Source organism: Arthrobacter sp. 01T428 (genome assembly GCF_056398685.1).
This window is the reverse complement of record NZ_JBFTPW010000002.1, coordinates 1-113,497: the sequence shown is the minus strand read 5'-3', so window position 1 is coordinate 113,497 and position 113,497 is coordinate 1. Positions and strand designations below refer to the sequence as shown.

At 63.8% G+C, this 113,497-nt stretch carries 107 protein-coding genes and 2 pseudogenes (1 of these 109 cut by a window edge); 48 read left to right on the top strand and 61 right to left on the bottom strand.

Going from position 1 to position 113,497, the window contains the following annotated elements; genetic code table 11:
• The 3 genes from AC1DJB_RS04555 to AC1DJB_RS04545 form a co-directional block, all read right to left on the bottom strand.
• On the bottom strand, positions 1-282 hold the 5' end (the start) of the coding sequence (locus AC1DJB_RS04555) for an FAD-dependent oxidoreductase (RefSeq protein WP_332602250.1). Its footprint begins 873 nt before the window's first position; only the first 282 of its 1,155 coding nucleotides appear in the window; the start codon lies at positions 280-282; its stop codon lies beyond the left edge, outside the window.
• Positions 283-351: 69 nt separating this feature from the next.
• Positions 352-1,305, bottom strand: a complete 954-nt coding sequence (locus AC1DJB_RS04550) for a phosphotriesterase family protein (RefSeq protein WP_441437483.1) — start codon at positions 1,303-1,305, stop codon at positions 352-354.
• A gap of 46 nt (positions 1,306-1,351) precedes the next feature.
• Entirely contained in the window at positions 1,352-2,362 is a 1,011-nt protein-coding gene (locus AC1DJB_RS04545) for a phosphotriesterase family protein (RefSeq protein ID WP_476909971.1), read from the bottom strand.
• 222 nt (positions 2,363-2,584) lie between these two features.
• Here AC1DJB_RS04545 and AC1DJB_RS04540 point away from each other — a divergent pair, with 222 nt between their 5' ends.
• From AC1DJB_RS04540 to AC1DJB_RS04505, 8 genes are all read left to right on the top strand, one after another.
• Entirely contained in the window at positions 2,585-4,306 is a 1,722-nt protein-coding gene (locus AC1DJB_RS04540; RefSeq protein WP_441437481.1) for an MFS transporter, read from the top strand.
• Between the two features lie 47 nt (positions 4,307-4,353).
• Positions 4,354-5,526, top strand: coding sequence for a cytochrome P450 (locus tag AC1DJB_RS04535; protein WP_441437480.1), 1,173 nt, complete (start codon positions 4,354-4,356; stop codon positions 5,524-5,526).
• Positions 5,523-5,717, top strand: coding sequence for a ferredoxin (locus AC1DJB_RS04530; RefSeq protein WP_059389941.1), 195 nt, complete (start codon positions 5,523-5,525; stop codon positions 5,715-5,717). The genes AC1DJB_RS04535 and AC1DJB_RS04530 overlap by 4 nt, the downstream gene beginning before the upstream one ends.
• Positions 5,714-6,907 (top strand): NAD(P)/FAD-dependent oxidoreductase, encoded by a 1,194-nt coding sequence (locus AC1DJB_RS04525; protein ID WP_441437479.1) that lies wholly within the window; start codon positions 5,714-5,716, stop codon positions 6,905-6,907. Before AC1DJB_RS04530 ends, AC1DJB_RS04525 begins: the two co-directional genes overlap by 4 nt.
• Positions 6,908-7,233: 326 nt before the next feature.
• A complete protein-coding gene (locus tag AC1DJB_RS04520; RefSeq protein WP_284989104.1) occupies positions 7,234-7,848 on the top strand; it encodes a TetR/AcrR family transcriptional regulator in 615 nt (204 codons plus the stop codon).
• A gap of 79 nt (positions 7,849-7,927) precedes the next feature.
• Complete coding sequence (locus AC1DJB_RS04515) at positions 7,928-8,131, top strand: hypothetical protein (protein WP_059389943.1); 204 nt, start codon at positions 7,928-7,930, stop codon at positions 8,129-8,131.
• Between the two features lie 99 nt (positions 8,132-8,230).
• The gene (locus AC1DJB_RS04510; RefSeq protein WP_306959986.1) at positions 8,231-9,400 is read left to right on the top strand and encodes a glutamate--cysteine ligase; all 1,170 of its coding nucleotides are present in this window, start codon (positions 8,231-8,233) and stop codon (positions 9,398-9,400) included.
• A gap of 151 nt (positions 9,401-9,551) precedes the next feature.
• Positions 9,552-10,667 (top strand): AI-2E family transporter, encoded by a 1,116-nt coding sequence (locus tag AC1DJB_RS04505; RefSeq protein ID WP_306959984.1) that lies wholly within the window; start codon positions 9,552-9,554, stop codon positions 10,665-10,667.
• 46 nt (positions 10,668-10,713) lie between these two features.
• Here the strand turns inward: AC1DJB_RS04505 and AC1DJB_RS04500 are convergent.
• The 3 genes and pseudogenes from AC1DJB_RS04500 to AC1DJB_RS04490 form a co-directional block, all read right to left on the bottom strand.
• Positions 10,714-11,604: pseudogene (locus AC1DJB_RS04500) on the bottom strand (alkaline phosphatase family protein); the annotation flags it as partial.
• 11 nt (positions 11,605-11,615) lie between these two features.
• On the bottom strand, positions 11,616-11,768 hold the full coding sequence (locus AC1DJB_RS04495; RefSeq protein ID WP_476909970.1) for an alkaline phosphatase family protein: 153 nt from the start codon (positions 11,766-11,768) through the stop codon (positions 11,616-11,618).
• A gap of 91 nt (positions 11,769-11,859) precedes the next feature.
• A complete protein-coding gene (locus AC1DJB_RS04490; RefSeq protein ID WP_284989100.1) occupies positions 11,860-12,444 on the bottom strand; it encodes a histidine phosphatase family protein in 585 nt (194 codons plus the stop codon).
• 161 nt (positions 12,445-12,605) lie between these two features.
• Here AC1DJB_RS04490 and AC1DJB_RS04485 point away from each other — a divergent pair, with 161 nt between their 5' ends.
• Positions 12,606-14,264, top strand: coding sequence for a phosphodiester glycosidase family protein (locus AC1DJB_RS04485; protein ID WP_476909969.1), 1,659 nt, complete (start codon positions 12,606-12,608; stop codon positions 14,262-14,264).
• Between the two features lie 26 nt (positions 14,265-14,290).
• On the opposite strand, the gene AC1DJB_RS04480 is transcribed toward AC1DJB_RS04485, so the two are convergent.
• Entirely contained in the window at positions 14,291-15,262 is a 972-nt protein-coding gene (locus tag AC1DJB_RS04480) for a magnesium transporter CorA family protein (protein WP_284989098.1), read from the bottom strand.
• 146 nt (positions 15,263-15,408) lie between these two features.
• Between AC1DJB_RS04480 and AC1DJB_RS04475 the strand changes: the two genes are divergently transcribed.
• The 3 genes from AC1DJB_RS04475 (at position 15,409) to AC1DJB_RS04465 (ending at position 23,368) form a co-directional block, all read left to right on the top strand.
• Positions 15,409-15,585 carry a CsbD family protein gene (locus AC1DJB_RS04475; protein ID WP_059389945.1) on the top strand — a complete coding sequence of 59 codons (177 nt, stop codon included), beginning with the start codon at positions 15,409-15,411 and terminating at the stop codon, positions 15,583-15,585.
• Between the two features lie 176 nt (positions 15,586-15,761).
• Positions 15,762-20,588, top strand: a complete 4,827-nt coding sequence (locus AC1DJB_RS04470; RefSeq protein WP_476909968.1) for an NAD-glutamate dehydrogenase — start codon at positions 15,762-15,764, stop codon at positions 20,586-20,588.
• Positions 20,589-21,199: 611 nt separating this feature from the next.
• Positions 21,200-23,368 (top strand): bifunctional polysaccharide deacetylase/glycosyltransferase family 2 protein, encoded by a 2,169-nt coding sequence (locus tag AC1DJB_RS04465; protein WP_476909967.1) that lies wholly within the window; start codon positions 21,200-21,202, stop codon positions 23,366-23,368.
• A 28-nt stretch (positions 23,369-23,396) separates the two neighbouring features.
• Here the strand turns inward: AC1DJB_RS04465 and AC1DJB_RS04460 are convergent, their stop codons facing one another.
• The 4 genes from AC1DJB_RS04460 to AC1DJB_RS04445 all read right to left on the bottom strand — a co-directional run bounded on the left by AC1DJB_RS04460 (position 23,397) and on the right by AC1DJB_RS04445 (position 27,021).
• Positions 23,397-24,989: an AMP-binding protein gene (locus tag AC1DJB_RS04460; RefSeq protein WP_476909966.1), complete on the bottom strand. Its 1,593-nt coding sequence runs from the start codon at positions 24,987-24,989 to the stop codon at positions 23,397-23,399.
• 123 nt (positions 24,990-25,112) lie between these two features.
• Positions 25,113-25,469: a YegP family protein gene (locus AC1DJB_RS04455; RefSeq protein ID WP_307053403.1), complete on the bottom strand. Its 357-nt coding sequence runs from the start codon at positions 25,467-25,469 to the stop codon at positions 25,113-25,115.
• Between the two features lie 195 nt (positions 25,470-25,664).
• The gene (locus AC1DJB_RS04450) at positions 25,665-26,528 is read right to left on the bottom strand and encodes an HNH endonuclease (protein ID WP_307053404.1); all 864 of its coding nucleotides are present in this window, start codon (positions 26,526-26,528) and stop codon (positions 25,665-25,667) included.
• A gap of 28 nt (positions 26,529-26,556) precedes the next feature.
• Positions 26,557-27,021, bottom strand: a complete 465-nt coding sequence (locus AC1DJB_RS04445) for a GatB/YqeY domain-containing protein (protein WP_059389947.1) — start codon at positions 27,019-27,021, stop codon at positions 26,557-26,559.
• Between the two features lie 171 nt (positions 27,022-27,192).
• On the opposite strand from AC1DJB_RS04445, the gene AC1DJB_RS04440 reads away from it, so the two are divergent.
• Positions 27,193-29,688, top strand: a complete 2,496-nt coding sequence (locus tag AC1DJB_RS04440; protein ID WP_441437471.1) for an ATP-dependent Clp protease ATP-binding subunit — start codon at positions 27,193-27,195, stop codon at positions 29,686-29,688.
• Between the two features lie 44 nt (positions 29,689-29,732).
• Here the strand turns inward: AC1DJB_RS04440 and AC1DJB_RS04435 are convergent, their stop codons facing one another.
• The 4 genes from AC1DJB_RS04435 to AC1DJB_RS04420 form a co-directional block, all read right to left on the bottom strand.
• Positions 29,733-30,599 carry an SDR family oxidoreductase gene (locus AC1DJB_RS04435; RefSeq protein ID WP_476909965.1) on the bottom strand — a complete coding sequence of 289 codons (867 nt, stop codon included), beginning with the start codon at positions 30,597-30,599 and terminating at the stop codon, positions 29,733-29,735.
• Positions 30,600-31,052 carry an SRPBCC family protein gene (locus tag AC1DJB_RS04430; RefSeq protein ID WP_306959947.1) on the bottom strand — a complete coding sequence of 151 codons (453 nt, stop codon included), beginning with the start codon at positions 31,050-31,052 and terminating at the stop codon, positions 30,600-30,602. It lies immediately after the preceding gene.
• A gap of 144 nt (positions 31,053-31,196) precedes the next feature.
• The gene (locus tag AC1DJB_RS04425) at positions 31,197-33,314 is read right to left on the bottom strand and encodes an ABC transporter permease subunit (RefSeq protein WP_476909964.1); all 2,118 of its coding nucleotides are present in this window, start codon (positions 33,312-33,314) and stop codon (positions 31,197-31,199) included.
• A gap of 8 nt (positions 33,315-33,322) precedes the next feature.
• Positions 33,323-34,366 (bottom strand): sugar ABC transporter substrate-binding protein, encoded by a 1,044-nt coding sequence (locus AC1DJB_RS04420; protein ID WP_306959944.1) that lies wholly within the window; start codon positions 34,364-34,366, stop codon positions 33,323-33,325.
• A 16-nt stretch (positions 34,367-34,382) separates the two neighbouring features.
• On the opposite strand from AC1DJB_RS04420, the gene AC1DJB_RS04415 reads away from it, so the two are divergent.
• On the top strand, positions 34,383-34,667 hold the full coding sequence (locus AC1DJB_RS04415; protein WP_441437468.1) for a hypothetical protein: 285 nt from the start codon (positions 34,383-34,385) through the stop codon (positions 34,665-34,667).
• A 290-nt stretch (positions 34,668-34,957) separates the two neighbouring features.
• Positions 34,958-35,320, top strand: coding sequence for an SPW repeat protein (locus AC1DJB_RS04410; RefSeq protein ID WP_059389950.1), 363 nt, complete (start codon positions 34,958-34,960; stop codon positions 35,318-35,320).
• 123 nt (positions 35,321-35,443) lie between these two features.
• On the opposite strand, the gene AC1DJB_RS04405 is transcribed toward AC1DJB_RS04410, so the two are convergent.
• The 3 genes from AC1DJB_RS04405 to AC1DJB_RS04395 form a co-directional block, all read right to left on the bottom strand.
• Positions 35,444-36,442: a zinc-dependent alcohol dehydrogenase family protein gene (locus AC1DJB_RS04405; protein WP_441437467.1), complete on the bottom strand. Its 999-nt coding sequence runs from the start codon at positions 36,440-36,442 to the stop codon at positions 35,444-35,446.
• A gap of 18 nt (positions 36,443-36,460) precedes the next feature.
• Positions 36,461-38,329 (bottom strand): glycoside hydrolase family 15 protein, encoded by a 1,869-nt coding sequence (locus tag AC1DJB_RS04400; protein WP_441437466.1) that lies wholly within the window; start codon positions 38,327-38,329, stop codon positions 36,461-36,463.
• 114 nt (positions 38,330-38,443) lie between these two features.
• Positions 38,444-39,499, bottom strand: coding sequence for a zinc-dependent alcohol dehydrogenase family protein (locus tag AC1DJB_RS04395; protein WP_476909963.1), 1,056 nt, complete (start codon positions 39,497-39,499; stop codon positions 38,444-38,446).
• 141 nt (positions 39,500-39,640) lie between these two features.
• Between AC1DJB_RS04395 and AC1DJB_RS04390 the strand changes: the two genes are divergently transcribed.
• The 4 genes from AC1DJB_RS04390 to araA all read left to right on the top strand — a co-directional run bounded on the left by AC1DJB_RS04390 (position 39,641) and on the right by araA (position 44,723).
• A complete protein-coding gene (locus AC1DJB_RS04390) occupies positions 39,641-40,651 on the top strand; it encodes a LacI family DNA-binding transcriptional regulator (protein ID WP_441437464.1) in 1,011 nt (336 codons plus the stop codon).
• Between the two features lie 103 nt (positions 40,652-40,754).
• Positions 40,755-42,479 (top strand): ribulokinase, encoded by a 1,725-nt coding sequence (gene araB / locus AC1DJB_RS04385; protein ID WP_441437463.1) that lies wholly within the window; start codon positions 40,755-40,757, stop codon positions 42,477-42,479.
• Positions 42,476-43,168: an L-ribulose-5-phosphate 4-epimerase gene (locus AC1DJB_RS04380; RefSeq protein WP_284989080.1), complete on the top strand. Its 693-nt coding sequence runs from the start codon at positions 42,476-42,478 to the stop codon at positions 43,166-43,168. Before araB ends, AC1DJB_RS04380 begins: the two co-directional genes overlap by 4 nt.
• A 34-nt stretch (positions 43,169-43,202) precedes the next feature.
• Positions 43,203-44,723 carry an L-arabinose isomerase gene (gene araA / locus AC1DJB_RS04375; protein ID WP_476909962.1) on the top strand — a complete coding sequence of 507 codons (1,521 nt, stop codon included), beginning with the start codon at positions 43,203-43,205 and terminating at the stop codon, positions 44,721-44,723.
• A 76-nt stretch (positions 44,724-44,799) separates the two neighbouring features.
• Here araA and AC1DJB_RS04370 read toward each other — a convergent pair whose 3' ends face one another.
• The 6 genes from AC1DJB_RS04370 to AC1DJB_RS04345 all read right to left on the bottom strand — a co-directional run bounded on the left by AC1DJB_RS04370 (position 44,800) and on the right by AC1DJB_RS04345 (position 51,222).
• Positions 44,800-44,994, bottom strand: coding sequence for a hypothetical protein (locus tag AC1DJB_RS04370; protein WP_148667707.1), 195 nt, complete (start codon positions 44,992-44,994; stop codon positions 44,800-44,802).
• Between the two features lie 121 nt (positions 44,995-45,115).
• Positions 45,116-46,627 carry an arabinosylfuranosidase ArfA gene (arfA, locus tag AC1DJB_RS04365; RefSeq protein ID WP_476909961.1) on the bottom strand — a complete coding sequence of 504 codons (1,512 nt, stop codon included), beginning with the start codon at positions 46,625-46,627 and terminating at the stop codon, positions 45,116-45,118.
• 50 nt (positions 46,628-46,677) lie between these two features.
• On the bottom strand, positions 46,678-47,577 hold the full coding sequence (locus tag AC1DJB_RS04360; protein WP_059389956.1) for a carbohydrate ABC transporter permease: 900 nt from the start codon (positions 47,575-47,577) through the stop codon (positions 46,678-46,680).
• Positions 47,574-48,560, bottom strand: a complete 987-nt coding sequence (locus tag AC1DJB_RS04355; RefSeq protein ID WP_084784670.1) for a carbohydrate ABC transporter permease — start codon at positions 48,558-48,560, stop codon at positions 47,574-47,576. Before AC1DJB_RS04355 ends, AC1DJB_RS04360 begins: the two co-directional genes overlap by 4 nt.
• Before the next feature lie 76 nt (positions 48,561-48,636).
• Positions 48,637-49,989: an ABC transporter substrate-binding protein gene (locus AC1DJB_RS04350; protein WP_059389957.1), complete on the bottom strand. Its 1,353-nt coding sequence runs from the start codon at positions 49,987-49,989 to the stop codon at positions 48,637-48,639.
• A gap of 222 nt (positions 49,990-50,211) precedes the next feature.
• Positions 50,212-51,222: a LacI family DNA-binding transcriptional regulator gene (locus AC1DJB_RS04345; RefSeq protein ID WP_059389958.1), complete on the bottom strand. Its 1,011-nt coding sequence runs from the start codon at positions 51,220-51,222 to the stop codon at positions 50,212-50,214.
• Between the two features lie 132 nt (positions 51,223-51,354).
• Here AC1DJB_RS04345 and AC1DJB_RS04340 point away from each other — a divergent pair, with 132 nt between their 5' ends.
• On the top strand, positions 51,355-51,732 hold the full coding sequence (locus AC1DJB_RS04340; RefSeq protein WP_059389959.1) for a low affinity iron permease family protein: 378 nt from the start codon (positions 51,355-51,357) through the stop codon (positions 51,730-51,732).
• A gap of 31 nt (positions 51,733-51,763) precedes the next feature.
• Here AC1DJB_RS04340 and AC1DJB_RS04335 read toward each other — a convergent pair whose 3' ends face one another.
• A complete protein-coding gene (locus AC1DJB_RS04335) occupies positions 51,764-51,988 on the bottom strand; it encodes a hypothetical protein (RefSeq protein ID WP_476909960.1) in 225 nt (74 codons plus the stop codon).
• A 134-nt stretch (positions 51,989-52,122) separates the two neighbouring features.
• Here AC1DJB_RS04335 and AC1DJB_RS04330 point away from each other — a divergent pair, with 134 nt between their 5' ends.
• Complete coding sequence (locus AC1DJB_RS04330) at positions 52,123-53,304, top strand: low temperature requirement protein A (protein ID WP_441437460.1); 1,182 nt, start codon at positions 52,123-52,125, stop codon at positions 53,302-53,304.
• Positions 53,305-53,357: 53 nt separating this feature from the next.
• On the opposite strand, the gene AC1DJB_RS04325 is transcribed toward AC1DJB_RS04330, so the two are convergent.
• Genes AC1DJB_RS04325 through AC1DJB_RS04310 form a run of 4 tightly spaced genes read right to left on the bottom strand, consistent with a single transcriptional unit; the run spans position 53,358 to position 58,818 of the window.
• On the bottom strand, positions 53,358-54,767 hold the full coding sequence (locus AC1DJB_RS04325) for an aldehyde dehydrogenase family protein (protein WP_441437459.1): 1,410 nt from the start codon (positions 54,765-54,767) through the stop codon (positions 53,358-53,360).
• Between the two features lie 53 nt (positions 54,768-54,820).
• Positions 54,821-55,348, bottom strand: a complete 528-nt coding sequence (locus AC1DJB_RS04320; RefSeq protein WP_284989073.1) for a hypothetical protein — start codon at positions 55,346-55,348, stop codon at positions 54,821-54,823.
• Positions 55,349-55,375: 27 nt separating this feature from the next.
• Entirely contained in the window at positions 55,376-56,890 is a 1,515-nt protein-coding gene (locus AC1DJB_RS04315) for an APC family permease (protein ID WP_441437458.1), read from the bottom strand.
• Positions 56,887-58,818 carry a primary-amine oxidase gene (locus tag AC1DJB_RS04310; protein WP_441437562.1) on the bottom strand — a complete coding sequence of 644 codons (1,932 nt, stop codon included), beginning with the start codon at positions 58,816-58,818 and terminating at the stop codon, positions 56,887-56,889. Before AC1DJB_RS04310 ends, AC1DJB_RS04315 begins: the two co-directional genes overlap by 4 nt.
• A 133-nt stretch (positions 58,819-58,951) precedes the next feature.
• On the opposite strand from AC1DJB_RS04310, the gene AC1DJB_RS04305 reads away from it, so the two are divergent.
• Positions 58,952-59,587 (top strand): TetR/AcrR family transcriptional regulator, encoded by a 636-nt coding sequence (locus tag AC1DJB_RS04305; protein WP_059389965.1) that lies wholly within the window; start codon positions 58,952-58,954, stop codon positions 59,585-59,587.
• On the opposite strand, the gene AC1DJB_RS04300 is transcribed toward AC1DJB_RS04305, so the two are convergent.
• On the bottom strand, positions 59,584-60,600 hold the full coding sequence (locus AC1DJB_RS04300; protein WP_441437457.1) for a LacI family DNA-binding transcriptional regulator: 1,017 nt from the start codon (positions 60,598-60,600) through the stop codon (positions 59,584-59,586). The genes AC1DJB_RS04305 and AC1DJB_RS04300 overlap by 4 nt on opposite strands.
• A 210-nt stretch (positions 60,601-60,810) precedes the next feature.
• On the opposite strand from AC1DJB_RS04300, the gene rhaI reads away from it, so the two are divergent.
• From rhaI to AC1DJB_RS04280, 4 genes are all read left to right on the top strand, one after another.
• Positions 60,811-61,977: an L-rhamnose isomerase gene (rhaI, locus tag AC1DJB_RS04295; RefSeq protein WP_441437456.1), complete on the top strand. Its 1,167-nt coding sequence runs from the start codon at positions 60,811-60,813 to the stop codon at positions 61,975-61,977.
• Positions 61,978-61,985: 8 nt separating this feature from the next.
• A complete protein-coding gene (locus AC1DJB_RS04290; RefSeq protein ID WP_476909959.1) occupies positions 61,986-64,031 on the top strand; it encodes a bifunctional aldolase/short-chain dehydrogenase in 2,046 nt (681 codons plus the stop codon).
• On the top strand, positions 64,028-65,497 hold the full coding sequence (locus tag AC1DJB_RS04285; RefSeq protein WP_476909958.1) for a rhamnulokinase: 1,470 nt from the start codon (positions 64,028-64,030) through the stop codon (positions 65,495-65,497). The genes AC1DJB_RS04290 and AC1DJB_RS04285 overlap by 4 nt, the downstream gene beginning before the upstream one ends.
• 88 nt (positions 65,498-65,585) lie before the next feature.
• Entirely contained in the window at positions 65,586-65,981 is a 396-nt protein-coding gene (locus AC1DJB_RS04280; RefSeq protein WP_441438155.1) for a hypothetical protein, read from the top strand.
• A 24-nt stretch (positions 65,982-66,005) separates the two neighbouring features.
• Here AC1DJB_RS04280 and AC1DJB_RS04275 read toward each other — a convergent pair whose 3' ends face one another.
• Positions 66,006-66,233 (bottom strand): hypothetical protein, encoded by a 228-nt coding sequence (locus AC1DJB_RS04275; protein WP_253257550.1) that lies wholly within the window; start codon positions 66,231-66,233, stop codon positions 66,006-66,008.
• Positions 66,234-66,356: 123 nt separating this feature from the next.
• Here AC1DJB_RS04275 and AC1DJB_RS04270 point away from each other — a divergent pair, with 123 nt between their 5' ends.
• Positions 66,357-67,841, top strand: coding sequence for an MFS transporter (locus AC1DJB_RS04270; RefSeq protein WP_441438154.1), 1,485 nt, complete (start codon positions 66,357-66,359; stop codon positions 67,839-67,841).
• A 19-nt stretch (positions 67,842-67,860) separates the two neighbouring features.
• Here AC1DJB_RS04270 and AC1DJB_RS04265 read toward each other — a convergent pair whose 3' ends face one another.
• The 3 genes from AC1DJB_RS04265 to AC1DJB_RS04255 form a co-directional block, all read right to left on the bottom strand.
• Positions 67,861-68,313, bottom strand: coding sequence for an Hsp20/alpha crystallin family protein (locus AC1DJB_RS04265; protein WP_441438153.1), 453 nt, complete (start codon positions 68,311-68,313; stop codon positions 67,861-67,863).
• A gap of 391 nt (positions 68,314-68,704) precedes the next feature.
• The gene (locus tag AC1DJB_RS04260; RefSeq protein ID WP_059389971.1) at positions 68,705-69,388 is read right to left on the bottom strand and encodes a hypothetical protein; all 684 of its coding nucleotides are present in this window, start codon (positions 69,386-69,388) and stop codon (positions 68,705-68,707) included.
• A gap of 46 nt (positions 69,389-69,434) precedes the next feature.
• Complete coding sequence (locus AC1DJB_RS04255) at positions 69,435-70,286, bottom strand: alpha/beta hydrolase (RefSeq protein ID WP_284989061.1); 852 nt, start codon at positions 70,284-70,286, stop codon at positions 69,435-69,437.
• A gap of 175 nt (positions 70,287-70,461) precedes the next feature.
• On the opposite strand from AC1DJB_RS04255, the gene AC1DJB_RS04250 reads away from it, so the two are divergent.
• The 5 genes from AC1DJB_RS04250 to AC1DJB_RS04230 all read left to right on the top strand — a co-directional run bounded on the left by AC1DJB_RS04250 (position 70,462) and on the right by AC1DJB_RS04230 (position 73,096).
• Entirely contained in the window at positions 70,462-70,854 is a 393-nt protein-coding gene (locus tag AC1DJB_RS04250; RefSeq protein WP_284989059.1) for a nuclear transport factor 2 family protein, read from the top strand.
• Between the two features lie 102 nt (positions 70,855-70,956).
• Positions 70,957-71,247, top strand: a complete 291-nt coding sequence (locus AC1DJB_RS04245; RefSeq protein ID WP_059389972.1) for a hypothetical protein — start codon at positions 70,957-70,959, stop codon at positions 71,245-71,247.
• Between the two features lie 75 nt (positions 71,248-71,322).
• Positions 71,323-71,670 carry a VOC family protein gene (locus AC1DJB_RS04240; RefSeq protein ID WP_059389973.1) on the top strand — a complete coding sequence of 116 codons (348 nt, stop codon included), beginning with the start codon at positions 71,323-71,325 and terminating at the stop codon, positions 71,668-71,670.
• A gap of 75 nt (positions 71,671-71,745) precedes the next feature.
• Complete coding sequence (locus AC1DJB_RS04235; RefSeq protein ID WP_307053433.1) at positions 71,746-72,753, top strand: isopenicillin N synthase family dioxygenase; 1,008 nt, start codon at positions 71,746-71,748, stop codon at positions 72,751-72,753.
• Between the two features lie 31 nt (positions 72,754-72,784).
• Positions 72,785-73,096 carry a hypothetical protein gene (locus AC1DJB_RS04230; RefSeq protein ID WP_307053434.1) on the top strand — a complete coding sequence of 104 codons (312 nt, stop codon included), beginning with the start codon at positions 72,785-72,787 and terminating at the stop codon, positions 73,094-73,096.
• A gap of 2 nt (positions 73,097-73,098) precedes the next feature.
• On the opposite strand, the gene fdxA is transcribed toward AC1DJB_RS04230, so the two are convergent.
• The 8 genes from fdxA to AC1DJB_RS04190 form a co-directional block, all read right to left on the bottom strand.
• Entirely contained in the window at positions 73,099-73,416 is a 318-nt protein-coding gene (gene fdxA / locus AC1DJB_RS04225; RefSeq protein WP_059389976.1) for a ferredoxin, read from the bottom strand.
• Positions 73,417-73,422: 6 nt separating this feature from the next.
• Entirely contained in the window at positions 73,423-74,898 is a 1,476-nt protein-coding gene (locus AC1DJB_RS04220; RefSeq protein ID WP_441438152.1) for an aldehyde dehydrogenase family protein, read from the bottom strand.
• Between the two features lie 62 nt (positions 74,899-74,960).
• Positions 74,961-75,746 (bottom strand): SDR family oxidoreductase, encoded by a 786-nt coding sequence (locus AC1DJB_RS04215; RefSeq protein WP_441438151.1) that lies wholly within the window; start codon positions 75,744-75,746, stop codon positions 74,961-74,963.
• The gene (locus AC1DJB_RS04210; protein WP_441438150.1) at positions 75,746-76,678 is read right to left on the bottom strand and encodes a dihydrodipicolinate synthase family protein; all 933 of its coding nucleotides are present in this window, start codon (positions 76,676-76,678) and stop codon (positions 75,746-75,748) included. Before AC1DJB_RS04210 ends, AC1DJB_RS04215 begins: the two co-directional genes overlap by 1 nt.
• Positions 76,679-76,735: 57 nt before the next feature.
• Positions 76,736-77,536 (bottom strand): enoyl-CoA hydratase-related protein, encoded by an 801-nt coding sequence (locus AC1DJB_RS04205; RefSeq protein ID WP_370872690.1) that lies wholly within the window; start codon positions 77,534-77,536, stop codon positions 76,736-76,738.
• 8 nt (positions 77,537-77,544) lie between these two features.
• Positions 77,545-78,804, bottom strand: coding sequence for a CaiB/BaiF CoA transferase family protein (locus AC1DJB_RS04200; protein ID WP_441438149.1), 1,260 nt, complete (start codon positions 78,802-78,804; stop codon positions 77,545-77,547).
• On the bottom strand, positions 78,801-80,183 hold the full coding sequence (locus AC1DJB_RS04195; protein WP_332602213.1) for an FAD-dependent oxidoreductase: 1,383 nt from the start codon (positions 80,181-80,183) through the stop codon (positions 78,801-78,803). The genes AC1DJB_RS04200 and AC1DJB_RS04195 overlap by 4 nt, the downstream gene beginning before the upstream one ends.
• A gap of 228 nt (positions 80,184-80,411) precedes the next feature.
• Positions 80,412-81,020: a helix-turn-helix domain-containing protein gene (locus AC1DJB_RS04190; protein ID WP_059389980.1), complete on the bottom strand. Its 609-nt coding sequence runs from the start codon at positions 81,018-81,020 to the stop codon at positions 80,412-80,414.
• A 551-nt stretch (positions 81,021-81,571) separates the two neighbouring features.
• Here AC1DJB_RS04190 and AC1DJB_RS04185 point away from each other — a divergent pair.
• Positions 81,572-82,876 carry an MFS transporter gene (locus AC1DJB_RS04185; protein WP_059389981.1) on the top strand — a complete coding sequence of 435 codons (1,305 nt, stop codon included), beginning with the start codon at positions 81,572-81,574 and terminating at the stop codon, positions 82,874-82,876.
• Between the two features lie 4 nt (positions 82,877-82,880).
• Positions 82,881-83,333 (top strand): cytidine/deoxycytidylate deaminase family protein, encoded by a 453-nt coding sequence (locus tag AC1DJB_RS04180; protein ID WP_441438148.1) that lies wholly within the window; start codon positions 82,881-82,883, stop codon positions 83,331-83,333.
• A gap of 116 nt (positions 83,334-83,449) precedes the next feature.
• Here AC1DJB_RS04180 and AC1DJB_RS04175 read toward each other — a convergent pair whose 3' ends face one another.
• From AC1DJB_RS04175 to AC1DJB_RS04160, 4 genes are all read right to left on the bottom strand, one after another.
• Entirely contained in the window at positions 83,450-83,797 is a 348-nt protein-coding gene (locus tag AC1DJB_RS04175) for an RNA polymerase-binding protein RbpA (RefSeq protein WP_059389983.1), read from the bottom strand.
• 244 nt (positions 83,798-84,041) lie between these two features.
• Entirely contained in the window at positions 84,042-84,983 is a 942-nt protein-coding gene (locus AC1DJB_RS04170; protein WP_307053439.1) for an SPFH domain-containing protein, read from the bottom strand.
• A 118-nt stretch (positions 84,984-85,101) separates the two neighbouring features.
• Positions 85,102-85,563, bottom strand: a complete 462-nt coding sequence (locus tag AC1DJB_RS04165; RefSeq protein WP_307053440.1) for an NfeD family protein — start codon at positions 85,561-85,563, stop codon at positions 85,102-85,104.
• Positions 85,564-85,684: 121 nt separating this feature from the next.
• Positions 85,685-86,527: a methyltransferase domain-containing protein gene (locus AC1DJB_RS04160; protein ID WP_441438147.1), complete on the bottom strand. Its 843-nt coding sequence runs from the start codon at positions 86,525-86,527 to the stop codon at positions 85,685-85,687.
• A gap of 68 nt (positions 86,528-86,595) precedes the next feature.
• Here AC1DJB_RS04160 and AC1DJB_RS04155 point away from each other — a divergent pair, with 68 nt between their 5' ends.
• A complete protein-coding gene (locus AC1DJB_RS04155; RefSeq protein WP_441438146.1) occupies positions 86,596-88,623 on the top strand; it encodes a S9 family peptidase in 2,028 nt (675 codons plus the stop codon).
• Here the strand turns inward: AC1DJB_RS04155 and AC1DJB_RS04150 are convergent.
• The 4 genes from AC1DJB_RS04150 to AC1DJB_RS04135 are packed head-to-tail and all read right to left on the bottom strand — an operon-like array spanning position 88,613 to position 92,319.
• Positions 88,613-89,290: a peptide deformylase gene (locus tag AC1DJB_RS04150; RefSeq protein ID WP_307053443.1), complete on the bottom strand. Its 678-nt coding sequence runs from the start codon at positions 89,288-89,290 to the stop codon at positions 88,613-88,615. The genes AC1DJB_RS04155 and AC1DJB_RS04150 overlap by 11 nt on opposite strands.
• Positions 89,291-89,305: 15 nt before the next feature.
• Complete coding sequence (locus tag AC1DJB_RS04145; RefSeq protein WP_441438145.1) at positions 89,306-90,451, bottom strand: FAD-dependent oxidoreductase; 1,146 nt, start codon at positions 90,449-90,451, stop codon at positions 89,306-89,308.
• Positions 90,441-91,169 (bottom strand): class I SAM-dependent methyltransferase, encoded by a 729-nt coding sequence (locus AC1DJB_RS04140; RefSeq protein WP_441438144.1) that lies wholly within the window; start codon positions 91,167-91,169, stop codon positions 90,441-90,443. The genes AC1DJB_RS04145 and AC1DJB_RS04140 overlap by 11 nt, the downstream gene beginning before the upstream one ends.
• Positions 91,170-91,182: 13 nt before the next feature.
• Entirely contained in the window at positions 91,183-92,319 is a 1,137-nt protein-coding gene (locus AC1DJB_RS04135) for a type III polyketide synthase (protein ID WP_284989038.1), read from the bottom strand.
• 735 nt (positions 92,320-93,054) lie between these two features.
• On the opposite strand from AC1DJB_RS04135, the gene AC1DJB_RS04130 reads away from it, so the two are divergent.
• Positions 93,055-93,315 (top strand): META domain-containing protein, encoded by a 261-nt coding sequence (locus AC1DJB_RS04130; RefSeq protein ID WP_059389990.1) that lies wholly within the window; start codon positions 93,055-93,057, stop codon positions 93,313-93,315.
• Positions 93,316-93,467: 152 nt separating this feature from the next.
• Here AC1DJB_RS04130 and AC1DJB_RS04125 read toward each other — a convergent pair whose 3' ends face one another.
• Positions 93,468-94,100: a dihydrofolate reductase family protein gene (locus tag AC1DJB_RS04125; protein ID WP_441438143.1), complete on the bottom strand. Its 633-nt coding sequence runs from the start codon at positions 94,098-94,100 to the stop codon at positions 93,468-93,470.
• Positions 94,101-94,250: 150 nt separating this feature from the next.
• Here AC1DJB_RS04125 and AC1DJB_RS04120 point away from each other — a divergent pair, with 150 nt between their 5' ends.
• From AC1DJB_RS04120 to AC1DJB_RS04105, 4 genes are all read left to right on the top strand, one after another.
• Complete coding sequence (locus AC1DJB_RS04120) at positions 94,251-95,117, top strand: PhzF family phenazine biosynthesis protein (RefSeq protein ID WP_441438142.1); 867 nt, start codon at positions 94,251-94,253, stop codon at positions 95,115-95,117.
• 76 nt (positions 95,118-95,193) lie between these two features.
• A complete protein-coding gene (locus AC1DJB_RS04115; RefSeq protein ID WP_284989035.1) occupies positions 95,194-95,661 on the top strand; it encodes a MarR family winged helix-turn-helix transcriptional regulator in 468 nt (155 codons plus the stop codon).
• A gap of 5 nt (positions 95,662-95,666) precedes the next feature.
• The gene (locus AC1DJB_RS04110) at positions 95,667-96,233 is read left to right on the top strand and encodes an isochorismatase family protein (RefSeq protein ID WP_476909957.1); all 567 of its coding nucleotides are present in this window, start codon (positions 95,667-95,669) and stop codon (positions 96,231-96,233) included.
• The gene (locus AC1DJB_RS04105; RefSeq protein ID WP_441438140.1) at positions 96,230-97,708 is read left to right on the top strand and encodes an MFS transporter; all 1,479 of its coding nucleotides are present in this window, start codon (positions 96,230-96,232) and stop codon (positions 97,706-97,708) included. Before AC1DJB_RS04110 ends, AC1DJB_RS04105 begins: the two co-directional genes overlap by 4 nt.
• Before the next feature lie 97 nt (positions 97,709-97,805).
• Here AC1DJB_RS04105 and AC1DJB_RS04100 read toward each other — a convergent pair whose 3' ends face one another.
• The gene (locus AC1DJB_RS04100) at positions 97,806-98,438 is read right to left on the bottom strand and encodes a LysE family translocator (RefSeq protein WP_307053453.1); all 633 of its coding nucleotides are present in this window, start codon (positions 98,436-98,438) and stop codon (positions 97,806-97,808) included.
• Between the two features lie 117 nt (positions 98,439-98,555).
• Between AC1DJB_RS04100 and AC1DJB_RS04095 the strand changes: the two genes are divergently transcribed.
• Complete coding sequence (locus AC1DJB_RS04095) at positions 98,556-100,082, top strand: LCP family protein (protein WP_370872076.1); 1,527 nt, start codon at positions 98,556-98,558, stop codon at positions 100,080-100,082.
• 64 nt (positions 100,083-100,146) lie between these two features.
• Here the strand turns inward: AC1DJB_RS04095 and AC1DJB_RS04090 are convergent, their stop codons facing one another.
• Together AC1DJB_RS04090 and AC1DJB_RS04085 are read right to left on the bottom strand one after the other, a co-directional pair.
• Positions 100,147-100,566 carry a VOC family protein gene (locus AC1DJB_RS04090; RefSeq protein ID WP_284989030.1) on the bottom strand — a complete coding sequence of 140 codons (420 nt, stop codon included), beginning with the start codon at positions 100,564-100,566 and terminating at the stop codon, positions 100,147-100,149.
• A gap of 133 nt (positions 100,567-100,699) precedes the next feature.
• Entirely contained in the window at positions 100,700-101,074 is a 375-nt protein-coding gene (locus AC1DJB_RS04085) for a VOC family protein (protein WP_284989029.1), read from the bottom strand.
• A gap of 184 nt (positions 101,075-101,258) precedes the next feature.
• Between AC1DJB_RS04085 and AC1DJB_RS04080 the strand changes: the two genes are divergently transcribed.
• Together AC1DJB_RS04080 and AC1DJB_RS04075 are read left to right on the top strand one after the other, a co-directional pair.
• On the top strand, positions 101,259-101,657 hold the full coding sequence (locus AC1DJB_RS04080; protein WP_306959844.1) for a DUF3054 domain-containing protein: 399 nt from the start codon (positions 101,259-101,261) through the stop codon (positions 101,655-101,657).
• A gap of 61 nt (positions 101,658-101,718) precedes the next feature.
• Positions 101,719-102,000 carry an Lrp/AsnC family transcriptional regulator gene (locus AC1DJB_RS04075; RefSeq protein WP_078108932.1) on the top strand — a complete coding sequence of 94 codons (282 nt, stop codon included), beginning with the start codon at positions 101,719-101,721 and terminating at the stop codon, positions 101,998-102,000.
• Positions 102,001-102,023: 23 nt separating this feature from the next.
• Here AC1DJB_RS04075 and trpD read toward each other — a convergent pair whose 3' ends face one another.
• Positions 102,024-103,082 (bottom strand): anthranilate phosphoribosyltransferase, encoded by a 1,059-nt coding sequence (trpD, locus tag AC1DJB_RS04070; protein WP_306959843.1) that lies wholly within the window; start codon positions 103,080-103,082, stop codon positions 102,024-102,026.
• A 148-nt stretch (positions 103,083-103,230) separates the two neighbouring features.
• On the opposite strand from trpD, the gene ctaE reads away from it, so the two are divergent.
• The 4 genes from ctaE to qcrB all read left to right on the top strand — a co-directional run bounded on the left by ctaE (position 103,231) and on the right by qcrB (position 107,566).
• Positions 103,231-103,869 carry an aa3-type cytochrome oxidase subunit III gene (gene ctaE / locus AC1DJB_RS04065; RefSeq protein ID WP_084784675.1) on the top strand — a complete coding sequence of 213 codons (639 nt, stop codon included), beginning with the start codon at positions 103,231-103,233 and terminating at the stop codon, positions 103,867-103,869.
• Between the two features lie 88 nt (positions 103,870-103,957).
• Entirely contained in the window at positions 103,958-104,746 is a 789-nt protein-coding gene (gene qcrC / locus AC1DJB_RS04060) for a cytochrome bc1 complex diheme cytochrome c subunit (protein WP_059389999.1), read from the top strand.
• 98 nt (positions 104,747-104,844) lie between these two features.
• A complete protein-coding gene (gene qcrA / locus AC1DJB_RS04055) occupies positions 104,845-105,915 on the top strand; it encodes a cytochrome bc1 complex Rieske iron-sulfur subunit (protein ID WP_284989026.1) in 1,071 nt (356 codons plus the stop codon).
• Entirely contained in the window at positions 105,893-107,566 is a 1,674-nt protein-coding gene (qcrB, locus tag AC1DJB_RS04050; RefSeq protein WP_059390000.1) for a cytochrome bc1 complex cytochrome b subunit, read from the top strand. Before qcrA ends, qcrB begins: the two co-directional genes overlap by 23 nt.
• Positions 107,567-107,656: 90 nt before the next feature.
• Here the strand turns inward: qcrB and AC1DJB_RS04045 are convergent, their stop codons facing one another.
• Positions 107,657-108,448, bottom strand: a complete 792-nt coding sequence (locus AC1DJB_RS04045) for a GntR family transcriptional regulator (RefSeq protein WP_059390001.1) — start codon at positions 108,446-108,448, stop codon at positions 107,657-107,659.
• A gap of 164 nt (positions 108,449-108,612) precedes the next feature.
• Here AC1DJB_RS04045 and AC1DJB_RS04040 point away from each other — a divergent pair, with 164 nt between their 5' ends.
• The gene (locus tag AC1DJB_RS04040) at positions 108,613-108,906 is read left to right on the top strand and encodes an HPr family phosphocarrier protein (RefSeq protein ID WP_306959838.1); all 294 of its coding nucleotides are present in this window, start codon (positions 108,613-108,615) and stop codon (positions 108,904-108,906) included.
• A gap of 100 nt (positions 108,907-109,006) precedes the next feature.
• Here AC1DJB_RS04040 and AC1DJB_RS04035 read toward each other — a convergent pair whose 3' ends face one another.
• From AC1DJB_RS04035 to AC1DJB_RS04015, 5 genes and pseudogenes are all read right to left on the bottom strand, one after another.
• Entirely contained in the window at positions 109,007-109,408 is a 402-nt protein-coding gene (locus tag AC1DJB_RS04035) for a cytochrome c oxidase subunit 4 (protein WP_284989024.1), read from the bottom strand.
• A complete protein-coding gene (gene ctaD, locus AC1DJB_RS04030) occupies positions 109,405-111,123 on the bottom strand; it encodes an aa3-type cytochrome oxidase subunit I (protein WP_059390002.1) in 1,719 nt (572 codons plus the stop codon). The genes AC1DJB_RS04035 and ctaD overlap by 4 nt, the downstream gene beginning before the upstream one ends.
• Positions 111,124-111,133: 10 nt before the next feature.
• Complete coding sequence (gene ctaC, locus AC1DJB_RS04025) at positions 111,134-112,006, bottom strand: aa3-type cytochrome oxidase subunit II (RefSeq protein WP_059390003.1); 873 nt, start codon at positions 112,004-112,006, stop codon at positions 111,134-111,136.
• Positions 112,007-112,188: 182 nt separating this feature from the next.
• On the bottom strand, positions 112,189-112,575 hold the full coding sequence (locus AC1DJB_RS04020; protein WP_059390004.1) for a HesB/IscA family protein: 387 nt from the start codon (positions 112,573-112,575) through the stop codon (positions 112,189-112,191).
• A gap of 168 nt (positions 112,576-112,743) precedes the next feature.
• Positions 112,744-113,316 (bottom strand): annotated as a pseudogene (locus AC1DJB_RS04015) (peptidase dimerization domain-containing protein); the annotation flags it as partial.
• Positions 113,317-113,497 lie beyond the last annotated feature (181 nt).

Sequence of the window (113,497 nt, the reverse complement as noted above, 5' to 3'; positions counted from 1 at the left end):
CAAGATCGGTGTTCCGCTGGCCGTGAGGATCTCGAAGTAGTCGCTCGGCGAACTGACCTTGGCGATAGCATCGAAGATCCCCCACCTGCTGAAACGGTCCATGGTGGCGGGACGTAATCCAATGCCGGCGCCAACCTCCCGCATCTGCGACGCTTGCTCGTACACGTTGACGTTCGCACCGAGCAGGCTCAGGGCTTTGGCCGCAGCTGCGCCCCCATACCCTGCGCCGACGATGGCGATGTTGAGGTTCTTGATGTCTTCAGCCTTCATTGTTTGGATCACTTTCTTGACTCTTCCTTGGCCTGGGACCAAGTCTGGAGAAGCGGGTAGATTGTGGTGCCCGTCCGGAAGTCAGGCGTCCAGCGACAGGAAGCCGGCCGGGTTGTCTTCGAGCAGGAGTTTGAGAGTGGCGTCGTCGATTCCCGCGGCGCGCATGTCGGGGATCATGTCCTCGAAGATGTAGTTGATGGTGTGGCCCTTGACCCCCGGCCAGCCCAGCGGGCTGCAATTCGCGTCCGCCGAAACGAGCAGCTTGTCTGCGTAGCCCTTTTTCACGAGGGTCACGAAGTGCTGCATGCGTTCGGCGCGCTTGCGGCCCCAAAACGGGGGGTCCGGAAGTTCGAGGTCGTAGCCGAAGGTATCGAAGCCGATTCGGCCGCCCTGCTCGTAGATCCAGTCATGCGGGGTGATCGGAGCGTTCAATCCGTCGTCGGCGTGGCCGAAGAGCACGCGGTCCAGGGAGAGGCCCTCTTCGTTGAAGATGGAAACCGCCGGCTCTGGATCGATGGCCAGGTGGGTCAGTATTGGCGCACCGGTGACGACGGCGGCGCGGGCCGCGGACCGGTAGATTCGTTTGTCCAGCTCTGTCATTCGTCCACCGCGGCTCACGCCCACCTTGATCACGCCGGCTTTGGCGCCGGTGTTTCCGATGCCCACGGTGATCTCGTGGATGAACACTTTCGCGAGGTAGTCCACGGTGGCGCGGGAGAAATGCGGCAGGGCGGTGTCGCCGCCGACGAACCCGGTGCAGGCCACAATGTGCACCCCGGTCTTGCGGGACAGGGACTTGTAGTAGTCGACGTCACGGCCGTTGCAGATACCCGTGGCGTCCACTAACGTGCCGCCGCCGTATTCGCGAAACTTCCGCAACTTCGGCACGGTTTCTTCATAGGCCTGTTCCGGGGTCTTCCACCATTTGCTGTCGAGTTCGGACCCGGGCATGCCGTACCCGATGTGTTCGTGGACCGCCACGATTTCCAGTTCTTCGGCCGGAATGGTTCCCAGCACTGTATTGACCTTGGTCATTCGTTCACCTCAGGGGTTCTCAAGCTTGTTGCGGGTGGGCGGGTGCTTAGCGCACGGTCAAGAGATTGCGCGGATTGTCCACGAGGATGCGTTGGGCGTCTTCGTCACTCAGGCCCTGGGTCTTGAGGTGGGGCACGAACGTGGCCACCACGTGGCTGTAGGGCAGCTCGTACTCCGGGAGGCCCTTGGCCACTCCGATTGAGTTGCCCGAGAGGATGATCTTGCCGGCGTGGCCGGCGCTGACGAGTTCGAGTACCAGTGCAGTGCGTTCCTGGTCGCTGAGGTAGCCCGGATGGTCGTTCAAGCCCACGTGGTCGATGCCGACGAATGCTCCACGGCGGGCCACCTCAATGGCCGTTCCGGTGGCGTCCTTGCGGTCCAGGTCACCGACAAGCACCCGCTCGGCCCCGATCTGCTCTTCCAGGACGATGTCCAAGTCGTGCAAGGCGTCGGCGCCGAAGCGGATGGAGACCGGAATACCTGTGTCCCTGGCGGCGCGGGCGGAGCCGCGGAACAGGCTTTCCTCGGTGGGGGTCAGCCCGGCACGGTCGGCGATGGCGGCCACGATGCCCGCGGCGGCGCGGCGTTCAAGCCGGGGAACCACCATCCCCTCGCTGACCTCCCTCCCGAAGAGATCGGCGAACTTTTCGGCCGGCCACGGGGTGGGCGGGTTGGTCTGTGGCGTCAGGAAGTACCCGCCGAGTTCTTCCTCCGGGCCCAAGCCCGTGGAGGCCACGATGTGGACGCCGGTGGAGCGGGAGAGTGCCTCGTAGAGTTTGAGGTCGCGGCCGTGGAACATGCCGGTGCTGTCGACGATCGTTTGCCCGCCGAACCCACGGAACTCCGTGAGTTTCGCAGCCAGGGCCTCGAAGATCTCCGCCCGGTCCATCGAGATGTCGGGAGCGTACTGGGCGCCCGGGAGCACCGACAACAACGCTTCATGGACCGCAACGACGCCCAGTTCAGAAGCAGGTACGGGGCCCAGGACCGTGTTGACGGTTTGCCCGGCGGGGGCATCAATCACGTCGGCGGTGCCGGTGAGGGTGGTGTGACTCACGGGGGTCTTCTCCCTTGAAGATCGGATGTTGAATGCAGGGACGCCGCGCAGTGTGACCGCGCCGTCGCTCCGTTGCGATGCAGCCAGCATCACACTTTCCTTTACATACTGTCAAGAAATTTATACAAGAGAATTTTCCTTGACATGCTGTAAGAATTAACTCCACACTGTCTCATACAGTCCCCATGAACCAGATCGAACAGAAACAAGGGAGTTTCATCGATGAGTCAAACCATTTCGGTAGCGAGCCGCGGCTCTGTACGGGCCACTTTCGTGGCCGCCTACAGCGCTGTCACCCTCGCGCAGATCACCAACGCGTTGCCAGGGGCCCTCAGCGGCACCTTTGCCGTGGAATTCCACACCTCGGGCGCTGGCCTGACCTGGATCGCGGGCATGTTCCTGATGGGCATTGTGGTGTTCGAGCTCAGCTGGGGACTGCTGGGCGATATGTTCGGGCGCAGGAAGCTGCTCTATGTCGGCGCTGCCGTCAGCGTCATCGGCTCGGTCATGGCCGCGATGGCGCCCTCCACCGGCGTGATGATCGTCGCGCAGGCCATCGGCGGCATAGGGGCGGGCATACTCTTTCCCATTTCGCTTTCCATGATCGCGGCGATCACCCCCGACCACCGCGCCCGGGCGAAGGTCATCGCCACCTGGGCAGGGTTCCTGTCACTGGGCGCGGTGATTTCCCCGGTGCTTGCCGGGTTCACTGCGCAGTTCTTCACCGTGCCCGGCGGTGGACCAGGCGCCTCGAACGCCTTCAGTGGCTGGCGCGCGGCCTATTTGATTGCGGCCGCTGTTGCCGTCGTCGTTCTTCTCATCGCGGTCCGCGCGAAAGATTCCGCAGCCGCCGAGGGGCGCAAACTGGACATGCCCGGCCAGCTCACTCTCGCCGTCGGCCTCATTGCCGTCCTTTACGCCACGGTGACGGCGGTCGACGCCGGCTTCGGCAGCGCGCAGGTTATCGCAAGCTACATCGCCGGCGGAATCCTGCTCATCGCTTTCATCATCATCGAGTCGCGCACCGCTCAGCCACTGATCCACCTCTCGCTGTTCAAGAACAGCTCCTACTCGATCACCGGGATTGTGGCCGTCACCGGGATGTTCGCTTTCCTTGCGATCTGCTTCAGCACGAGCGTCGCCGTCAGCGGCCTGGCCCTGGCCGAGACCTGGAAGGTCGGAGTTCTATTCGTCTTCATCCAGGGCCCGGCATTCGCCTTCATCCCGGTGGTCGGGTGGCTCATCCACCACGTTGCCCCACGCTGGGTACTGACGGCCGGCTTCGCTTTCATGGCCGTTTCCGGGTTCTGGCTCTCCACGTTCGCACTCGGCACCCCGGAGACTTTCGGCGGCACGCCGTGGACAGCATTCATTCCGCCTCTGCTCGTGCTGGGTGTCGGCTTCGCCCTCACGGTCGGCTCCGTTACCGCAGTGGCCATCAACACCGTCCCGGCCCAACAAATAGGCATGGCGTCCGCCACGACGAATCTCCTGCGCGACCTCGGCTTCGCCCTCGGTCCTGTGATCGGCTCGGCCATCGCCTTCGGCATTGGAGCCACAGTCTTCGCTGGTCCCCTTGCCGGCATCCTCGGGGCGGCCGGAATGCCCGCAGATGCAGTGGCCGGACTGGTGCACGTGCCGCCGCTTGGTTTCCTCTCAGGCTGGGACGGCATCGTCGCCCAATTCTCCGGCCAGGCAGCGGGAGGCGGTGCTCCGGCCCCGGCGGTCGATGGCATGGTCAAGGCCCTCGCCGCAGCCAAGCCGCGGATCCAGGGGGTCGCCGGGACGTCCCTCGGCGAGGGTTTCCAGACCGTCTATCTCTGCGCGGGCGTCGCGGCGACCCTCTCCGCCGTTCTCACCCTCTTCATCTCCGCACGGTCCTCAGCGCCTACCGCCGATGCCATCACGGAGACCACCGAAGCAAGCGCCGAGGCCGCCGTCTAAGACCTCCGGCACTGACCCGACCACTTACTATCCACAAGGAGAACCCCGTGACCGCACCTATCGAGTCAGACATCGACATCTGGGCTGACGACATCCTCGTCGACCCCTACCCCACCTATGCCGCGCTCCGCGAGCAGGCTTCCGTGGTCCACCTTCCGAAGAACGAGCTGTACGTCCTGACGCGCTACGACGCCATCCGCAATGCCCTCGGCGATCCGGCGGCCTTCTCGTCCACCAGCATCGGATTCAACCCGGTGGTCAACGAGGCACTGCAGGGCACCTCCCTTGCCTCCGACCCGCCGATCCACACGCAGCTCCGCGCCACGCTGTCCCAGAACCTCACCCCCCGGGCCCTTCGCGGCCTCAAAGTCGTCATCGACGAAAAGGCGGACAAGCTCGTCGCGGAACTGGCCACCAGTGGCGGCTTCGAGGCCATCGATGCCCTGGCCCGGGCCTTCCCGATCGAGATCGTCGCCGATCTTGTTGGTTTCAGCGGCCACGTCAAGGACAACATGCTGCGCTGGGGCCAGGCCGCGATGCAAGTCATCGGTCCACTGAACCAGCGCACCCAGGAGAGTTTCCCGATCGCCGGCGAATTGTACGGCTGGTGCTCCTCGGTCACCGCGGATGACCTCGCTCCGGGCTCGATCGGCCGCGGCATCTTCGACGCCGAGACCCGCGGTGACATTCCCAAAGGCTCAGCAGGCCACATCATCCACCAGTATCTTGGAGCCGGCGTCGACACGACCATTGCCTCCATCGGCAACATCGTCGCGCTGTTCGGCCGCCACCCCGATCAGTTCGAGCTGGTCCGGGAGAACCCGGAATTGGTTCCCGCGGCGTTCGCCGAAGTGCTGCGCTATTGGGCTCCGGTCCACATCTGGGGACGCAAGGCCACGCGCGACGTGGAGATCGATGGAGTCACGATACCCTCAGGTGCCCAGGTCGGCATCCTCTTCGGCGCGGGCAACCGGGACCCGCGCCACTACGCGAACCCTGACACCTTCGACGTAAGACGAAACCCCGTGGACCACCTCTCCTTTGGTTATGGACCGCATGGCTGCGCCGGCCAGGGCCTCGCGAAACTCGAGGCACACGCGATCATCGAAGCGCTTGCCCGCAGGGTGAAGACCCTGGCCCTCTCCGATGAGGTCCGCGAGCCGAGCAATATTACGCGGAGCTTCGAGGTTCTCCAGGTTGAGAAGGTAGTGGCGGCATGAGGATCGAACTGGACCGTCCCCGCTGCGAAGGCCACGGCCTGTGCGAGGAAGCCGCGCCGTCGCTGATGCACCTGGATGACGACGGCGAATTGGTCATCGATGTGCCGGACGTGGAGGGTGCCGGGCTTGATGCCGCGAAGGCTGCGGTCAGGGTTTGCCCGGTCGCGGCGCTCCGATTGGCTGCGGCATGACCATGCGCAGGATTGTGGTGGTCGGCAACGGCATCGCCGGACTCACAGCATGCGACTCGCTGCGCGCAGCGGGCTTCGACGGCGACTTGACGGTGGTTGGCGACGAGCGCCACCAACCGTACAGCCGTCCCGCCCTGTCGAAGGCGCTGCTGCACAGTGTTAACGGGAGCAACGCCGACGCCCTCCAGGCCCACGAGCTTCCCGAGCCGGGCCACGGAGCGAGCGAGTTGCTCGGCGTCAGCGTAACGGGGCTGGACGTCGACTCCAGGCTGGTTCATCTGGACGGTGGCGATGAATTGCCGTTTGACGGCCTCGTGATCGCCTCCGGTTCCCGGGCGAGACGCCTCAGGGAGGGAGCGCAAGGGAAAGGCTCCTCCAGGGAGCTCACTTTGCGCACCATCGAGGATGCGATCCTGCTCAGGGAGCGACTCGCATCGCTTCCTTCGGTGGTCGTGATCGGCGGCGGGCCGCTCGGAATGGAGGTCGCATCGGGCTGCCTGCACCTTGGCTGCGAAGTCACGCTCGTTTCCGACGGCAAGCCCCTCGCGCGCCAGCTCGGCGACTACCTGGGGCATATGTTCACCTCCTCTGCCATCAGGCAAGGCCTACGAGTGGTTGTCGGCGGGAAAGCCCGTCTAATGGAGTCCGACGCCGGGACGCGGGTTGTCTTGGCCGACGGCACCGAGCTTGAAGCGGATCTGGTGGTCACCGCCGTCGGCGACGAACCGAACACCGATTGGTTGGCCGGAACCCGGCTCCTCGTCGATGGCGCGCTGCGGGTCGATACCCGCGGCCGGCTTCGGTCGGATATCGTCGCCGCCGGCGACGTGGCGTTCTACCCGAGCAGTCGCGGGGTACGGCGGGTGCCCCTCTGGACGAGCGCGATCGACCAGGCGAAGGCCGCCGCCGTCGGGCTGCTCAAGGGCGACGCGGCGCCCGAGTTCACTTTCCAGCCGTACTTCTGGACCGAGGCCTTCGGCCTGTCGCTCAAGTCGGTCGGCTTCACGCCCATGGTCGGCGCACCGGACTACTGCGAGCCGGGGGAGGACAGCGACTCGATGCTCTTGCGCTGGGAGGACAAGGACGGCTCCGGGACCGCTGTGGCGATCAACTACCGGATCCCCGTCCCGAAATTGCGCCGACTGGCCGACGCCGGCCCGTCACCCAGGACCCTCGCTCACATGATGTGAGCGAGCGTCGGCCGGAAACACCCCAAAGGTGAGCGAGCGTCTGGAAGGGGACGGCGCGACGGCGGAACGGCGGCGGAAGGGGGCTTCGCCGCCGGGGAGCTGACGCCCCCGCCCCGTTGGCCATCCACCAGGACGCTCGCTCACATATATGGCCATCCACCCAGGACGCTCGCTCAGGTCTGCTGCCAAACACCAGGACGCTCGCTCAGGTCTGCTGCCAAACACGTGGGCGCGTGCGTTCTTTACGGCTTGTCAGCTCGCTTGGCGACGCGCATCCTTTGCTCTTGCTCCGCACAATTGCCGCACACCACGGTTAGGATTGACCCATGTCGTCGTTGCGAGAAGCCCAGAAGCAGCTGACCCGCGACGTGATCGTCGAACGGGCACTCGAACTCTTCACAGAGAAGGGCTACGCGGCAACCACGATCGACGAGATCGCCGCCGCTGCCGGCACCACGAGGGTGACTTTTTACGCGTACTACCCCTCGCGGAGCGATCTGATGAGGGACTTCATGGCGCGCGTCAACGCCGTGCTCGACCGCGCGGATGGTCCCGACAGTGCGTCGACCGCCGTCGAGCTCGTGGACGTGGTGCGGGATGGCAAACTGCCGGGAATCCTTGCCTGGCTCGAGTCGCGCGCTGCGCTCTGGCCGGTCTTCCGTCCGTACCTCGACGTCCTCGACGAGGCTGCTGCGGTTGATCGCGAAGTGCGGACATTGGTGGAGGGTTGGCATGAGGAAGTCATCTCCGACCTTGTCCGCGGCATGCAGCTGGCCGGGCGCTTCCCCGAAGAAACGCACCACATCCGTGGAACACTCGCCTTCACCCAGCTCGACTACGTCGCCACTCTCTGGACGCGGCGCAAGCTCGAGCCAAACCGCGACCACGCGCTAGAAGTGCTCGCCGACAGTTGGTACCACTTGCTCTGCGACGCAGGATAATCAAGCTCCACGCAGCTGCCCAGCTGGTCTTTGCGCTTCACAGGAGTAGCGTTTGCTGTGGCTGACGAGAGGGGTCCACATGAGCTACAAGTATCGAACCGTCAGGGTTCGCGGCACCGAGTTGGTAGGAACCATCGCCCGAAAACACGGCAGCGCGCCGGAGATCTACGAAACCTCGAAGGACGCGAACACATCGGTAGTTCCCGTGTTTTTCCAAGCGACCGGCGAGATCCGATTCTTCGACAGGTCAGTCCTTGAAGACGTCGTGACGCCGGCCAGCTAGCAGCAGTTGCGCGTCTCGGAACTGACCAGAGACGTTTGATGCCAGAGGTCCTGCGACTTGTGGTCGTGGGGCATAGCTTTTGTGGCCCACACTTGGCAAGTGCGTACTTTTGGTGTTGAAGAAGAATTCCTGATCGTAGATCCTGACAACGGCAGTCCCGTGCCCCTCGCCGGCGATATCGTGCGCCTTCATGGTGCCGGTCCCCAGGGGGTGGCTCCTCCTTTCGGCCCGACGTTGGCGATCGAGCTTCAGCAGGAGCAAATCGAAGTCATCACCTCCCCGCACAGCAGCCTGAGTGCCCTCGGCGCTGAAATACGTGCCGGACGCTCTTACGCAGATTCGCTGGCCCGAAGGGCGGGCGCGAGAATTGCAGCCCTCGCGACGTCGCCGCTGGCGATCGCTCCGCATGCAACAAACACCGAGCGCTACGACGCCCTCCTGGAAAAGTTCGCTATGACTGCCAGAGAGCAGCTGACCTGCGGATACCACGTCCATGTTTCCGTTGACTCGGATGAGGAAGGCGTGGCAGTGCTGGACCGGATCAGGTCCTGGCTGCCGGTGCTGACTGCACTGAGCTCGAATTCACCGTTCTGGAATGGGTCCGACAGTGGTTACGCCAGTTTCCGGACCCAAGCTTGGAACCGATGGTCCAGTGCCGGTCCCACCGATGTCTTCGGATCTGCCGCGGCCTACCACTCTTTGGTGGCCGACCTGTCGGCAACGGGAGTGATCATGAGCCCGGATTTCGACGCTCGCCTGTCTGCCCGGCACCCTACGGTCGAGATCCGTGTCTCGGATGTTTGCCTTGATGCCCGGGATGCCCTGCTGATCGCGGCCTTGGTGCGTGCCTTGGTGGATACAGCCGCCAGGGAATGGAAATCCGGACAGCGTCCGGACATGGTTTCTGTCCCCGTCCTGCGCCAGGCCACGTGGCGGGCCAGCCGGTTCGGCCTGCACGGCGAGCTGCTCCACCCGAGAACGCACAAGCCCGCCACAGCAAGGCACGTCCTTGCCGCACTCCACTCCCACGTCCGCGATGCCCTCGAAGGGACCGGGGACGCACACTACGCCAACGAGGGACTGCAAAGGATCCTCAGCCAAGGCACGGGAGCCGCGCGGCAACGGCAAGCCCACCAACGCACCGGCAGTCTTGCCGGCGTCGTCGCATATGCAACGGGCGTCACCCACCTCGAACCCATTGATCACGAACGCACCGACCAACCGTACTTCGCGGCGGCCTCGGGGACTGCCGCGCTCGTGGCGAGCTAGCCGTCGGCCGAAATTGCGGCTCCATCGGAGCTCGCCGTTAGGGTGAGGCATGAGCGATAAGGGCAAGAGCTCCGACCGTTCTTAGCGCACCGTGCCTGAATGCACGACGGCGGGGCGTTCAGTGCCGGAGCCACCACCAGGAAGGAATCCAATGACTGAAAGCAACAATTCGCCGAGCAAACGCACGATGTCGGCGATGTGGTCCGACGGCCTTGGCCGGGCAGGGATCCGTTCAGGGCAGATGCTCCTGGTCATCACCCTGGCATCGGTGATTGTGTGGGCGATGACCAGCGTTCCGCTCGTCATGATCCCGGTCACAATCGCGCTCATTCTTGCCTCGGCAATTTCGCCTCTTGTGCGTTGGCTGACTGCGCACCGGTGGCCCCGGGCCCTCGCCGTCGCAGCGTCGTTCGTGGGGATCCTTGCAGTCTTCGGCGGAGTCATCACCGGAATCGTCTTTCTTATCAGGGCGCAATCCAAGGAGCTTGCCGTGAAATTCACTGCCGGCATCGAGCAACTGCACCAATTCCTGAACAACGGCCCCTTCAAAGTCAGCGACGAGCAGCTCCGATCCGTGGCCGATTCCATCCAGCGCTTCTTCACGAGCAGTAGCTTCGGCGCCGAAGCGCTGACCGGCGCGCGGACGGTCGCTGAAATCCTGGCCGGCTTGGTTCTTATGGTGGTGATCCTGTTCTTCTTCCTCAAGGACGGCGAGAAGATCAGGAACTTCCTCTTCGGATTCCTTCCCGCGGCTCACCGCGGAAAGGCCCACCTGGCCGCGGAACGAAGCGCCGTCGTTCTGGGAGGATACGTCCGCGGCACGGCTCTGATCGCAGCAGTGAACGGCGTGATCATAGGAACAATGCTGGCCATCCTCGGCGTCCCGCTTGCCCTGCCTCTGGGCGTTTTTGTGTTTATCGGCGGGTTCATTCCCATCGTTGGTTCCACCGCTGCGGGTACCCTCGCCGTGGGTGTCGCCGTGATCTCGAACGGTCCGGTGACATCGCTCATCGTCCTCGCTGTCCTCATCGCGGCAAACCAGCTTGAGCACCATTTCCTCCAGCCCGTTTTGATGGGCAAGGTGCTGAGCATCCACGGACTGGCCATTTTGCTCGCCTTGGCCATTGGCACGATGCTCGCAGGCATTATCGGGGCCTTGTTAGCCGTACCGACTGCCGCCGTCGCGTGGACTGCCATCAAGACGTGGACCGGGCGCGGAGACACGGCGCCCGCCGGGATCGGCCCCGCCGACGGAACCGCGGCCTGAAAAGGACTCACACAGCCAAAGCCCGATCCTAGGGCGGCACCCGGTCTTACGCTTGCGCTAGGAGCTCCTCGCGCAGTTGCTCCAGGTGGGACGGTTGTTCTGCCAGGGCCCGCGTGGTCGGCGGGGGACTGGGTGCCCGGACGCCCGCGAGGGGGTCGTCGGTGCGGGGGACGGCGAGTCTCAAGGCCCCGCCGACGTCGGGCGCCGCGGCATCGCGGCGGGTGAGGGCCGGCAGGTTCCAACGATGTTCGATGGTCGCAAGGATGCTCGTGTGATCGAGCGGGACAGCGCCGGAGGCCCGAAAGACGGTGCCGGCGGGGATGAGCGGACTGATCAGCACGGTAGGCACCCGCACCCCGAAGCGGGTGAAATCGAAACCGAATTCCCCCGCGGCGTCGTCCGGCGGTGTCGCGCCCCATGGCGGGGCGACGTGGTCGTAGCAGCCCCCGTGTTCGTCATACGTGATGATGAGCAGCGTGGGGCCCCGAGCTGGCCCATCGCGAACGGCGCGATAGACGTCGAGAAGGAATTGCTCACGGAGAGCGACGTTGTAGTTGGGATGTTCGCTGTTGCCCGTCGAGGACCAGGACGGCTCAAGGAAAGCGTATGCAGGGAGCTTCCCTGCTGCCGCGTCGGCTTGGAAGTTCGCGAACAGGCCAATGTTCGACGGCGGGGCGTGCCGGGTGTCGTCGAAGTCGAGTTTCGTCAGGGGCGACTTGGTTTCGCCGTAGATCTTCCACGGGATGCCGTGGTTGCCCAGGTGCCCAAAGATGCTCGGCACGGTGAACCGCTTGGCCTTGTCATCCAAGTTGCCCTGGCTGGTGCCGGCGCAGGCGAAGGCCCGGTTAGGCATCGTCATCGTCGGAGCGGACGCGAACCAGGCGTCGCAGACGGCGAATCCCTTCGCCATCGCCGACAACACCGGCAGCGTCTGCGGGGTGAAGCAGCCTACTCAGTGCCGGTCAGGCCCTCGAACGGGTCCCCCGAAGGCGAAACATTGCCGGAATCGGCATAGAGGTATCCGAGCATGTGATCGAATGAGCGGTTTTCAAGCATCAAGACGACGATGTGCTCGACGGCGTTAAGACCAGTTGCCGCCACGGTGACCATCCCCTTCGGAAAGAGTTCCTGTCCGTGCTGAACAGTCTCCCACGCCGCTGTGCCGGTGGAAATGCCTTCGACCCGGTGCGGCTCAGCCGGGAATAGTGGCCATGACGCGTTCGCCGTTGAAGTATTCGAGATGCCAGCCGTCAACGGGATGGTGGTGGGCAAGGTTGAGCACGGCGTTGTCGATGCTTTGCAGAGTGCGGCCCACCGCACGGCCGAGGCTCACGCGGAGGAGCGTTCCGTGGGCGACCACCAGGACGCGGCGGCCGTTGAACTCCTTGGCCAGCGCTTCCAGCGCAGCCAAGCCGCGGGAGGCTGCCTTGTCCTCGCTTTCCGCGCCGCGGAAACCGCCGGGGATGCGCAGGGCGTCCAATTCAGGTCCTGCCTGCAGGCCCTCGGCAGGTCCAAAACGGCGCTCAGTGAGCTCCGGCACGCGCCGGTCCACGGTGAGTCCCAGCCCTGCGGCGATCAGCTCGGCGGTCTCCGCAGCCCGGCTCAGCGGCGACGAAACGATGGCGTCCCACTCGTAGGCGGACAGGACGCCGACGGCGTCGCGCGCCTGGCCGCGGCCGACGTCGTTCAGCGGTATGTCGGTGGATCCCTGCAGCCGGCGCTGGGCATTCCAGTCTGTCTGGCCGTGGCGTACGAGGGCGAAGGTAGTGAGGGGCATGCCTTCCATTCTGCCCTGAACCCAATCCGCGGACAGCCAACGCCCATGCTTCGGACGGTCTTCGTCCTGCAGGTGAACGCGGCATGAAGCTTCGGTCAACAGGTGCCTCGAAACCCGGAAAACCTGTCCGAACGGCCGGCCGGCCTCTATACGGTGGACGCATGAAAGCCTCCCTCAAGCGTCGCAGTGCCCTCACTGGCGGACTCATTCTGGCCGTCTCTTCAGCGCTCCTCACCCCGGTGGGCCCAACCCATGCGGACGATGTGCGCTCAAATAGCAACAGCACGGACCAGGCTTCCCACCTCAACCTTGGCGCCGCAGACCTCCCTGAGAATCGGACCGTGACAACCCTCGCTCCGGGCGTCACGCTCACCAAAATCAGCAGGGGAGGGGCTGACTCTTCGCTCTTCTGGACAGCCGAAGTGGCGATTCCCTCTGATTCGCCGGATCCGGATGCTCCGACGTCGGCGCTCTCGGGCCAGGCCACAGCGCAGCGCACAGCCGACAAGCTCAAGGCCGCCGGCGTCGATGCCCGCGTTGAACATGTCCAGTCGCCGCAGCTTGCCGACGCCGGAGGTGATCTGGGCTTCCGGGTCCGTGCCGGCCACTTTGCCGCACAGGCCGACGGTGCCTCCGTCGTCGCGAAGATCAAGGCCGCCGGGTTTGCCTCCTCAGTGATCTATACCGGTTGGGACGGTGACTCCGAACCCAGCACAAAGACGCGCGGACCGTGGAATCTTGATGTCATCACCATCGACCCCCGGAAGTACGACGGCCAGCTAGCCGCATCATTCGGCCCGGACCTGGAGAAGCGGGAGACAACCAGCCAGCTGGCCGCGGACGCCCACGCCATCGCCGCCGTCAACGCAGGCTTCTTCGTCTTCGACCCGAAGGCCGGCGCCGAAGGTGACCCCGCCGGCGTCGGTGTGTACGGAGGCAGGATTCTCAGCGAAGCCGTGGCGGACCGTCCTGCCCTCGTCATTGACGGAACGAAGAATGCCAGCAGTATCCAGCGATTGACTTGGTCAGGGAAGATCGCCTCCCCTGCCGGAGAAGCCGCTCTGGACGGCATCGACCGGGTACCCGGGCTGATCCGAAACTGTGGCGGCGCCAACGACTTGCCCACCTCAGGCCCGCTCCAGGACGTCACCTGCACGAACTCCAGCGAGCTCGTCACGTTCACCCCGGAGTTCGGGCCGGCCACGCCTGCCGGTCCGGGTCTTGAAGTGACCGTGGACAGCAAAGACACAGTGACTTCCGTCGCCGAAACCCGTGGCGCGGCCGTGCCTGCGGGCGGACACACCATCCAGGCCACCGGAACAGACGTCGCCAGGCTCCGCGCGCTCGCTCCCTTAGGCGCGAAGCTGAAGATCGACGCCGGATTGCTCGGCCAGGATGGGAAGCCCTTGCACACCGACAAGGCCACGAGCGTCCTGAACGGCGGCCCGCTGCTCGTCAAGGACGGCAGCGTGGACGTCACCGCCCGGCATGACGGCATAGTGCACCCGAACGACGGAAACAGCTTCTACTACGGTTGGGTCCACAAGCGGAACCCCCGGACCTTCGCCGGTACCGACGCTCAGGGCAGGACCATGCTCGTCACCGCGGACGGACGCTCGACTGCCTCCCTGGGATTGAGCTTGAAGGAAGAGGCTGACGTCGCGGTGTCGCTCGGCATGGTCCAGGCCATGAACCTCGACGGCGGCGGCTCAACAACGGCCGTTGCCGAAGGAAGAGTCCAGAACAGCCCGTCGGGCGGTTCGGAACGCGCGGTTGGGGATGCGCTCCTGGTACTTCCCGCCCGTAAGGACGACCAGTAGGGCAGAGGACGTCCCAGGGGAATCAGCTAGATCCAGTCCCGTTTCTTGAACGCCAGGTACAGGAAGATTGAGCCGCCGGCCATGAGCGCGCAGGATAGCCAGAGCCCATAGTCGCTCTGGAAGCCGAAGAAGGGCACGTTCTGCCCGAAGAAGCCCGTCACGGCAGTCGGGACGGCGATGATCGCAGCCCAGCTGGTGACCTTCTTCATGACGAGGTTCATCTGGTTCCCCTGGATGCTGATGTGGGTTTCCAGGATGGTGGTGACCAGGTCGCGGAGCGATTCCGTCCATTCCGAGGCACGCAGCACATGGTCGTAGACGTCCTGCAGGAAGGGCTGCATCGCAGGGCTGCAGCCGACCAGGTCTTCGCGCCGGAGCAGGGTGTTGAGGACTTCACGCATGGGCAGGACGACGCGGCGGAGCCGGACGAGGTTCTTGCGGAGTTCGAACGTCTTCCGCTGTAGGTCATGGTCGGGGGAGTGGTCGTCGAAAAGCGACTCTTCGAGGGCGTCGATGTAGCCATCGAGTTCCTGGACGGCGTCGAAATGCCCGTCGACGATCATGTCCAACAGGCCCCAGAAGAGGAAGGGCACCCCGTGTTGGGCGAGGTCGGTTTCCGAGTCCCAGTGCGCCGTCAGCTCGTCGGTGTCGAACTCCGGCCCGTGTACAGTCACCAGGGCGTTATGGGTCACGAATGCCGAGACCTCGACGACGGTCAGCTCGCCGGTGCCAGGCTTTAGAGCCGCTTGGTAAGCCGAGAGGAACAGGTGGTTCGGGTACCGGTCCAGTTTGGGCCGCTGGAAGTCGTGGACGGCGTCCTCGACGGCGAGGCGGTGAAGCCCATACACGGTTTCGACGCCGAGCAGGTCATCCGCCGTCGGGTCCGTGTAGTCGATCCACAGGACCACATCGTCCTGGCGGGCCAGGGCTTCGATCTCGTGGGCCCGGACATCGTCGCGTTCGAGTTTGCCTTCGCGGTATAGCCGTATGAACACCATCCGCCCCATGGTACGGGACCCGTATCCGTGCTCCCTGAGTGTCAAGGCTTCCCGGCCGGGACGTGCCTTTGCCGCAGTTCCGTCCCTACAATTTAAGTGCGGCCTCGCGGTGTCCCGCCGCGGGCCGCCGACAAAGGAGAGCCATCATGGGTTGGGGTGAGAGGATCCATCACGCTGCCGGTAAATTCCACGGCAAGGCCACGGAAGCGGCCGGCGAAGCCACCGGCAATGACCGGCTGAAGGCTGAGGGCAAGTCCCGTCAGGTCAGGGCCGATCTGAAGCTGGCAGGTGAAAAGATCAAAGGCGCCTTCAGGAAGCACTAGTCCACCGACGCCGACAGCAGGGCGCGGGCCATACGGCCCGCGCCCGCGTCATGTCCTGGTACTTTGTTCCAGCATCTGGACTCGGTCTGTGCGGCCAGCCATGATGAAGGGAGGCGCGGAGGGCTGGATCGTCAACCCCAGTTTGCGAGTGGCACCCGCAGTGGAGGCGCGGTGACATGACACGCGAATCGGTGCCGGCGGAGCAGACGAAGGCAGCATCTTCGCTTGAGCCCAGTGAAGCTTTCCTGGCCGAATACTTTGCCCAGGTGCCCCCGGAGGATCTGAGGAGCTATAGTCCCGAGACGCTCCGTGCGCGGGCCGGGCACCACCTGAAACTGGCGTCGTCGCGCGCGCCCGGGCAAGCCGCCGTCGGGATCTTGACCGAATTGGATGCCAGCATCGTCGCAGTCGTGACGGACGACATCCCGTATCTGGTCCACTCCGTCACGGCGGAGCTCACCCGCGACGACACGTCCATCAATCTGCTGGTTCATCCCAGCTTTAGGGTGCTTCGTGACCCGGTGTCCCACGAGCTACTGGAAGTCCGCCTTGGAACGTCCATGGAGGGCGAAACCCCTCCGGAGGCCGGGGAAACCGAGGTCTGGATTGCCGCGGAGATCGGCAGGCTGCCCGATGCGGCTGCCGTGAGGCGACTGACGGACAACCTGCAGAGGGTGCTGGATGATGTCCGGGTTGCCATCCGCGACGGATCCGCCATCCGTGGCAAGCTCGCCGAAGCCGTCGCCTCGGTGGACGGGTTCCCGCGCGATGTGGCGCCGCCACCGAAACAGCTCAGGGAATTGCTCCTCTGGCTCGACGACGGAAACTTCCTTTTTCTCGGTTACACCGAAGGCAAACTCACGACGGCGGGTGGCCAGGACCTGCTCGTCGAACGGCAAGGCGCCGCGCTGGGTCTGCTGAGGCGGCCAGAGGGGGACGCCGCCGGAGGCGTCGGGCCAGGCGTGCCGGGTATCCACGACTCCCAAGCACTCGCCCTTTCCACCTCGGAGGTCAGGTCCACAGTCCTGAGGCACTCGTACCTGGACGAAGTTCGCGTGAAAATGTTCGATCGGGCCGGCCGCACCACCGGCGAACGACGCTTCTTGGGCTTGTTCACGGCCGGTGCCGCTCACCAGTCGGTCCGCCGGATTCCGGTTCTCAGGGAGAAGGTCCAGGCAGTCAGCGAAAGGCTGGGGTTTACGCCCCGATCGCAACAGGCCAGGGAATTGATGGCCGTCCTGGAGACCTTTCCGAGGGACGAACTGTTCCACATCGAAGCGGATGACCTCGCGCGCCTGGCGGGCGAAATTCTTCGTGCCGAGGTGCTGCAGCGGATCCGCGTGTTCCTTCGTCAGGACAGCTTTGGACGGTTCGTGTCCGCGCTCGTCTTCTTCCCGCGCCGCCGCTACAGCACGGCGGTCCGGCTATTGATGGAAGATGAACTCAAGCGGGCGTTCGGGGCGGACTCTGTAGACTTCGAGGTCCGTCTGACCGAGTCACCCATGGCCCGGGTGTTCTTCCGGATCCATGTAGGTGCCGCGCCCGACGCTCCGGCGTCCAGCACCACCGTCGTCGACCCTTCCCAACTGGAGCGGCGCCTGATCGCCGCTACCCGCTCATGGTCGGACGGACTCGACGACGCGATCCGCGACCGCTTCCCGGCGGCGGAGGCCGCACGGCTCGCCGGGCTCTGGTCTGACGCGTTTCCTCCCGCTTATCGTGCCGTCTACGAGGCGGAGGCCGCGGTCGGGGACATCATCAATTTCGAGGCGTTCGACCTCGACAGCGCGGGCGGCAGGCCGTTCGGGGATCCCCTGCTCACGGTATACATCAGGACGGGTGCGCCGAGCACCCTCGTGGAGGACGCCCGGATCCGCCTTTACCTGACAAGGCCCAGGAGCCTGACGCAGATCCTGCCCTTCCTGCATAACCTCGGGCTCGAAGTGCTGGACCAGCGGCCTTTCGAGCTTCGGCGGGGCGGCCAGGAGCTGTTTCTTTACGACCTCGGCGTGAAGTTTCCTGGCAGCGTTGACCCCGAGGGAACCAGCGGACTGCTCGCGGATGCCTTCACGGCCGCCATGCGGGGGGACATCGAATCCGACCGGATCGATGCACTCGTCATCCGGGAACGGCTTGCGTGGCGGCAGGCCGCAATCCTGAGAAGTTACGCGAAATACCTCCAGCAGCTGGGGACCACCAACTCGTACGGATTCATCGCGGACACGCTGATCAGCAACGTCCGGGCAACACGCGCGCTCCTTGCCCTGTTCCAAGCGAAGTTCGATCCAACGCTGAACGGGCCTGACCGTATGCGGAACACCGCGGGCGCGAAAAAGGAGTTGCTCGCCGCGATCGACGACATCCCTGTCCTCGACGCTGACCGTCTGCTGCGCACGTTCATGAACCTCGTCGAAGCCACAACGCGGACCAACTACTTCCAAGGCAAGGCCCACTTGAGCTTCAAACTCAATCCCGCCGCGATTGCAGGTGCCCCGTTTCCGCGGCCGAAGTACGAGATCTGGGTGTACTCGCCGCGGGTGGAAGGCGTCCATCTGCGCTTCGGAACCCTGGCGCGCGGGGGTTTGCGCTGGTCTGACCGAAGCGAGGATTTCCGGACCGAGGTCCTGGGACTGGTCAAGGCACAAAACGTGAAGAACTCCGTCATCGTGCCCACAGGAGCAAAAGGAGGCTTCTATCCAAAGCGATTGCCGGACCCTGCCATGGACCGCGAGGCCTGGCTCGCCGAAGGCCTGGAATGCTACAAGATCTTCATCAAAGGCATGCTGGACCTCACCGACAACCTGCTCACCACGGCGGACGGGGAAACGGTGGTGCCCCCGGCCAGCGTGGCGCGCCACGACGGCGATGACTACTACTTGGTGGTTGCAGCTGACAAGGGCACAGCGTCATTTTCAGACGCGGCCAATTCCGTGGCCCGGGACTACGGCTTCTGGCTCGGCGACGCCTTCGCTTCCGGGGGATCCGTGGGATATGACCACAAGCAGATGGGCATCACGGCCCGCGGCGCGTGGGAATCCGCGAAACACCATTTCAGCGAGCTCGGCATGGATTCACAAGGCGAAGACTTCACCGTGGCCGGCATCGGAGACATGAGCGGCGACGTCTTCGGAAACGCAATGCTCCTCTCCCCGCACATCCGACTGGTGGCGGCATTCGACCACCGGGACATCTTCCTTGACCCGAGCCCCGACGCGGCAACGTCCTTCGAGGAACGCAAGCGCCTCTTCGGTCTTCCCCGTTCGTCCTGGGCCGACTACGATCCTTCACTGATCAGCAAAGGCGGGGGTGTCCACTCCCGCCGGGCCAAAGCCATCGGGATCACGGAACAGGTCCGGACCGCCCTCGGCCTGGATCCAGGGACGGCCTCGCTGCCACCCCACGCCCTGATGCAGGCCATTCTTAGGGCGCCCATGGACCTGCTCTACAACGGTGGCATCGGAACATACGTCAAAGCCTCCACCGAAGGCCAAACGCAGGTGGGGGACAAAGCCAACGACGCCATCAGGGTCAATGGCAACGAACTCAGGGCCCGGATCGTGGCCGAGGGCGGGAACCTGGGCGTCACGCAGCGCGGCCGAATAGAGGCGGCACTCGCCGGTGTCCTTCTCAACACCGATGCGATAGACAATTCGGCCGGCGTGGACTGTTCGGACCACGAGGTCAACATCAAGATCTTCGTTGACCGGATGATTGCGGCAGGGAAAATGGGGCCCGAGGAACGAGCGGGCTTCCTGCATTCCCTGACCGACGAAGTAAGCCGCCTGGTCCTGGCAAACAACATGGACCAGAACGTCCTCCTTTTCAATGACCGGCACCTGGCGCTGGAGTTGGGTCCCGGCTTTGAGCGGATCATGGACTGGCTGGAGAACGCAGCGGACCTGGACCGCGGCCTGGAGGCCCTGCCGAGCACGGAACAACTCCAGGACAGGCTGCGGGCAGGCACTGGGCTGACCTCTCCGGAGCTGTCGGTGCTCGCCGCCTACGCGAAGATCGAGCTGGCGAGGGAGCTCACCGCAAGCGACCTCGCCGACGATCCCTGGTTCAAGCGGGTCCTCCGTGGCTATTTTCCCCGCCAGTTCTCCGAGCGCTTTGATGCCGAACTGGACTCCCACCCGTTACGTCGGCAGATCATCTGCACGGTGGTGGCCAACGACATGATCAACCTTGGAGGGATCACGTTCGCCTTCCGCGCCATCGAGGAGACCACGGCCACCGCGGCGGCAGTGGCCAGGGCTTTCGTGGTTGTCCGCGAGGGTTATGAGCTGCAGCGCTTCGTGGACAGGATCGCCAGCCTGCCTCCCGGGTTTCCCAGCGAACACGCCGCCGCGGTGGCCCTTCCACTGCGCAGGCTCCTTGACCGTGCAACCCGCTGGTACGTGACGCATGACCATCGGGACCAACCCGTCGCGGAAGCCCTAAGGAGGATCGGGCCGACCGTGGATCTGCTGCGGACCCGGACCACGGAATTCCTGCGCGGCTCGGACCTTGACCGCGCCGAGCAACGGTTGGCGCATTGGAACGACGTCGGGATGCCGGGTGACCTGGGGCGGCGCGCCTCCGATTTGCTGGAGAGCTTTTCCCTCCTGGACATCTCGCTGGTGGCGGAGCAGGTGGATGAACCCCTCACCACCATCGCCGACATGTACCACACGGTCATTCATTGGATCGGCGTGGGAACGCTGTTGCTGCGCATCACTGACCTGCCGCGGCAAAGCCGGTGGGAAGCCCTGGCTCGGGCAGCCCTCCGCGACGACGCCTATTCCGCCGTCGTCGACATCACGATTTCCGTCATGCGGACGACCCGGGCGAGCGGGGCCTCCGGAGCCTCTGCCGTGGACCGCATCGTGGAGTGGGAGAGCGGGCGCCAGGAACAACTCGGGAGGATCAAGGACACCTTCATGGAGGTCACCAAGCCCGGGCAGGTGGACCTCGCGTCGATCTCCGTGGCCCTGAAACTCCTGCGAACGCTGGCGAAGCGCTAGCCGTTTTGAACCTTGAACCCTGGGGATCGTCGCACAAGACGCTTTTTGGGCTACGGGATGCGAATCCTCTAAGGTTGGTGCCCGATGGCAGCTTTTAATAGAACGTCCGATCAGCCTGGATCCGCGTCGCCGCGTGGGCCTGTCTTCGTCGACGCCTCAGGCCGACGCCTGCGGAGGCTCAAGCTTATTGGGCTCGGAGCCCTTGTGCTCGCAGGAGGCTATGTCATCCTCCTGCTGGTTGCGTTCATAGGAGGGCCCAACGTTGCGGCGCCGTTCCTACCTTTGCCGGCCGCAGTGAAGCCCTTGGCGCCACCGGCCGCTCCGGCAGCCCGTGGTCTTCCGTCATCCCCATCGACTCCGCCTTCCAACGCGGATGGGCTCCCGACCGGCGAGGGCCGATTGCCTGCGCCTTCGACGCCGGCCGCTTTCGGTGTTCCGGTGACTTCTCCTTCGCCCGCTGCTGTGGCACAACCGATCAACGGTGCGGCCGCGCAGCACGCTGCCTCGTTTGCGCCGGTTGCGTCCTCTGAGCCGAGCACGTCGCCGACGGGTCCGGGCAAGAGCGGGTCAGCTCCGGGCCAGGCCACGCGGCCGTCCACGCCGACGCACCCGTGAGTGCGCGCCGCCTGAGCAAGCGCACTGCTCCGGTCAGTGTCAGGGCGCACTGGTTCATCCTTCTGGCCGTCCTGTTGGCACTGGGTGTCGCACTCGTCGTGCAGGGGTACATGCATCACCTCGCCGGGATCGCCGATGACTCGGTGCCCGGGGGTGGCTCCGCGAGTACCGTCCCGGACGCGGTCTCGCACGGTGGGCCGGTGGTTGATTCCCGCGGCGGCTCCGTTCGTACCGTCGGTCCGCCGGACCGCACGCTCGCGCTGACGTTCGACGACGGTCCGGACCCGGTCTGGACTCCCCGGATCCTTGACGTCCTCCGCAAGCACCATGTCCATGCCACGTTTTTCGTGGTCGGTTCAGCTGCCATCGACAATCCCGACCTCGTGCGCCGCATCCTTGCGGACGGCAACGAGATCGGGGTGCACACGTTGACACATGCGGACCTTGGGAGCGCCCCGGCTTGGCGCCAGCAGCTTGAGGTCCAGGGTGACCAGCAAGTGATTGCCGGCATCACGGGCCGTGCCTCGACGCTCCTGCGTCCGCCGTACAGCTCCGAGAACGACGCCGTCCGGGACGGCACGTGGGCGGCGATGCGCACCGCTGCGGACCGGGGTTATCTCACTGTGCTCACCACCCAGGACAGTGAGGACTGGCAGCGGCCCGGAGTCGCCGCCATCGAGAAGAACCTCACCCCTTCAGGCCCGCAGGGCCAGATGCTCCTCATGCACGACGGCGGCGGAGACAGGGAGCAGACGGTCACGGCGCTCGACTCCGTCCTCACCAAGGTCGCGGATCAAGGCTTCCGGGTCACGACGGCGGGCGACGCCGTCGGGATCGCAAGCATGCGCGATGCCTCGGTGGGAGAGCAGATCAGCGGAAACGCGTTGGTGTGGGGAATTCGGCTCAGCGATTTCTTCATCGCCGCCATCTCCTGGGCGCTCGTTGCGGCCGGAGTCGTGACAGTGGTCCGGGCCGTGCTCGTGGTGGTGTGCGCAGCGCGCCACCGGAGAGCGGCGCGCCGGTCCCTTGCGACCGGCCGCAGCCGACGCCGGGTGGACGTGCCGGTCCTGCCCGAGGTCACGGAGCCGGTCAGCGTCATCGTCCCCGCGTACAACGAGGCCGCCGGCATCGAAGCCGCAGTCCGGTCTATCGCCGCATCAAGCCATCCGGTGGAGATCATTGTGGTTGACGACGGGTCGACCGATGACACCGCGGACATCGTCGAAAAGCTCGGCTTGCCGGGTGTTACGTTGATCCGGAAAGAGAACGGCGGCAAACCCTCCGCGTTGAATGCCGGGCTTGCAGCCGCCGGCCACGATCTCGTGGTGATGGTCGACGGTGATACCGTCTTCGAACCGGAAACGGTTCACGCCCTCATTCAGCCCTTCGCCGACCCTCGAGTGGGCGCAATTTCAGGGAACACCAAGGTTGCCAACCGTGGAGGGATCCTCGGAGCCTGGCAGCACATCGAATACGTCGTCGGCTTCAACCTGGACCGCAGGTTGTTCGACATCGCCGAGTGCATGCCGACCGTTCCAGGGGCTATTGGTGCCTTCCGCCGCGATGCCCTGTTCCGGGTTGGCGGAGTCAGCGACGACACGCTCGCTGAAGACACGGACCTGACCATGGCACTGTGCCGCGATGGTTGGCGGGTCGTGTACCAGGACGATGCGAGGGCCTGGACCGAAGCTCCCGCGAGCCTTGGTGCGCTTTGGAAACAGCGATACCGCTGGTGCTATGGCACGCTTCAGGCCATGTGGAAGCACCGGGGCGCGGTGGTGCAGGGCGGCCAGGCTGGAAAGCTCGGCCGGCGCGGGCTCGGCTATCTGCTCGTCCTCCAGGTGCTGCTGCCGCTGTTCGCTCCAGTAGTGGACGTCTTCGCCATCTACGGCCTGGTCTTCCTTGATCCGGTCCGGATCGCCGCGCTCTGGCTTGTCTTCCTCCTGGTGCAATTCCTCATGGCGGCCTATGCGTTCCGGCTCGACAATGAGTCGCTTCGTCCACTGTGGACCCTTCCGCTTCAGCAGTTCGTCTATCGGCAGCTCATGTATCTCGTCGTCATCCAGTCGGTAGTCACGGCCTTGGCCGGCGTGCACCTGCGGTGGCACCGAATGGAGAGGTATGGAAGCCTGCGCGTGCCGCCGGCTTCGCAGGGCCAAGCGTAGCCACGGAGAGTGCCGGCGCGGACTGTCCCTAACCCCTAGCGCGCAGCTCCCGCCGAAGGATCTTTCCTGACGCCGACTTGGGAATCACCTCGACGAACTCCACCGATCGCACGCGCTTGAACGGAGCCACCCGCCCGGCGACGAACTCCATGACCTCCCCGTCCCCGAGCTCGGCCCCCGCCTGCCGGACGACGAACGCCTTCGGCACCTCTTCGCCGTCGTCCGCGTGGGTGCCGATGACCGCGGCGTCCGCAATCCGCGGGTGGGTGAGCAGGAGCGCTTCGAGCTCGGCGGGCGCAATCTGGTAGCCCTTGTACTTGATCAGTTCCTTGAGTCGATCGACGATCGTCACGACGCCGTCAGCCGTAACGGTCGCTATGTCGCCGGTGCGGAGGAAGCCATCCGGATCGATAGTCGCCGCTGTTGCGTCGGGCCGGTTCAGGTAGCCGAGCATGACCTGCGGGCCGCGGACAAGGAGCTGCCCGGGGGGGCTCGGTCCTTCGGCCGGGATGTCGATTTCTTCGTCCGTGGCGGGGTCGAGGAGCTTGCACTCGGTGTTCGGCACGGCGGAACCCACCGAGTCGAGCGGGACGTTCTCGGCGCCGTCGCGCGGGATGGCGTGGGAGACTGGGCTCAGCTCGGTCATGCCATAGCCCTGGAGCATCGTGCATCCGAGGCGCTTCGCAACAGCGTGTCCCAGTTCGCCATCGAGGGGAGCTGCTCCTGAAAGCACGACGCGCACGGACGAGAGATCGTATTGGTCCACCAGCGGATGCTTCGCCAGTGCGACGGCGATGGGCGGAGCGATGAAGAGGTACGTGCAGCGGTGGTCCTGGGTGATGCGGAGGAACTCGGCGAGGTCGAACTTCGGCATCGTGACGAGCCGGGCCCGCTCGCCGAGGGCCAGATTGAGCAGCACTGTCAGGCCGTAGATGTGGAAGAACGGCAGGACGGCGAGCAGCACGTCGTCGGGAGTCACGCGGAAGAAGGCACTGGACTGCGCGACGTTCGCCACGAGGTTGTACTGGCTCAACAGGACGCCCTTCGGTGTGCCGCTCGTGCCCGAGGAGTAGGGCACGACGGCGGCGGCATGCGGATCGACGCTCAGCGTGGGCGCGGGAAGGCCGGCGTCGATGATGTCCGCGAGCGAGGGATGACCCGCGGCCGAGGCGAGGTCGCCGCCGTCGAGCACCACGAGGCGCTCCGCCGGAATGCCGGCGGCCTGGGCGGCGGCCGCCGCGCGTTCCAGGAAGGGCGAGACGGTGAAGAGCCAGGAGGCGCCGGCGTCGCTGAGCTGGCTGCCGACTTCATCGGCGGTATACAGCGCGTTGACCGTGGTGACGACGGCGCCCGCGCGGAGGACCCCGTGGAAGACGACCGCGAACGCGGGCACGTTGGGGCAGAAGAGGCCCACGGTGGTCCCGGGGCCGGCCCCGTGGCCCGCGAGCCAGCCTGCGGTCGCGTCGATTCGGCTGACGAGTTGCCGGTAGCTCATTTCCGCGCCGGACGAGCCGTCCACGAGTGCGATCCGGTCAAGGTCCTCGCCGCTCAGCCCACCGAACAGATACTCATAGATCGTGACTTCGGGGATCTCGACATCAGCGTACGGGCTGGTGAACATTGCGGCTCCTTCAGCGCACGACGGCGGGAATCGCCGTCGTGCCCCCATTACACCCGGCGGCGCGGGGCCGGGACAAGGGGCGCCGCGGTGGAATGGCCTGCAGCTTCCGGCTTCACGCCTCGTCTAAACCGGTGCGGGATGGTCGACCAGGGCAGGAGTATGCCAGGGTCGGGTGCGATCCCTTTGGGGGAGGGGACTGTGATGCCGCGGCGGTGCGGGAAGCGGTGGCATCGCGGTGGGACCGGCTTGCCGAGCAACGGGGACCGGAGGCGTGGGCGCTGCTCCGCGTAGTGGGACTTCGGGGCAGAGATCGGTGATCAGGCCCATTCCTGCGTATTCGCGGACGTCACTGATGCCGCTCACTGCGGCGCGCTTGTCGGGAAAGGACTTGGAGACGGCTACCACCGTTCCGTCCGGCGCCTTGAGCCTGAATCTGAAGCTCGTGTCCTCGTCGATGAAGAGTTCAAACATCCCGGTCATGCATATCCTCCTGAACAGCGGGCGGCGCGTGACGCCCGGTAGGTCTCGCCGGGACCGGGGCGCGACGTTGCGCCCCGGTCTTTCAGCCGGCAAATGGATCATCTGACTCACAGTGCGAGGTACTCGCCACACGGTGTAGTTAACCAAAATACGGTGAAGAACCCTGGCTGGCTAGTGCAATGGACGGCCCAATGGTCACCGTTGCTCGAGGATCCGGTGCGCGGCGTCCTGGGCCGCCAATGCCCTGTCGTCTACAATTTGGCCAGGCAAGTGGCCGGCGGCGGCGATGGCCCGCCGCAATTCCGCCACGGTACGCGGGGTGCCCACGCCCCGGTGCGCCATCGCGTGGCAGTTGGCACACAACGGGACGAGGTCCGCGATCGGGTCCAGCCGGTAGTCGCTGCCAAGCTGTGAAACCGGAACCACGTGATGGACGTGGATGTAGTCTTTGCCGATGTCGCCGTAGCTTACTTCGAAGGAGAAGGTGCATGCGGCACAGGACGTTCCGTGGAAAGCCAGGCAGATGCGGCGGGCTTCAGGGTCCCGCTCGTAGCGGTTCGTTTCAATGCGGCTGACGGCTCCTTCCGGGTAGGTCCCCGGAACAGTCTGGAACGGCTCGGACGCCGCTGGGCCGTGCTCCCGCCACACGCGCTGAAGAGCAGGTTCTGACGATGACGGAATAGACCGCCCCGAACCGCGGAAGCGATTCCAGGCCACGTCCGGCACCTCCCTGGAGAGGACACTCGACGGGATCTGGCCGCCGAGGGGGAGCAAGGCATCGAAGGCCACGCTCACGTACCGCGCAATACCCTTCGGCTCGGTGCTTTGTGGCACTTCGTAGCTTTCGGACATCACGACGCTGTGTCCGATCAGCCCGCGTCCGTGGGGTCCTCCGCCTTGCAGGAGAAGCCATGCTTGGTTGCCCGGCTGGATCTTCCGGTGTTGCCCGACGTTCCACCGCTCCAGGAATTGACCGGTTTCGGCGACCTGCTCGATCACAGCCTCGTAGTTCCAGTCGTTCCAAAGCCGTGGATTCCATCCCAGGATGATGGCTGCCATGGCTGCTCCTCCCTGCGTGCCGGTGAATCTATGCGAGCCGGGTCCGGACGATTTCGCTGACGGCCTTGCCGTCGAAGCGGCCGGCGACCTTTGCTGTGACGGGCTTCATCACGGCGCCCATCTGCTTGATCGTGGGTTCCTGGCCGCTTGCCTTCAATGCGGCGATTGCCTCGTCGACGATGCCCTCGACTTCGGCGAGCGTCAGCATTTCGGGCAGGTACGCCTCTATCACTTCTGCTTCGGCGATTTCCGCCGCGGCGCGCTCGGCCTCGCCGGCCTCCGTGTAAATGCGGGCAGTGTCCCTGCGCTTGGCGGCTTCCTTCTGCAGCAGGGCCGTCACCTGGGTGTCGTCCAGCTCGATGGGTGTCTTTCCGGACTTCTCGCGCGTCTCGATTTCGCCCAGGACGTTACGGACCGTCGTGAGCGCAGTTTTGTTGCGGTCCTTCATGTGGACAACGACGTCGGCGTGCAGGCGTTGCTTCAGGGTGCTCATGGTAATTCCCTCTACTTGGTGGTTGTTTTCATTCTTCACGGTCTTGACCGTCCGCGCGGAAGAGCCATGCAGGCGGCTGGACCGTTATCTAAAATTCTGCGTCCGGCGATCCCCCACGAAGGCCCTCAGCGACGTAGCATCAAGGTAGGCGGCTGCCAGGAGTGTGGCGAAATGTTTGAGAGATTTACGGACCGTGCCCGTCGCGTTGTTGTGCTTGCCCAAGAAGAGGCACGCATGCTCAACCATAACTACATTGGTACTGAACACATCCTGTTGGGACTGATCCAGGAGGGTGAGGGGGTCGCCGCCAAGGCGCTTGAGTCGATGAGCATTTCGCTCGATGGCGTCCGCGAGCAGGTGCAGGAGATCATCGGCCAGGGCCGCCAGGCCCCCTCCGGGCACATCCCCTTTACGCCGCGCGCCAAGAAGGTGCTTGAGCTCGCCCTCCGGGAAGCCTTGCAGCTCGGCCACAACTACATCGGTACAGAGCACATCCTGCTCGGCCTCATCCGCGAGGGTGAAGGTGTTGCCGCGCAGGTCCTGGTCAAGCTTGGTGCCGACCTCGGTCGGGTCCGCCAGCAGGTCATCCATTTGCTCTCCGGCTATGAGGGCAAGGACCCCAGCGGGATGGTCGCCGGACCGAGCCAGGCCGAGGTTGCTCCCGCCGGTTCGGTGGTGTTGGACCAGTTCGGCCGCAACCTTACCCAGGCAGCGCATGAGAACAAGCTTGATCCTGTGATCGGCCGCGAGCTGGAGATGGAACGCGTCATGCAGGTCCTCTCCCGCCGTACCAAGAACAACCCCGTGCTGATCGGCGAGCCGGGCGTCGGCAAGACGGCCGTCGTCGAGGGCCTTGCCCAGGCGATCGTCCGGGGCAACGTGCCCGAGAGCCTGAAGGACAAGCAGCTCTACACGCTCGATTTAGGCTCCGTGGTGGCCGGTTCCCGTTACCGCGGGGATTTCGAAGAGCGCCTGAAGAAGGTCCTGAAGGAAATCCGGACCCGCGGGGACATCATCCTCTTCATCGACGAGATCCACACGCTCGTGGGTGCCGGCGCCGCTGAGGGTGCCATCGATGCCGCGTCTATCCTCAAGCCGTTGCTGGCGCGTGGTGAACTCCAGACCATTGGTGCCACCACCTTGGATGAGTACCGCAAGCACATCGAGAAGGACGCCGCTTTGGAGCGCCGCTTCCAGCCGATCCAGGTCCAGGAACCGTCGGTGGCCGACACTGTTGAGATCCTCAAGGGCCTGCGTGACCGTTACGAGGCGCACCACCGGGTGACCATCACCGACGGCGCACTGGCGGCGGCGGCGAGCCTCTCGGAGCGGTACGTTTCGGACCGCTTCCTGCCGGACAAGGCGATCGACCTGATCGACGAAGCCGGTGCACGGCTTCGCATCCGCCGCATGACCCGTCCGCCGGAGCTGAAAGCGATGGATGCACGCATCGCCGAAGTGAAGATGGAGAAGGAATCCGCCATCGACGCCCAGGACTTCGAAGGCGCCGCGTCGCTGCGCATGAAGGAGCAGAAACTTGTCGCCGAGCGCCGGGAAAGGGAGCTCAAGTGGAAGTCCGGCGGCACGGACGGCAACGCCGAGGTGGACGAGGAGCTGATTGCCGAAGTTCTCGCGAACTCCACCGGCATCCCGGTCTTCAAACTCACCGAGGAAGAATCCAGCCGCCTGCTCAAGATGGAGGAGGAGCTGCACAAGCGCGTCATCGGGCAGAATGAAGCGATTAATTCCGTGTCGCGTGCAATCCGCCGCACGCGTGCCGGCCTGAAGGATCCCAAGCGCCCGGGTGGCTCGTTCATCTTCGCCGGGCCCACGGGTGTCGGCAAGACCGAGCTCGCCAAAGCATTGGCGGAATTCCTCTTTGCCGATGAGGATGCACTCATCACGCTGGACATGTCCGAGTACTCGGAAAAGCACACCGTGTCCCGTCTCTTCGGTGCCCCTCCGGGCTACGTCGGCTACGACGAGGGCGGGCAGCTGACCGAGAAGGTCCGGCGTCGTCCGTTCTCCGTGGTGCTGTTCGACGAAGTGGAGAAGGCCCACGCCGATCTCTTCAACTCGTTGCTGCAGATCATGGAAGACGGCCGCCTGACGGATAGCCATGGCCGCGTGGTGGACTTCAAGAACACGGTGATCATCATGACCACCAACCTGGGCACGCGGGACATCTCCAAGAGCGTCGCGACGGGCTTCCAGTCCGGCACGGACACCACCACCGGCTACAACCGGATGCGGGCACGGGTCACGGAGGAGCTCAAGCAGCAGTTCCGTCCCGAGTTCCTCAACCGCGTTGACGACGTCATCGTCTTCCCGCAGCTCACGCAGGACGAGATCATCGAGATCGTGGACCTGATGATCCGTCGCTTGGAACAGCATCTGGCGGATAAGGACATGGGCATCGAGCTTACGGACGCGGCCAAGGTCCTGTTGGCCACCCGCGGCTACAACCCCGCCATGGGTGCCCGGCCGCTGCGCCGGACCATCCAGCGCGAGATCGAGGACCAGCTTTCCGAGAAGATCCTCTTCGGCGAACTGCACCCGGGCGACATCGTGGTGGTCGACGTCGACGGCGAAGGCGACGAGGCCAAGTTCACCTTCGCGGGCAACGCCAAACCGCGCATCCCCGACGCGCTGCCGGCCGTGGGCTGACGCTGGTGAACAGACTGCGCCGTGCGGCCGCCGTCGTGCCTGCCTCAGAGAAGTTTGTGCCCGAGGCTGGTGAGCAGGCGCGCGACGGCGTTCTCCGCGGTTGGCGGCGGGCCGAAGACCTCGCGCTGCAGTGAGGTATCGGCGACGAAGCGGCCGGTCCCGAACCACTCCATCATCGCCTGAAAGTCCGGCCCCATCTGGTTGATCGGGTTAAGGACGAGCTCGATCTGCCGGCCGAGCATTCGGGAAGAGATATCGGCGATGTCCTGCATGGTGACCGGCCGGTCCCAGCCGATGTCGATGCGCTGCCGCTCGACGCCGCTCGCGTCGACTGCCGCCGCGAGGTACCCGGCGAGGTCACTGGCAAGAACGTACGTCAGGGGAACACTCGAGGACCCGAACCACCTGAGCCGCCCTTCGCTGAAAGGGTCGCCGAATCGAGCGATCTGCTCAAGGAAAGCGCCCGGGCGCAGGGCCACAAACGGGACGCCGAGTTCTTCCAGGCGATCCTCGGTCAGTTTCTTGTGCCAGAAGTGTGGAACCTCCGGGGTCTGATCGCACGTGAGGATGCTAGTGAGGACAAATCGGCGAATACCGGCGCGGCTGGCCGCGTCGACGAGGTTGATGTTGCCCACCGTGTCCGTGACAGGGGTGTCGCCTTCCCGGTGATGGGTGTATCCGGCCACCGAGGTGATCACAGCGTCGACGCCGTCCATGGCGTGCGCAAGCGACTCCGGGTCCATCATGTCGCCACGGGCGATCGTGGCCCCTAGCTGCTCAAGGCGGCCCGCATCCGAACCGGGCCGCACCAACGCGCGGACCTGTTTTCCGCCCGCCAGCAGCCTCGACACCACCTGGCTGCCAAGCATCCCGGTGCCGCCGACCACAAGTACTGGTCCACGGTCGGTCATTTATTCCTCCACCTCGCCGCGCCACCCTCCGGTTTCGTTTCCACGCGACTCGATGAACTCCTTGAATTTCTTCAGGTCGGCCTTCACCTGCATCTCGTCTATCTGGAGTGCGGCTCCGGCCTTCTCCATAAAAGTCTCGGGCGACCATTCGAAATGGACCTTGACGTGCGTGTGGTTGTCGTCGAGCGGCGAAAACCTGATGATGCCGGCGTGCGATTTGCCGTCAATACTGCGCCACGCAATCCGGTCGTCGGGTTCCTGGTCGACTATCTCCGTATCGAAGGCCAGTTCCACGCCTCCTACCTTGGTGACCCAATGGTTGGTCGTGTCGCTCAACTGGGTTACGGATTCCACGCCGGACATGAATCGGGGAAACGACTCAAACTGCGTCCACTGGTTATAAGCCGTACGGACGGGGACCGCCACATCAATCGTTTCTTCAACCTTTCGCATCTTTCCTCCTCGCTCGGACTTGCGTGGGCTGGCCGCAGGGATTGCCGCTCGGACCACCCCTCCGGGTAGCCGGCCACTCTTGAACGTTAAGCCTGCTGATAATCCAAGTCCAGACCTGCCACGACCGCTGGGCCCGGCGCCTCCTCAGGTCCGGGAGCGTCCGCGGCGCGCGACGGCGTCGATCGTCACGGCCGCGACGAGAACCAGCGCCGTGACCACGTACTTGGCCGGTGCGCTGTAGCCCTGCAGGCCCATGCCGTTATCGATCGTGGCGATCACCAGCCCGCCCAGGACCCCGTGCAGCACCTTGCCGCGGCCGCCGAACAAGCTGGTCCCGCCTATCACCGCGGCGGCCACGGCGTAAAGCACCAGAGTGCCGCCGTCGTACGAGGTCGAGACGGAACGGAGGCGCGACGCGTAGACGATTCCGCCGATGCCTGCAGTGAAGGAAGCGAGGATGAAGGCGAGGGTGCGAATACGGGCAAGGTTCACGCCTCCCCGCCGAGCGGCCTCGGCGTTGCCGCCAATGGCGTAGACGTAGCGACCGAACCGGGTTCGCCCAAGCAGCAGGGTCCAGGCGGCGAGGACTCCGAGCACCACGAGAAGGACCCACGGAACGCCACTGATTTCGACCAGGATTCCGCGGTCCGTATTGCAGAGCCAGACGATCGCCACACCGGCGGCGAGCACCGCCGCGATCTTCAGGGCGCTTACACTGGCGGGCGGCGCGACGAGCCCGGTGTTGCGCCGGCGGGCGTCCCGCAGCCACGTCCACGTGCTGAACGATCCGACGACCACGAGCATGAGGATCCAGCTGGTGACCGGGCTGAGGTTGCCGCTCGCGATGTTGTTGATGATGGTGTCGTTGATGGGCACTACGCCGCCGCTGCCAAGGATGATGAGCATCACGCCAAGCCAGCCGAGCTGGCCGCCAAGGGTCACGACAAACGACGGCAATCCGAGCCGGGTGATGATCGTCCCGTGGAGCAGTCCGATCCCGGCGCAGCCAAGCAGGCCGACGGCGATCGCCGCCCACCACGGCCAACCGGTGGACTCCTGCACGAGTTCGGCCATGATGACGCCGCCCACTCCACCGACGTACCCGATGGACAAGTCGATTTCGCCGAGCAGGAGCACGAAGACCTGGCCCATTGCGAGCAGCATGAAAACGGAACCCTGGATGAGCAGGTTCACCATGTTCCCGGGAGTCAGGAAGTTCGGGTTCAGCGATTGGAATAGTACCGAGATGAGCAACAGGCCCGCGAGAACCGGAAGCACTCCGCTCTCGCCGCCCCGGACCCGCGCGAACGCAGCGCGGAAATATTCGGGGAGCGACGTCGCGGTGATGTCCGGATTCAACGCCAAGGCGGCCTTCCGCTTGGCTGCCGCCGTGGTCGGCTCGTCCTGGAGCACCGCCGCTGCGGAAGGGAGCGGACCCTTGGCGGCGGTGAGCTGGCGGTTCGACGGCGGTGGAGGCGCGAGTTCCGGCCTTGCCCGATCGGAGAACCCCGTGGTCATCAGGTCAACCACGATCTGCCGGTCCATTTCCGTGACAGGCCGGATAGCCACCAGCTGCCCGAGCCTGAGCACGGCGATGCGGTCCGCGACTTCGAACACGTCGTTCATATTGTGTGAGACGACGATGACGGCCACTCCACGGTCGGCGAGCTGGCGGATCAGGTGAAGGACCACCTCCGTCTGGGCGACGCCGAGGGCAGCGGTGGGCTCGTCCATGATGACGAGCTTCGAGTTCCACAGCACCGATTTCGCGATCGCCACCGACTGGCGTTGCCCTCCGGACAGCGACGCGACGGGTTGCCGGATCGACCGCACTGTTGTCACGGCCAGGCTCGTCAGTGTCTCCCGGGCCGCGATCTCCATGCTCTCCTCGTCGAGGAGGAAATGTCGCAGGCGTTCGCGGCCGAGGAACAGGTTCTGCACGATGTCGAGGTTGTCGCAGAGTGCCAGGTCCTGGTACACGGTCTCGATGCCGAGCGCCGCGGCTTCGTGCGGCGAGTTCAACCGTACGGGCTGGTTTTCCCAAAACAGCTGCCCGTCGTCGGGGGTGTGAATGCCGGCAACGCATTTGATCAAGACCGATTTGCCCGCGCCGTTGTCGCCGGCAAGCGCAGTCACCTTGCCGATCGGCACCTCAAGGGTGATGTCGACCAGTGCCTGCACCGGCCCGAAGTTCTTGTCGATGCCCTCCAGCCGAAGCAAGGGCCCGACGTCGGCGGGGTCCGGGGCTGCCAACTCACTCATCGTTCGGACTACTGGATACCTGCCGCGGTGCACGCGTCCTTCACTTGCGAGATGCACAGCGAAGAACTCGTTACGGCGCCGTCTTTGACGACAGTGTCCGCCATGTTCTTCGTGGTCACCCACAGCGGGGTCAGCAGGACCGATGCGACATCGGACTTCGCGGTGTCGTCCGTGGTCTTGCCGTTGACGAGGGTTGACGGAACGGTGACGCCCGCCCGAAGGTAGAGCGCTGCCGCGGCCGCAGCCTGGGCCTCAAAGTAGATCGGCTTGTACACCGTTCCGCACTGGTAGCCCTTCAGGATGTTCTGGAGGCCGGACAAGGACGCATCCTGTCCCGTCGTCGGGAAGGTCTTGGCGGGAATCTGCTTGCTCTGCAGGTAGGCGATCACCGCGTTGGCATTGTCGTCGTTCGGCGTGACAACCGCGTTGATGTTCGGGTGGGCAGTGTATTGCTGGGCGAACGTCGTCTGAGCCACTGACGGTGTCCACGTGCCCGCCGGCTCTCCTACGTTGACGTACTCGCCATTGTCGAAGTGCGGCTTGAGTACGCCGTTGTAACCTTCGGCGAACAGCTTCGCGTTGTTGTCGGTCGGGTCGCCATCCATGACCAGGATGTTTGGCTTGGTGACTTTCCAGTCAGCGATGCACGTGACTTCGCCTTGGCCGATGAGCTGACCAACCTTGACGTTGTCGAAGCTGACATAGGTGCGATCTTTTGTCCCGCCTTTGACGAGCCGGTCATAGTCGATCACTTTGACGCCGCGCGCACTGGCGGCCGCCTCGATGGCCGCGCCCGAACCGGAGTCCAGGGCGTCGACAAGCAGCACCGATGCGCCGGCCGTGATATCAGCCTCGGCTTGGGTCTGCATCGTGCTTGCGCTGCCCTGCGCGTTGTCGATCTTGAACTTGGAGGAATCGAGTCCCGCGGCTTCGAATGCCTTCTTCAGGTACGGGGCGTCGAAAGTCACGTATCGCGCCGAGGTTGTGGTGTCCGGCAGCAGTACGCCCACCATGCCCTTGCCTTGTGAAGCGAGCGACGTGAGCTGTTTCATTGCCGAGAAATCGGCCGTGAACGCATCCGCAGATATCTGCGGTACAGCTCCTCCGGAACTTGCGGTGCTCGACGACGAAGATGTGCCCGTGCTCGAACACGCGGCGAGTGCCGTGATAGCGATGGTTGCAATGAAGGCGGTTCCGGCGCCTCGTGCCGGGACCTTCATGTTTAGCATTTCTTTCCTTCTGTTGGTTGCGACTGCAGGCGACCTGGCGGGGTCGGGCCGGAACCTGGGCGTTGGCGGCGGACGCAAGTCCACGCCGGAGGCCACGGCGGTTCGCACCAACGGACGTCGCTGAGTCAGCACCGGGCTGACTGCGACTTTACGACCAGCGACTCGATATCACGGGGTCCTCTCCGGACGGACGTGCCGGGCGACGCCGGGCATGTCCGTCGATGTTGCTCTATGACTACGTTCTAGACCGGAAGTCCCCTCTTAGCAAGGCTTCGCGCGCGGCAGGATTCGACGACGGCGGTCCAATACCGCACGCGTCTGTCGGGAAGTAGCTGCGTGCGGATTTTGTTACACCAATACCGGAGCACTTGCTTGGTGCCCCGGAATGCAGTCCACATCACAGAGGTGGGTTCAATGAAGAAATGGACGCGATGGCAGGATTGGGTCACGGTTGTCGCCGGTCTCTATGCTGCTTTATCGGTCATCTGGACCACGGCCGCCGGCTCGTCGGCTGCCTTGATGGTCGTATTCGGCGCTTTGCTGATCGTTAGCGGTGTGATCAATCTGGCCATGCCCGGAACGCCGGTCATGGAGTGGGTGCAGGCGGCCTTTGGTGCCTTGCTGTTCCTTTCGCCGTGGCTAGGCTCGTACTCCATGCAAGCCGGAGTCGCTTGGACATCGTGGATCGCTGGCCTGGTGGCGCTCGTCGTCACCGCGATGGCGATCAAGCCCAGCACCGAGGAACATCGGCATCACATGGTCAGCCCTTCGCACTGAAGTCTTCAACGCGATGTGCTGAAACGCTGAACAGCGGAATACCGACCGGCGGGCCGTTATCGGACCCGCCGATCGCCGTTTTTTGCTCCCGCCTGTCTGTCTGCGATGCGCGACATACGCTGTTCAGACTGTCAGGACGGCAGCTCCGGTAACACGGCTAGCGGCCAAATCCCGCAGCGCCCGGTCGGCCTGAGCCAACGGATACGCCGTCGTGGTGGGAGCCAGCGGGATTTCCGCGGCCAAGGACCAGAACTCTTCGCCGTCTGCCCGGGTGTTGGCAGTGACGCTGCGGAGCTGCCGCTCATAGAAGAGATCGGCGGAATAGTTCAAGGGCGGTATGTCGCTGAGGTGGATGCCGGCAATGGCGAGGGTCCCGCCCCGGCCCAATGCCTTGAGGGCGACAGGGACGAGGTCCCCGGCAGGGGCAAACAGTATCGCCGAGTCGAGTGGGTCTGGCAGGGATTCGTACGCGTCGCCCACAAACACCGCACCCAGCTTCCGCGCCAGTTCACGGGCCGGCTCCGAACGCGTCATCACGTACACCTGCGCCCCTTGGTGGCGCGCCATCTGGACCGTGAGGTGGGCAGATCCTCCGAAACCATAGATGCCCAGTCGGCCACCCTCCGGAACAGCGGCCCGTTTGAGCGCCCGGTACCCGATGATACCGGAGCACAACAGAGGGGCTGCCTGTTCGTCCGAAAACCGGGGCGGGATGGCATAGGCAAAATCCTCGGACACCGTGAGTTGTTCGGCATAGCCACCGTCCCTGTCCCAACCCGTGAAGACGGGGGAGAGGCAAAGGTTCTCGTCACCGCGGCGGCAAAACTCGCAGCTCCCGCAGGTTCCACCCAGCCAGGCCACTCCGACCCTGTCACCGCGCCGGAACCTCACGCACCCTTCGCCCGCCTCGCTGACTATTCCTACCGCCTCGTGGCCGGGGACTACATTCGGCATCCGAGGGGTGAGGTCGCCCTCTGCCAGATGCAGATCCGTGCGGCAGACACCACAGGTCCGGACTCTGACCAGGAGCTCATGCACTCCTGGTTGAGGATCGGGGCGTTCGCCCCAGACAAGCGGCCCGGATTCAATCGGAGCTGGTTCCCGGACCCACCACGCACGCATCGGCTTCGCCCCTCGCCGCTAGCCCTGATTCCGTGTGGTAGTGCCAGCCTTTGCGGCCCGCCGCTCCGCTTTCAGCAGGCGCAGGCCGCTGGCCAGCACGCCCACATGGCTGAACGCCTGCGGGAAGTTGCCGAGGAACTCTCCGGTGTCCGGGTGGATCTGCTCGGGTAGCAGGCCCAGTGAATTCGCACGGCTGCAGAGGGACTCATAGAGTTCATGGGCTTCATCCACGCGCCCTTGTCCTGCCAGGTTGTCCACCAGCCAGAAGCTGCAGAGGAGGAACGCCCCTTCGTTTCCGGGCAGACCGTCGGGAGAAACCGATGGCAGGTAGCGGAACAAAAGTCCGTTGCCGGCGTCGAGCTCCGCCGCGATCGCTTTCGTCGTGGAAACCATCCGGGGATCGTCGAAATCAATGACGTTGCGGACGGGAAGGGTCAAGAGCGACGCGTCGAGACCGCCGTTGCCACCTAGGTTCTCGGTAAAGGTGCGCCGCCGGGGATCCCATGATTGTGTCAGGGCAGCCTGCCGGATTTGACGGGCAGTGGCCTCCCACCGGCGTTTGGGATAGGGAAGCCCGTCCCTGCGCGCGATCTGGATGGCGCGGTCGATCGCGACGTAACATAACGCCGCCGAGTAGGTGAAGGGCCTGCTCTTGTCCCGGATTTCCCAAGGCCCCGAGTCGGGAACCCTCCAGCTCCTGATGGCCATTTCCACAATCGGTACCAATGCGGCCCAGAGCCGCTCATCCACTCGCTTGCCGCTGCCCGACCACTGGTAGGCGATATCGACGATTTCACCGTACACATCGTGCTGGAGTTGGTGGCGGGCGCCGTTTCCCCACCGGACCGGGGCCGAGCCGCGGTATCCGCGCAAGTGCGGGTCCTCGACCTCATCGGGCGGCTGGGAACCGTCCAAGGCGTACATGACGTGCGGGGTACCGTCCCGCTCGACGTTGGTCAGGACCCAGGCAAGGAAGACGTCCGCATCACTGGGATCGCCAATGCGCCTGAACACATAGTTGGAGAACGAGGCGTCGCGCACCCATGTGTACCGGTAATCCCAATTCCGGGACGTTCCCGGCCACTCCGGCAACGAAGAGGTAGCGGCGGCCAAGATGGCCCCCGTCTCGGCGTGGTCCAGCATCTTCAGCGTCAGGGCCGAACGCTTCATCAACTCCGCCTGGGAGCCTTCGCAATCCAGGTTTGATGCCCACCGGCGCCACGCATACACGGTCTGGTCAATGAGCTTCTTGCTCTCCGGATGCTGACGGAGCCGGAACCGCCCGGACCAGTGCAGGACCATGGTCAGGGTCTCTCCCGCGCGTAGCGTCAACTCGGCGGACAGGCCACGGCCGTCGGGGATGAGTTCAACGGAAGACCATAGGTAGACCTCGTGGACTCCGTCCTGCCGCCAATCAAACCTCCAGCCGGTAGCCAGGGTGTCAAAAGTGACACCGGTCTTCGGTATCAGGCTGATGCGCAGCGGGACGTCGCCGCCCACGGCTCGCGCGTGCCGCAGGAGTTCGGAACGGCCGGCCGGCACCGGCTCCGACAAGTCGGCACCCGCACGCAACGTCAGCCCGTCCGTCACCTGCAGCACGCCACGATCGGACACAAGGGACGTGACCAGCACGCAGGAATCCTCGGTGTAGCGCTGGGAGGATGCCAGGGTGCGAACAGGAGCTATTTCAAAACGGCCGCCTGATTCCGCGTCGAGGATCCCGGCAAGGAACGGTGGACTGTCGAATTCCGGCAAGCAAAGCCAGGTAATGGCGCCGTCCCGTCCCACCAAAGCGCAGGTGGACCCGTCTCCAATGAGTCCGTGATCCTCGATGGGCAAATACCCGTCCTGGTTAACCACCGGGCGCGCCGGGGCACCAGTGATCATTTTGTTCGCTCCTTTGGGTTCAGGCGAGGCTTCCTATATGGATTCTCTCGCCGTTCCCGCGTGCACGCCACAGTCCACCTATCCCGCAAGAAGCTGCGGGTTCCGCCCATGGCCTCAGGGAGTGAGCAGGACCTTGATGGAGCGCCGCTCGTCCATGGCGCGGTAGGCCTCGGGCGCTTCCTCGAGCGGCATCACGGTGTCGAAGACCCTGCCCGGATTGATCTTTCCGTCAAGCACGTCGGCGAGCAGTTCCGGGATGTAGGTGCGGGCAGGGGCCATGCCGCCGGCAATCGAAATGTTCGTGTCGAACAAGTAGCGCAAGGGGGCCTCAGCTCCGCCTGTCGGGACACCGACAAAGCCGAGGGCGCCGCCCGGGCGGACACTGTGCAGTGCCTGTTCCATGGATTCCTTGGTCCCGACGCACTCCAACACGGAGTCGGCCAAAACGCCTCCCAGCAATTCGCGGACCTTGGCTACGCCGTCCTCGCCACGTTCAGCGACGATGTCTGTTTCGCCGAATTCGAGGGCAATAGCCTGGCGGTCGGCATGTCGCGACATCGCGATGATTCGTTCTGCTCCGAGCCGCTTTGCTGCGAGCACGCCGCAGAGCCCGACTGCGCCGTCGCCGACGACGACGACGGTCCTGCCGGGGCCGACCTTCGCCGCGAGGGCGGCGTGGTGGCCGGTGGCCATCACATCCGAGAGCGTCAGCAAGCTCGCGCGGAGGGCGTCGTCGGGTTCCGTGATGCCGGGAACCTTGACGAGCGTGGACTCGGCAAGCGGCACGCGCACGGCCTGGCCTTGGCCGCCGTCGATCGCGTGACCGCTGTCATCCTTGCCGCCCCAACCTGCCAAATGATCGCAGGCAACTGTGACGCCGTTCAAGCATTGCGGGCAGGCCCCGCAGCTGACCACGAACGGAGCTATCACGAAATCGCCGGGCGCCAGGGTGGTGACGTCGTCGCCAATGCTTTCCACCGTGCCGATGAATTCATGTCCGATGGCCGAAGGCTGGTGGGTGGGCTTTACGCCGCGGTAGGGCCAAAGGTCCGATCCGCAGACGCAGGAGGCAGTCACTTTGACGACGACGTCGGTGGGCAGCTGGACCGTCGGGTAGTTACGGTCTTCAACGCGGATGTCGCCGGGACCGTGGATGATGGTGGCGCGCATGGGGCTCCTCAAATGGTGGTTGTTGGGCTTGAATCGAGTCTATCCCCGGCATGCCCGTGGTCTTGTACTGGCCGGTAGCTCAGCGTGGACTCGCTGCGGTCCTGTTCGTCGCTTGGCCTCCAGGTCACGCAGAATAGCTCCATGACAAAAAGCAGCGGGCGCTTACCACGGCTTGAAGACGTAGCGGAATTGGCGGGAGTCTCGCACCAGACCGTTTCACGGGTGATCAACGACCACCCCAACGTCAGCAAGGGCACCCGGGAGCGTGTCGAGGCCGCCATCGCCGAGCTGGGATACCGGCGCAATACTGCTGCGCGGAGCCTCGTGACCCGCCGTTCCCAGACCATCGGGGTCCTGGCCAGCGAGCTGGCGCAGTACGGCCCGGCGAACACCCTGCTGGGCGTCGAGCAGGCTGCGAGGGATGCCGGCTATTTCGTCAGCATCGCAGCCTTGAGGACGGTCAACCGGGAGGCGATCCTTGATGCGGTCCGGCATTTCCTGGACCAGTCCGTGGACGGAATCGTGGTGATCGTTCCCCATTCGGACACCCTGCTGGCGTTGGCGGAAGTGAAGGCCGGGGTTCCCGTAGTGGCCGTGGGGTCGCTGGGCGACGCGTCGGTCGGCGGAGCCATGGTGGACCAGAAGCGCGGCGCGGAATTGGCCGTGAGGCATCTGGTGGAGCAGGGGCACCGGCGGATCGGGCACGTGGCCGGCCCGCAGGACTGGATCGACGGCGTCGCCCGGGCCGAAGGGTGGAGCGAGGCCTTGCAGGCGGCTGGCCTTCAGGACGATTTGCTGGTGGTGGGGGACTGGAGCGCCGGCAGCGGTTATGACATTGGCAGGAAGCTTGCCGGTGAAAGGACCGCCACGGCGCTTTTTGTGGGAAATGACCAGATGGCCCTGGGCCTGCTGCGTGCGTTCAACGAGGCAGGTGTCCGGGTGCCCGAGGATGTTTCGGTGGTGGGTTTCGACGACCAGCCCGAATCAGGCTATTTCACGCCGCCTTTGACCACGGTACGCCAGGACTTCGAAGAGCTCGGGCGGCGCTGCATGGACCTCATGCTGAGCGGTATGGAGGGCGGGGAAAGCATCGGCGCCACGGTGGTGGAGCCAGAGTTGGTGGTGCGCCAAAGTACGTCGACTCCCGCCTGATCGTATTCATGTTCATGTGGGAAGGACGGCTTGACGTGAATTTTGTTAGCGCTCACAATGGAACCAATCCGCAAGGCTGCGGGCTGGCTTATTGGAGGACTTCATGGACGTCACAGCGGACGGCAACGAACATTACGTCATCGGCGTGGACTACGGCACGCTTTCCGGCAGGGCCGTGGTGGTGCGGGTCAGGGATGGCAAGGAACTGGGAAGCGGAGTGTTTGAGTACCCGCATGCGGTCATCACGGAGGCCTTGCCGGCCGATCTGGCCGACGAGCCTGCTGGCCCGGCTGTCCGCCTTCCCGGCGAATGGGCGCTGCAGGTGCCGCAAGACTACCGCGACGTGTTGCGCCACGCGGTCCCCGCAGCGGTGCGCGACGCCGGGATCGATCCGGCCGCCGTCGTCGGGATTGCCACGGACTTCACGGCGTGCACGATGGTGCCGGTGAAGGCTGACGGCACTCCGCTAAACGAGCTGCCCGGCTTCGCCCGCAGGCCGCATGCGTATGTGAAGTTGTGGCGCCACCATGCGGCCCAGGAGCAGGCGGACCGCATCAATGCACTCGCCGCCGAGCGGGGCGAGTCCTGGCTGCCGCGCTACGGCGGGCTCATTTCCTCGGAATGGGAGTTCGCCAAGGGACTCCAGCTCCTGGAGGAGGACCCGGGCGCGTATGCGGCGATGGACCACTGGGTGGAAGCCGCCGACTGGATCGTCTGGCAACTGTGCGGGAACTACGTGCGGAATGCCTGCACCGCTGGGTACAAGGGCATCTACCAGGACGGCGCCTACCCGTCCGTGGAATTCCTGGCCTCCCTGAACCCGGGCTTCAAGGACTTCGTCGACACCAAACTGGCCCACACCATTGGCCGCCTGGGGGACGCCGCGGGTTACCTGACTGCCGAAGCCGCCGGCTGGACCGGCCTCCCGGCCGGGATCGCCGTCGCGGTCGGGAATGTTGACGCCCACGTCACCGCGCCCGCCGCCCGGGCCGTGGAACCGGGACAGCTCGTCGCGATCATGGGCACCTCCACGTGCCACGTCATGAACGGCTCCGAGCTTCGTGAGGTGCCGGGCATGTGCGGAGTGGTCGACGGCGGGATCGTGGACGGGCTCTGGGGTTACGAGGCCGGCCAGTCCGGGGTGGGCGACATCTTCGGCTGGTTCACCAAGTATGGCGTGCCGCCCGAATATCATGCAGCTGCCGAAGCCACGGGCCTGGGCATCCACGAATACCTCACCGAACTCGCCTCCACCCAGGAGATCGGTGAACACGGACTCATTGCCCTGGACTGGCACTCGGGGAACCGGTCCGTCCTGGTGGACCACGAACTCTCCGGAGTGATCGTGGGCCAGACCCTGGCAACCCGCCCGGAAGACATCTACCGGGCGCTGCTGGAGGCCACGGCCTTCGGCACCCGCACCATTGTGGACGCCTTCCGCGACGCGGGGGTGCCGGTGAAGGAATTCATCGTCGCCGGAGGGCTGCTGAAAAACACCCTATTGATGCAGATCTACGCCGATATCACGGGGCTGCCCCTCTCCACGATCGGCTCCACCCAGGGTCCCGCGCTGGGTTCGGCGATCCACGCCGCCGTCGCTGCGGGGGAGTACCAGGACATCCGGGAAGCCGCGGCTGCCATGGGATCCGAGCCCGGCGCCGTCTACACCCCGATCCCGGAAAACGTCGCCGCCTACGAGGAATTGTTCCGCGAATACCGGACCCTGCATGACTACTTCGGCCGCGGAGCGAACGAGGTCATGCACCGGCTCAAGAAGATCCAGCGGAACGCGAGCAAAACGCTCCTCACCGCGGGGGTCTCCGCATGAGCGCCCTGCTGGACACCATTGCCACGATCCGCCGCGAGGTCTGCGCGCTGCACGCCGAACTGACCCGGTACGAGCTGGTGGTCTGGACCGCGGGCAATGTCTCCGCCCGCGTCCCGGGGCATGACTTGATGGTCATCAAGCCGTCCGGGGTCTCCTACGATGCGCTGACGCCCGAACTCATGGTGGTCACGGACCTCCACGGGGTTCCCGTGGCCGGCGATGGCGACGGGGCGTGGGGCAATCCGGACCTTTCGCCGTCGTCGGACACCGCAGCGCACGCCTACGTCTACCGGAACATGCCCGACGTCGGCGGGGTCGTCCACACGCACTCCACCTACGCGACGGCATGGGCTGCGCGCGGGGAGCCGATCCCGTGCGTACTGACCATGATGGGCGACGAATTCGGCGGCACCATCCCGGTGGGCCCGTTCGCGCTGATCGGGGACGACTCGATCGGCCGCGGGATCGTGGACACGCTCCGGGCGTCCCATTCACCGGCTGTCCTGATGCAGAACCACGGACCGTTCACTATCGGCAAGGACGCCCGCTCCGCCGTCAAGGCTGCCGTGATGTGCGAGGAAGTGGCCCGCACGGTCCACATTTCCCGGCAGCTCGGTGAACCGCTGCCCATCGACGCCGGCCAGATCGAGTCCCTCTACAGCCGCTACCAGAACGTCTACGGCCGCTGACGCGCGCCACCCACGAACCTCCAAGGAGAAACGCATGCCCATCGCCCACAACACGTCCCTCGAACACTACGAAGTGTGGTTCCTCACCGGCAGCCAGCACCTTTACGGCGAGGACGTCCTCAAGCAGGTCGCCGCGCAGTCCCAGGAGATCGCCGCATCACTGAACGCGTCCTCCGATGTTCCGGTCAAGCTCGTCTGGAAGCCCGTGCTGACGGACGCGGACGCGATCCGCCGCACCGCTCTGGAAGCGAACTCGGACGACGCCGTGATCGGCGTTACCGCGTGGATGCACACGTTCAGCCCGGCCAAGATGTGGATCCAGGGACTGGACCTGCTCCGCAAGCCGCTCCTGCACCTGCACACCCAGGCGAACGTGGCCCTGCCGTGGGCGGACATCGACTTCGACTTCATGAACCTGAACCAGGCAGCCCACGGCGACCGCGAATTCGGGTACATCCAGTCCCGCCTCGGCGTGCCGCGGAAGACCGTCGTCGGGCACGTCTCCAACCCCGAGGTCACGCGCCAGGTGGGCGCGTGGCAACGCGCCTCCGCCGGCTGGGCCGCGGTGCGCACCCTCAAGCTGACCCGCTTCGGGGACAACATGCGCAACGTTGCCGTCACAGAAGGGGACAAGACCGAAGCCGAGCTGCGCTTCGGCGTCTCGGTCAACACGTGGTCCGTCAACGAACTCGCCGACGCCGTGCACGGCGCGCCGGAGTACGACGTCGACGCCCTCGTAGCCGAATACGAGCGCCTCTACGAGGTCGCACCGGAACTGTGCGCCGGCGGCGCCCGGCACGAGTCCCTGCGCTACAGCGCCCGGATCGAACTGGGTCTGCGGTCCTTCCTGGAGGCGAACGGCTCCGCCGCATTCACGACGTCGTTCGAGGACCTGGGCGCGTTGCGCCAGCTTCCCGGCATGGCCGTGCAGCGGCTCATGGCCGACGGCTACGGCTTCGGTGCCGAGGGCGACTGGAAGACCGCGATCTTGGTCCGGGCTGCGAAGGTCATGGGCGCCGGACTGCCCGGTGGCGCCTCGCTCATGGAGGACTACACCTACCACCTGACGCCGGGGGAGGAGAAGATCCTCGGCGCGCACATGCTCGAGGTCTGCCCCTCCCTGACCGCAGCCAAGCCGCGCGTGGAGATCCACCCGCTGGGCATCGGCGGCAAGGAAGATCCCGTCCGCATGGTCTTCGACACCGATGCGGGGCCCGGCGTCGTGGTCGCGCTCTCGGACATGCGCGACCGGTTCCGCCTCGTCGCGAACGCCGTCGACGTCCTCGACCTCGAGGAACCGCTCCCCAACCTCCCGGTCGCGCGTGCACTGTGGGAGCCGAAGCCCGACTTCGCCACCTCCGCCGCCGCGTGGCTCACCGCAGGCGCCGCGCACCACACCGTGCTCTCCACCCAGGTGGGCATGGACGTGTTCGAGGACTTCGCCGAAATCGCCCGCACCGAACTGCTCACCATCGACGACGGCACCACCATCAAACAGTTCAAGAAGGAACTCGCGTGGAACGCCGCCTACTACAAACTCGCCGGCGGGCTGTGAACGGCGAGGGCTTTTAACAAGAAGAAAGCCCGGGCTAACGGCGCGTTGCCGTTAACCCGGGTTTTTCCGTATCTCTTTATTCATGGAACTTCTCACGCGCCTCGCGCTGTTGGCGTTCGAGCTTGGCTTCCGCTTCGGTCCTCCGCTGGCCGACGATGCGCATCTGGTGGGTGGTCGGGTGTTCGTATTCCTCCACGAAAGCGCCCTTTTCCCTCGGAAGGTAATGGCCGGGAGCCGGGGACGCGAGCTTTTGGTCTTCGTTTTCGCTCATGTCAAAATCGTCCCACCGGGCGGCGGCGGGCAAAAGGGGTTCGGCCCATAGTGCCGCAAGTGGAAGCGACATCCCGGTCTTCGGACCGGGATGTCGCTTGCCTTCTCACGAATTCACAAAGTCAGCCGAGGTTCAGGGCCGTCCAGGAGACGGGTGGCAGGGTGATTTCGACGACGCCGTCACGTACTACGGCACTCTTATTCGGGTGCAGCCTGACGCGGTTCGGATCGTTGAGCGTGTTCTTGGCGTATACATCCGCGTCCGAGAGCGTCTGCGCATCCAAGACGATCGCGCTGTCAAGAGCCGTGAGGTCGATGGTGACCGTTGCCTCTTCAGTCCGTGATCGGTTGACCAGGAAGACCGACGTCGCAGCGGCGTCCGCGTCGTAGGTCGCGACCGCGTCGATGAGCGGGACGGCACCGTAAGCGTCAGTGCTGTACTTGTCCGCATCCAGCCTCACGTCCAGGGCGACGCCCTTGGCCAGTTTGGAGGTCAACGCGAACGGGAAGAACGTGGTCTGTTTCCACGCGGGACCGCCGGGTTCGGTCATGATGGGAGCGATCACGTTGACGAGCTGCGCCAGGGAGGCGGACGTGACACGGTCGGCGTGCTTAAGCAGTGAGATCAGGAGGTTGCCGAAGACGACGGCGTCGGCAACTGAGTACGTGTCCTCAAGCAGTCGCGGCGCCTTGGGCCAGTTGTCCAGCCCTTCGATTTTGTCCACGTTATGGAACCGTTCGAGGTACCACACATTCCATTCGTCGAAGGAAATGTTGATGGTTTTGGCGCTCCCGTTGACAGCTTTGACGTGGTCCGCCGTCGCCACAACCGATTCAATGAAGTGGTCCATGTCGGTGGCGGAAGCAAGGAACGAGTCCAGGTCACCGTTCTTTTCTTCGTAGTAGGCGTGGCAGGAGATGTAGTCAACGTCCTCGTAGGCGTGGGTGAGTACCACGCGCTCCCATTCTCCGAAGGTGGGCATATGGGCGCTCGATGAACCGCAGACCACAAGTTCAACGGAAGGATCAAGCTGGCGCATTGCCTTCGCGGTCTGCGATGCGATTTTGCCGTAGTCGTCGGCAGAGCGATGGCCCAACTGCCACGGGCCATCCATCTCATTGCCGAGGCACCACATTTTGACGCCAAAGGGCTCCACCCGGCCATGAGCGGTCCGGCGGTCCGACAGCTCCGTCCCGGAGCGGATGTTGGAGTACTCCAACAAGTCCAAAGCTTCCAGCGTGCCGCGGGTGCCGAGGTTGACGGCCAGCATGAGTTCGCTGCCCACCTTCTCAAGCCAGGTGCTGAACTCGTGCATGCCGATCTCGTTGGTTTCGGTGGAGTGCCACGCGAGGTCGAGTCGGTGGGGGCGCTGTTCTTTGGGCCCAACGCTGTCCTCCCAGCGGAACCCGGAGACGAAGTTGCCGCCCGGATAGCGGATGGTGGAAACACCGAGTTCTTTGACGAGCTCGATCACGTCAGTGCGGAAACCGTCGGCGTCGGCGCTGGGGTGACCGGGTTCGTAGATGCCGTCGTAGACACAGCGTCCAAGGTGTTCAACAAACGACCCGAAGAGGCGGGGATTGACTGCGCCCACTGCGAATTGTGGGTCGATCGTAAGGCGTGCGGAAACCATGGTCTGCTTTCGGTGAGAAGGAGCGGGAAATGAAGAGGTGCTTCAAGGGGCTATTTGAGGCTGCCGAGTGACAGGCCGCCCTGCCAGTACTTCTGCAGGGTGAGGAATGCCACCACGAGGGGAATGATGGAAATGAACGAACCGACGACGATCAGGCTCCAGAGCGAGTGCCCGCCCCCGTTGTTGGACGAAGCCAGCTGCTCCCAGAGCCCTATGCCCACGGTGAGCGGATAGAGCCTCTCCGTGGACAACATGGCCAAGGGCAGGAAGTAGTTGTTCCAGGTCCCAACGACGGAAAGCAGCAGGACGGTCACCAGCGCCGGCCGAAGCAAGGGCAACGAGACTTGGAAGAAGGTGCGGAGTTCACCGGCTCCGTCCACCCTGGCCGCGTCGAGCAGCTCGTCTGGAACCGCTTCTGCGGTGTAAACCCGCATCAGGTAGACGCCGAAGGGGCTAAGCAGCGACGGCAGGATGACCGCCCACACGGTATCGGTCAGCTTGAGGTTGGACATCAGGATGAATGTCGGGATGACCAGCGCCGTCATGGGGACCATCACGGCACCGAGCAACAGTGCGAACGTAAGGTTCCGGCCCCGGAACTTGTACTTGGCAAACCCATAACCGGCCAGGACCGAGATTGCGGTCGCTCCCAGACCGCCGCTGACAGCGTAGAGAAGGGAATTGCCCAGCCACTGTACGTACTCCCCGCCGTTGTAGGCGAAAAGCTCCTGAATGTTCGCGATCAGGTTGAAATTTTTGTCGAACCACATAGCGCCGGACGAGCCCGCGAAAAGTCCTTGGGCGTCTTTCGTGCTGGCGACGAAAAGCCACCAAATGGGAGCCAGGAAATATAGGACCAGGACGCCCAGAAAGGCATGAGCCACCACGTTGCGCCGCCGGGGCCGCGACAGCCGGGTTGCGGCCGGGAGATGTGTTGTCAGCGCACTCATGAGAGGTTGCTCCCTTTCTTGCGGGTGGCGAACATGAAGATGTACACCGCGATGAAGACGACGATGCCGAGGGAGAAGGATATGGCCGAGGCGTAGTTGAACTGGGCGTATCCAAAGGCCAAATTGAACGCGTAGATGTTCGGGGTGAAATCCGGGGTGATGCTGCCGTTGGCTACCGGCCCGAGGATTTGCGGCTCGGAGAAGAACTGCAGCGTCCCGATCAGCGCGAAGATGAGAATGAGCACAAGTGCCGAAGAAACCAGGGGGATCTTGATGCGGAACGCAACCTGCCTTTCGGAGGCCCCATCAATCTTGGCGGCCTCGTAGAGGGTCGGATCGATTCCCTGTAATGCCGCGTAGATGATGATCATGTAATAGCCGGCCCATTGCCACGTCACAACATTGAGAAGGCCGTAGAAGACGTTGTCCTGGCTGAGCAGGAAGGGCGCGGAGGCGTGGAACAGGGAGAAAAACTGCTCGAGGGGGCCGAATGTCGGACTGTAAAGAAAGCCCCACATCAGGGCACCAATGACGGCCGGCACTGCGTACGGCAGGAAGATCATGAGCCGGGAGAACCTTGCGAGCCGGGTGGTGAGGTGGTCGAGCACGAGGGCGGCTGCCAGGGAGACGGCCATCTGGACCGGGATGAGGACCAGGGAGAAGCGGACCACGAACCACACACCCTTGAGGAACTGTGGATCCGAGAAGGCGCGGAGGTAGTTCTCCAAACCGCTGAACCGCGTCCCTGTCGCCAGGCCCTTGGTGAACAGGCTGAGGTAGAGGGCGTAGGCAAGCGGAGCAAGAAGGAACGCCACGAAAACTATTCCGAACGGTGCGATGAAGAGCCATCCGGTCCTGGCCCGCCGCGCATTCATCTTGTCGCTGCGGGAGCGGGTCCTGCGTTCGGGCGGGGGCGCGGAATTCACTTTGTCCGGGGTGGAAGTGTGTGGCAACGACGTCACCGTTGACCCGTGAACTGCCATGAGCTGTCCTGCAACTTTCTCTTGATCGATTCCGCCCCGTTCCGCCCACCCGGGGCCGGCGGAACGGGAGGAGCTGTCAGTTGACTGTGAACCCTTGGCTCTTCGCGTAGTTCACCATGATGCCCTGCAGCTCAGTGGCTGCTTCGTCCCCGCTGACTTTGCCGGCATTGATCTTGACCGTCTCTGCCTGCAGTTGCGCGTAGTAGTAGACGCTGAACGGGCTGTAACTGAATCCCTTGTAGGCATTTTCGGCCGGTATGTAGATGTCCTTGTTCGCGGTCTGTCCGCCAAAGAAGTCGACGGCGTTGTTGGTGAACGCGTCCGACTTCAACACATTCTGGTTGAGCGGGAAGATCGTTTGGGTCTTCCAGCCGTCCGTCAGCGAGGCGTCGTCGGCGTAGAGGCCCTTGGCGACTTCGGCGGCGAGCTTCTGGTCACCGGCCTGTGATGTGACGGCAAAGGTGGATCCTCCCCAGTTCACGGAGACTGGGTTGCTTGCATCCCATTGGGGGAGGGGGGCCGCAGCGAATGTTCCCTTCTCGTTGCCCTTACCCACTCCGGACCCGGTGAGGTAGCCGGGAGCCCATGCGGCGGAGATGTACGTAGCGTACTTGCCGCCGATCATTCCTGAAATGTAGTCGGTGGTGAACTGGTCCTGGGTGGCGACCAGGCCCTTCTTCACGAGTCCCGCCCAGTAGTTCAGCACGTCCTTGGCCGGCTGGCTGTCGAGGTGGATGGAGATGTTCTTCTGGTCCGCCAGGTCATAGGTGAAGGGAACGGCGCCCTTTTGGGCCATGAGGGCGGTCAGGGCGGCGGGGACATTGCTGCCAAGGTCTCCGAAAGCAGGGCCGCCGGCGTCCTTGACCTTCTGCGCGGCCGTTTCGTACTCGGCCCACGTCGTCGGCGGCTTGATGCCGTACTTGTCCAGGATGTCCTTACGGTAGATCATGGCCATCGGCCCGCCGTCGACCGGAATGGCGTAGACCGAATCGCCCTGCGAGACGTCCTTCCAGGAACCCGCGCTGAAGTTCTTCTTGACGTCTGCGGCGCCATACTTGCTCAGGTCCACAAGCGCGTTCTGCAATTCAAAACCCGTCAGCTGGTCAGCCTCGAGCATGATCACGTCAGGGGCTCCCTTGCCGGCCTGGATGGCTGTTTGGAACTTCGCGTACTCCGGGCCACCCTGGCCGGCCACGGTCCAGCAGACCTGGACATCGGAGTGGGAGTTGTTGAAGTTGTCGACGACCTTGGCCATGTTGGGGTACCACGCCCACACGGAGACCTTCGGAGCATCGGAATGCACAATCTTGTTTGTGCAATTGGTGGTATTGGAGCCCGCACTGGCGGCATCCGCGCCACCACTGCACCCTGCCAGTGTGGCGGCAAGGGCAGCGGCTGACACTGCTGCGGCAATTGCTTTCTTGTTCACGTAGTTTCCCTTCGGTCGTGCATGGACGTCGTCGTCGGAGGTGGAGCAGCGAGGGCAGGCCGTCTTCCAGCCAATGGATGGTGGTGGGACTTGGACGGACTCGGCGGATGGGGACAAGAGACATTTCCGAGCTTTTACATCGATGTAAGTAATCGTTGTAAATCCATGATGATGTGACCGGACTTACATGTCAAGAAGAAATCCGACGGCGTCTTCGGCGGGCTAGATCGCCGTGGATTCCCGGCTGATGACCTTGAACCCGGCTTCAAACTCGCGGGCAGGCGTCGCTTCGGCCGCGCCGTCGATTCGTTCCAGGAGCATCGCGACGGCGGTCTCGGCGATCTCCCGACGGCCCGGATCTATGGTTGACAACGTCGGGAGTGAATACCGGGTTTCGTCGATGTCGTCAAAGCCGATGATCGCCACATCCTCAGGGATTCTCAGTCCAGCATCCTGCATGACACGCATCGCCCCTAGGGCGATGGAGTCGTTGAAGGCCACGACGCCGTCGAACTCCAGCCCGGACTCCAGGACGTGCCGCATTGCCTGGGCGCCGTCGGAACGGTGCCACGACTGGACATCGATTGCCAGTTCGTCCCGGTAATCCAGCCCCGCCTTCTGCAAGGCGCGGCGGTAACCTTCCAAGCGAAGCCCGGCTGAACCGATGACTTCATTTCGGTGGGCACCAAAAGCGAGTAGTTTCGTTCGTCCGCGTTGGAGGAGGTGGTCGGTAGCTGCCTGCGAAGCCTCGATGTTTTGCATGGTCACGTGGTCCGTGGGGCCGTGAAAGATCCGCTCACCCAGGAGGACCATGGGAGTCGGAATCTCGATGAGGCCTGCGTCTTCCTGGCTCAGGCCGAGCACGCTGTACAGGACGCCATCGACCATTCGCATCCGGGGGCCATGCAGGATCTCCAGCTCGCGCGTCCGGGAGCCTCCGCTTTGCTCGATGATCACCACTTTCCCGCGTTTTGAGGCGGCCGTCATGACGGCATCGGCGAGCTCTGCAAAGTAGGCATTCTTCAGATCCGGGATGATGAGGCTGATGACATCCGTGCGTCCGGACCGCAAGCCCCGGGCCGAGAGATTCGGCTGATAGCCGAGTTTCTCGATGGCCAGCAAAACCCGCTCGCGGGTCTCGGCTTTGATGTTTGGATGGTCATTGATGACGTTCGATACGGTTTTGATAGACACATCGGCCGCCTGGGCCACATCCCGCATGGTAATTGCCACTTTTCCTTCTTCCGCGCACGTCAGCGACCGTCCTTAGCTGAAGATTACAACGTTGGAAAGCGTTTGGGCCGAAACGGCACCGAGCTGCAGGATGGGTAGGTGCCAACCCGGTAGTGGGTGGATGATGGCTGGATGAGCGAAGACAGCGGTTCCCGTCCGGATTTTTTCACCCGGTTCACCACCAAGGTGGCCAAAGTTCTCGGCCACGCCTGGGTGTTCAGCGCGGCAGTAATCATCCTCATTGTTTGGGCGTTTACGGGACCACTCCTGGGATTTTCGGATACCTGGCAGTTGGTCATCAATACCGGCACTACCATCGTGACGTTCTTGATGGTCTTCATCATCCAAAACACCCAGAATAGAGACAGCGCCGCCCTCCACGTGAAGCTCGACGCCGTGATGCGTGAACTCCGGATCACCAACTCCAAGCTTTATCAAGCTGAAGACGAAGGTGAGAAGGAGCTCGAGGAGCAGCGCCGACGCATCGAGCAGGAGGCCGAGTCCGATTAGCCGGATCGGGGTCGTGGAGTGCTGGCGGTTCCTACGTGAGCCACTGGACCGAGACGTTCATCGCGAGCAGGGCATTCGTCAGCGGCGCAAGTATCGACTCGTCGGCCTCCATGCGGTGCAGCGTCTCGAGGAATTCATCCACCTGGATGTTCGTGAACCCGCCGTCCCGGAGTTGCTGGACGGCAAGCTCGGTATTCTGCTTCCGGGTGTTGCTGAATCGAGGGGTTACCTCTGGCTGTACCGGTTCCGAATCCATTGACTTTGCTTGCCCCCGCAACCTATCCCTGTCGGTATGACGCTCGCGCACAGCGTATTCCTGCATTACGAATGCTACTATCTCGCGGGCCGAACTGGAGCAACGGCAAGTCCGGCAGCCAATAGCATGGGTCAATGATGGATAAGTCGTCGGTTCCTGGCGCGTTGAAACACGAGGTGGCCCGTGACCCTCGCCGCGTCCACTGGATGGAATTGTTCTTCGACCTCGTCTTTGTGGCTTTCGTCGGGCAGCTTGCGCGCGGGATCCACGGCGACCCCGGATGGGCTGAGTTCGGCACCTTCGTCCTGCTTTTCTTTCCGGCGTGGTGGGCTTGGGTGAACATTGTCTCCGTAGTCAACCTCCTGCCAGGTTTGTCATCCCGGGCTCTGGGCGTCGCGATGCTCGCGGCGATGGCGGCGGCGAGCATCATGGCCGCCGCCGCGCCCGGTGCCTTTGGCGAACGTGCTTGGGCCTTTTCGCTGGCCAATGCCGCCATTCGCGTGGTTCTGCTGATCTTGTGGCTGTACCAGCACCGTGAAAATTCGGCCGAATTTCCGTGGCGGATTTGGATCTACAACGGCGGCACGGCCGTCCTCTGGCTCCTCTCCGCCTCCTTGCCTCTCCACATTGCCGTCGTTCTGTGGGCCACCGCGATCGTTGTCGAGATTGGCATGATGGCTCTTAGCGCCCGCCTTTGGCCTGACCGCGGCATCGCTGGCATCAACATCGAGCACGCATCCGAGCGGCTTGGCTTGTTCGTCATCATTGTGCTCGGCGAGTCCATCTTCACGATCGTCACCGAGGTGTCTGACGATTGGGGCCCGGGCGCAGGCCTGCTCGGTGCGCTCGGATTCCTCGTGGTTGCCCTGCTCGGCTGGGCATTCTTCCAATACGGCACGGGGACAGTCACGGCAGGGCTCGAGCGACTGCAGGCCCGGTCCGATTTCGCCGGGATCCTTCAGACCACGTTGTTCATGCCGTTTCTTCTGGTTTTGGGGGTAACTGCAATCGCCGGGGCGATTGCGACGGCCATTCCAGCCCCCTATGAGCACTTGCCCCTCGGTTCCGGGATTTCTCTCGGGGGAGGTCTGGCCCTCTTCTATAGTTGCAATGCGATCGTGTCGCTTCGCTACGGTCAGCCTCCGCGCGCGGTGCTGCCGTGGGCGGTGCCGACCGTGGTGATCGCCGTGTTGCTCATACCGGTGAGCGCTGTGGTTCCCGCCGCCGTCGCGTTGGCCCTCGCAGTGGTTGTCTTGCTCCTTGTCACCGCCTACGTCGAGATTCAGAGGCGACGGCGGCACGCCCCAACTAGCTGACAGTTGTTGTCGTTCTGGGGCTTCAAAACGACAACAACTGCTAGTCAGTTGGGTCAGCCGTTGATCACCTGGGGGACCCCGAGGGCTTTGAGGCCTTCGGCGCCGAATTCCAGGCCATAGCCGGATTGCTTGGCGCCGCCGAAGGGGACCCGCGGGTCGACGTTGCCATGTTTGTTGATCCATACGGTTCCGGCCTCAAGGCGGGCGGCAACGTCACGGGCAGCGTCCAGGTCGGAGGACCAGACGGAGGCGCCGAGTCCGACGTCGAGCGCGTTCGCCATGGCGACGGCCTCGTCCACGGTGCCGTAGCGGATGATGGGCAGGGCCGGGCCGAACTGTTCCTCGGCGACGAGGGGGTTGCTGTTGTCGATGTCGGCTACGAGGGTGGTGGGGTAGAAGTTGCCGGGCTGGCCGTCGTCGGGGTTGCCGCCGAGCAGGATGCGGGCGCCGGAATCGCGGGCGGCATCCACGAGCTTCGCGACGATGTCGAACTGCTGCCGGTTCTGCAGCGGTCCCAGCACGTTCGCTTCGTCCAAACCAACCCCCATGGGCATCGCGGCGGCAACGGCAGCAAGCTCGGTGCACACTGCTTCATAGAGGGAGTCGTGGACGTAGAGGCGCTTGAGTGCGGCGCAGGTCTGGCCGGTGTTGATGAAGGCACCCCAGAAGAGTCCTTCGGCGACGGCTTTGGGGTCTGCATCGGGCAGGACGATGCCGGCGTCGTTGCCGCCGAGTTCGAGGGTGAGGCGCTTTACCGTGTCCGCGCTGGAGCGGATGACGGCTTTGCCGGTGGCGGTGGAACCGGTGAACATGACCTTGCCGATGGCCGGGTGTTCGGCGAGCCGGGCGCCGACGCCCCGGCCGCCGGAGACCACCGTGAGGAGGCCTTCGGGGAGTTCTTCGTTGATCACGGCGGCCAGGGCCAGCACGGACAGGGGTGTGTATTCGGAGGGTTTGACGACGACGGCGTTGCCCATCCGGAGGGCGGGGGCGATCTGCCAAATGGTGATCATCATGGGCCAGTTCCAGGGGCCGATCGCGCCGACGACGCCGATGGGCCGGTAGTGGAGTTCGGCGCGGGTTTCGCCGTCGTCGACGACGGTTTCCACCTCGAGCGGGGTGGCGGCGGTGGCGCGGAGCCAGGCCGCGCAGGCGCCGACTTCGAAGCGGGCGTTGGGGCCGTTGAGCGGTTTGCCTTGCTCGCGGGAGAGCAGCCGGGCAAGTTCCTCGGCGGAGCGTTCGACGGCGTCTGCCGCCCTGAGGAGCGCGGCGGAGCGGACGTCGTGGCCCAGAGCGGCCCACGCTGGTTGGGCTACCTGGGCGGCGGCGACCGCGCGTTCGAGGTCGTCGACCGTGTGAACCGGGGCCTCGCCGACAACGGTGCCCGTGGCGGGGTCGATAATGGTCCGGCTTTCGCCGGTGGTCGGGGTGATTGAAGCGAGGAGGGCGTCGTAGCTTTCCAAGGGTTTACTCCACTCTGAGTTGGTAATGGTTTCTATGGACAAGGCACTTGCGGTCAGACGGCCATCAGGATCATGGCGCCCAAGGCGCCCGCCGAAGAGATCGCCTCAAGCGATGCAGACGCGTGACGACGGTGTCCGCGGCCATTTGGTCGAAGGGTTCGGGCGGCCAGGGCGATTGAGTAGGCGATGACCGCTGCCGCGAGGGCAACTGCCAGGGCCGGATTCGCTCCACCGAGTCCTGAATGCGCATGTGCTTGGTGTACAGAACTTGACGGGACAGTGGGAAGGGTTGTGACGAAAATGGCGAACATGGCCACCATGGACAAGGAGCGGTGTATTTCCATGCCGCCCCGGCGATCCTTGGGCAAGAGCACCAGCGGAAGAGGGGACGTGAGGAGCAGGAGAAGGCCCCACACGACGCCCGGCACAATGCCTGGCCCGACGGTTGTGTCCGCCATCGCAATGAGCATGAGTGCCATCGGCCCCCACTGGCTAAGGTTCCTGACCAATCCTTCACGCATCGGGCTCCAGATTCCGAGGGCACAGCAAGCGAGCATGACGATCGAAAGGGTTGTGTGCATGTTGTTCACAAGTCGTCAGTCCCGGCGCTACACGTCGTCTTCGTCGCCGAGATGGACGGCCGCCGGCCCCTCCTCGCCGTGACCGATCCGCCGATACACGGCCGGGTTGCTCCGGCGGAGGCGGAACGCCCAGGCGATCCCCACCAGCCCGGGCACGATGATCGTGGCAGGCAGGACGAGCGTCAGCGCATTGGTCTCGTTTTGGCCGAGCAGTACGTTGAAGTTGACCACGATCAGCACGAAGATCGCCGCAAGGAGCACGAACCCCAGGGCAGGGGCGATCAGGCGGGTCCAGATTCCAGCGTCATGCCTGTTCTTGCGGAAGAACCCAATGACCGCCAGCGAGACAACGGTCATCAAGAGGACAAGTCCCATGGCGCCGTCGTTCGTCAGCCACGTGAACATGGTCAGGACAGGGTAGAGGTCGCCCAGCGATGATCCGGTCCCCGCGATGGCGAAAGCCACCGTGACCACGACGGCGATCACCGTCTGGGCGATCGACCCGGCGTAGGGGGCGCCGCTGTGCCGCCGTACTGCGCCCAGCTTGCGCGGCAGGACTTGTTCCCGGCCCAGGGAGAAGAAATAGCGGGCTGCGGCATTGTGGAAGCTGACGAGAGCTGCGAAGAGGCTGGTGACGAAGAGCAGGCGGGCCAGGTCAGCGAGAAGTACGCCGGCATGGTCACTGAGGAAACCGAACATCAGGTCCGGTCCTTGTTTCGCGGAAGCGTCCACCACTGCGGACGGTCCGGTTCCGACCGCCATGGCCCACGAGGAAACGGCGTAGAACAAGGCGATGATGGCCACCGCGGTATACGTAGCCCGGGCTACGGTGTGCTTGGGGTCCTTGCTTTCCTCGCCGTAGATCGCGGCCGATTCGAATCCCATGAACGCCGCGATGCCGAAGGAGAGGACCGCCCCGACGCCCGGCACAAAAAGGCTCTGCGTGCTGAGCGGCGCTCCGCTGACTCCCTCGGGGGCCACGGCAAAGGAGACGACGTCGTAGACAATCACCACGAGGAACTCCAGGCCGACGAGCACCCCGAGGACCTTCGCTGACAGGTCCACGCGGTTCACGCCGAGGAATGCAACGACGGCGATGCAGACAAGCACCGGAATCCACCACGGGACGGTGATGCCGAAGCGTTCGTTGATCAGGCTTGAGACGGTGAAGCCGAAGAGGCCGTAGATGCCGACTTGCATCAAGTTATAGGCCATCAGGGCCACCATGGAAACCCCGACGCCGACCGGCCGGGAGATGCCCTGCGCCACGTAGGAATAGAAGGCGCCGGCGTTGACGACGTACCGGCTCATGGCCGCGTAGCCGACGGCGAACACGGCGAGGGTTCCGCCGAGCAGCAGGAAGGACAGCGGCACGCCAGTGACTCCGGTGACGGCAAACGTCGTCGTCACGCCGCCGGCGAGGACAGTGAGCGGAGCCGAGGCGGCGATGATCATGAAGGTCACCGCAGGGACGCCGAGACGACGTCGATGATGATGCGGGTGTCCCACCTCAGTGGTCTCTTTCCCGGTTGTTAAACTCATTTCTGGGCCTCCATGTGGCAGTGGCCGCCTGAGGCGGGTTTCGACGGCGGAACGTCGAGTACGGGGCTCCGGTCGAAGAAACCTTCGGGGCGGAGTTTGAATCCCACCGTGTCGACGGGCATGATCGGCCAGTCCTCGGGGCGGGGGAAGTGGGTCAGCCCGAAGGTGTGCCATACGACGATGTCTTGTCCGTCGATGTCCCTATCGCGGGCGATGTAGGCCGGCAGTCCGGCTCCTCCGGAGTGCTGGTTGACGAAGTCGCCGCTGGGGTAGCGCTCGTTCTCGTCATAGCGGGTCACCCATAGGTCCTTCGTGGCGAAGGCTGCGCGTTGGGCGATGGACGATTGGGGATCGGCGAGGAGCATGGGATGGCCTTGTCCGTGGAGCTTGTATCCCACGGGGTCGCCCAGGCGGTTGAGTGAGTCGGGATTGGAGATGATCCAGGCCCGTCCCGCCGCCATGTCAGACTCGCGCACGGCCTCCGACTCGCTCTTAAGCACCGTCCGACGGCGGGCGAAGGCGTTGCCCCGTTCGTTGCCTTCTCCCATCGGTACCCGGACGGCGTCCTCTTCCTCGACCCTGTTGCTCAAGCCGTCGATGGCGAAGTCCAGCCGGGCGCTGAAGAGGTGCTGGTGGAAGGGCGCCCCAAGGCCCGGGGCGAGCTCCGAGGCGAACGGGTAGCCCTTTCCGGGGTGGGCGCTCGTGAAGACGACGCCGGTGGCCTTGGCTTCGAACTCGATGGTGCCGTCAAGGTAGAGGTACCAGTAGAAGCCGTAGTCGTAGTTGCCGATAGTCGTGAAGAAGCTGATGACGAGCCTGCGGTTCCGGCGGGTGTAGTTCACGCCGCTCCAGAGGTCGCTGTGCTTGGCGAGGATGCTCCAATCCTCTTCGTGCATGCATATTCCGTTTCGGATTTCCCGTGGCCGGCCGAACGCGTCACTGACTACCGGGCTGAGGTAGGTGATTTCGCCGAGGCAATCGCAGCCGAGCTCGAGCGAGTTAGCGTATTGGCCCACGAGGTATTCGCCGGTATCGAAGTAGTTCTGCCAGGAGCGCACGGGTGAGGGGTCGCCGTATGGCACCACCATTTCGGCGATGGAAGCCCGCTTGAGGATGCTGCGACGGCGATCGACGTCGTCGAACGCGACATTGTGGAGAACGACGCCTTCCCGGACATCGAAGCCGATGTCCAGGCTCCACTTCTCCCACTCGACGTGGTTTCCATTGTGGACGGTGAAGCTCGGACCCTCCGGCTGGGTGATGTGGATCGGCTTCTGCGTGGTGCGCATCGGTCCGGTCAGCTCCGGGTCCGTAAAGTTGCCATGTTCTGCCGGCACCGGGACGGCGCCGAAATCCAGGACCTGGTCCACCGTCTTGCTGACGACATCAACGTAGGCAACCAGCCCATCCACGGGGTGGGCCCAGGCGCTGTCCGCGGGGAACTCCTGGACGAATGCCAAGCCGCGCAGAATCCGGCGGCCTTTCTCCTCGGGGTACTCGAAGACGCCGGCCGAAAGGGGAGCGACCCTGACTTTGCTGACGTCGAGGTTCCGGTCAGCCAAGGCCTTGAGCCACCGCTCGTCCTGGGCGAGGATCTCTTCGACCACCTCGAATTCTTCTTCGATGACCGGAAGCTCGCCCGTCACCGAGGTGTCAAGATCTACCTTCGAGACGACTTCCTGGTGTGTCACGGAGACCACGACGTCCTGTGCCGCACCGCTCAAGACGTTGTGCAGGAACGCCCTGAACCTGCGGTCCGGAGTCTCCGTTTCGCCCGCTCCTGAATCGCGAGGGGGATCAAGGAGGCCAAGGTAGGCGATCCGGATGGATCCGTCGAAGAGCCCGGCGTCGGCCAAAATGCCCCTGACGGCCGTGATGTCTTCGGCACTGGTCAAGGCATACGGAGACAGTCCGGCAATCTCAGCCATGTCGGCGATTTCTGGAGAGGAGGTTGTGCTCATGGAAGGCCTTTGTGAGTGGCGGTTTATTTTCTATGTGTGTAGAGAATAGCATCGTGTAATCTGAGTCACAACGGTTGTAGAAAAAAGATTTGGGGAAAGAGTGCCGAAGATCGTAGACCACGACAAGCGCCGGGTGGAGCTGGTCGAAGCCACGTGGCGGATCATCGCCAGCCGGGGGATCGAGGGTGCCACGATGCGCGAGATAGCAACGGAAGCGGGCTTTGCCAACGGCGCGCTCAAGCCGTACTTCCCCACGAAAGACGATCTCTTGACGTTTGCTTTCGGCCACGTCTTCAACCAGACGAATAGCCGCATGAGCGACTCCACCGCCGGCCTGCGGGGACTGTCGGCGTTGCGCAGCTACTGCCATGAAATATTGCCGCTCGACGCCGAGCGGCTAAACGAAGCGCGAATCGCGATCGCCTTCTGGCAGCGCGCACTGACGGACCCGGCGAAGGCCGCCTTGCATGATTCCTCGATGGAGCAATGGCGTGACGCCCTGTTCGACAAGCTCCGTGAAGCCAGGGAACTCGGCGAACTGAAAGAAGGTCTCAACGACGACGACATCGTCGGCGGGATCATGACGTTTGCGCTCGGTGCCCAGATCACGGCCACGCTGACGCCGGAACATCACTCGGCGGATCAGCTTCGGTCCCAACTGGAGACTTACATATCGCTCATTTCATCCGAAAAGGGCGATCTGGTGCCGACGGCCGGATCGAAGGGTTCCGCTTAGCGGCGCAGGGTGCTCTGCCGCGCCACGAGCTCCGGCGTGAACACCACTTGGCTATGTACGTGGCCGGGTTCGGCGTCGATTTCGTCGAACAGGAGTTGGGCGGCACGCTCGCCGATCAGCTGCCTCGGTTGACTGATGGAGCTGAGTGGGATGCTCGACTGGGAGGCGAAATCGATGTCGTCGAACCCGACGATGGCGATGTCCTCGGGCACGTGGAGCCCGTTCGCGGCGAAGGATTGCAAAAGCCCTAGGGCTAATTGATCGTTGGCGGCAAACACGGCGTCCGGGCGCTTGTCAGGTTGGAGATTCCCGATGAGATCTCCAATCCGGCGTCCGCGTTCGAATTTCAGATCGGGCGTTTCGAATAGTTGAAGCGGGACTCCGGCACGTGCGGCCGCGTCGGCGGCACCCCGGTATCGGTCCTCGACCTGATGCAGGGTGAAGGGGCCGCCGACGAATGCAGGACGTACCGAGCCGACGCTGACGAGATGCTCCAGGGCAGTGGCGCCGCCGGCGACGTCGTCCACCGAAACCGAGCAGAACTGATCCGTGCTTGCGAGCCTGTCGACGAGTACAGAAGGGATACCCCGGTCGCGCATTCTTTCCAGCCGTTGAAGAACTTGTCCGAACGGCGTGATGAGGACGCCTTGGACCCGCTGCTGCTCGAAGAGGTCCAGATAGGCCTCCTCGCGGCCGGCGTCTTCGGCGCTGTTGGCCAGTATCAGGGAGTGCTTGTGGTCTTCGGCGACGTTTTCAGCGCCCAAAGCGACATCGGTGAAGAAGGGGTTTCGCACGTCCAGCACCAACATGCCGAGGCTCCTGGTGGAGCCGGACCGCAGTGAGCGGGCTGATTCGTTGCGCACGAATCCCAGCTCTTCGATGGCGGCAAGAACGCGGGTCCTCTTGTCGAACGAGACTTGGTCCGGCCGGTTGAGGACATTCGAAACTGTTCCGACCGAAACTCTGGCAAGGGCGGCGACGTCAGTCAGCTTTGCTCCCGGGCCGCTTGGCACTCTCTACCTCCCAATTGATGAATCGAATCAAACCGCTTGATCAATATTACGTGGTTCGATCGGCGATCTCCGGGATTGACTGTTGACACGCCATGGAAGCAGGCCCTACCGTGTGAGTAGGCTCTTGAATGAAACGATTCAAGACGGAATTGATTCAAAAGAAACGCACTGCTGTTCGAAGACGACGCACAGGCAACAGAAGGAAAAACCATGAACACGACGGAAGCGGCCCTCGGCCGCCTCGGCGAATTGGCCATCGAGGTCCCGTCCTGGGCCTACGGCAACTCGGGCACGCGATTCAAGGTGTTCGGCACGCCCGGCACCCCGCGGACCATCCAGGAGAAGCTGGCTGACGCCGCGAAAGTCCACGAGCTGACGGGTCTTGCACCGACTGTGGCACTGCACATCCCGTGGGACAAGGTGGACGATTACTCCGCCCTCCGCGGGTACGCGGCGGACCTTGGCGTCGGGCTGGGGACCATCAACTCCAACACGTTCCAGGACGACGAATACAAGTACGGCTCCCTGACGTCCTCCGACGCCGCGGTGCGCCGCCGGGCGATCGATCACCACCTGGAGTGCATCGAGATCATGCACGCCACGGGTTCCCGGGACCTGAAGGTCTGGCTGGCGGACGGCACCAACTACCCTGGTCAGGATGACATGCGCGGCCGGCAGGACCGCCTCGCGGAATCCCTGCAGGAGATCTACGCGGGACTGGGCGGAAACCAGCGCCTGGTGCTGGAGTACAAGTTCTTCGAGCCGGCTTTCTACCACACGGACGTTCCGGACTGGGGCACGTCCTATGCCCAGACGCTGGCTCTGGGGGAGAAGGCCTTCGTGTGCCTGGATACCGGCCACCATGCCCCGGGAACCAACATCGAGTTCATCGTGATGCAGTTGTTGCGCCTGGGCAAGCTGGGCTCCTTCGACTTCAACTCGCGCTTCTATGCGGACGATGACCTGATTGTCGGTGCCGCGGATCCTTTCCAGTTGTTCCGCATCATGCACGAAGTCGTCCGCGGCGGGGGCTTCGGAAAGGATTCGGGGGTGTCCTTGATGCTGGACCAGTGCCACAACCTGGAGGAGAAGATCCCGGGCCAGATCCGCTCCGTGCTCAACGTCCAGGAAATGACGGCCCGAGCCCTGCTTATCGACACGGACGCGCTCACCGAGGCGCAGCGTGAAGGCGACGTCCTTGCCGCGAACGGCATTTTCAACGACGCCTTCTACACGGATGTCCGGCCGGTCCTGGCTGAGTGGCGTGAATCGCGCGGCCTGCCCGCGGACCCGATGACCGCGTTCAAGGCGAGCGGCTACCAGAAGAAGATCAACGAGGACCGCGTGGGCGGCCAGCAAGCCGGATGGGGCGCTTAGGCATGAATATGCAGAACACAACCAACAAGACTGTTGAAGAACTGATCGCCCGTTCCAACCGCTTGGGCGCGGACAAAAGGAACACCAACTTCGCCGGAGGGAACACCTCGGCGAAGGGCACGGAGAAGGACCCGGTGACCGGGGAGGACGTCGAGCTGTTGTGGGTCAAGGGTTCCGGCGGGGACCTGGGAACCCTGAAGGCGGACAACCTGGCGGTTTTGCGGCTGGACCGGCTGCAGGCCCTCAAGGCCGTTTACCCCGGCGTCGAGCGCGAAGACGACATGGTGGCCGCCTTCGATTACTGCCTGCACGGCAAGGGCGGCGCCGCGCCGTCGATCGACACCGCGATGCACGGGCTCGTGGACGCCGCGCACGTGGACCACCTGCACCCGGACTCCGGCATCGCGATCGCGACGGCGGTGGACGGCGAAGCCCTGACCTCGAAGGTCTTCGGCGAGAAGGTCGTGTGGGTGCCCTGGCGCCGCCCCGGTTTCCAACTGGGACTGGACATCGCCGCGATCAAGGAAGCCAACCCGCAGGCCATCGGCACCATCCTGGGCGGCCACGGCATCACCGCCTGGGGCGCCACCAGCGAGGAAGCCGAAGCCAACTCCCTCTGGATCATCGAACAGGCCGAACGCTACATCGCCCAGAACGGCAAAGCCGAGCCTTTCGGCGCCACGCTCCCCGGCTACGGTGCGCTCCCGGAAGCCGAAAGGAAAGCCAAGGCGGCCGCGTTGGCCCCGGTGATCCGCGGCCTCGCCTCGGCCGACAAACCGCAGGTGGGCCACTTCAGCGACGACCCGCGGGTCCTGGAATTCCTCGAAGGCGCCGAGCATCCGCGCCTCGGGGCGCTGGGCACCTCCTGCCCGGACCACTTCCTGCGGACCAAGGTCAAGCCGCTCGTCCTGGATCTTCCCGCCGGCGCCGGCATCGGGGAGAGCATCGCGCGCCTGACGGAACTGCACGCCGCGTACCGCGAGGATTACCAGGCGTACTACGACCGCCACGCCGGCCCGGATTCCCCGGCCCTGCGCGGCGCGGACCCGGCCATCGTCCTGGTCCCCGGCGTCGGAATGTTCTCCTACGGCAAGGACAAGCAGACCGCACGGGTCGCCGGGGAGTTCTACCTCAACGCGATCAACGTGATGCGCGGAGCCGAGGCCATCTCCTCCTACGCACCGATCGAGGAATCCGAGAAGTTCCGGATCGAATACTGGGCCCTCGAGGAAGCCAAGCTCGCCCGGATGCCCCAGCCCAAGTCCCACGCCACGCGCATCGCGTTGGTGACAGGCGCGGCGTCGGGCATCGGGAAGGCGATCGCGACCCGCCTTGCCGCGGAAGGCGCCTGCGTGGTCATCGCGGACCTCAACCTGGACAACGCCCAGGCCGTCGCGGCCGAACTCGGCGGTGACGACGTCGCTATCGGCGTGCAGGCAGACGTGACCGACGAAGCCCAGGTGCAGGGAGCCATCGACGCGGCCGTCCTGGCCTTCGGCGGGCTGGACCTGGTGGTCAACAACGCCGGCCTGTCGATCTCCAAACCCTTGCTGGAAACCACGGAGAAGGACTGGGACCTGCAGCACAACGTCATGGCCAAGGGCTCGTTCCTGGTCTCCAAAGCCGCGGCGAAGGTCATGATCGACCAGGGCATGGGCGGGGACATCGTCTACATTTCCTCGAAGAACTCGGTGTTCGCCGGCCCGAACAACATCGCCTACTCCGCCACCAAGGCAGACCAAGCCCACCAAGTCCGGCTCCTCGCCGCGGAACTGGGCGAACACGGCATCCGCGTCAACGGCATCAACCCCGACGGCGTGGTCCGCGGCTCCGGGATCTTCGCCGGCGGCTGGGGCGCCAAGCGCGCCGCCGTCTACGGCGTCGACGAGCAGGAACTGGGCAAGTACTACGCCCAACGCACCCTGCTCAAACGCGAAGTCCTCCCCGAGCACGTCGCCAACGCCGCCGCCGTGCTCACCAGCAACGAACTCTCGCACACCACCGGCCTGCACATCCCGGTCGACGCGGGCGTCGCAGCAGCCTTCCTCCGATGAGCGGGAAGGAGGCCGGCGCCGGCGTTTTCGCCGCCGTCGATATCGGAGCGTCCTCCGGGCGCGTCATGCTCGGCCGGGTCACCGGCGGCCCCGCGTCCGGAAAAACGGTCTCGCTGGAAACGGTGCACCGTTTCCCCAACGGCGTCGTGGAGCTCGACGGCGGACTCCACTGGGACTTCGACGCCCTGTTCGGTGAGGTGCTCACGGGACTTGCGGCGGCCGCCGAAACGGCCGCCGCAAGCGGGGATCGGATTGCCAGTATCGGGATCGACACGTGGGCCGTCGACTACGGACTCGTGGATGCCTCCGGTGTCCTGCGGACCCAGCCGTTCAGCTACCGCGACGAGCGCGGCCGCACCGCCGTCGCGGACGTCCACAAGGTCCTGGACCCGGCGCGGCTCTATGCCACCACGGGTCTGCAGTTCCTGCAGTTCAATACCATCTACCAGCTCGCCACGGAGCGTGAACTGCGCGGCGTCCAGGCTCTGTTGATTCCGGACCTTATTGCGTTCAAACTGACGGGGCAACGCCGTACCGAGGCCACGAATGCTTCCACCACCGGGCTTTTCGACGCCGTCACGGGGGAGTGGGCCAGCGAATTCTTCAGGGCACTCGGCCTGCCCAAAAACCTGTTCCCGGCCATCATCCAGCCGGGCGAAACCGTAGGCACGCTGCTGACGGAGATCGCGGCCCGGACAGGGTTGCCCGCGGAGACCGCGGTGGTTGCCGTGGGATCGCACGACACCGCCTCGGCCGTGGCGGCCGTTCCGGCCCGGCAGGAAGACTTCGCCTACATTTCCTCCGGCACCTGGTCCCTCGTGGGCGTTGAGCTGGACAGCCCGGTCCTGGACGAGTCAAGCCGTTTGGCCAACTTCACCAACGAACGCGGCGTCGACGGAACCGTCCGGTACCTGCGCAACGTGGGCGGCCTGTGGCTGCTCAGCGAATGCCAACGCACGTGGGCGGCCGAAGGGCACCGACAGGAACTCGCCGCGCTTCTGGAGTCCGCGGCGGCACTTCCCGCCGCCGGTCCCCAAATCAACGCCGACGATCTCGCGTTCATCGCCCCGGACAACATGCCCGAACGGATCAGATCCGCGGTCCACGCCGGCGGTGCCGTCCTCCCGGACCGGCCGGCCGCCGTCGTGCGCTGCATCCTGGACAGCCTCGCCGCCGCCTACGCCAGGACCCTGTCGCGCGCCGAAGAACTGTCCGGAAAGCGGACGTCAGTGGTCCACATCGTGGGCGGGGGCTCGCAAAACAGGCTGTTGTGCCAGCTCACCGCGGACGCCACCGGCAAGACCGTGATAGCAGGTCCGGTCGAAGCCACGGCACTCGGAAACGTCCTGATCCAGGCCCGGGCGGCAGGAGCCATCAATGGAAGGTTGGCGGAACTGCGGGCACTCGTGAGGGCAAGCGTCGGGCTCGAAAGCTACGAACCAAAACTGGCACTTCAGAGTCCCTAGGTCCAGCGCCCTGTTGTGCCGCAAAGCCCCTCGATAAACTTAAGGGGCGCCGAAGAGACGCAAGGTTGGTTGCGGGAAAGGCAAGATCATGTCCGACAGCAGCGGCGTCGAAGAACCCACTGAAGATGAGACAAGCGGAGCTCGCGAGGAACCGGAACTCAGGGGCCGTTACGTCGAGGGGGAGTACGGCAAGACGGGAACGGAACCCGGGCGGCACTCCGAAGACGAAGAAGGCCAATACAGCGAAGGAGACTACGGAGCGGCGGGCAGCCAAGGCGGCTTGCCCGAACCCTTGGGTGGGAAAGCCAAGGAATCCGGGCGCTACGCAAAAGCCGACCTCGGTGACGCAGGAACAGTTCCGGGGCGCACAGCAGAGTCGGAAATCGGCCAGTACGCGGAGGGGGACTACGGCGCGGACGGCGCAGTGGGACCGCTACTCGAGGCGGCCAAACCACCGGTGCCAGCGGATGACGACGACGACTGACGCAGTCGAGTGCCCTGGCATCGATTACGTCGGCCGGACCGTGTTTTCTTCAGACTTGGCCCGGAGGAACCTCAGATCCTCGGGGGAGAGGCTGACCTGGCTGTGCTGGTCGGCATCCGGGGTGATGCCGGTTTCCTTATGGAGTATCTCCGTGAGGGTCCGCGGCAAGACCACGCATCCAGGGTTGTCGATTAGCCAATGCCGCGTTTCGGGGCTGAGCATGTCCCAGTGGTCCCTGATGTTCATCTCCATGGATGGCGCCTAACTAAGTGGGTGCAGGGAAAAATGGTGGGTGCAGACAAGAATGCCGGCCGAGGCCGGTGCCGGGAACGTAATTAGGATACGCCGCGGCATAGGGGAAAGACAGGCCCGGAGATGGCAACTGAAAGCGACGGCGTAGGCTTCCGATCCAAGCGGGGCCCGATACTCATAGCCCTGATGCTCTCGAGCGGCCTTGTCGCGATCGATGCCACCATTGTGGCGACTGCGGTGCCTTCGATTGTGCATGAAATCGGCGGGTTTGCCTCGTTCCCGTGGCTTTTCTCCGCCTACCTGCTCGCACAGGCCGTTTCCGTTCCGGTGTACGCGAAACTTTCCGACATGGCAGGTCGCAAGCCGATCATTCTCACCGGGATTGGACTCTTCCTGATCGGATCGATCCTCTGCGGCTTGGCGTGGAGCATGCCTGCGCTCATTGCCTTCCGCGTGGTTCAGGGCTTGGGTGCCGGCGCGGTCCTCCCGGTGGCCATTACCATCGCCGGCGATATCTACACCCTCGCCGAGCGTGCAAAGGTGCAAGGCTACCTGGCCAGCGTGTGGGCCACCTCGTCGGTTGTCGGCCCAACACTGGGCGGCGTGTTCGCTTCGCTTGGAGTGTGGCGCGGAATCTTCCTGGTCAACATTCCGCTGTGCCTCGTGGCGGCGTGGATGCTGGTTCAAAAATTCCAGGAGAACATCGAACGGGTAAAGCACCACGTCGACTATCTGGGAGCCGCCCTTCTCACGGTCACGTTGACCTTGACCATCCTCGGGGCACTGGAGGGTGGACAGGCATGGGCCTGGGATTCTCCGATCAGCATCGCGGTGTTCGCCCTTGGTTCAGTGTTACTCGTTGCCTTCGTCCTGGTCGAGCGACGAGCAGCTGAGCCTGTCCTTCCGCCGTGGGTGGTTTCGAGGCGCCTTCTCGCCACGACCGCCCTGATCTCCTTCGGGGCCGGAGCAATCGTGCTTGGCCTCACTTCTTACGTTCCGACCTTCCTTCAAGGTGCGCTTTCGGTGTCGCCATTGGCTGCGGGCCTGTCATTGGCAGCCTTGACCATCGGCTGGCCCATCAGTGCTTCTCAGTCGGGCCGTTTCTATCTACGGATCGGCTTCCGGGCAACAGCGTTGATCGGGATCACCGTCACCCTCATCGGTTCGGCGGCCCTCGCCGTGACGGCCTACACACCGAACCTGGTGCTCGTCGCGGGCAGCTGCTTTGTCGCGGGACTTGGGCTCGGGCTTCTGGCAACCCCGAGCCTGATCGCCGCCCAGTCCAGCGTCGAATGGCACGAGCGCGGAGTGGTGACGGGCACCAACCTTTTTGCGCGATCCATCGGCAGTTCTCTTGGCGTCGCCGTTTTCGGCGCCGTGGCTAATGCGATCTACGCCGGCAGCCCCGGTGGCGGGAAGAATTCGCAGGCGGTTGTCTTGGCGTCTGCTGCAGTGTTTCTTGCCGTGCTCGTGAGCGCCGCGCTCACAGTCATCGCTGTCTTCGCAATGCCCGATACGGCCCCGGAGGCGCCTGCGCCTCAAGGCAAAGGACCGGCCCGCCTGCTTCAGAAAGTGCGGCGACTCAACGGGCGGGACGGAGGCCCTTAGGCCCGCGTCCTCGGCCGGGCTAGTTCCCCGGCTCCTCCGGAGACTGATTCGCTTCGCGGCCACCCGTACGGACAACGCGGATCTTCGTGGTCTGCGGCTCTGACAGTTCGGGGAGCTGGATGCGGATTTCCAGGACGCCATCCTCATACGTCGCGACGATGCCGTCTTGGCTCACTCCGCGGGGTAAAGGGATGCTTCGGGACCGTTCGCCGTAACGGAGCTCGGTGCGGTAGCCCTTCTTGTCCACGCGTTCGGCATCCTCTTCGCGCCGCGCCTCGATACGCAGGGTGTCGTCCGCAATGCTGATATCGACGTCGGTCGCGGGGTCGATTCCAGGCAGATCCACCCTGACAACGAGCGTGTCCCCCTCTTGGTATTGCTCGATGCGGAGCGAAGGGTCGGATTCGCCTTGAAGGAAGCGTCGGAGCGGCTCCGGTACTCCAAGTCCGCCGCGTCCGAATAGGTTGTCCATGATGACCTCCTGGTAGGTACCGGCTGCGGGCCAAGTTAGACGTGCCGGGATGAGAAAAAAGCTACGCCTAGCATGGTCCCGTGGATAGCCCTTTGTCTCAGCCGACGCGGCGTCCACCACTTAATAACGCAATCTTGACGACGGCTGTGCCGGGTCGGAGACTGAGCATAGGAGGCGCGCCGTGGGCAATTTACCGTGGATATTCGTGCTGCTCATCCCATCGCTGGGCTTCATCTTCTTCCTGATTTACGCAAATATTCGGCTCTCAGCCAGGCGGAAAGCCCTTGGGTTACCCCCTCTAGGTCTGACTCCACGTCGTTCCAAGACTCGACACCGGAAGCACCACAAGTATGTGATCATCCATCGCTTGAAACACTGAGATCGGTTCCTCTCAGCTTTGATGGAAGTCCGGAGCCTTTGGGGCGTCGAGTATTCCAGCGATCTTCTCTTCCAGGGCGGCGATGGTCGCTTCGGGCAGGACAATCAGCCCATCCAATTCGCGCCGGGCGCGCTTGTAGGCGGTCTGTCGCTCCGCCGGCGTCGCTGCACTGTCAGAAGCGATCCTCAGCAGCTTCCTGGCGGTCGCCAGCCGCTGGCGCTCGGGCTCGGTGAAGTTGCTGTCCTTGATGCGCTTGGCTTCCCGTTCCGCCACATCGAACGCCAGCTCGAAGCTCCGGACGGCCGCGCGATACTCAGCCAGCCGGGCCGCCGTCGTGATTTCTCCCGGAGTTGCCGGACGCAGACCGTCAGCATCCCGCTTGGCCCGAAGAAATTCCACGGTGAGCGGTTCGCGGACATCGGACATGACCGGAAAATCGATGAGCTTAGCGATGTCGAGTTCGTATTCGAGCCATCGCCTGTTCACGGCGTCGTGTGCTTCTTGCAGCCGCACCACCTCGGCCTGGCTGGCGTGCTCCGCTTCCGCCGCGCGGTTCTTGAGCTGATAGAGCTCCACCCGACGGCGGTGCCGCCTTTCGCTGGCCCTGGACCAGGACCGCGCCCACCCGCCAGCCAATCCGCTCAGCGGAAAGATCAGCCACCAGTTGTGGCTGACGAATTCGAGGAAGGGATTCACCGCTTCATCGTCCCACCGGCCCGGACCTGTCTCAAGAGGGCGCAGCCTAGCCGACCTTCCGGAGCCAGTCCGTCAGGAGCGGCAAGACGACGGAGCTACGCATCGCTCCGATGTGATCAAGGCCAGGAAGCACGTGGACATCCCACCCGGAGTCAATGAGTTCTTGCTTGTGTGTCGTCAGGGGCTCGCCGATCTTTACATGAACGTTGCCCCATGCCGGGCCGTAATCGATCAGATCGTCCGATCCTGCGAAGGCAAGGCGGGGCAAACCCGGCTGGACTTCGGCGGCGGAATCGTCGAAGTCTTGAAGGGCCTCGTAGAGAGTGACGAATTGTCGGGTTTGTGCTTTGTTCGTTTGAACGGGCACCGAATCCCAGTCTCCAGGCTCAACGTCGGCGGTCGGTGAAGGAACGACGTCGGCAGATTGTGTGGACATGGAATGTGCTGCTCGCGTGACCGCCAACATGCTCTCGTAGGGTCCATCGAGGGGTGGGAAGCCGCCCATCACTAGCGCCCAGAGCCGGTCAGTGCGGATTGCTAGTTGCAAGCCACAAAGTGCCAGCCAGGAGTAGCCGTAATAGGCGAAGCTGCCGGCATCAGCGGCATCGGCGATGGCAAGGAGATCAGCCGTGACATTCCGTGGAGTAAGGGTGTCCGGTGCGGGGTGGGCCATCCGGTGGCTTTCATAATCGGCGACGATGACGCGGTGGGATCGCGCGAGTCCGTTCACAAGATTGGGTCCCAGATCCGGATCTGCGCCCCACCGGCGCATCGTTTCGGCTTCCTCCGGCGGATAAGGGGCGAAACGGGCCGGAACCATCAGGGCGCGTCCGTTTCCGTGGATGGCGATGGGAATCGTCGTGCCGTCGTGAAGAACGGCTTCAGCGGTATCAATCACGGCTTACCCTCCATCCAGGTGCGGCCCCTTGTGGTCAAGCTTGCCACCGAATCGCCGGCGGCGGGCGTTCGCGTGGTCGCCCAACTCAAGCTCTTTCCCATCGACAGGCACCCTGCCCAGGAATAGCCTTAAGCCGTCCCATTGACCTACGAGGATGACGGAGAGGTATCCGAACATGGGAGCTACAGAAAACGCCGAATTGGTCCGGCGGGGATATGAGGCCTTTAACACGGGTGATCTGGCGGCACTCAGCGAGTTGTTCGCTGAGGACGCAGTCTGGTACGCAGCTGGGAATGGCGTGCTGTCCGGCACTAAGCAAGGACGCGACGCCATTCTGGCCTATTTCGGCGAGCTGGGAGCACGTTCCCAGGGTACCTTCCAAGCCGCGGTCCAGGACATCGTCGGTGGAGAAAGCCACACCATCGGGCTCCAGCAAAGCCGCGCAGAAAACGATGGAAAAACCCTGGATATTGCAACTGCCATTTCCTTTGTTCTCCGCGACGGAAAGGTCGTAGAGGGCCGGGAATTCTTCGAGGACACGGCCAAGGCAGACGAATTCTGGACCTGAATCCCGGATGTGGATCCCGCTTTTGAAAACTCATTGACATCCCGGGCGGCGGGGTCTATTGCTTGGCATGTCCACACCCATCCACACCAGCAAGGAGCAGATATGGAGCCGTACGGAGTGGTGCACTTCTTCCCGGGAGGCACCAAGGACCAATACGAGGCGTCAATAGCCGCTGTTCACCCAGGAGAGGGGCTCTTGCCCGAGGGCCAGACTTTCCACGCAGCAGGCCCGTCGGCGGGCGGTTGGACGATCATGGCCGTCCACGAGTCGAAAGAAAGTTGGGAGAAATTCCGCGACAGCATTCTCATGCCCCGCATGCAGGCGGGCATCGCGGGTGGATTCGAGTCACCCCCGGAAGAGACCGTCGTCGATCTCTACAAGGTCATGCCCTAACCATTCGAAAAGGCCGCCCCCAGGTCTCGCGGGCGGCTTCCGACTATCAGCGAGGGAAGTGGAAAGGAAACAGTTTTGGCCTCCATAGTGAACTACTTCGAAGTCGGTTCCCCCGATCCGGAGGGCACGCAGGCCTTCTACGGCTCGCTCTTCGACTGGAGTTTCGGTGAGTCCTCTCCTGCCAGCTACCAGATGGTGAATGGCGACAAGGGCGGGCTGTGGGACACGACCTCGCTCGAGGGAACGTCGTGGGCGATCTTCTACGTCCAGGTTGACGACGTCAAAGCCGCGATCGCCAGGGCCGAGTCTCTCGGTGCAAGCGTAGCCATTCCGTTCGTTGACAACGGCGCGATCGAGTTCGCGCACCTCCTGGACCCGCACGGCAACCGTTTCGGCGTGTGGCGTCCCAAACAGCCGAACTGAAGCGTAGGGATCATCCGCACGACGGCGACACTCGATGAACACGACGGCGACACTCGATGAAAAGGACGAAGTGCATTGACTCTCGATACATTGCCCGTGATCGATTTCTCCCGTCTGGATGCAGGCCCGGAAGAAGCCGCACGATTCCGTGACGAACTGCGAGATGCCATGCATGAGGTTGGCTTCCTCTACCTAGCCGGCCACGGCATCCCGCAGGAGTTGACGGACGCGATTCTCGACGTGTCGCGGCGCTTTTTCGAGCTGCCGGAAGAGGAAAAGCTCGCGATCGAGAATGTCCACAGCCCCCAGTTCCGCGGTTACACCCGCGTTGGTGGCGAGCTCACCGACGGCGGGATCGACTGGCGCGAGCAGATCGACATCGGCGTCGAGCGCGATGCTGTTGAGCCGGGCCCTGGCATTGCCGAATATTGGCGTCTGGAGGGGCCCAACCTGTGGCCGGAGGCGTTGCCCGAGATGCGGGACATTGTCTCGGAATGGACCGAACGGCTGAGTACCATCTCGCTTGCGTTGCTACGGGCACTGGCAGTTTCGCTCGGAGCACCCGAGGACACTTTTGATGCGGCATTCGCCGAGCGCGCTTTCCCTGTCCTCAAAATTGTGAGATATCCGGGGGAGTCGAACCCGGAACCCAAGCAGGGCGTAGGATCCCACCGTGACGGGGGAGTGCTCACGCTTCTCCTGGTTGAGCCCGGGAAAGGCGGTCTCCAGGTCGAGTACCAGGGGAAATGGATCGACGCCCCACAAGTGCCGGGGACTTTCGTGGTCAATATCGGCGAAATGCTGGAACTGGCCACCAATGGCTACCTCAAGGCCACCCTGCACCGGGTCATCTCACCCCTTCGAGGCACGGACCGGATTTCGCTTCCCTTCTTCTACAACCCCGCACTGGACGCGACCATGCCACAGCTTGCCGTGAGCCCTGAGTTCCAGGCAAAAGCCCGTGGCTTGTCCGTTGACCCGACAAACAGTCCGATTCTGGAAACCTACGGGGACAACGCCCTCCGGTACCGGCTTCGGGCCCATCCGAACGTCGTCGCAGAGCATCACGCCGACCTGCTGTGAGCCGGACAGGTCAAAGCCGGATAATGGGGTCATGGATTTCGAATTGCTCACCATCCAGGACTGTCCCCACAGCTCGGCGGCCCGCGAACTTTTCTCCCGGGCCGTGGAGCTGGAAGGGAACAACCCGGCCTTGATTTCGGTCAGGGAGATTGTGAGCGACGAAGAGGCGGAAACGGCCGGATTCCACGGATCCCCGACGTTCATGGTGGACGGAACTGACCTCTACCCGTCCACCGCGGAACCGGCTATGGCGTGTCGCGTCTACCGTACGGCCGATGGCTTAAGGGGCCTGCCCAGCCTGGAGTCGCTTCGACGGGCGATCCAGGCCAGGCTGGCCGCCTAACGTCAGCCCGGGACGTGTGCCGCTGAAACCACCGGGTGGTCCCGGCCCAGGTTTCCCAGCGCCGAGGCTCCTTGCGGGGATCCGAGTTCCTCGAAGAACTCGACGTTGGCCCGGACATAATCTGCCCACTCATCCGGGACATCGTCTGAATAGTAGATCGCCTCCACCGGGCAGACGGGATCGCAGGCGCCGCAGTCCACACATTCGGAGGGGTGGATGTAGAGCGAGCGTTCGCCTTCGTAGATGCAATCCACAGGGCATTCGTCGATGCAGGCTTTATCCTTGACGTCCACGCAGGGCTGCGCGATCACATAGGTCATGACGCGCTACACACCGGTGTAAACGGTCTTGCCCCACGTGAAGAAGTCCAGTGCGGACTTGCCCTGCTCGCGGAAGGTGTTGGTGGAGGAGTCCTTCACGCCACCGAACGGCACGTTCAAGTCCAGGCCGGCCGTGGGACGGTTGACCTTGATCACGCCCGCCTGCGCGCGTGCGGCGAAATCCGTGGCCAAGGCCAGGGAGTCGGTGCAAATGCCTGCGGTGAGGCCATAGCGGGAATCATTGATGGCGGCGAGTCCGGCCTCGTAATCGGGGACCTGCAGGACCGCGACTACCGGACCGAAGATTTCCTCGGTCACGGCAGCGTCGTCAAACGCAATATCGGTGAGCACCGCGGCAGGGAAGAGCAGCGCTCCGGAGGGGTCGCCGTCGTACTCTCCGTGAAGGAGGGTGGCGCCGCGTTCGACGGCGGTGCGCACCGCTGCCTGGTCCTGTTCGAACTGCTGGCTGCTCACCACAGCGCCCATCTTGGCGCCGTCGAGCCCGTCACCGGCGGTGTAGCCCGCGGCCTCGGCAACAAGGGCTTCGAGGAACGCGTCGCGGACACCCGGGGTGACATACACGCGGGACGTCGCGGTGCACGCCTGGCCCGTGAGTCCGAACGCACCGGCTGCGACTACCGCGGCGGCCTTCTGCGGATCGGCGTCGTCGAGCACTAGGACGCCGTTCTTGCCGCCCATTTCAAGCTGGACGCGGGCGCGGCGGGCGTTCAGGATTTCCTGGAGCCCAAGCCCCACTTTGGTGGATCCGGTGAAGGACAGCCCGGCGATGCGGGGATCGCGTGCCAAAGCGTCTCCCGCCACGCGGCCCTTTCCGTGGACCACGTTGAAGACTCCTGCGGGTACACCGGCGTCGTGGAGGGCGCGGGCAAGGTGCGTCGCGGAGAGCGGGGTGAGTTCGGCCGGCTTGATGACCACGGCGTTACCGCTGATGAGTGCGGGGGCGGCCTTCCATGCCGGGATGGCGATGGGGAAGTTCCACGGGGTGATGAGCCCGACGACGCCGAGCGGCTCGCGCCGGGTGGTAATGGTGGTATCCGGGAGCCCACTGGGAAGTACTTCGCCCGTGGCGCCCCAGCCGAGGGAGCCGAAGAAGCGCAGGACGTCCGAGGCGCGCTTGACCTCTCCCTTGGCTTCGGCGAGGGTTTTGCCTTCTTCGCGGACGAGGTCCTCGGCGATCGCGCTTTGGCGCTCGAGGAGCAGGTTGCCGGCGGTCATGAGGATGGCGCCGCGGGCGGGGGCGGGCAGGGCTGCCCAGGCCGGCTGGGCGGCGGCAGCGGCGGTGATGGCCGCGTCGACGTCGTCGGCGGTGCCTCGCGGGGAGAGGGCAGCGAGTTCATCCGGGCGGGCCGGGTTGATTCGCTGGATTTCGGGTTCTCCGGTCCATTCGCCGTTGATCAGGTGCTGCGCGGCGGCAACATCCTGTCGGGCGGACGTTGCCGATTCGGTGGCGGTGGAAGTCATGGTCATCCTTTGGCTTAGCGGTTGGGATTGGGTGTTGGGGCTGTTCGGGAGGACGGCCGGACCTAGAGGCTCCGGATCAGGCCCCCGTCGCAGCGAAGCGCGACGCCGGTGATGTAGGAAGCGGGGGCGCTGCAGAGGAAAGAAGCGGCGGCGCCGAACTCCTCCGGTTCGCCGTAGCGTCTGGCCGGAATGGTCTTGCGGGATTCGAGTTGGATTTCCTCGGGCGTGGTGCCACGGCGCTTGGCCGCCGCCCGGTCGAGTTCGGCGACGCGATCGGTGGCGATGCGTCCCGGCAGGATCATGTTGACCGTGACGGCGTCGAGAGCCACTTCCGCCGCAAGGGTTTTGAGGTAGCCCGCCAATGCTGCGCGGCCCGTGTTGGAGACGGCAAGGTTGGGCAGGGGTGCCACAACGCCGCTGGATCCGATGGCCAGGATCCGTCCCCAGCGCCGCTCCCGCATCCCCGGCAGGATCTTCGAGACAAGCGCGTGGTGCGGCTTCACGAGCAGCTCGAACGCCGCCGCGATTTCGTCGGCGCCAAGGCTCGCTGCCGCCCCCGGCTTGGGACCGGGGCCGTTGAGGACAAGGATGTCGATGGGACCGAGTAGTTCCACTGCGCGTTCGACGGCGGCGGTCACTCCGTCCGCTGTGCTCAGGTCGGCCTCGACAGCCACGGCGCTGTGGCCGTCAGCCTGCAGCTCTGCTGCGATCTTCTCGGCCAGCTCGCCGCGGCGGCCTGTGATGGCAACCCGGACGCCTTCGGCCGCGAGCCCGCGGGCGACGGACAGTCCCAGCCCTCCCGTGGAGGCGGCGACGAAGGCGGTCTTGCCGCTGATTCCGAAATCCATTAGAGCCTTCCTACTGTGTGCTCGGCGGGGGTAAGGGAGAGATCCAAAGCGTGGGCCGCTTCAGCCAGATGCGTCAGCATTCCGTTCCTGAGGACCTCCGGGAAAGGAGTCGCCGGCGGCCGGACGCCGGAGTCCTTGATGAAGCCCCGCTCACGGAAGCACTCCTTCCGGACCGCCAATGCGATCCGGGCCTGCTGCTCGAAGTTGATGAGCGGCAAGTACGGGAGCAGCGCGTCCCGGGCATCGTCGTAACCGCCCGATTGCCACGCGCGGACGCAGGCAACGAGGGCTTCCGGGTAGGAGAACCCCGTCATGGCGCCGGCGGCGCCAGCCACCAGCTCGTCCAGCAGCCCTTGACCTCCCAGCCCGCCGAACACCGAGACGTCGACGGCGGCCGACAGTTGGGCGATGGCCACACTGGTCGGCGGGGCCTCGGCCTTGACCGCGACAACAAACTTGCACGCCTGGACCACGTAAATGAGTGCTTCGGTGCCGATGCTGACGCCGCTGGCCACTGGGTAGTCCTGCAGGACGACCTTGGCCCCGGTGGACTGGTGGATGGCGTTCAGGTGCGCGATCACAACTTCCGGCCGGGCCGAATTGGCCTGCACCATGACGGCTGCGAGCCGGTCGCCAGCCACGGCCTGGGCGGCGCGGATTTCTTCGACTGCCGTGCCCGTGAAGAGCGAGGTCACACCCACCACGAGAGGCAATCGGGTTTCTTCGACCACCACTTCCAGCGCCAGGCTGCGCTCCGCTGCGGTCAGGGCGGCCGCCTCGCCGAAGACACCCAGGACAGTCAGCCCTGTCGCGCCGATGGATTCATAGTGCTCCACCAACCGGGCCAGGCTGTCGGTGTCCAGATCGAGGGTGCTGCCCTGGAATGGAGTGGCGACGACGCCCCACACTCCGGGTGCTAGTGCTTCCCGCATTGGTTTGTCCTTCCGTTCGTGCTGAAGTTCGGTGTCTTGCATCTGTTCATGCTGCATTCAGCGGCCCGGCCACACAGGCGGGCGTTTTTCCTGGAAGGCGAGCACGCCTTCAGCGGAGTCTTCACTGTCGAGTGCGGCCATGAGTGCCGGCAGCCTGAGGCCTCGGGCATCAGTGGCGCTCAGGTGGCTGGTCCTACTGACCATTTGCTTGACGGCCCGGACGGAGCTGGGCGCGCAGGCGAGGATCTGGTCCACCCAGCGCTGCACCGCGGCGTCGAGCTCCTCCGCGGGGACCACTTCGTTGACCAGTCCCATCGATTGCATTTCCGCGGCCTCGGCCTTGCGGCCCGTGAGGAGCATGCCCATCGCTTGCGTGTAGGGGACGCGGCGCACCAATTGGTGGATGCCGCCGTCGAGCGCCAAGCGCCCGACCCGCGGTTCGGTGAGGCCGAAGCGGGCCGAGTCCGCGGCGACCACAATGTCGGCGCCGAGCACCATCTCCATGCCGCCGCCCAGCGCATAGCCGTTCACCCGGGCAATCACCGGAATGTCCAGGCTCGTGCGCAGGCTCAGTCCGCCGAAACCGTTGGGGTCAAGCTCCGCCCAATACTGCAGGCCGGTCTTGTCCACGGCAGAGGCGGACATGTCCGCCCCGACGCAAAACGCCCGCGTGCCGGCCCCGGTGATGACGACGGCGCGCACGTCAGGATCGGCTTCGATCTGGCTCCAGATCTCGTTGAGCCGGGCTTGTGCAGTCCCGTCGACGGCGTTGAGCACGTGCTGGCGGTCGATGACCACCGTGGCCACGTGGTTCTCGATGGTCAGCGTGACCTGGTCGACGATCGTCGTCTCTTCCATCGACACGGTCACCGGAGCACTCCCAACTTCTGCAGGCGCTCGATGGTTTCAGCGTCGAAGCCGTTCTCCAGGAGGACCTCCACATTGTGCTCACCGAGCCGCGGCGCCACGCGCCGGACGGAAGGCGGGGTAGCAGACAAGCGAATGGGGGCGTTGAGCATCTTCACAGTGCCGACGCCCGGGTGCTCGGCTTCCACGATCATGCCGTTGGCCTCCGTCTGGGCATCGGCCAGTGCCTGTTCCAGGGTGTGGACAGGCGCGTTGAGCAGGCCTTGGCTTTCCAGTTGGTTGGTCCAGTACTCGGTAGTGTTTGTGGCCATCCGCTCCCGGAAGATCGCCTGCAAGGCCGGCTTGTGCTTGAACTGCTGCACCAGGTTGGCGAACTCCGGCCGCTGGGTGAGGTCCTCGTCCAGGCCCAGCGCTTCGGAAATCCGAGCGAGCGGATCAGGCGTGAAGCCGCCCACCATGCAGACGGCGCCGTCGGTGGTTTCGAAGACACCGCTCAGCGGCATGGCGCCCCAATTGACTTCGTAGCCGCGGTTGAGCTGCATGCACGCCTCCTGCATCTGCAGGTGGAGCATGGAGTCGTACATTGTCACCTCGACTTTTTGCCCGAAGCCGGACGCCTCCCGGGTGCGCAGTGCCAGCAGGATGCCCTGCATGAGGTGCATGCCCGTGATGTAGTCGCACAACGTGGTGGGGTAGATGGCCGGCTTCTGGTCGTCCGACTCGCGCCGCCACATCACGCCGGAGTACGCCTGTGCGATCGCATCCTGGCCGCCCTTGTGCGAGTAGGGTCCCACCGGGCCGAAGCCCGTGCCGGAGGCCCAGATGATTCCGGGGTTCTCCGCCTTGAGTTCCTCGTAGCCGAAGCCCATCCGCTCCATCACGCCGGAACGGAAATTGCTGACGACGACGTCGGCGTCGGCCATGACCCGGCGGAGGACGGCTTTGCCCTCGTCGGTGCGGGTATCCACGGAAACGCTGCGCTTGTTCCGGTTGATGGACAGGAAGATGGGGTTGTCCTGGCCGTCCTTGTCCGGGAACGAATTGCGCGAAATGTCGCCGACGCCCGGACGTTCCACCTTGATGATGTCCGCGCCGTAGTCGCCCAGGAGCTGGGTGCAGGACGGTCCCATGAACACCTGGGTGAAGTCCACGATCTTGATGCCGTCGAGCGGAAGCGGGATGCCGTTGGACTTGGCGGCGCCGGCGGGCGCCGCCGTCGTGGTTTCCTCAAACTCATCGAGAAGCGTGTCGGTGCTCATGCCCCCACCACCGCTTCGCTGTCGACTGTAGCGTTCGACGACGGGATGTCGCCCGGGTCCGCACCGTGCCGGCGCATGCCCTGCTGGATGTCCAGCGCGGAAACGTCGCGGACGAGGGTGCCGTTTTCGACCGCGAGAGCCGCGGCGACGCCGACTGCCTGGCCCATGGCCATGCAGGGCGGGATCTCGCGGGACATCTTCTGCGCTTCCGGGGTGGCGGAGTAGTGGCGGCCGGCGACGAGGAGTTGGTCCACTTCCTTGGGAAGCAGCGAGCGGTACGGGTAGTAGTAATCGCGGCCGCGGGCCACAGTGTCCGCGAAGTGGCGGCGGGAGGTGACATCGTCCTTGGTCATGACGTATTCGCCCTCGAGCAGGCGGGTCTGCCGTACGCCCATTTGGGAGGCGACGTCCAGCATGTAGCAGTTCTCGAAGCCGGGCAGGTGGGCACGGACGTACTCCACGGCCTCGGTGATACGGTCGCGCGCGGCAAACTCTGCGGCGGTCATGTCCGCCGGATCCACGCCGTCGTACCCGGTCATGTGGGGAGCGTTGCACCAGACGACGCCGTCGATGGGCGTCTTGAGCCACCACAGTTCCCAAGCGCCGCCAAGGAGGCGCTTGATGGTGCGGTTGATGGCACGGGCCTCCTTCGGGTTGGCCTGCTCGAAAGCTTCTGCGGCGGCCGTGTCCACGTTGCCCAGGCGGAAGACGAGGGTGGTGAGATAGCTGTCCTTGATGTGGCTGGCGCCGGCACGGGAGGCGACGTCGATGTCACCGGTCGTGTCGATGACGATGTCCGCCATGAACGCCTGCGGGCCGGACTTGGTCTCGCAGATGACGCCCTTGATCACGCCGTTGTCCACGATCGGGCGGGAGAACCACGAGTGCAGGCGGAGGTTGACTCCGGCTTCGCGGACAAGGTCGTTGGAGACGCGCTTCCAGCCGTCCGGATCGAAGGCTGCGGCGTAGCAAATCGGCTTGGGGTTGGTGTGGGAGTGGAAGTCGAAGGTGCCGTAGCGGCCCCACTTGTTCCAGAGTTCCTCGGAGGTCTTGCGGTCATCGGCAGGCGGAACGATAGCAAGGCCGAGCTTCTGCAGCCGTTCCACGTACTCCGAAACGATGCCGGTCACCGTGATTTCCTGGCCGTTGATCATGTCGTCGAGCACCAGGACCATGCCTCCGGAGGCAAGTCCACCGAGCGAGGAGTAGCGCTCCAGGAGCGTGACGGATGCGCCGGACCGTGCTGCGGTAACTGCGGCGGCCACGCCGGCGGGCCCACCGCCGACCACGAGGACGTTGGAGCGGGAGATGACGGGTGCGGTGAGGTCCGCCGTCGTCGTACTGAGTTCCAGTGACGATGTGGTGGCAAAGGAGTTCATGGTGGAGGATCCTTACTTCCCGGCGGGCATTCCGTTGGAACGGTTGCCGGGGTATAGACGGGGTGCTCAGGAGGAGCCCGCGGCGATGTACGCAGCGGACCAGGCCTGGCGGAGGGCATGCCGAGTAGAGGTCATGGGGGACCTGGACACGGAAGATTGAGATGTTTGCGAACGGACGTCCAAGGGTCCGTACGTGTATGGGAGCGAGCGGCGGCTAGCGCCGGCTGGTCACCATACGTGAGGGGCGTTGACCCAGATAGCTACGCATACCTCTTCGTAGCTGTTTTTGTACCAGTGAGGCGTATCCGAGGAGAAGGTGATCGAATCGCCCGCCTCAAGCGTGTAGCACTCGCCGTCGAGGAAGATGTCTTTCTTTCCCGACAAGATGATGCCGAACTCCTCGCCGCTGTGGCGGAAAGGAGTGGCGCTGGTGTCGTGGCCTGGCGGACTCACGATCCATTGGGCCTCCAAGGCGCCATTGAGGTCCGGGGTCAGGAGTTCATAGACTGCCTCTCCCACGGACTTCTTGGTGACGCCTTTGAGGTTTCGCCGCTCGGACTTGCGGACAACCGGCGACCTGGTTTCTTCCTGGCCGAGGAAGAACTTCCCCACAGGAATGTCCAGGCCGTGAGCCAGCTGCGCCAAGGTGGTGAATGATGGGTTGGCCAGCCCGCGTTCGATCTGGCTGACGATCGCCGGGCTGAGACCGGTGATTTCCGAGAGTTTGGACAGGGTCATCCCCTTGTCCTTGCGCATCGTGCGGACCTTGTTGCCGACAGTTGCCAGAAGCGCGCTCGTGCCGGCAGGTGAGGATGCCGTGATGATCTCGTTGGTCATGATCCAGCTTTCTCTCGGTGAGCTGACTCACATAACTATAGTGAAAAATTTTAGCGAATCAATGGTTTGGTGAAATTTTCTCGTTCTCCGGGTTCACTGACGCCGCTGCCGCGGCAGACTCTTCAATGCACGCGGGGCAACGAAGGCTATTTACCAAAAAGCATTGACCTGGTGAATATCTTCAATATAGTTAAGTGAGTCGCATCACTTGGGGAAGTTTGCAACACGATCAGAGACGTTGGCGCTTCAGCCTTCTGGCGGAAGGCCCAGCCCGGCCCCACGTCCACCCTCGTGTTTCCCTTTCTGATCCTGCGGCACCCAAGCAAGCCATCCACGCTCCCTCTTACGGGACTGGGTGTCCCCGTTTGCTTCAAAGCGCTACGAAGAGGCACGCGTAGCTATCTGGGCTAACTCGCTTCCCATGAGGTGAGCTGGTTCGGCCTTGCCGGACCAAGCCAAAATGATAGTTTCGATCACCGTCCATTCCCCCTGGATGTCAACGGTGATCCGTACCCTCACGCACCGCGAAGGTGCGGAGGAAGGAAAGAATCATGACTGACACTGTCGTCAAGAATGGCCCGGAAAGCGCCCGGAAATCCCGGCTCTCTCCGGAAATCCGCCGTGGGCTGCTGGGCCTCGGACTCGGGAACACCCTTGAGTGGTACGACTGGATGGTCTTCGGACTCCTGTCGGCCTTCATCGGGCCAAAGTTCTTCCCCTCGCAGGACCCCACCGCCGCAACGCTTAACGCCCTGGCCGTCTTCGCCGTCGGGTTCGCCTTCCGTCCCTTGGGCGGCGTCCTGCTCGGTACTTTCGCCGACAGAATCGGCCGTCGAAAAGTGATGCTCTGGTCCATCATGATGATGGCAATCACCACGCTGATCATCGCCCTGTGTCCGACGTATCAGCAGATCGGCGGCGCCGCCGGCGTCATCCTCTTGGTCTGCCGCATCGTGCAGGGCATCTCCACCGGTGTTGAAGCTCCGCTTTCCACCGCGCACGCCGTCGAACTGGTTCCCGTGGGACGCGAGGGGTTCGTCGCGGGCATCATCTCCTTCTTCGTCAACTCCGGCATTCTCCTCGCCTCGCTGGTCAGCTACCTGTGCAGCCTGATGCTGAGCGGGGCTGTCATGGCCGACTGGGGCTGGCGTGTTCCCTTCATCGTGGGAGCGATCTTCGGCTTCATCGTGGTCTACCTTCGGCGCACTCTTCCGGAAACCATGCGGCCCGAGGAGCTCGCGGAGAACTCCTCCAAAGCTGTTTGGGGCGGCGTGCGCAAGCATTGGCTGAGCGTGCTGGCCATAACCTTCGTGGTTGGAGCAGCGCAAGCCTACAACTACGCCTGGAATACCGGCCTGCCCACCGCGGCCCGCAGCGGCTTCAAAGAAGACGCCACCGCTGTCTTCGCCCTCACCACCATTCTTGGAGCCGTGCTGGTGGTCGGCAGCCTGGTAGTCGGCAAGTTCGCAGACGGCAAGTCGATTTCGAAGTGGTTCCTGATCACCCGCGCACTGTCGATTCCGTCGGTCTTCCTGATGCTGATGTACGTCCGTCCGGGCATCGGCGGGTTCGCCGCGGTCCTCCTGGGCGGCTCGGTTGTCCTTGTCCTGAACATGACCCTGTACAACGTCGTCACCAGTTCCCTGATGCCCAAATCATGCCGAGGCGCCGGAACTTCCCTTGGTTACGGGATTGGTGTGGCCGTCTTCGGTGGTACGGCTTCCTATCTCCTGGTCTGGCTCCAGTCCATGAATGCATCGTGGATCTTCCCGGTTTACGTCGCGGTGCTGTCCGTGCTGAGCATTGTCTTCTACCTGCTGGCACGCAGGAAGAGCGGCATCTTCATTGGAAGCTAGGAACGTGATCTCGTTTGACCTCAGTCAGTCCGACGTAGAGCTCTACGCCGCGGCCCGCCAACTGCTCCTCACGGCTCATCACAGCGAGAACCATCGTGTCGCTGCCGCGATGCGGGGCGCGTCAGGGGCGATCTATCTGGGCCTTCACATCGGTTCCAAACGAATCAACGTGTGTGCCGAATCCAGCGCCCTCGCCAATGCCCGCATTGCCCAGGAAGCCTCCATCGAGTCCTCCGTCGCAGTCAGCATGGACGAACACGGAGAACCGCAGGTCACGAATCCTTGTGGCGTCTGCCGGGAGCTGCTGCGGAACTACGGAGCCGGGGCAACGGTCCTGGTTGATGCCGGGGGAGAGGTTGGAATTGTCGGTCTAGCCGAACTCCTGCCATATCCCTGGATGCGGGCCACCGAGACCGAATGGGCCACCCAACCACCGGAAGCCATGAAGATGCACTAAATGCAACGGAAAAGTCCGGGTCCGCACTCTGAAGAGTGCGGACCCGGACTTATATCGTGAAACTGTTCCCTCGGCAACTGTCCGCTGAGGAACGGCGCCCTTTGGGAATTGCGGCGTTATGCCGAGCGGCGTTCCCCGCGACGTTCGCGCAGGATGTTCAGGCGGTCTTCGAGGATCTGCTCGAGCTCGGGAAGGCTGCGACGTTCCAGCAGCATGTCCCAGTGGGTGCGGACGGCCTTCTCGTTGGTGTCAACGGGGCGTTCACCATCAACCAGGAGCGCTTCCTTGCCGGTCTTGGAAACCCAGACAGGAGGGATCTCGGCTTCGGAGGAGAAGGTAACGAAGACCTGCTCTCCGTCCGCGCAGCGGTATTCAACCCTCTGACGCGGCGCCGGCTCCACGCCGGATTCGGTTTCCATGCTCTGGGCGCCAAGACGCATGCCCCGCAGGCTGCGATCGCTCATGATTACTCCCTCTGTCTGTTCGCGGAACCATGCTCCGCGCTAGCCGGACGCCGCGAGGCGTCGCCCGGACTACTGTCTGCACACGTTGCATCACTAGATGAAACGCCTGACCAAGCGTTAATGTTCCGTTCGGATTGAACCGGCCGGACAAATACACCATTATACGCGGATCGAAGCTGACAGGACAAAGCGAAGGGGACCGGCCAGAGAGATTGTGGCCGGTCCCCGTTCAAACTGTCGGTAGTTACGTGGACGGTTCTTGTTTGGAATCGCTGAACAGGTCAGCGACGCCGGATCCGCCGTTGGCGCCACCGAGCGCACCGCCGATGCCCTTGAGGGCCTCACCGACCTCGCTCGGGATGATCCACAGCTTGTTGGATGAGCCCTCCGCAATCTTCGGCAAGGTCTGGAGGTACTGGTAGGCAAGCAGCTTTTGATCCGGGTTGCCTTTGTGGATGGCGTCGAAGACCTTCTGAATGGCCTGCGCTTCGCCATCGGCGCGGAGGATGGCCGCCTTCGCGTCACCCTCTGCAGCGAGGATTGCCGCTTGCCGCTGGCCTTCGGCCGTAAGGATCGCCGATTGCTTGGTGCCTTCGGCGGTCAGAATCGCAGCACGCCGGTCGCGCTCGGCCCGCATCTGCTTCTCCATTGAGTCCTGAATGGAGTGCGGCGGGTCGATTGCCTTGAGCTCCACGCGGGAAACGCGGATTCCCCAGCGTCCCGTGGCTTCGTCCAGGACCCCGCGCAACTGGCCGTTGATCTGGTCGCGCGAAGTGAGTGCTTCTTCAAGATTCAAGCCGCCCACGACGTTACGGAGCGTCGTGGTGGTCAGCTGTTCAACAGCCTGGATGTAGTTGGCGATCTCGTAGGTCGCTGCCCGGGGATCCGTGACCTGGAAATAGACCACGGTGTCGATCGATACAACCAGGTTGTCTTCGGTAATCACCGGCTGCGGCGGGAAGGAAACAACTTGTTCTCGAAGGTCCAACAGCGGCAGCAAGCGGTCGACAAACGGGATCAGGATGGTGAGCCCGGGGTTGAGCGTGCGCTGGTATTTACCGAGGCGTTCCACGACGCCGGCGCGCGCTTGCGGGATGATCCTGATCGAGCGGACCAAAACGATAATCACGAATATGACGAGAACTAGCAGCACGATCGCGGCTGCAGTTCCTCCCAAGCTGTCCATACATCTCCTTCATTCCCCAGTTACGTTTTTGATGCGGTATGTGTGCGGCAAAATGCCGGTCGCCAGTCGCCGAACGCTCGTCGTCGAACGTCGTGGCGTAAGCCATGGCGGGACGCTGCTAGTGCGGGCTGTTTTCCGCTGTCGGGGCGACTACCGCCGTCGCGCCGTCAATCCTGGTGACCTGCACGGTCTGGCCGGCGTCGATGGTTTCCGCCGCGCTGCGGGCGCTCCACACATCGCCACCGATTTTGACGAGTCCCGCCGTCGCGCTGACGGGCTCCATGACGAGCGCCGATTGGCCGATCAAGCGGTCCACGTTGGTGCGTTGCTCGGCGGGCCCTTTGTGCAGATGCTTGAGTGCGATAGGACGGACGAACGCGATCATCAGCAGGGACACGATGCAGAGGACCACAATCTGCAACCACAGATCGGCTCCGGCAAGGTCAGCGACGAGTGCAGCCAGCGCGCCGGCCCCGAGCATGATGAAGAAGAAGCTGAGCGTCAGCATCTCCACCACGGCGAAAGCGAGAAACACCGTGAGCCAGAGGGCCCACCAGTTGCTGCCAAGCCATTCAAACATTGTTCCCCCTGTTTCCGGACTTGCGGCGGCAGCCGGCCTGATCCGGACTGCAGCGTCGGCAAGATCACAGTCGCTATTTTTCCATCCTAGCCCGGCGCGAAGGTTCCCGTTAGGCGCCTTGCTACGGCGCTATGAAAACGCTGAGGGTGAACTTCGCGGTGGCTTGAACGGACGTTTCCGAGGCCGTTGACGCCAGAAGGGCGGCGCGTTCCAGGTGATGACCCGCCGGTCCCATGAAGGCGACATCGGCGATGTCCCGCCCACCGAGCTTGAGGTCCACGTCGAGGTGAATGGTGTCCGCGAGAGTGAAGAACTCCTGCATGGACTCGGTAAGTCGTTCTTCTTTTCCCGGCTCAATGTTGAGCATTCCGGTGCGTTCCGCAATCTCCCCAAGGTGTCCGTTGCGCGGAGTCACCACGATCACCCGGCCGCCTGGACGCAGGACGCGGGCGAATTCCGGGGGGTTCCGCGGCGCGAAGACCACGATGATGGCATCCACGGAGTGGTCGGCGATGGGCAGTGGTCGCCAGATATCCCACACCAGATTGACGGCGCCGGGATTCAGCCGTGCGGCCCGGCGGAGGGCGAACTTCGAGATATCGATGCCAATGGCTGCCGCAGGAGTGCGTTCCAGCACTGTCCGCAGGTAGTGGCCGGCGCCTGTCCCCGAATCGAGGACCAGGGAGCCCGGCACCGACAGGACCGGAGCCGCCTCCTCCGCGATGGCTTCGGCGAGCGGAGCGTAGTGGCCCGCGCCCAGGAAATCGTCGCGGGCCGCGACCATCTCTGCCGTGTCCGCCTCGAAGACGGTGCCCTTTCCCGTGAGCAGGTTGAAATAGCCCTGTTTGGCGGCGTCGAAACTGTGGCCGGCGACGCAAACCAGGGAAAGCGGCGCCGCCCCGCTTAGTCCAAAAGGACCCCTGCAGACCGGGCAGCGCAGGGAAGGGACGGCGTCGGAAAGCATAGGGACAATCCTACGGCGGCCGGAGTGGCAGATATCGTCACGCCGTGGCGGCCGCTAGGCTCACCAGCGTGAAAGCCGAACAACTCCCGCTGCTGAATTCCGTCTCTGCTCCCGCCGCCCATCCCGATGGGACCCGCGCCGTCGTGTCCGTAACGCGGCCCGATTTCGATGCTGATGCGTATGTCGGGCAGCTTTGGAGCGTTCCTTTTGACCCTGCGATCCCGCCCCGTCGGATAACCCGTGGGTTCCGGGACACCGCACCGGCATTCTCGCCCGACGGTACGGTATTGGCATTCCTCAGGGCGACGCCGGACGGCAAGCCGCAACTGCACGTGGTGGAGGCCGACGGCGGGGAACCGCAAGCGATCACTGAGCAGAAACTGGGTGTCTCGGACTTTTCCTGGGCACCCGATTCTCACAGGATTGTTTTCTCTTCGCGGGTTGCCGAGGAAGGCCGTTACGGAACGGTTGACGGCGTCGGGCCGGGCAGCGAAGACCCCCGATTGATCACCGACAACCAATACAGGCTCAATGGACTGGGTTACACCGCCGACAAGCCCGCGCAACTGTTCGTCGTCGACGTTCCCGAGCCCGGAGCGGAACCGCCGGTGGCCCCCGCCGGGAGGGCCGCTAAAGCCCTCGGGCCAGAGGCCGCGAGCCTGGTGCCGCGGGCCATGCAGTTGACCTCCGGCGACATCGACCACACCTCGCCGTCGTTCAGCCGCAACGGCGAGAGCGTTTACTTCGTCGCCTCGCTTCACGAAGGCCACGACGCCGATCTCGCCTCGGGTATCTATCGTGTCCCCGCCGCGGGAGGGGACATCACCGCGCTGCGTCCGGACGCTGCACCGCAGTCTGTCCTGGAAGTCTGCGAGTCCGTGGACGGTGAATGGCTGTTCTTTACGGCACAGGACCTCGGCGATGACGGCCTGGATTTCGTCGCGAGGAACACAGCGCTATATGTCATGCCGGTCCGGGGTGGCAAGGCGACGATGCTGAGCGATGTCGAAAACCAGGACGTTGGCGGCCCCCTCGAAACCGTCGGAGCGGATGGGGTGCTGGCGCTCAACACGACTCGTGGGAACGTGCAACTGATCCGCTGGACGGCCGACGGCGGGAGCGAGGTCCTCGTCGAGGGGCCCCGGGTGGTGATCGGCGCTTCCGCGGTGCGAGACATCGTGTCTGTCTCTTTCGGTGACGCGTTCAGCAACGGTGAGCTCGGCGTTCTGGAGAACGGTGAATTCCGGGTGCTCACCGATTTCGCCAGGGCGCTCCGAGGCAAAGCAACCATTCTTGAACCGCACGAGTTCACAGCCACCGGCCCTGACGGCTACCCGGTCCATGGCTGGGCGGTCCTGCCGGAGGGGCCAGGCCCGCACCCCGTGCTGCTCACCATCCACGGCGGCCCTTTCGCGCAGTACACGGGAGCCTTCTTCGACGAAGCCCAGGTTTACGCAGAGGCGGGATACGCCGTGCTGATGTGCAACCCGCGTGGTTCCGCCGGGTACGGCCAGGCGCACGGCGGGGCCATCAAGGAAAAGATGGGCACCGTGGACATGGCGGATGTACTCACCTTCCTGGATGGTGCCGTGGAAGCCTTCCCCGCGATGGACAAGGAATCGATCGGCATCATGGGCGGGTCCTACGGCGGATACCTGACGGCCTGGGTCATCGGCCACGAACACCGCTTCAAGGCAGCCATCGTGGAGCGCGGATTCCTTGACCCCGTCAGCTTTGCCGGATCATCGGATATTGGATGGTTCTTCGGTGGCCAATACACGGGCGGCTCGCTGGAACAGATGGCGGCCCAAAGCCCCATGGCCGTGGTGACCGCAGTCCGGACACCCACGCTGGTAGTCCACAGCGAAAACGATCTCCGATGCCCGGTTGAACAGGGCCAGCGCTACTTTGCCGCCCTCAAGGCGCAAGGCGTGGAGACGGCGTTGCTCCTCTTCCCGGGTGAAGATCACGAACTATCGCGCTCGGGCACGCCACACCACAGGCGACAGCGTTTCGAGCAGATCCTCGCGTGGTGGGCAAGGCACCTGCCTTCAGCAGCAAACCGGCCCCGCGAGGCCGGCTCAGCTACGGATTGAGGAAACCAAGCCCGCGGCGTGCCTCGTCGATACCGGGGTACGCCCAATGTGCTGAGTATTCTGCATCGTTCGCCAGGGACCGCAACTCGGCGCGGTCCACATAGAGTCCGCCCTGCAGGTGGTCGGTCTCGTGCTGGACTATCCGGGCCTGCCATCCGGAGAATCCAGCCGAGGCTGCACTGCCGTCGGGACGCTGATAATGCAGGCGGACATCGCGGTGCCGTGTGACCACGGCCTGGAATCCGCGCATCGACAAACAGCCTTCGTAGAACGACGCCGTTGCAGTCCCCTCGGGTTCGTAGCCGGGGTTCAGGATCGCGAAGAAGCCCAGCGGTGTCCTTTGGCGGATCTCCGAGGCCACAGGGTCAACATCGAAATGGTCTTCGAGCACGGCCAGCTGCAAGGGGATGCCGAGCTGCGGTGCGGCGAGGCCCACACCGGGAGCGGCGTGCATGACATCCCGCATCCGCTCGACCAGTTGCGCCAGTTCGGTGTCGTCGAGCTGGCCGTCATAGGGCGCGGCGCGCTGGCGCAGCACGGGATGGCCGACCTGCACGATGGGCGGGAGGCCTTCGAGGCCGAGCAAGTCCTGGACTGCGCTGCGGATTTCCGAGGCAGTAAACGTGGTGTCCGGGCCGGCAGCCAGAGGGCGGGTCTCAAAGTCCATGGATTGAGCTTAGTGTCAATGCATCGTGAATCTACGGGCAACAAGCTCCGAGAACATCGGCAAGGTGATGGCTCGGCCGATCACCGCGTTCCTTGCGTTGAGGACCTTCGGGGGCAAGGGGCGGCCCAGCGCCATGTTGAGGCTGGCCTGCCAGATGGCTTTCTTCGCTGCACGGTGCCGGTCCCGCTCGAATCCAGCGAGTTCCTTGGTGGCAGGGCCTCCCGCGGATGTTCGCAATGCTTCGCTGATGATCGGCGCCAAAGCAACGGCGTCCAACCAGCCCAGGTTCATCCCTTGGCCGCCGATCGGGCTGATCTCATGGGCGGCGTCTCCAATCAGGGCGACCCGTCCGTGGATCATGCGGGAGACCATCCGGGAGGTGACGCCGAACGCGCTGATCATCGTATTGCTTGCGGAATCCACCGCGCTGCCGGTCCGCTTCTTGATAAGTGCGGCGAGCTCATGGGGAGTGGGTTCCTGGCACGGCGCGCCAAGCCGGACCACCCACCGGCGGATGCCGTCGGGCAGGGGGAAGGACTCCACGATTCCTCCGGGCTCAAGGAAGAGGACGGCGTTGTCGCCGTACGTCGATTCATCCCGGAAATCGCCCATGACGTAGTAGTCGGGATAGGTGCGGAGACGCGGCTCCAAACCCAGTCCCTCACGGACGGCGGAATGGACACCGTCGGCGGCCACGACGAAGCGGCCTAGAAATTCCACCGGAGCCCCCGATTGCTGTCCCCGCAGACGCAGGTGTCCGCCGTCGTCGACGACTTCCTCAACCTGCACCCCGCGGTGGAGGGCTCCCGGATCGAGGTCGATCACCCTGGACTCGAGGGCGTGGGTGGTGAGGTATTGCGGAACGGAAAGGATGAAGGGGTACTCGGCGGAGGGGCGGGCGAAGTCCATGTCGGCAACTTTCCTGCCACCGCTGTAAGCCGCACCGTGGGTGATGCGGACCCCGGAAGAGACCAAGGGATGTGCGGCACCTACTGCGTCCAAGGCCGCCAGGGCGGGAGGATGGATTCCTATGGCGCGCGTCTGGCGGCCCGACGTCGCGCGCCTTTCGAGAACCGCGACGCGGTGCCCGTTTTGCAGCAGCAGGGCTGCCATATATAGCCCGACAGGTCCGGCTCCAACCACCACGACGTCAAACATCATGGACCTCGCCGGGCCGGTAGACCAGCAGGTTGTGCCACAAGCCGCTCGGTTCAACCGTCCAGGCCGGGGGAGTGGCGGCCTGGAGTTCCGTTGCCGTGTAGCTGCGCCTGATGGACGTGAGGCCGTCGCCGTGGATGTAGGAACCGATGCCGAGGGGCCAGGATCCTGCCCAGAAAAGTGCGTAGGCCATGCGGCTGCGTTTGAGGTCGTTGTGCAGGGCGATCCGGCCGCAAAGCTGTTCGGAATCGTGAAGGAAGGCGGCGAGTTCCGGGGTGGTCAGGTGGTGCAGGACATGGTTGGAAATAACGACGTCGAATGTGCGACCTTCTGACACGAGCTCCGAGCTGAGGGCCTTCCGGTAGCTCACGCGCTCCACCGGCGGAGCGGAGTTGGCGAACTGGAAGGCGCGCTCGTCCGGGTCGATTCCGGTGATTTCCAGCTGATAGCCGTCCGCCGCGGCACGACGAGCGAGGTTACGGGCGACGTCTCCACCGCCGCAGCCGATGTCAAGGACCGTGGTGGGCACCGCCGTCGTGAGCAAAGGCTTGATCCGTGAGCTGTAGGTGGCCCGCCAGCCGGAAACTACGGCGTTGACGATCGGAAACCGCGCGTAACTCCGGTTGAGCCGGTCAAGCTCGCAATCGGGACGGTCCATGTCTTCCACCGCGGTCACATCCCGTTCGCCGAGAAAGCCGCCAGCGCGGGGGTGGGCGAGCATCAGAGACCCGGCATCACAGGGTCGGGGAAACCCTGGTGAACAGTCCCGTCTCCACCGTGAGGCCGGGCCCGAATGCCATGGAACAGATGCGTTCCTCCCGCTCTGCCGGAGTTTGTCCCAGGATGTGTTTCAAGACGAAGAGCACAGTGGCGCTGCTCATGTTGCCGTAGTCGCGAAGGACGTCGCGGGCGGGAATCATCTGCTCTTCGGTGAGTTCAAGCTTCGATTCGACTTTGTCGAGGATGCTGCGGCCGCCGGGATGGATGGCCCAATGTGTAATGTCCCGGTAGGGGAGTCCGGCCAGGGAGGGGTCCCGGGCAAGCAGCGGTTCGAGCGCGCCTGTGATGTGTTCCTCGATGATGTGGGGCACGTACGTGCCGAGAACCATTTCGAATCCTTCGTCTCCGATGTTCCAGGCCATGGCTTCTTCGCCGACTGGCGTCAGGACAGTCTCGAAGTGATCGAGCCTGATCACCGGGTCCGGCCCTTCGGGTTCGCGGGAAGTCACGACGGCGGCTGCCGCGCCGTCCGCAAAGATCGCCGAGCCCATGATGGTGTCCGGATCGTTTGAGGTCCGGACGTGGAGCGAGCAAAGCTCCACGCAGATGACGAGGACGACGGCAGAGGGGTCGGCCTGGCAGAACTGCCGGGCTGCGCGGAGGGCGGGGAACGCGGCGTAGCAACCCATGAAGCCGAGGTGATAGCGCTGTACCGCCGGGCTGAGTCCGAGGGCCCGGACCACTTTGTAGTCGGGGCCGGGATTGAAAAATCCGGTACAGGAAACAGTGATGACGTGGGTTATGTCAAGTAAATCGATATCGGGACATTTCCCGACGGCGGCCTTGGCGGCCTCGATGAACAATTTGGTGGCTTCGACGGCAAAGATTTCGTTGCGGACTTTGGTGCTGGGGCTAAGTACACGGCCCGTGGCAGGGTCGAAGAACGAGGGATTCTCGGAGTGGTTATCAAGGGACAATTCGGCGACGGCGGTGAATCGGGTATCGATTGCTGCTGAATCAAAACAGGTTCGCACCAGCCGGGATCCAAGCCGTGTCAGGCCGGGTTGAGATGCAAAAACGTCGCGCGCCTGTGGTTGCACAAGCACTGTGGGCGGTACGGCAGTTTCCAGAGACCTCACGTAGACCGGCATGCTTCATTGTTGGCGACGAAGATGCCGTTGACAATGGCAGGGCGTGGAAATGTGGACGTTTTGAGGGGCATCGGCTGTTTTCCGGGGAGCTGCTCCTCGACCGGTTTCCGGGTTTTCAAAGCTTCTGCGTCACAAATTGAGGCGATGGGCTACTAGTTCTAGTAGGAGCCCATTTGTCCGTTTCGCTGAGCTCGCCGAGCGGCTGGACCGGTTGGCAATCGACAAAGGAACGGGTTCTCACAGCTACTTCCACTCCCGTACTTTTAACGCCGATAATCTACATTATGTAAAGTAGCGAAAGACCGTTCGCCCGTTTCTACGAATACATCCGCTTCTTCCGACGGCCGCACAGGTGCCGAAATCGGTCCTGCCAGACCCCCGCTTCTCCCCGGGGCGCAGTGGCAACCAAACCGGCGAACGAAGCCCAGTGACAAAGCCGCCGACCACGTATACGCTCCGATCAGCTTCCATCTTCAGGGGGATTCGATGAAGCATTCACGATTGTGGCAAAACACTTTTCGCCTGCTATTTTTCGTCCTGCTAATGACTTCTTGTGCATCGGGCCCGGTAGGCGAAACAAGGCCGGACGTCCCAGCGCCTTCCCCGACCGTTTCCACGCCTCCAGTGGTTCCGTGCACGTCGTTCCTGCCGTCCGCCCCATGTTCGCAATACGTCAGCATTTCGGGGACATCCGACGGCGTCACCCTGCCTTGGGTGGCGGCAGGCGGGCTGAGAGTGGAACTGTATTCCGTCAACGGGGTGCTTCAGTTCGCGGCGAAAACCCCGTGCAATCCGATCAGTGGACCGGCGACCATCACAGCGAACACTCTCACACTCGGCAAACTCGCGGCTGGAGCAATGGGCTGCGCCGGCGAGTCTTCTGCTCAGGAGCAATGGGTCACGCAATTCCTCAGTCGCCCCATAGAAATGTCGTTCGTGAAGGACACTCTGACCTGGACGGCTGGAGCGGACACGCTCAGCTTTAAAAGCAAATAGCAGGCGCTCGTTGTGGCGTTACGCTGCCCACCAGGCGGAATTCCCGGCGGGGCTCCGCTGGTCCAGCATGGGGCTCCTCCCCCACCAGGATCCAAACCGCGATCGTTTCGAGTCCATATTCACGCCGCAACGCTTGCCACACACCGGCTGCCTCAGAACACATCCTCCGGATCCAGCGTGGATGTTGCGTACTCCGGACACCCGGCGGGTCGATAACTCTGGATGGTGATGCCCCGGGGCGTCGTACGTGAGCTGAGCAGCTCCAGCGCCCGGTCCGGACCGGATTCGGGGAACAACCGTGTGCCCTGGCCGACGATCACGGGATAGGTGAGCAAATCGAGTTGGTCGACGAGGTCGTTGGCGAGCAGCCATCGGACCAGGACGCCGCTGCCCGGGACCAGCCGGTCGCCGTCGTGATCTGCCTTCAGTTCAGCGATCGCCGCGGCGAGGTCGCCCGCCAGCACCGTGGTGCCCGACCATTGCGGGTCGGTGAGGCTCGTTGATGCCACGTACTTGGGCCGACTGTTCAACGCGGCCGCGATCGGGTTCGCGCTGGGCTCGATCATCGCTCCCCAATAAGGGGCGAAGATCTCGTACGTCCGCCGCCCGAAGAGAAACGCGGTCGCACCGCCGTAGACCTCGCTGAGATAGTCACCTGTTTCGGCGTCGAGAAGAGGTATGGCCCATCCCCCGCGCTCAAAGCCGCCTCTGCGATCTTCGTCGGCTCCGCCCAATCCCTGCATCACGCCGTCCACTGAGACGTTGGTCGTTGTCGTCAACCTCATGTCGTTTCACCCCGTCGAACAACGGCCGCGGACCCCTTCTGGATCCACGCTACGTGCCCTCATTCTCCCAAGCCTTTACGCCCTTTGCCCGGTAGCGCCGTCGAACGCTGAATTCGGTCATGGCGGCGGCTTCCGTGCGACGATATCCGGATGGAACAGACCCCGGATGTGCTGCGCTATGCCGCCTTTACCGATACCCCCGAAGGAGGAAATCCGGCAGGAGTGGTCCTGGATGCAAGCGGCCTGGACGACTCACGGATGCAGGCCATTGCGGCCGAGATCGGTTACGCGGAAACAGTCTTTGTCACCGAGAAGACCGTTGATGGGGATGCCCGCCGAAACCGTGTGCGGTACTTCTCCCCTATCGCCGAGGTGCCGTTTTGCGGCCATGCCACCATCGCTTTGGCTGTCGCGCTCTCAGGACGCGACGGTGCGGGAACCTTTGTATTCGACACCGAGGTAGGGCCCGTGGTGATTGAGACGGCGGGCCACGGCACTGAGGTCACGGCAAGCTTCACGAGCGTGGAACCCCAAATTGCGCAGTTCTCCGACGGCGTCCTGGATTCCCTGCTCGGATTGCTCGGCGTGGGCCAAAGCGAACTGCACCCGGGCTACCCTCCGAAGGTCGCTTTCGCCGGAAACTGGCACCCCATCCTGGTCTTCGCCGAACGGAGCACCTTCGACTCCTACGTGTTCAACCCGGATGCCATGCGCGCGCTGATGGATGCCCAGGGCTGGGCCGGCACCGTCACGACGCTCTGCGAGATTGCTGGCGGCGAGTTCGACTCGCGCAACCTTTTCCCCGTGGGAACCATCACTGAAGATCCGGCGACAGGTTCAGCCGCCGCGGCTTTCGGCGCATACCTCCGGTTGCTTTCGCTCGTGCAGACCCCAACCCGAGTGATTGTGCACCAAGGCAGCCACGTCGGCCGCCCGAGTGTCCTCATGGTCGATATTCCCCCGCAAGGCGGAATTGTCGTGAGTGGCGAAGCTGTGGAGATCGCCGAGCCCACATAACCAGTCCAGGCCCCACAAAACCAGGATAGTAAGGCAACCTTTTCAGTTTGCCTTACTATCTGCTAGCGTCGTTGTTATGAACCCCCACCCGGATACAGACGCGACGGGCATGCTCGAAGCTGCCGCGGAGCTTCGTGTCCTCATTGGCCAGTTGACCAGGCGGCTGCGTGAGCAGTCCCAAGTGGACAACCCGACCCAAGTGGACAACCTGACGAATGCGCAAAAGGCCGTGTTGATCCATTTGGATCGTGACGGTCAGGCCACCCTGTCCGCGCTGGCCCGCGCAGAGGGAATGCGTCCCCAGTCCATGGGCGCCATCATTTCCGCCCTTTCCAGCGCAGGACTCGTTGAGAGCGGCCCTGATCCGGCAGACGGCCGCCAGCGGATCTTGTCCCTCACAACCGAAGCCCGGAGGAGCATCAGCGCCAGCCGGGCGGCCAAAGCTGATTGGCTCTACCGCACCATCCAGTCCAAACTCACGCCGGACGAGCAGGAACGCTTGCCCGGCGCTATCCACCTACTCAAACGCCTTCTGGAGCCGTGATACCCATGCCCATCACCACGTTGGACCCACAGACCGCCCTCATCATCGTTGACCTTCAGCGGGGAATCGTTGCGTCCCCGAAGGCTCATCCCCTTGAGCCAATCGTGCGGAACTCCGCTGCACTGGCTGACGCCTTCCGCAGCCACGGACTGCCCGTGGTACTGGTGAACGTCACCGGCGGCGCGCCGGTCCGGACAGATCAAGGCAGCACTGCAGGAAGGGAGTTCCCCGCCGATTTCGCCGAACTCCTGTCCGAACTGAACCAGCAACCGAGCGATCACCTTGTCACGAAGAAGACCTGGGGCGCCTTCACCAACACCGGTCTTGGCACGCTCTTGGAAGACCTCGGAGTAACGCAAGTTGTCCTGACGGGTGTCGCCACGAGCATTGGCGTGGAATCCACTGCGCGGAGCGCCCACGAATCCGGCTTTAACGTCACCCTCGCACTCGACGCGATGACTGATTTGACCATGAACGCCCACGAAAACTCCGTCAGCACGATTTTTCCCCGGCTGGGCGAGACCGGCACGACGCAGGAAATCCTGGACGTGCTCAAAGCCACCCGGTCGTGACCGCGCGGGACGCCGCCCAAGCATCGAGCCCGTCAGCTGCCACGGGCAGCCTAGGGCTGACTCCCCCACGGAACGCGGCCGGCGCTCCGGCTGCAGGCCACGGGAACCCGCCGTCAAACCCGCTCGGCTGGAGGTTCACGGCACCGCTGCTGCTTGGCTCCACCCTGAACCCGATCAACAGTTCGATGATGGCCACCGCGCTGGTGGGCATCGGGGCTGACTTCCGGTCGAGTCCGGGCGCCACCGCCGGGCTCATTTCCGTCCTGTATCTATGCAGCGCAGTGGCCCAACCGACCATGGGGAAACTCTCCGTTCTCTTCGGGCCCAGGCGGGTGTTCCTTTCCGGCGTCGCTATCCTTCTGCTGGCCGGAGTCGTCGGAGTGCTGGCGCCCAACCTGGGCGTGCTGCTCATTTCGCGGGCACTCATCGGCATCGGAACCTCAGCGTGCTACCCGACGGCGATGGCGCTTGTCCGCCGGCGGGCCGACGAGTCCGGCATTGGCGTACCGGGCCGCGTCTTGGGCAACTTTTCGATCGCGGCCCAGGTGACCGCCGTCGTCGGCTTGCCACTCGGCGGAGTGCTGGCCGGCGCGTTCGGCTGGCGGGCCCTTTTCGCACTCAACATTCCGTTGGCCCTGCTGGCCTTCACCTTCACTTTGCTTGGAGTAGCGAAAGACCCGCCGGTGCGCAAACAGGGCCTGGTTAGCCTGCTCACCATGCTGGACCTGCCGGGGATCGCCCTCTTCGCCGGTGCGATTGTCTCGCTGCTGGTGTTCCTCTCGGCGCTCACGACGCCGGCCTGGTGGCTTGCGGTGCTGGCCGTGGTGCTCGCGGGGGTGCTGCTGTTGCGGGAACGGCATGCGGGCAGTCCACTGATCGACGTCCGGATGCTGGGCAGGAACGGACCGCTTCAGCGTACCTACCTGCGTACGATCCTGGCCGCCCTGGCCACGTATGCCTCGATGTACGGGACCAGCCAGTGGATGGAACAAAGTATGGGGCTCAACCCCGCGGCGGTGGGGCTGATTCTGATTCCGTTAAGCCTGCTGAGCATTGTCGTGGCACGGGTCGTCTCCAGCCGGGCGTGGGTCCGCTGGCCGTTGATCCTTGCAGGCGTCGCATTGACACTGTCCGCAGGCGTGATGCTGCTCGTGAACCACAGCTCCGGCGTCGGGCTGCTCATTGGAATGACCTTGCTGCTGGGCCTGACCAACGGTTTCAGCAGTTTCGCGAATCAGGCGGCGCTGTACCTGCAAACAACTGCCGCGGAGATCGCTGTGGCCTCCGGATTGCTGCGGACGTCAATGTACTTGGGCGCGATCGGCTCCTCCAGCCTCATCGGCATCGCCTTCGGGCCGTCCGCCACTGACGCCGGTTTCCACACTTTGGCGTGGATCCTGGTCGCAATCGGCGCCTCGATGGTTCTCCTGACGGCGTGTGACCGCAGCGTTCCGGCCGTCGCCGCGGAGCATTGAGCCCGACGGCGGAAGCACTGGACGGCAACGGGTGCGCCCCTCGAGAAACGCCGCGATGATCAGATAGGGATGACGCAAAGGCGTTCACCATCTCCGCTCAGCTGTTTGCCGAAACCGCAGTCCCCAGGCCGAGTGCCGTGAGGATCGCGGCAGACGTCCGTTCGAGTGCTTTCGTCACAGATGGCCTCTTCAGCCAGAGAACCGCTTTGGTCGCCACCAGGGACAGGACGCCGAGGTAGAGCATCGAAATGACGAAATCGATGACTCCTAGCAACATCGTCAGTCCAAAAGACGCTTCCCCCGGAGGAAGGAACTGGGGCACCACAGCGAGGAAAAACAGGCCCACTTTGGGGTTCAGCATGCACGAAACAAGTCCCGCCAGGAAAGTCGAACGCAGTTTGGGGCCCGCCTCGACAGAGTCCTGTTCCTGGTGGGCTGGCTGTCCTCGCCGGCTGTGGATAAAGGCGCTGATCCCTAGGTAAACCAGATACAGGCCACCGATGATTTTCACTACCCTGTATGCCTCGGCCGACTGCTCCAGAAGGGCCGCCAATCCTATGCCGACAAGCCCTGCCCAGAAGATGCTGCCGAGCGAGGACCCGAGGCCCGCCGAGAGGCCGGCCTTGACGTTCGACAGGCTGTACCTCAGGACGAGGAACGAGTCGGGGCCCGGTGTGAGGGCCAAAATCACGCACAATCCGACGAACGCCGCAAGTGAACTCAGAGTCATGTTCCCATTGAATCATTGCGCGGCATCTGCCCTGCTGCCGCGGGCCTCACGGAAGCTTCCCAGAGCCCCCGGCTACAATAGGGCCGTCCGTATTTCCCCTGGAGAGGTAGTTCCCTTTTGGTCACTCGCCACGATGCACCCAGCCCGGAGCCGGGTCAGTCACCCCCTGTTGCCTACCCGGGCCAGGGAAAACTGGCTGCCCGCAGCCGGCGGTTCAGCTTTCGCCGTTCGCCCCGCTGGTTCAAAATCACCAGCGCCGCAGTGGCCGTCTTGCTGATCGCAGTCATCGCGTTTGGAGGGTATTGGGTATGGCGCCTTCAGTCCAACATCTCATCGTCCGCACTCGGTGCCGGTGGCGTCAGGACGGAAGGACCGGTGGACGACAGCAAGGACCGTCTCCAAATCCTCGTTCTGGGTACCGATACCAGGAGCGGTAAGAACGGGCAGTTCGGCACCACGGACCAATCCTCCGGCTACGGCCAATCGGACGTCATGATGTTGCTGGATATTTCCGCGGACAACAACCATGTCAACGTGATCAGCTTCCCGCGCGACTTGTTGGTCGACGTGCCGGCCTGTACTGACAACAAAACCGGCAAGCAATACCCTGAACGGCAAAATGCGATGATCAACAGCGCGATGGCCGAGGCAGGCATCGGCTGCGCTGTTGACACCGTCAACAAGCTCACGGGTTTGGAAGTTGACCACTTCATGATGGCCGACTTCAACGCCGTGACCGAACTATCCAAAGCCGTCGGCGGCGTCGACGTCTGTGTGAGCACCGCCGTCAACGACCCCGACTCCGGATTGCATTTGCCCAAGGGCACCTCACAGGTGGAAGGTGACCAGGCACTTGCCTTCCTGCGCACCCGCCATGCATTTTCCGACGGCGGAGACCTCGGACGGATCAAGGCCCAGCAATCGTTCCTTGGTTCCCTCGTGCGGAAGCTCAAAGCTGACGGCACGCTCGGCAACCCCCAAAAGATGCTGGGTATCGCCGATACGGTCACCAAGAACCTCACCGTCGACAACGGTCTCGCCTCGGTTCCGGCCTTGTTGACCATCGCGGGCAGGCTGAAAAACATTGACCCGGCCAAGGTCAACTTCATCACCGTGCCCAATGTCCCTGCCGCGTCCGATCCCAACCGGCTCGACCTCGACCAACCGGCTGCGGGCAACTTCTTTGCTGCCCTGACCAAGAGCCCCGACCTCAGCCAGCCCGCACCAAGCGCCGCGGCGTCCCCTGCTCCCTCCACGGAAACGTCGAAGGCCGGATACGACAAGGCGCTTCAACCGATCACCGTTGCCAATGGAACGGGCGTGACCGGCAGAAGCCAGGAGATCGGAGCGCTTCTCTCCGCCGGAGGCTTTACGAAGCTGGCCAGGATCCAAGCCGACTCCCGGCCGCAGACCATGGTCTACTACGGTGCAGGCTTTGCCGACGTTGCCGCGGACGTCGCCGCAATGTTCGGGTTGCCGGCGACGAGCGTGCAGCAGGTCGCCAGCGTCCAGGGAGTCCAGCTCTACGCCGGGCAAGATTTCGCCGCAGGCAACAAGCCGACGCTTCCGGCCCCTAAGCCCAATGACGTGGTTGCCCAGACCGCCCAAGACCAGACATGCCAAACGACCAACCCGGTCGGATAGCCCGATAAGACAGAAAGCGCCCTCCGTCCCGCATTGCGCGGCGGAGGGCGCTTCTGTTCTTGGCTTACTGAGGCTGCTCCCCCGACACGTTGACCAGCCAGGCAATGCCGAACTTATCGGTCAGCATCCCGAAGATGTCTCCCCACGGCGCCTTCTCCATCGGCACGGTGACCGTCCCGCCGTCGACCAGCCCGTCCCAATAGCCGCGAAGTTCTGCTTCGTCGTCGCCGCTGAGCGACACCGAGATGTTGTTTCCCGGGCTGTAGTCCATGCTATTGGGGGTGTCTGCGGCCATGAGCAGCAATCCCTTGTCTGTTTTGAGCGCCGAGTGCATGATCTTGTCGCTCTCGGCGGGGTCTTCGCTCGCGTGGAACTCCGCGAAGGTGCTTTGGGTCAACTCGCCTCCAAAGACCGACTGGTAGAAGGCCATGGCCTCCTTGGCGTTGTCCCGAAAGCTGATGTAGGGGTTGAGGTTCGTGGTCATTACATGGCTCCTCGGTGTTTGGGGGCAGCACGATCAGCTACCTTTTCGTCATGCTAACAGCGCCCGCCGGGACCATCTACAGGCAAACTTTTTCCTGCCCGACGGCGGCTGTCAGCTCCCGGGGCCCCGCCTCCTAGCTGCCGCTTGCCTGCCGGCCGACCAGCCCGACTGTGTTGCCCTCGCTGTCCTTGATGAAGGCCATCCACTCATCGCTTCCAACTGGCCCGAGGCTTCCATCGACATGGCTGTAGACCAATTGTGGCTCCTGGACGATCTTCGTTCCCGAGGCGCGTAGGTCTTCAACAGAGAGCCGGAGATCCGGGACGTCGAGGTAGATCAGCGACGACGGAGCGCCGCGATCCAGGAGAAGCCTGACGCCGTCGAGATCGAAGAAGAGCAGGCCGGGCGGATCGAATCTTCCGCTCGGCGCACTGCCCAGCAACCGGGAGTAGAACGCCGATGCCCGGTCGAGGTCCACCGCCCGCTGAGCAACCTGGATCAACTTCATGTTGCACCTCCGGTGGTTGGCGTCGCTTCACGTGTCGTAGCCACATCTTCCGCGGTACTCGATCCTGGTTCAAGAGGTGCTGGTTCAAGGGTGCGGGTTCAAGAGGTGCCGGTTTAAGAGCCTAGTGGCATGCGCAGGACTTTCGGTTCGAGTTCGGGCATCAGTGCGGGATAGTGTCGTTTCCATGCCTGCTGCAAAATCCGCCCTGCCCCGCACCGCCCTCATCGCCGGCCTGGCCGACGCCATTCTCATTCTTGTTTTCGCGGCCATCGGCCGCGACGCACACCAGCGCGCCGATGTGGTGACCGGGGTCTTTTCCACGGCATGGCCGTTTCTTGCCGGTGCCGCGATCGGATGGCTTGCCGTGCGGGCCTGGCGGGCACCCCTGCAGATCTGGCCGGCCGGCGTCGGCGTATGGATTGGAACCGTGGCCGGGGGCATGCTTTTGCGTGCGGCTACCGGACAGACCGTGGTGCTCGCGTTCATCATTGTCGCCTTGATCAGCTTGGCGATTCTGCTCCTCGGCTACCGCGCCGTGATCGCCCTCGTGGTGCGTGCCCGTCGACGGAGCCGCCGGTCCTAAGCACCGGCCGATGGACTAGGCTTGCTACGTCCACTGCTGCACTTCGGAAAGGCCGCCCCCAGTGATCACCGCTTTTGTCCTGATCAAGACCGACGCTTCACGCATCCCGGAGACGGCCGAGGAGATCTCCGCCATCCAAGGAATCAGCGAGGTCTACTCCGTCACAGGGGAATGGGACCTTATTGCCGTGGCGCGCGTGGCGAAGCATGAGGAGTTGGCGGACGTCATCGCCGACAAGCTCTCCAAGGTTCCCGCGGTGGTGCACACCACCACCCATATCGCCTTCAGGGCCTACTCGCAGCATGATCTGGACGCGGCGTTTTCACTGGGCTTCGAGCAGTAACCGCCTGAAGCCGGGCGCCTTGCCTACCTTTGGGTGAGTCCCACCCACGTGTCGAGGACCCGGATGGCTGCTCCGGAATCGATGGATTCCGCAGCCCGCAGCCAGGCCGACTTCATGCGGTCCAGGAACGGTCCGTCGGCTGCAGTGTCGAAGGCCACCAGGCCTGCGGCGGCGTTGAGCAACACCGCGTCCCGGACCGGGCCCGGCTTCCCGTCAAGCACTTCGCGTACGACGGCGGCATTCGCCTTGGCGTCGCCGCCTCGAAGATCGGCGACGGTCGCCGCAGCGATCCCCAGATCCGCGGGCGAGAACCGCTGCTCGCTCACTTGCCCGTTCCTGATTTCCCATACCGTGGATGGACCCGTGGTGGTGAGTTCATCTAGTCCGTCTTCCCCGCGGAATACCAATCCGCGGCTCCCCCGCCGTGCAAGGACCCCTGCGATCAAGGGAGCCATGGTGGCGTTGGCAACACCCACGGCTGAAGCCTGGACATGGGCCGGGTTGGTCATGGGTCCCAGGAAGTTGAAGGCCGTGGGAATGCCAAGCTCCGCCCGCACCACACCGGTATGGCGGAACGACGGGTGGAACACCTGGGCGAAACAGAAGGTGATTCCCGCCTCTTCGGCGTTGCGGGCTACGCGTTCGATCGGCAAGTCGAGCCTCACGCCCAAGGCTTCCAGGACATCGGCAGAGCCCGACGACGACGATGCCGCCCGGTTCCCGTGCTTTACGACACGCGCTCCCGCGCCGGCCGCCACGAGGGCAGCCATGGTCGAGATGTTGACCGTGTTGAGTCGATCGCCGCCGGTGCCTACGATGTCGAGCTTTTCACCCGGAATGCTCACCGGCTTGGCGTTGGAGAGCATTGCCTCCACCAGTCCGGTGACCTCTTCCACCGTTTCCCCCTTGGCGCGCAGGGCAACCAGGAAACCGGCAATCTGGGAAGGGGCGGCTTCTCCGGACATGATCGTGTTCATGGCCCATGCCGTGTTCCCGACCGAGAGGTCATGCCCGTTGATCAATGCGGAGATGAGTCCGGGCCACGAGTTGCTTGCCTGCTCTGCAGATGCCTGTGAAGTCACCACTTGATGCTAGCGATCCACCCTGCTCCGTGACCAATGCTAAGGACGCCGGGAACTTTTCCGCGCGAATTCGCGTGTTTGTAGAAAAAGTCTCCCCAAATGGCGGTTCGCATTGGGAAGTCCGGACTTTTACAGACATAATGTCCTTGTGACATCTGCGACCCATGCCCCCAGTACCCCGGCGCACCCGACGCTGAATCGCCCCAATTTGGTTTCCGTTGGAACCGTTGTGTGGCTTTCCAGTGAGTTGATGTTCTTCGCCGGTCTCTTCGCCATGTACTTCACGCTGCGCTCCACGTCGGGCGCCTTGTGGGCGGAAGAAACCGGCAAGCTCAACTTCCCGTTTGCGCTTGTAAACACCATCGTCCTTGTGTCGAGTTCCTTCACTTGCCAGATGGGTGTCTTCGCCGCCGAGCGACTTGAGCCGCGCCGTCGAGGTGGTGTGCTGCAGTTCACCCGCTGGGGCATGAACGAATGGTTCATCCTGACGTTCATCATGGGCTCCTTCTTCGTTGCCGGGCAGACCACCGAATACGCGATGCTTGTGTCCGAGCATGTGACGCTCTCGGCCAATGCCTACGGTTCCTCGTTCTACATCACAACCGGCTTCCACGGCCTCCACGTCATCGGCGGCCTCATCGCCTTCCTGTTCATTATTGGCCGTGCCTACGCCGCCAAGAAGTTCGGGCACTTCGAAGCGACCTCGGCAATCGTCACCTCGTACTATTGGCACTTCGTGGATGTTGTGTGGATCGGCCTCTTCCTGGTCATCTACGTACTGAAGTAGCCCGGCACCCACTCTTGTTCCACAAGAGGATGAATTTTAAAGAAGCGGCTCTTGGAGCCGACGCAGGATCGAATAAAGGAACCACCACGTGAAGGCACTCTCGCAGAAGCGACGTCATCCACTGGCAGCCATTGCGCTGCTGCTGATGGGACTCCTCGTCACTGGTGGGCTCTACGCCGTTGCCACAACGGTCAACCAGGCGAAGGCAGATACCACTACCTTCAGCGCAAGCGACGCCCAGGAGGGCGGCAAGCTTTTCGCCGCCAACTGCGCCACCTGCCACGGCATGGGCGCCAGCGGAACCAAGGACGGCCCCTCGCTGGTCGGCGTGGGTGCTGCTGCGGTTGACTTCCAGGTTGGCACCGGCCGTATGCCCATGCAGATGAACGGACCCCAGGCCCAGGAAAAGCCGCGGCAGTTCAACGACCAGCAGACCCAGCAGCTTGCGGCCTACGTCGCTTCGCTCGGCGCTGGCCCGTCAATTCCCGACGCATCGCTGCTCGACGAAAAGGGAGATGCCGCCAAGGGTGGCGAACTCTTCCGCGTGAACTGCGCGATGTGCCACAACGCCGCAGCCGCCGGCGGTGCTTTGACCCGTGGAAAGTTCGCTCCGGCACTGGCTGGCGTCTCCGGCCAGCACATCTATGAAGCCATGGCCACTGGTCCGCAGAACATGCCCGTCTTCAACGACGCCAACATCTCTCCTGAAGGCAAGCGCGACATCATCACCTTCCTGAAGAAGATCGAAACCAACGGCTCGCCTGGTGGAAACGATCTCGGAGGATTGGGTCCGGTATCCGAAGGTCTCTTCGTCTGGGTTGCAGGCCTCGGCGTCATCATCGCCTTCACCATCTGGCTGACGTCGCGTACGTCCTAGGCCAGCGCACTAAAGAACTTCTGCTGTCCCCACAGCAGTTTTGAATTGAACATTAACCCGGTTACGGCCGGGACAACGAGAGAAGGATGAGGCGAATTATGGGCAACCATAGTGACGGCAGTCCGAACCACTCGGGCACCGTAGCTACGGCTGGTCAGAATGTTGTGGAGAAGTTCCAGGATCCTGGGCTTCCTCCGCACCGTTTGCGCCTGGCTGACACGGACCCGAGAGCCGCTAAGCGAGCCGAGCGACAGGTGGCCATACTGTTTGGCATCTCCGTCATCGGCACGGTGATCTTCCTGGTGTCGTACTTTGCCATTGATCTTGGGCAAGACTCCACGATCGCAACAATCCGCACCCAAAACCTGTTGCTCGGCCTTGGCACCGCATTTGCGATGCTGGGCATCGGCACCGGCATCGTGCACTGGGCCAAGGCCCTCATGCCGGACCACGAGGTTTCGGAAGAGCGCCACGCCATCCGCACCGAGGATGACCGGCAGGCAGCCGTGCGAATCGTCGAGGACATCGTCGAGGAAACCGGCATCAAGCGTCGCCCGCTGATCCGCAACACCCTTCTGGGTGCCGTGGCACTGGCGCCCCTCCCTGCCTTGGCAGTGTTCGGTGACCTGGGTCCCCGCCCGGACAACACGCTCGCGCACACCATGTGGGCTCCCCAGGACGGCAAGCTCAAGCGCCTCACCCGCGACCCCGACGGAACTCCGATCAAGGCATCGGACGTGACCATCGGTTCCGCATTCCACGTGATCCCGGAGGGCCTCAACGAACTCCAGGAGGGCAAGCTCAACGCGAAGGCCAAGGCCGTCGTTTTGCTCATGCGCCTCAACCCGGACGACTTGACGATCTCCAAGGGACGCGAAACCTGGAGCTACAACGGAATCGTTGCCTACTCCAAGATCTGCACCCACGTTGGTTGCCCCGTTGCCCTTTATGAGCAGCAAACGCACCACCTGCTGTGCCCGTGCCACCAGTCAACCTTCGACCTCACCAAGGAATGCAAGGTTATCTTCGGCCCCGCCAGCCGTCCGCTCCCCCAGCTGCCCATCGCGGTTGACGCTGAAGGCTACCTCGTAGCCACGAGCGATTTCAAAGAACCTGTAGGACCGAGTTACTGGGAGCGTGACGAGCATGAGCGCCTCATCAACAGCTGAAGTCCCCTTCGTACCCAAAACCAAGGTTGGCCGGATCACGGACTTCGTTGACGAGCGCGTCGGCGGATCCGGAATCCTGCGTGAATTCGGCCGGAAGGTCTTCCCCGACCACTGGTCCTTCATGTTCGGTGAGGTGGCGCTGTATTCCTTCGTCATTCTCCTGATGTCGGGTACCTTCCTGACCTTCTTCTTCGACCCGTCCATGGCAGAGACCCATTACTCGGGTTCGTACACCCCTCTGACGAATGTCGAAATGTCCGTCGCGTACAACTCGTCGCTGAACATTTCCTTCGACATTCGCGGTGGCTTGTTCTTCCGCCAGGTCCACCACTGGGCGGCTTTGCTGTTCGTGGCATCGCTTGGTGTACACATGCTGCGCGTTTTCTTCACGGGCGCTTTCCGCAAGCCGCGTGAAATGAACTGGGTAGTGGGCGGCGTCCTGCTCATCCTGGCCATGGCTGAAGGCTTCACCGGATACTCTCTTCCCGATGACCTGCTCTCCGGTAACGGCCTGCGAATCATCGACGGTGTCATCAAGTCCATCCCGGTAATCGGAACGTACATCTCGTTCTTCCTCTTCGGAGGCGAGTTCCCGGGTACGGCCATCATCGGCCGCCTGTACGTGCTGCACATCCTCCTCGTGCCAGCCATGATCCTGCTGATGATCGTCATCCACCTGTTCATGGTGGTTGTGCACAAGCACACCCAGTACCCCGGCCCGGGCCGCAACGACGGCAACGTCGTTGGTTACCCTCTCGGACCGGTTTACGCTGCCAAGGCCGGCGGCTTCTTCTTCATCGTGTTCGGTGTCGTCGCGCTCATGGCTGCGATGTTCACCATCAACCCGATCTGGAACTACGGGCCGTACGACCCCTCCCCCGTGTCTGCAGGTACCCAGCCTGACTGGTACATCGGCTTCGTCGATGGTGCCCTGCGACTCATGCCTGGTGTGGTCAACGACTTCCACTTCGAATACATCATCTTCGGCCACGTGCTGACGCTGAATGTGCTGCTGCCCGCGTTGGTTCCTGCCGGCATCATTTTCACGGTGCTGTTCATGTACCCGTGGATCGAACGCTGGATCACCAAGGACAACCGCGAGCACCACGTTCTGGACCGTCCGCGTAACGCTCCTACCCGCACTGCCATTGGCGTCGCAGGCTTCACCTGGTACTGCGTCATGTGGGCCGCTGCCGGCTCGGACCTCATCGCAACGCACTTCCACGTTGCCCTGAACGACGTCACGTACTGGCTGCGCACGCTGTTCTTCATCGGCCCGATCATTGCGTTCATGGTCACGAAGCGTGTGGCGCTTGCGCTGCAGCGCAAGGACCGCGAGATTGCCCTGCACGGCCGGGAAACGGGCCGCATCGTGCGCCTGCCGCATGGTGAGTTCATCGAAGTACACGCACCGCTGGACGACTACAAGCACTACAAGCTTGTGGGCTTCGAGTCGCCTTCCCCATTGCCGGCCGAACCGAACGAGCACGGCGTGGTCACCCCGAAGGAGAAGCGCCGCGCGGCGTTGTCCAAGTGGTTCTTCGAAGACCGTGTTGCCCCGGCAACCCCGGCCGAGCTTGAAGCCGCTCACGGACACGGCCACCATGAGGCCATCGAGTCCGCCGAAGAGCACAAGAGCCTTAGCCACTAGCTCCCGCAGATAGCACAAAGAAGGCCCCGTCCATGTGGACGGGGCCTTCTTTCGTTTGCGGGCTCAAGCGGCCGGTTCCCGGGCTTTGAGCTAGTGGGTACGGTACCCCGTGGATTGGCTTCGGGTGGACCGGACGCCCGGCCGCTGCAACGGGACCCACAACTTGTACCGGTCGGCACGGTAGTAGGACACGGAGTAGTCCACCATGGCACGGGCAACGAAGGCGTGGCGCTGAATCTTGAGCAACGGAGTACCGACGTCTACGTTCAACAGCCGCGCCGTTGATGGTGAAGCTGCCGTCGCTTCGATCATGTCCTCTCCCCACTCCATCACCAACCCGTATTTCTCACTCAGCACGTTGTATAGCGAAGTGGGGGGCGCATCGTCCAGGAGGCCTGGCACGCGATGGGCCGGGATGAAGTTCTCATCCACGCTCATGGGTTCGTTGTCCGCGAGGAGGAGCCGGCGGAAGCGGACCAACGGCGTACCTTCCTCCAGCTGGAGTTCCCTCGCCAGGAAGGCGCTGGCTGCGATCTGTTCAAAGCTCAGGACCTTCGCTGCCGGAACCATGCCGCGGCGTTGCATTTCCTCGCTGTAGGACGTGAGCTTCACCTGGAGGTCCAGCTTCGGTTTGCGGACGAAGGTTCCCAATCCAACCACGCGTTCAATAACTTCCTCGCCGACCAGGGCGTCGATGGCCTGCCGCACCGTCATGCGGGCAAGTCCGAACCGTTCGGAAAGGTCCCGCTCCGAAGGCAACGCCGCACCGGGTTTGCACGACGCCGAGATATAGCTGCGCAGGATCTCGCGCAACTGAACGTAGATGGGAGTGCCGCTCTTGCGGTCGATCTCCCCCGCGATGCGGGATGCCTCAGCGGGCACAGCGGCCCCCGGCCACGAAATCTGTCATGAAATAAGCGTAGGCCAATCCACCGGCAGGTCTAGACCAGCTCGGCACTGTAAACGCGGGCGCCGTGTGGCGGCGCTACGCTTGTAGGGATCAAAATCGCAGTCGGCATCTGGCCGTCCGAGTCAAAGGAGCCGGTTTGCCCGAGCACAAAGCCATCGTCGCCGCAGAGATCGGCCTCCATGCACGGGCTGCCGCCGTGTTCGTGCGGGCTGTGACGGCCACGGGCCTTCCGGTGACGATCCGTAAGCCCGGGCAGCAAGCGGTGGATGCCCGGTCTTTGCTCGAGGTCATGACCGAGGATTTCGGCCATGGGTGCGAAGTGGTTCTGTCCGTCTCCCGAGAAGCGCTGCAAGCCGGCCGCACGCTCAATGAGGTCAACGATGCCTTGGCCGCTCTTTCGGCCGTCCTGGAGGCCGTAGAAGGGCAATGAGCGGGACAGCGCGCCTACGACGCACTCCATTGTGACATCCAGATACAACGACGGCGGGCCCCACCAAATGGTGGGGCCCGCCGTCGTTGTTCAAGTGCTTCTAGTGCGCGTGGTCTCCACGGCTGTATTCGAAGACCCAACCGACCAAGGCCACGAGGGCCAGGCCAGCGGCGACAAACGTGATCCAGAAACCTACGGCAAGGCCAAGGAAGCCACCGGCACAGGCCAGGCCGAGGACCAACGGCCACCAGCTCCAGGGGCTGAAGTGTCCCTGCTCGCCGGCGCCCTCGTGGATCTCAGCGTCCGGACGGTCTTCCGGGCGCATGCCCACTCGCTTGCCTGTGAAACCGAGGTAGCCGCCGATCATGCCTGCCAGGCCACCGACCAGGAGAATGCCGAGGGTTCCGACCCACTCGGACCAGTGGGTCAGGAAGCCGTAGGCCACCGCGACGGGGACGAAGAAGAAGGTCCCGGCTCCGAAGATCCATGATTCGATTTTCACTTGGCGTCCTTCTGATCAGCGTTGCCGAGTACCTTTGCTGCCGGCTCGGGGCTCTGTGCAGTGTGGTGCTGGGCGAGTTCCGGGTGGTGGAGGTCCAAAGCAGGACGTTCGGAACGAATACGGGGCAACGAGGTGAAGTTGTGCCGCGGCGGCGGGCAGGATGTGGCCCACTCGAGCGAAGCGCCGAAGCCCCAGGGATCGTCAACTTCTACCTTCTTGTTGCTGCGCCACGTGATGTAGACGTTCCAGAAGAACGGCAGGAGCGAGGCGCCAAGCACGAAGGACGAAATGGTGGAGAACTGGTTCATCCAGGTGAAGCCGTCCTGCGGCATGTAGTCCGCGTAGCGGCGGGGCATGCCCTCGACGCCGAGCCAATGCTGGATCAGGAACGTGCCGTGGAAGCCCAGGAAGAGGAGCCAGAAGTGGATCTTGCCGAGGCGTTCGTTGAGCATCTTGCCGGTCCACTTGGGCCACCAGAAGTAGAAGCCTGCGAACATGGCGAACACGACGGTTCCGAAGACGACGTAGTGGAAGTGCGCTACGACGAAGTAGGAGTCCGAGACGTGGAAGTCAAGCGGCGGGGAGGCCAGGATGATGCCGGTCAGGCCACCGAAGAGGAAGGTGACCAGGAAGCCGATGCTCCAGAGCATGGGGGTCTCGAAGGTGATCGAGCCTTGCCACAGTGTTCCGATCCAGTTGAAGAACTTCACGCCGGTGGGTACCGCGATCAGCATCGTCATGAAGGAGAAGAACGGCAGCAGCACCGATCCGGTGACGTACATGTGGTGGGCCCAAACGGTAACCGACAGGGCGGCAATGGCGATGGTCGCGTAGACCAGGCCCTTGTAACCGAAGATCGGTTTGCGACTGAACACCGGGAAGATCTCGGACACGATGCCGAAGAACGGCAGCGCAATGATGTAAACCTCCGGGTGGCCGAAGAACCAGAACAGGTGCTGCCACAAGACAGCTCCGCCGTTCTCCGGGTCGAAGATGTGGGCGCCGAAGCGGCGGTCGGCACCGAGCGCGAAGAGCGCGGCGGCGAGCGGCGGGAAGGCCATGAGAACCAGGATTGCCGTCACAAGGGTGTTCCAGGTGAAGATCGGCATGCGCCACATCGTCATGCCGGGAGCGCGCATGCAGATGATGGTGGTAATGAAGTTCACGGCACCCAGGATGGTTCCGAAACCTGACAATGCCAGGCCGAAGACCCAAAGGTCTCCGCCCACGCCCGGGGTGAACGTCGTGTCCGACAAAGGCGCGTAGGCGAACCAGCCGAACGAGGCGGCACCTTGCGGGGTGATGAAGCCGGACACCGCGATGGTGGAGCCGAACAGGAAGAACCAGAAAGCCAGCGCGTTCAGTCGCGGGAAGGCGACATCGGGGGCGCCGATCTGAAGCGGCATGATGACGTTTGCGAAGCCTGCGAACAGCGGCGTCGCAAACATCAGCAGCATCACGGTGCCGTGCATCGTGAAGAGCTGGTTGTACTGTTCCTTGGTCTGCAGGATCTGCATGCCGGGCTCGAAGAGCTCGGCACGGATCAGCAGCGCCATGACGCCACCCAGGCAGAAGAACACAAAGGACGCGATCAGGTACATGTACCCGATGGTCTTGTGGTCAGTGGAGGTGATCCAGTTGACGACGATGCGTCCCTTGGACTTCGGTACTACCGGAGCGTCAAGGACTCCGGCGGATTGAGTGTAAGTAGCCACGTCGCTTCCCTTAATTCTTTGCGTTCAGGTTCGGGTTGCGGTCGTACTTCGAATCGAGAAGACCGGTGTTGCCGCTCTGGCGAAGCTGGTCCATGTGAGCCTGGAACTCAGCCTCGGAAACGACCTTCACGCGGAACAGCATCTCTGAGTGGTATTCACCGCAAAGTTCGGCGCACTTGCCGTCATAGGTGCCCTCCTTGGTGGGGGTCAACCTGATGTAGTTGGTCTTGCCCGGGATCATGTCGCGCTTCTGAAGGAAGGCGGGTACCCAGAAAGAGTGAATGACGTCGCGGGAGTTCAATTCAAGGTCAACGGACTTGTTGACCGGCAGGTACAAGGTGGGGAGCTTGTCCTTGTCCACGTTGTTGCCCGTGAGGTGCGCCTGGACGCCGGCCTCGTGAAGGTCTTCGGTGATGACCGGGCCCTTCACGTAGTTGAAGTCCCAAGCCCACTGCTTGCCGCGCACGTCAATCGTGACGTCGGCCGCCTGGGAGCGGTCATCGATTGCACGCTGGTCCTGGTCGGTGAAGTAGAAGAACACCAGCACCATGAACAGCGGAATGGTCAAATAAAAGACCTCCAGAGGGAGGTTGTAGCTAAGCTGCTTCGGGAAACCCGTGGTGCCCTTGCGGCGGCGGTAGGCGATGATGCACCAGACCAGCAGGCCCCAAGTAATAATGCCGACGGCGAGGGCGGCGATCCATGAGTTGACCCAGAGGTCCATGATCCGATCGGTGTTGCTGGTGGTTCCACGTTCCGTGGGCAACCAGCCTTTTTCTACCTCTGGTGAACATCCGGTCAAAACCAACGCGCCGGCTAGTGCCAAGCCAGTGATCGAGGTGATCTTTATGCGTCGGCTGCCGGTTCGGTTCTGCGAACTCACAGACGGCCCTTCCTCTTGTTGCTGCAGCCCGGCCGGCCGGAAGCCCACCGGGCACACTAAAGTTTTACTACCCGATGTAGAGCTTACCGCTACCGAGCGGTTTTCGCCGACATGCTGGCCCAGTGCGTCGGACCGGGTTCAACCCGTTCCTGAACTGGGCCAACAGCCTGCGAATGCCCGGGTTAGTGGAACGAATCGCCGCAGGCGCAAGACCCGCCGGCGTTGGGGTTGTCGATGGTGAAGCCCTGCTTCGAGATCGTGTCCTCGAAGTCGATGCTGGCACCGCTCAAGTAAGGCACGCTCATCTTGTCGACAACCACTTCGACGCCGTCGTAATCGCGGACGGCATCGCCGTCGAGCAGGCGCTCGTCGAAGTAGAGCTGGTAGATCAGGCCCGAGCAGCCGCCCGGCTGAACAGCGACGCGGAGCCGCAAGTCCGTGCGGCCTTCTTGTTCGAGAAGGCTCCGGACTTTACCCGCGGCGACATCGGTCAACTTGACCTCGTGCTCAGGAAGCTCGCCGCCCGCGAGCTGCGCTCCGGTGCTGTTTTCGTTGGTTGCAGTGCTCATTGGCCTACCTTCTTATGAAGCTCTTGGCGGCTGCGCCTTCGCGCGGCCTGCCCTTACCCAAATACGTGCGGGCTATAGCTACATGCTACGTCGAGCCGACGCATAGCTATAACTCCTAACGTAACCGGCCGGACCCTTACGTTGTTCCCGGTCGATGCAGGCGCGGGCTCAGAGGCCTTCCGTGTTCAACCGGGCGAGCATCAGCGCCTCAGCGAGCACAGCGTTGCGGAAATCGCCGATGTGGAGCGATTCGTTCGCGCTGTGGGCCCGTGAGTCGGGGTCCTCGACACCAGTCACCAGGATCTGGACATCCGGATAGGTTTCCGTCAGATCCGCGATGAACGGTATGGATCCACCGATCCCCATTTCAACGGCGGGCACGCCCCATGCTTCACCGAGTGCCCACATCGCGATCCGGGCTGCAGCTGACGTTGTATCGGTGGAGAAGGCGTTGCCCCGCTCCCCCGGCACAAATGTCACCTTCGCACCGAAGGGCGCGTTCGCCTCCAGGTGCCTGCCGACTGCGTCCATGGCGGCATCGGGATCCTGCCCAGGAGCCAGGCGCAGGCTGAACTTTGCCCGCGCGGCGGGGAGCAGCGTGTTGGATGCGACGTCGACGGCGGGTGCGTCGATGCCGATGATGGACAACGCGGGCTTGGTCCAGAGCCTCGAAGCGATGCTCCCGTTGCCTGCGAGCCGTACTCCGTCGAGCACTGAGGCGTCAGCGCGGTACTGTTCCTCGTCCACGTCCTCTACGACGTCATCCTTGGCATTCCCTGTCAACTCCAGCGTGTTGAAGCTACGAGGACAGGCCTGATCCCAAATGGGCCACTAAGTGGCCACCGTCGGGCCCGCTCCAGGGAATCGGACGCCACCGACGTCGGAAGGAGTCGGCAGAAGGCCCGTTCCACTGCCGAGGTTT

Excerpts from the sequence above, each read along its gene's own strand:
- AC1DJB_RS04210 (WP_441438150.1), bottom strand. The coding sequence starts at position 76,678 with ATGCGGGAAGCACTAGCACCCGGAGTGTGGGGCGTCGTCGCCACTCCA.
- AC1DJB_RS04160 (WP_441438147.1), bottom strand. The coding sequence starts at position 86,527 with ATGCTTTCCGACGCCGTCCCTTCCCTGCGCTGCCCGGTCTGCAGGGGT.
- AC1DJB_RS04485 (WP_476909969.1), top strand. The coding sequence starts at position 12,606 with ATGAAAGCCTCCCTCAAGCGTCGCAGTGCCCTCACTGGCGGACTCATT.
- AC1DJB_RS04125 (WP_441438143.1), bottom strand. The coding sequence starts at position 94,100 with ATGAGGTTGACGACAACGACCAACGTCTCAGTGGACGGCGTGATGCAG.
- AC1DJB_RS04475 (WP_059389945.1), top strand. The coding sequence starts at position 15,409 with ATGGGTTGGGGTGAGAGGATCCATCACGCTGCCGGTAAATTCCACGGC.
- AC1DJB_RS04220 (WP_441438152.1), bottom strand. The coding sequence starts at position 74,898 with ATGACTTCCACCGCCACCGAATCGGCAACGTCCGCCCGACAGGATGTT.
- AC1DJB_RS04165 (WP_307053440.1), bottom strand. The coding sequence starts at position 85,563 with ATGTTTGAATGGCTTGGCAGCAACTGGTGGGCCCTCTGGCTCACGGTG.
- AC1DJB_RS04140 (WP_441438144.1), bottom strand. The coding sequence starts at position 91,169 with ATGCTCGCCCACCCCCGCGCTGGCGGCTTTCTCGGCGAACGGGATGTG.
- AC1DJB_RS04100 (WP_307053453.1), bottom strand. The coding sequence starts at position 98,438 with ATGACTCTGAGTTCACTTGCGGCGTTCGTCGGATTGTGCGTGATTTTG.
- AC1DJB_RS04490 (WP_284989100.1), bottom strand. The coding sequence starts at position 12,444 with ATGCCCCTCACTACCTTCGCCCTCGTACGCCACGGCCAGACAGACTGG.
- AC1DJB_RS04215 (WP_441438151.1), bottom strand. The coding sequence starts at position 75,746 with ATGGATTTCGGAATCAGCGGCAAGACCGCCTTCGTCGCCGCCTCCACG.
- AC1DJB_RS04330 (WP_441437460.1), top strand. The coding sequence starts at position 52,123 with ATGATGGATAAGTCGTCGGTTCCTGGCGCGTTGAAACACGAGGTGGCC.
- AC1DJB_RS04170 (WP_307053439.1), bottom strand. The coding sequence starts at position 84,983 with ATGGACAGCTTGGGAGGAACTGCAGCCGCGATCGTGCTGCTAGTTCTC.
- AC1DJB_RS04315 (WP_441437458.1), bottom strand. The coding sequence starts at position 56,890 with ATGAGTTTAACAACCGGGAAAGAGACCACTGAGGTGGGACACCCGCAT.
- araB (WP_441437463.1), top strand. The coding sequence starts at position 40,755 with ATGGACGTCACAGCGGACGGCAACGAACATTACGTCATCGGCGTGGAC.
- qcrA (WP_284989026.1), top strand. The coding sequence starts at position 104,845 with ATGGGCAACCATAGTGACGGCAGTCCGAACCACTCGGGCACCGTAGCT.
- AC1DJB_RS04400 (WP_441437466.1), bottom strand. The coding sequence starts at position 38,329 with ATGATCACTGGTGCCCCGGCGCGCCCGGTGGTTAACCAGGACGGGTAT.
- rhaI (WP_441437456.1), top strand. The coding sequence starts at position 60,811 with ATGAACACGACGGAAGCGGCCCTCGGCCGCCTCGGCGAATTGGCCATC.
- AC1DJB_RS04275 (WP_253257550.1), bottom strand. The coding sequence starts at position 66,233 with ATGGAGATGAACATCAGGGACCACTGGGACATGCTCAGCCCCGAAACG.
- AC1DJB_RS04150 (WP_307053443.1), bottom strand. The coding sequence starts at position 89,290 with ATGGACTTTGAGACCCGCCCTCTGGCTGCCGGCCCGGACACCACGTTT.
- AC1DJB_RS04310 (WP_441437562.1), bottom strand. The coding sequence starts at position 58,818 with ATGGCTGAGATTGCCGGACTGTCTCCGTATGCCTTGACCAGTGCCGAA.
- AC1DJB_RS04280 (WP_441438155.1), top strand. The coding sequence starts at position 65,586 with ATGTCCGACAGCAGCGGCGTCGAAGAACCCACTGAAGATGAGACAAGC.
- AC1DJB_RS04190 (WP_059389980.1), bottom strand. The coding sequence starts at position 81,020 with ATGACCAACGAGATCATCACGGCATCCTCACCTGCCGGCACGAGCGCG.
- fdxA (WP_059389976.1), bottom strand. The coding sequence starts at position 73,416 with ATGACCTATGTGATCGCGCAGCCCTGCGTGGACGTCAAGGATAAAGCC.
- AC1DJB_RS04250 (WP_284989059.1), top strand. The coding sequence starts at position 70,462 with ATGGGAGCTACAGAAAACGCCGAATTGGTCCGGCGGGGATATGAGGCC.
- araA (WP_476909962.1), top strand. The coding sequence starts at position 43,203 with ATGCCCATCGCCCACAACACGTCCCTCGAACACTACGAAGTGTGGTTC.
- AC1DJB_RS04090 (WP_284989030.1), bottom strand. The coding sequence starts at position 100,566 with ATGACCACGAACCTCAACCCCTACATCAGCTTTCGGGACAACGCCAAG.
- AC1DJB_RS04450 (WP_307053404.1), bottom strand. The coding sequence starts at position 26,528 with ATGGCAGCCATCATCCTGGGATGGAATCCACGGCTTTGGAACGACTGG.
- AC1DJB_RS04085 (WP_284989029.1), bottom strand. The coding sequence starts at position 101,074 with ATGAAGTTGATCCAGGTTGCTCAGCGGGCGGTGGACCTCGACCGGGCA.
- AC1DJB_RS04265 (WP_441438153.1), bottom strand. The coding sequence starts at position 68,313 with ATGGACAACCTATTCGGACGCGGCGGACTTGGAGTACCGGAGCCGCTC.
- AC1DJB_RS04525 (WP_441437479.1), top strand. The coding sequence starts at position 5,714 with ATGACCATGCGCAGGATTGTGGTGGTCGGCAACGGCATCGCCGGACTC.
- AC1DJB_RS04110 (WP_476909957.1), top strand. The coding sequence starts at position 95,667 with ATGCCCATCACCACGTTGGACCCACAGACCGCCCTCATCATCGTTGAC.
- AC1DJB_RS04460 (WP_476909966.1), bottom strand. The coding sequence starts at position 24,989 with ATGTTCACCAGCCCGTACGCTGATGTCGAGATCCCCGAAGTCACGATC.
- AC1DJB_RS04145 (WP_441438145.1), bottom strand. The coding sequence starts at position 90,451 with ATGATGTTTGACGTCGTGGTGGTTGGAGCCGGACCTGTCGGGCTATAT.
- AC1DJB_RS04380 (WP_284989080.1), top strand. The coding sequence starts at position 42,476 with ATGAGCGCCCTGCTGGACACCATTGCCACGATCCGCCGCGAGGTCTGC.
- AC1DJB_RS04020 (WP_059390004.1), bottom strand. The coding sequence starts at position 112,575 with ATGAGCACTGCAACCAACGAAAACAGCACCGGAGCGCAGCTCGCGGGC.
- AC1DJB_RS04435 (WP_476909965.1), bottom strand. The coding sequence starts at position 30,599 with ATGACCGACCGTGGACCAGTACTTGTGGTCGGCGGCACCGGGATGCTT.
- AC1DJB_RS04520 (WP_284989104.1), top strand. The coding sequence starts at position 7,234 with ATGTCGTCGTTGCGAGAAGCCCAGAAGCAGCTGACCCGCGACGTGATC.
- AC1DJB_RS04115 (WP_284989035.1), top strand. The coding sequence starts at position 95,194 with ATGAACCCCCACCCGGATACAGACGCGACGGGCATGCTCGAAGCTGCC.
- AC1DJB_RS04320 (WP_284989073.1), bottom strand. The coding sequence starts at position 55,348 with ATGCACACAACCCTTTCGATCGTCATGCTCGCTTGCTGTGCCCTCGGA.
- qcrB (WP_059390000.1), top strand. The coding sequence starts at position 105,893 with ATGAGCGCCTCATCAACAGCTGAAGTCCCCTTCGTACCCAAAACCAAG.
- AC1DJB_RS04080 (WP_306959844.1), top strand. The coding sequence starts at position 101,259 with ATGCCTGCTGCAAAATCCGCCCTGCCCCGCACCGCCCTCATCGCCGGC.
- AC1DJB_RS04515 (WP_059389943.1), top strand. The coding sequence starts at position 7,928 with ATGAGCTACAAGTATCGAACCGTCAGGGTTCGCGGCACCGAGTTGGTA.
- AC1DJB_RS04195 (WP_332602213.1), bottom strand. The coding sequence starts at position 80,183 with ATGAACTCCTTTGCCACCACATCGTCACTGGAACTCAGTACGACGACG.
- AC1DJB_RS04335 (WP_476909960.1), bottom strand. The coding sequence starts at position 51,988 with ATGGATTCGGAACCGGTACAGCCAGAGGTAACCCCTCGATTCAGCAAC.
- AC1DJB_RS04205 (WP_370872690.1), bottom strand. The coding sequence starts at position 77,536 with ATGGAAGAGACGACGATCGTCGACCAGGTCACGCTGACCATCGAGAAC.
- AC1DJB_RS04445 (WP_059389947.1), bottom strand. The coding sequence starts at position 27,021 with ATGAGCACCCTGAAGCAACGCCTGCACGCCGACGTCGTTGTCCACATG.
- AC1DJB_RS04185 (WP_059389981.1), top strand. The coding sequence starts at position 81,572 with ATGACTGACACTGTCGTCAAGAATGGCCCGGAAAGCGCCCGGAAATCC.
- AC1DJB_RS04430 (WP_306959947.1), bottom strand. The coding sequence starts at position 31,052 with ATGCGAAAGGTTGAAGAAACGATTGATGTGGCGGTCCCCGTCCGTACG.
- AC1DJB_RS04245 (WP_059389972.1), top strand. The coding sequence starts at position 70,957 with ATGGAGCCGTACGGAGTGGTGCACTTCTTCCCGGGAGGCACCAAGGAC.
- AC1DJB_RS04410 (WP_059389950.1), top strand. The coding sequence starts at position 34,958 with ATGAAGAAATGGACGCGATGGCAGGATTGGGTCACGGTTGTCGCCGGT.
- AC1DJB_RS04285 (WP_476909958.1), top strand. The coding sequence starts at position 64,028 with ATGAGCGGGAAGGAGGCCGGCGCCGGCGTTTTCGCCGCCGTCGATATC.
- AC1DJB_RS04420 (WP_306959944.1), bottom strand. The coding sequence starts at position 34,366 with ATGAAACAGCTCACGTCGCTCGCTTCACAAGGCAAGGGCATGGTGGGC.
- AC1DJB_RS04540 (WP_441437481.1), top strand. The coding sequence starts at position 2,585 with ATGAGTCAAACCATTTCGGTAGCGAGCCGCGGCTCTGTACGGGCCACT.
- AC1DJB_RS04425 (WP_476909964.1), bottom strand. The coding sequence starts at position 33,314 with ATGAGTGAGTTGGCAGCCCCGGACCCCGCCGACGTCGGGCCCTTGCTT.
- AC1DJB_RS04370 (WP_148667707.1), bottom strand. The coding sequence starts at position 44,994 with ATGAGCGAAAACGAAGACCAAAAGCTCGCGTCCCCGGCTCCCGGCCAT.
- AC1DJB_RS04230 (WP_307053434.1), top strand. The coding sequence starts at position 72,785 with ATGGATTTCGAATTGCTCACCATCCAGGACTGTCCCCACAGCTCGGCG.
- AC1DJB_RS04270 (WP_441438154.1), top strand. The coding sequence starts at position 66,357 with ATGGCAACTGAAAGCGACGGCGTAGGCTTCCGATCCAAGCGGGGCCCG.
- AC1DJB_RS04440 (WP_441437471.1), top strand. The coding sequence starts at position 27,193 with ATGTTTGAGAGATTTACGGACCGTGCCCGTCGCGTTGTTGTGCTTGCC.
- AC1DJB_RS04290 (WP_476909959.1), top strand. The coding sequence starts at position 61,986 with ATGCAGAACACAACCAACAAGACTGTTGAAGAACTGATCGCCCGTTCC.
- AC1DJB_RS04175 (WP_059389983.1), bottom strand. The coding sequence starts at position 83,797 with ATGAGCGATCGCAGCCTGCGGGGCATGCGTCTTGGCGCCCAGAGCATG.
- AC1DJB_RS04120 (WP_441438142.1), top strand. The coding sequence starts at position 94,251 with ATGGAACAGACCCCGGATGTGCTGCGCTATGCCGCCTTTACCGATACC.
- AC1DJB_RS04480 (WP_284989098.1), bottom strand. The coding sequence starts at position 15,262 with ATGGTGTTCATACGGCTATACCGCGAAGGCAAACTCGAACGCGACGAT.
- AC1DJB_RS04340 (WP_059389959.1), top strand. The coding sequence starts at position 51,355 with ATGAGCGAAGACAGCGGTTCCCGTCCGGATTTTTTCACCCGGTTCACC.
- AC1DJB_RS04405 (WP_441437467.1), bottom strand. The coding sequence starts at position 36,442 with ATGCGTGCGTGGTGGGTCCGGGAACCAGCTCCGATTGAATCCGGGCCG.
- arfA (WP_476909961.1), bottom strand. The coding sequence starts at position 46,627 with ATGGTTTCCGCACGCCTTACGATCGACCCACAATTCGCAGTGGGCGCA.
- AC1DJB_RS04455 (WP_307053403.1), bottom strand. The coding sequence starts at position 25,469 with ATGACCGGGATGTTTGAACTCTTCATCGACGAGGACACGAGCTTCAGA.
- AC1DJB_RS04135 (WP_284989038.1), bottom strand. The coding sequence starts at position 92,319 with ATGCCGGTCTACGTGAGGTCTCTGGAAACTGCCGTACCGCCCACAGTG.
- AC1DJB_RS04470 (WP_476909968.1), top strand. The coding sequence starts at position 15,762 with ATGACACGCGAATCGGTGCCGGCGGAGCAGACGAAGGCAGCATCTTCG.
- AC1DJB_RS04355 (WP_084784670.1), bottom strand. The coding sequence starts at position 48,560 with ATGGCAGTTCACGGGTCAACGGTGACGTCGTTGCCACACACTTCCACC.
- AC1DJB_RS04530 (WP_059389941.1), top strand. The coding sequence starts at position 5,523 with ATGAGGATCGAACTGGACCGTCCCCGCTGCGAAGGCCACGGCCTGTGC.
- AC1DJB_RS04550 (WP_441437483.1), bottom strand. The coding sequence starts at position 1,305 with ATGACCAAGGTCAATACAGTGCTGGGAACCATTCCGGCCGAAGAACTG.
- AC1DJB_RS04395 (WP_476909963.1), bottom strand. The coding sequence starts at position 39,499 with ATGCGCGCCACCATCATCCACGGTCCCGGCGACATCCGCGTTGAAGAC.
- AC1DJB_RS04390 (WP_441437464.1), top strand. The coding sequence starts at position 39,641 with ATGACAAAAAGCAGCGGGCGCTTACCACGGCTTGAAGACGTAGCGGAA.
- AC1DJB_RS04360 (WP_059389956.1), bottom strand. The coding sequence starts at position 47,577 with ATGAGTGCGCTGACAACACATCTCCCGGCCGCAACCCGGCTGTCGCGG.
- AC1DJB_RS04200 (WP_441438149.1), bottom strand. The coding sequence starts at position 78,804 with ATGAGCACCGACACGCTTCTCGATGAGTTTGAGGAAACCACGACGGCG.
- AC1DJB_RS04505 (WP_306959984.1), top strand. The coding sequence starts at position 9,552 with ATGACTGAAAGCAACAATTCGCCGAGCAAACGCACGATGTCGGCGATG.